Below are 108738 nucleotides of genomic sequence, written 5' to 3'. Positions count from 1 at the left end.
TGTCCCAGGTTGTGCGCCAGGTTGAAGGTCGCTCCCAGGTAGACGTTATACTGCTGCTCCCAGGTATGCGGGGTGATGATCGTCTCCACCTCGATTTTCTCGCGGAGATCCTTCATTGATGTCCGGGTGATGACGAGATCCAGTACCTTCTCCTTAAAACGCTCCTTTTCCGTCTCCCAGTCAATACCTGAGAGGTTGTTTGGCACCGGGACAAGGATATAGAGGGTGGATTTTCCAGGCGGTGCCAGGGTCGGGTCGATGACTGAGGGGTTCTGGAGATAGAAGGATGGCTCTTCAGTGAGGCGGTAGGTGCTGAATATATCGCTGATATTGCCCCGGTAGTCATGCGAGAAGTAGATGTTATGATGCGGCAGATCATAGACCCCGTCTATTCCGAGGTAGAGCATGAAGGTGGAACAGGAGTATTTCTTCTGTGCAATCTTGTCGGGTGTGTACTTTCTGAGTGTGCCCTTATTGAAGAGGTGTGTCATCGCATACCCGAAGTCTGCATTGATGATGATCTCATCTGCATAGTCAATGTCACCTGTGGCAAGCCGGACCCCGGTTGCCCGGCCATTCTCTGTCAATATCTCCTCAACCGGGGATCCTGTCCGGATCTCTGCACCAAGTTCGCCTGCGACTGTTGCCATGGCGCCAGATATCGCATTTAACCCCCCGATGACATGGTAGATGCCGTATTGCCGTTCCACATAGGGTATCATGGTAAAGGCAGAGGGGCATTCCCAGGGCGACATCCCGAGATACTTGGACTGGAAGGTGAAGGACATCTTCAGGCGGTCATCATTGAAGTAGCGGCCGAGGTTCTGGTAGAGTGACTGCCCGATACCAAGAATCGGTATTGCCCTGATGAAATCGGGGTGGAAGAATCTCCGGAACTGCGTATAATCCTTCTGCAGGCAGGGGAAGAGGAGCTCGAACCTGCGCTTCTCTTTTCTGTAGAATGCCGGAATGCCATCTTCATTCCCCGGAAATGTGGCTTTGACCTCTTCAATGGTCTTCTCGACATCAGTTGTCGGATAGAGGCTGAGATCCCCATAATCCAGGTGATACATCGGCTCTATCTTCCGTATGTCGAGATAGTCTTCAATATTCCGTCCTGCTTCAGAAAAGACCTCCCTGAGGATGAAGGACATCATCAAAAAGGTCGGGCCGGTATCAAAGGTATAGGGGCCGTTTTTCAGGGGAGCGTTTCTCCCGCCCACCCGGTCCTCTTTTTCATAGACAGTCACCTGGAAGCCACGGTGGGCAAGGATCATCGCACCTGTCAGACCACCTGGACCGGCACCCACAATAATGACTTTCTTCTGCTCCATATGGCAATCTTATGCAGATAACTTATTTAAATGGATTTATCATACTAATCGCCTGATACACGTATTCGTGAAATACGTGGACGGTACCCAAAGAGATAGGTGACACTATGCCAGCAGATACAGGAACGGTTGTTGTTATCGGAGCAGGCCTTGGAGGTATATCCGCTGCGATATCCCTGCAGGAAGCGGGATATCGTGTCCGGGTATATGAGAAGAATGCCCATGTCGGAGGGAAACTCAATGTGCGACAGAAAGATGGCTTCTCCTTTGACCTTGGGCCTTCGATCCTGACGATGCCCCATATATTTGAGAAGCTTTTTACGGGTGCAGGGAAGGCCCTTGGAGATTATATTCCCATTCGAAGGCTGGACCTTGAGTGGCGCTGTTTTTTTGAGGATGGGCGGCACCTTGACCTCTATGCGGACCCGGAACAGACTGTGGGTGCCAATCCATGGCTTGGAGAAAAAGATAGGGAGGATCTGATCCGGTTCATCAATTATTCAAAAGATCTCTATGAGGCCGTCAATGAAGGGTATTTTGAGGAGGGTCTTGATACCCTGCCAGAGGTTGTGAAGTTCTATGGGATTATCCGGTCACTCTCAGATCTCGATTACTTCCATACCATGCACCAGGGGGTTGCAAAGCGTGTCAGTGACCCATACCTTCAGAACGTCCTTGACCATTTCATCAAGTACGTCGGGTCGTCTCCCTATGACGCTCCTGCTGTCCTGAACGTGATGCAGTATATCCAGTTCCACTTCGGGCTGTGGTACGTGGATGGCGGGATGTATAATCTTGCAGCGGGTCTCACAAAACTGATGGAGGAGCTTGGCATAGAGGTTCACCTGAATTGCGAGGTTGTGAGCCTTGAGAGAGAGGGGGAGCGGGTGACTGCTGCTGTGCTTGCTGATGGAACCGTTGTGAAGGGAGATCTCTTTGTCTCGGATATGGAGGTTATCCCTGCATATGAGCGGTTGCTTGGTGAGAAAGGCCCCATGCTTGATGATTACCGGAAGCGGTTTGAGCCTGCCTGCTCAGGGTATGTCCTGCATCTCGGCGTGAACTGCCGATACGATCAGCTGGCGCATCACAACTTCTTCTTCTCAACTGACCCGGAGAAGAGCCATTGTGAGGTCTTCCACCAGAAGGAGCTTCCAAAAGATCCGACGATCTACCTGGTTGCTCCGGCCAGAACAGATCCGACGCAGGCGCCTGCAGGGTGTGAGAATCTCAAGATACTCCCGCATGTTCCCTATATACAGGATACACCGTTTTCACCTGAGGAGTATGCGGCGTTTAAGGAGCTTGTCCTGGATAAGCTTGAACGGATGGGGCTTGTGGATCTCCGGAGCCATATCATCACTGAGGATGAATGGACCCCGCATGATATCGAGGATCTCTACTACTCAAACCGGGGAGCAATCTATGGTATTGTCTCTGACCGCAGGAAGAACAAGGGATTCAAGGCGCCGAAGAAGAGTGAGAAATACCAGAATCTCTACTTCGTCGGGGGGAGCGTGAATCCTGGCGGAGGGATGCCGATGGCTGTTCTCTCAGGCCAGCAGGTGAAGGAGCTGATCCTCAAAAGAGAGTAGGTGTTGTTTTTGGAACGAGACTCCGGGGATTGTCCCGGGAGATAAGCCCCGATCATTTCTTTGAATAGACCTGCTCGGGGTCAAAGAGGCGTTCACTGATGATCTCACCATCAAGTCTGCGGTAAAAACATGACCTGTGTCCGGTGTGGCAGGCAGCCGTGGTCTGGCTGACCATGTATACGAGGGTGTCTTCATCACAATCCACCAGGATATCATGAACCTGCTGAAGATTTCCTGACTCTTCCCCTTTCTTCCATATCTTCTTCCTGCTTCTGCTATAGTAATGTGCATAGCCGGTTGAATGCGTCAGGTCAACTGCCTCCCGGTCAGCATACGCGAGCATCAGTATCTCTTTTGTCAAAACATCCTGTGCAATTACGGGAACTAATCCCTGGCTGTCAAACTGTATCTCAATCATCTGGTTACCTGTCCCACATGTTCATTGTCTGGTTTCTTCTGTTTATCCACTCGTGGTCTTCACGAATACCTGCCAGCCGGGTGAGGCAGGATCCGGGACTTTCAGGAAAGTGGCTTTCTGTCTGCAATCTTTTGCCAAAAAAAGAGCTTTAAGTGGCTCTTTTCCTTTTCGGCATTCTGATTGTGAGCGGCTCTTGCACCGGGTCCACTCTTTTTACGTTGTCTCCCCAGTGAAATGAAGATTCGTATCTGTTACTCGTTTGCCGGGGGGGTACTCATATGTATGTGCCAGAACTGTTTTGGGCAATTTCTGGCAAAAGACTGACGGTTCCATTGAAAAAGGGATGAACGACAGAAACCATATGGGTTTTACCTGCCCCCCTCCAATTACTACTATGATCAACATAGCCCTCCCGAAAGGAAGCCTTGAGGAGCAGACGCTCCAACTCTTTAAAGAGGCAGATCTTGAGGTCAGGAGAACCGATCGCGATTATAACCCGCAGATCAGGGATGAGCGGATTGACAAGGTCAAGATACTACGGCCCCAGGAGATACCAACATACATTGAGATGGGGTATTTTGATATCGGAATATCAGGCCTTGACTGGGTACAGGAGTCCGGGTCTGATGTGGTCGAGATAGCCGAGCTTAATTACAGCAAGACCGGGAAAGGAAACGTGACGATCGTCATCGCGGTCCACCAGGATGAGCCCGCCTCCACAGTTGCCGATATCCGGCCTGACAGCCGTGTGACAACCGAATACCCCGTGATAACCCGGAAGTTTTTTGATGGGCTCGGGATACCGATCCGGCTCTTCCCATCCTATGGTGCAAGTGAGGCAAAAGTGCCTGATCTTATGGATGTGGTCGTTGACCTGACCGAGACCGGGAACACGCTCAGGAAGAACGGGCTCAAGATCATAGGCCAGATCCTTGAGTCATACACGGTCATCATCGCAAATAAGCAGAGTTTTGAGGATCCGGTCAAACGAAAGGAGATTGAAGAGATAGTGACGCTTCTCCTGGGTGTAATCGATGCGAGGAACAAGGTTCTCCTGACGATGAATGTCCCGGCAGCTGCACTTGAGTCTGTCGTCTCTGCCCTGCCTGCACTGAAAAAGCCGACTGTTTCAAGGCTGCACGGGGTTGACTACTTCAGCCTGGAGACTGTTGTCTTTAAAAACCAGGTCAATATCCTGATACCGCAGCTCAAGGCATCGGGGGCTGAGGATATCCTTGAGATCCCAATCACAAAGATTGTGAGATGAATGATTGGCCTCCTCGCTATTGTATGTAAGTAGTTTGAAGCAGGTGCGGCGCGGGTATCGGGGCGGCGGGGTCAGGTGACGGGTGCAGGATGAGCCTGTTGCCTGAACCTGGAAAACAAAATGATCTGAAGACGAGCATCATTTTATACTGGATGAGAATTATATCGCCGTATATGCAATCCTCAGACGCTGGTTCAGAGAGCTTTATTCTGGATCTGGCTTCGGTTTGGGCTTGTGATAAGGCTCAGACAGGAGGGAAAGGTGCACATCTTGCCAGGCTTATCCATGCCGGATTTCCCGTCCCGGAAGGTTTCTGCCTGACAACAGCCCTCTACCGCGAGCTCACAGATGATCCAACGATAACCCGGCTGATTGATGAGCTTGAGCGTATTTCTGCGGCAGAGAGCGACGCACTGCATGATCTGGCAGGGAGAATACGAGACGAGATCCAGGGAAAAGAGCTGACTTTCGATCTTCTGAAGGCTATTGAGCGACGTATTGATGCAGATACCTCCTATAGTGTCCGTTCAAGTGCAACGGCAGAAGACCTTCCAACCGCCTCCTTTGCCGGCCAGCATGATACACTTCTTGACATAACCGGCATCGAAGCCATCACCCGTGCAATTCTTCAGTGTATGGCCAGCCTCTATACTGACAGGGCTGTCTCATATCGTGCAGCCAATAATATTCTGCACCGGGATGTCTCGATGGCTGTTGTGGTTCAGCAGATGATTGAAGCCGATATCTCCGGTGTACTTTTCACCGCCGATCCGGTGAGTGGAAGGCGAACGACTGCATCTATTGATGCCGCCTTCGGACCGGGTGAGGGGGTCGTCTCCGGAACAGTCACAGCAGAAAACATCCGTCTGGATCGGAGAACTGGTGAGGTTCTGGACATTGAGGTGCATACAGGCAATGAAATAGCGGAAGACGGAGGAGGACGGGATGTCCACATCCTGACAGAAAAACAGGTACAAAAGCTGCACGCAGGTGGTGAGGGAATTGAACGGCTCTTTGGCTCTCCACAGGATATTGAGTGGTCATTTGAAGGTGAATATCTCTGGATACTGCAATCGCGTCCTATTACAACACTTTTTCCAATTCCAGAACCGCGACCTGATGGCGATGGCCTCCATGTCTACTATAGCTGGAATCACCGGCAGGGGATGACCGAGGCGATGCCCCCGCTCGTCGTCGACTACTGGCTCCAGACGATGGATGCATTGTTTCACCGGATCGGGTTTGCCCCTGCAACCGGCTCCCTCGGGGCAACTGCCGGGGGCCTCGTATACTTCGATGTTACTCCGTTTCTTAACTCAAAGAGGCTCTTCCCATCTCTCAGGGAAGGGCTCAGTGAGTTTGACCAGCAGTCTGTGTACCTGCTTGATGACATCGTTTTCCGGCGGCGTGATGAGATGGCAGAGGTTTCCCTGCTCCGGGGGCTGTCGCCTGGCAGGTCTCTCGTTGCCGGGCTGCGCCTTGGGTATACCGTCTGCCTGACCCTTTTCTCCATTCTCCACGGGCTGGTCACTAAAAGCTATATAGAGGTGCCAGCAAGAAGCCGGAGATGGGCGGATCAGTCGGTGGGGCAGATGATTCTGGCCATCCGCTCGGCAGAAACAGGCGAAGACCGCATAAGGATGGCTCTTGAGAAGAATAAGGAATTTGTCTGGACTGCCATGAAACAGGCATTGCTCCTCTGGAACATCTACGTCTACCGGGCTCTCCTCAGGAGGGTTTCCAATCCATCGGATGATGAGTTTGAGGCACTTGAGCGGGGGCTGTCAGAGAACGTCACAACGACCATGATGCTTGAACTCGGGGATATCACGGATCGTGCCCGTGATTCTTCTCCTGTGCGTGATGCTATCATACATGGAGGTGATCTTGAGGATATTCGCCGTGCGGATGATGGAGATCTCTTTGTATCTGCATTTTCGACCTATCTTCAGCGGTATGGATTCCGGGCGCCATCTGAGATTGAGTTCAGCCGTCCCCGCTATGATGAGGCTCCATCAATGCTCCTCCAGTCGGTCAGAGCGTCATTGCGAAGGGACGTTCGAGGCGCCCATCGAAGACAGATCAGGGAGCTGGAAGCACGGGCAGAGGATGTGATCGCTGATCTTGAGAAGGCAGCACGGCGAGGGCTTTTCGGATTCTTAAAACCCCGCCTGGTCAGGGCTTTTGCCTTGCGATACAGGAAATATCTCTCGATCCGGGAAATCACCAAATACGCTCTCTCACAGCTTATCGCCGAGACGAGACATCAGGTGCTGGCTGCAGGAGAGCTCCTGAAGAGAGAAGGCGGGCTCAGAGAGGCAGAGGATGTATGGATGTACACGATGGACGAACTTCAGTCTGCGCTGAGGGATCCCAAAAAACCTCTTGATATCGATCTCAACCAGCGAAGAGCAGACTTTCACCGTCACCAGACGCTTCGTGCTCCGGCGGTTATCACAAGTGATGGTGAAGTACCCCGTGGAGCCATGCCTGAGGGTGCCGGTGATGGTGGGCTCACCGGAATTGCAACCTCGGGAGGTGTGGCAGAAGGGGTTGTCCGTGTCATCCTCTACCCCGGCGATGCCGCACTCCGCCAGGGTGAGATCCTTGTTGCACCTCATACGGATCCCGGGTGGACACCACTCTTCCTCAATGCTGCCGGACTGATCACCAATGTCGGTGGTGTTATGACGCACGGCTCACTCGTTGCCAGGGAATATGGCATTCCGTCAGTTGTTCTGGCAGGAGCCACCGACACACTCAGGACCGGTCAGCGGATCCGCCTTGATGGAAACCACGGTATCATCGAACTGCTGGAAGATGATTGAGCCCGAACTCCTCCACTCATAGGGCATAATCTCTTCACATAATATTCTTTTCATTGAACGGAGACTGCACAGCCAAAAGATCTATAGAGTACCATTCCCAAACAGTAGTACATAAAAGGCCGGGCAAAAGAGTGGCTTGTAAAACAAGCGCAAGATGATAAAGAAGTGCCTTGATATCAGGTATATCCACGGGAAACCCTACGCCTATTACTCGACCAGTACTACAACAGGAAAAACCCTGCCGATCAGAATTTTGGAGAAGAGTCGTTTTTGAATGGTGATAATTGTGATTGTATGGCCTCTACATCCTGAAGGGTAAGACACATTTATTATTCCCAGGGTCTTATACATCATGATAATATGGATGCTTGTTCATGCTGATCAAGTTTGAGAACTACAATGATGGAGAATTCTGGTGCTCCCGCGGCATTGGGGTTGATATCTTTACGCAGGCGAGAACACTTGACGAACTGATGGAGAATATTCGTGAAGCAGTCGGGCTCCATTACGAAGAGTCAATCGATGCCGGAGAAGAGATCACCATTGTTTCCCTGACCGAGTTACAGGTTGGTTCCGTTGCCAAAATCTCCAGTTGTTAGTGGCCACGATCTCCTGAAGGTACTCGAAACACTCGGATACATGGTTCTGCGCCAGCGGGGCAGCCATGTGCAGATGGCAAAACGTACCGGTGCCGGGGAGCACACAATAACAGTCCCTCTTCACAATGAAATTGCTAACGGTACACTGAAATGATATTCTCGGAAAGGTATCCCATTGGAATTCCATTCCAAAAGAAGAACTCCTTCAGATGCTCCGTTAGGGGTTTCCGTCTCCCTATGCCGGGTTTTCGTGGCCCCGCCCCCCGGTGCCCGCGCCGCACCTGCTTCAATGACCCTCAATGATCTGGTTATTGCATCGGGCTCTCTACCCGGGATCTTTTCCCTTCTCCCTAAGAATTCTGGAAAAACACGAGCGATCAGAATTTTGGAGAAGAGTCGATTTATTCCCTAAGTGAGAGAATAGTTTGGGATTGAGGGTCTGATGCAGATATATGAGATCCAATCTTGTCGGGTCCTATCGAGATGGGAAAGGTTCTCACTCATCAGGAAGCCTGGTGAGCATCTCTTCCCGGATGAGGCTTCTGAAGCCCTAGGGTTGAATGAGGATTGATTGTGGCTTGAATTCGGACGGGCAGCCTGTGCAGGCTCTCATTTGGCTTCCTCCCCGAAGCTGACAAAGTATCCTCTGCCATCGTCAGAAACAGAAACGCCAACCCCAAAGAAAATGGCACTTTTTGCAATGGCTTATCATCTTTCGTCATGAAATCTATTTGATGTTTGGTGCCAATTTCAACCCGTTACTACTCGTGGGTATTGTCTATGCTGTCACCCTTTCAATTGTGTGCGCATATCTCTGGGTACGTGGCAGGTTTTCTGATCGAATGAGGTTTCTGATCCTCACGATCACGATAATAATAGGATTTGCGACGTTTTCGCCAATGATCCCCCATCAGGTCCAGGGACTCGTTGAGCATCTGGCAGATGGAAAGCGTATCGGCACCATCCTTTTCTCAGGGATAGTTGGACTAGGTATGCTTACGCTCCTGACAGCCCTCTTTGGCCGTCACTTCTGCGGATATCTCTGCCCGGTTGGAGCTGTCCAGGAGGTTGCCCATACCACGCCAACACCGAAGGTGCTGCTTCAACAGAAAGGCATACTGAGTGTGATCAGGATCATTTTTCTCGTAGCAATAATACTGGGTGCATTCCTCTTTGGGATTGAAATCCTTGATTATTTCGGTTTCTCCAGCTTCTTTAAGCTCACCATCACTGGAGGGACTCTCGCCTTTGTAGCGATCCTCATTGTATCAATCATCATGTATCGTCCGTTCTGCCGTACTGTCTGCCCGGCTGGAGCAATCTTCCAGCTGGGAGCATTGCCTTCAATATATAAAATCAGGCGGACGGATGCATGCATCAAATGCGGAAAATGTGAGAAGGTGTGTCCGACCGGTGAGTCAGGGGAAGATGATAGAAAAAGCGAATGTTATCTCTGCCGGCGGTGCATAGGGATCTGCCCAAAGGAAGGGGCACTTGTTTACGGACGAAAGAATGAGTAAAATCCGATGAACCCGTGTCTCCATTAATACGGCCTCTTTAGCGGGATCATCCCCTCTCACCCCTATATTTGGCACATTTCATCCTCAATATATCGTCGGATCAGAAGGAGGTACATGCACATGCAGGTGGAATCGTGCTCTCCCTGGCTGCTGCTTTTGTCGTTTACGCCTATATTGTGAGCCATCGGGAGCATACCGCTCATCCACCCGGTTGACGGGCACTTTTTTTATGAGATGTGGGGGCTGAGCTGGTTGCCGTTGCCAACAGCTCAGATGGCGATTGCAAAGGTTCTTGGTGGTATCCATACAAGAGGGGTTCGTATTGAGGGGTGCAAATGTATGTCAAAACATGAGACCGTATTAACCAGGCGTTACTGGGAGCAGGAGACTGATGGACTGCTCATAGAGGAGTTTCCAGTAGTTCGGAATAAAGCGGGATGTAATCCACGCCGCTTAGATGGGCTGGTAATCCAGGGTCTCACAAAAAAGGTTGGTGACACAAAGCAGCATGTAGATACAAACGCGAAGGCAGAAAACCTTGTCAGGGATCGGGATGTCATTATAATCCAGACGAAAGCCACCCCTTTTAATATTACTCTTCTCGGCCAGGCATTCTTCTCAAAATACCTGGTGGAATTTTATTTTCATCCGAGAAGCATCAGGTCGGTTGCTGTCTGCACAGGAGGAGATCCGGAGATGATGAGTATTGCAGAGAGCCTTGGGATCGAAGTTGTCTGCTATCCTCCAGAAAATCAGGCAGAAAAAGGGGCTTTCAAATCGACGAAGCATTGCTTCTGGGAAGAAAAGCTTGGCGGTACCATGATCGAGGGATCACCTATTCTCAGGATGCTGGAGAAGACGAGCAGAGTGGTGATTCCGGGTGGATCCACCGGTATTATCGATCCATTCAATGCCAGTATTGAGGGTAAAGATATCGTGATCATCCAGGAAGATAAATATCATACCGCTAACCTGGATCTCCTCGGCCAGGCCATCTTCTCTAAGAAGGTACTGGAACGCTATAATCCTGGAAGCATACGCTCAATTGCACTCACCAAAAACGGAGATGCCTGCATGGAACGTGCAGCGAAGCTCTATGATATTGAGATACTCGTCTACGATCCTTCAGATACAGAACAGCAGACACTCTTTCCGGAAATTCCCAAAGCTCAGGAGGAGATTACGCCAGCTTCTGATGAAATACTGGGTTTCTCCATCATCAGATCCTTACTCGGGAAAAAAGTCGGGGAAAGCAGATTGTCATATCACAAAACAGCCTCACAATTTGGCATTTATCTGGACAATGATCCGAAAAAGTGGATATGCCGGTTTCATTTTGGCCCGAAACGAAAAAGCATTGATCTTGCTCTCCCATCAGTTCCGTACCAGTTGAGGAATAATATCAAAATCAAAACCGTGGACAGTCTCCGGGATTATAAGGCTAAACTGATTACAATACTTAATTCACGCCTGAAATGAGGAGAAGAACAGAAGAACTGAAGAACAAAAAACAGAATAAAAGAATAAAAGAATAATAGAAGATGCATAAGCTGCTTTGATGCGACCCCGATGTGATCCTGATGCCACCCGATCGATCAATTATCCAGAGGGTGTTCATGAAGCTCTTTGAACGCCATGACCTGAAGATACCTGAAGAAAACCTGCGAGACGGAACCCCGGGTTCCCTGCCCTATGGGAGCGGGCGGGTTATGTTCGCCTTTGGTACTGATGATGCTGAAAGGGGTGCTGAAGGAAATGCTGATGAGCATGCTGATGAGCATGCTGAGGGGTATGCCAAACAGGATGCCAAACAGGATGCCAAACAGGATGCCAAACAGGATGCCAAACAGGATGTAAAGGGTGGTGCCAAGTTCATGGAATACTATGCACACCACCGGATCGGGGGAGATGCCCGGGGCAGGATCTATGAGGATGGCAGGCACGTGAGCCTTCCTGAACTCTCCACGATGATTGTATACAACCCTGATGTTCCCGGTGATTATGAGAGGAGAGAGAAAGAGAACCGGGATGAATATAGGCGGATCATGGGTGAGCTGATCGATGTCGGCATCTTCTCAGGGGGCCCGGTGCCGGGGTCGCTTGTGATCAACTCACACCTGGTGTTGAAAAATGATGAGGAAACAGAGCGTGAGGGGGAGGAAGAGGGATAGGAACTGGAACTTTGATGGGAACTTTGATAGGAACTATGATGAGAAAAAGACGACATATGTCAGAGGCTCAATAGAAATCCGGTTCAATAGGAATCCGGCTCAATAGGAATCCAAAACCATATCTCGTAGCGTCTTCTCTTTTGTCAGTGTCATTTCCCGCTTGGCATTTGGGATAGAAATGCTCTTCCTTTCGCTGTTAAACGGTATTTCTGATTTTTACTATTGGGCTTATCAGGTATGGTCATCTCAATATATCCATGGTTCAGCAGGTATCTGACTTGTTTTTTAAGCTCTCCTGAAACACTCTTATGCCCTACTCTCTCTGCTAGTTCAGACATCCCCATATCGCGTATACTGAGATTAATTATTACTTTTTGGGAAAGTGGCGACTCTCTCTTTGTTTCCTGCATCAACCCGGGTTGCAACTCGGGCCGTAACTCGGGCTGTAACTCTGGTCGTGCATCTCTTTCACGCACAAATCTGTATACGTTTTCTATAGGAAGCGCTTCTTTCAGGAACACGGTGACCCTCACCCGCATCCCTATCTCTATGATCTCAGGCTCAGGCAGCCCAAGATCCTTTGCCTCCCGTAAAATCCGGCGAAATCCGCTGCCCCACTGCTCGATGAGATCCAGCTCCTTGAAGACCCTGGCGATAACCCGGTTTCGTATCTTTGAAACTCCATGTTTTACGTCTTCAATTATCATTCCAGGGAGGAGAATGCCTGGATTCTCTATCTCAATCCTGTCATCAAAGAATGACACCCTGATCGGTGCGCCCTTCTGGGAGTAATCGGCATGGACGATAGCGTTGATAATTGCCTCACGGAGAATGGTGAGAGGGATGCTCCATACATCGCGGCGCCGGATCCCGGAGAAGTCAGCACCCCTGAATGCATGTTTTTTGAGAAAGAGCATCACACTCCCGACCGCATCCGGGAGATGTTCATGTATCTCGATATGGTCGAAGATGTATGCTTTATCAACTCCAATAAATCTCCCGCACTGAATCCAGGCATCGGGGAAATAATACTCCCTCTTCTTTCCAAACAAAAGCATGCCTCCGGTTGTCGGGACAAGCTTCCCCTGTACTGGAACGAGTAGTTTCAGGGTGAGGATTTCCTCATCAGTTAGATCTCTCTGGCCCCTGAACTGTCGCCTGGCGGCATCAGTATCAAGATCATCTCCAGTGAGATCTGGCAACGGCATCTCGTCAAAGGAGATCCCGGAGACACTTCGCCTGAGTTCACTGATCAGTTCCTGATCTGCCTTCCGGTTGGTTGAGCCAAGCCTGACATATACACCATCAAACGGCCCTTCTTTCTTCAGATAATATGGCCGCTGGCTGCCTGGATATACTTCAACAGCAAGAAGTGTTTTATTATTGATCGAGACAAGCTCGATCTCCGGGACAAGCCCCGGGGCTATTGAATCTGCTATGAGGCTACAAAGCCTCTCCTCTTCATCCAGAGGGTCAGAAATGCTGACTATTTCGCGGGAGTCGTCGTCAACACCAATGAGAATGTGGCCACCGGCAGTATTTGCAAAGGCGACTACTGTCTTCAGGATGTTCTTTGGGGAGGAGAGATCCCGCTTGAACGCAAGGGTTTTACCCTCTGGCTTTGCTATACGTTCTGATATTGGGATATACATCAGGTTTCCTCAAGAGATGTATTACAAATGATGATTTTCTCTACAATGTCACCGTAACCCGGCATAATACCATCCCATCTCATATATTGCATTGCTGCCAATACCTGTTCTGTAATCCATGGCTTCGGTGGACTAAAAGTATACTAAACTCACCCTGTCACCATCACCGTTTCAACCTGTTCTGGCTGTGGCAGGGGGTCTCTTTGCTGCCTTTGTGGCATAGGCATACATCTGGTACATATCTGCCTGTGAAACGCCACCATTCCTGTCTTCCTGCTTGAGAAGCTTGTATTTGGTATCGATGATGATTGTTTGTGCTCCACCCCTGATGATACTATCAGGTTTCATCCTGCATCTGTGTCTGCATGTGTCTCCGAAAAAATCCGGGTATATAAATCCGGGCCAAAACTCGTCTGCAAAGGCTTCCCCTCTTCAATACGGAATGTCCGTTCTCCATCCTGCATACGTTCGGCACGGAGAAAAAGGGCATTATCAGGGGACTGATCATAGAGGCTTCGCGAAAATTCATGGAGATGGGTGACAAAAAGAACCCTGATCTGCTTCTCTATCAGGGCAGAGACGATCTGGTGGGAGACCTCAGAGCCTTCCCTCTCATTTGTCGCCGCAAAGGATTCGTTGAACAAGACCATGCTGTCAGGTTTCAGGGAATCCACGATCTGACTCATCCGCCTGAGCTCTTCATCAAATTTTCCACTCTGCATCGAATGGTCTTCTTCCCGCCTGAAATGGGTGAATATCCCTGTACAGACCTCTGCATGGAATGATTCTGCCGGCACAAACATTCCTGCCTGCATCATCATCTGTGCCAGGCCAATGCTCCGGAGAAAGGTAGTTTTTCCTCCCCGGTTCGCACCGGTGATGATGGTGAGATCTTTTCCTGTGGCAAACAAATCATTGCTGACTATTGGTTGATCGATTCTGAGGGCCAGGCATATGTCATATACCCCCCGAACGGAGCACTTCCGTGATCCCGGCTCTTCCGGGACCGGGAAACAGATAGTCGTCCCTCTGTGCGAAAGGTGGCTGTGCAGCTGTATGCAACCGAGATAGAATGCCAGCTCGGTCTTGAGACTTGTACACATCTGTACCAGGTGATCGGACACCCGGACAAGAAGAGCAGCAATATCTCTCACGCTCTCTCCTTTCAGCTCGCCCAATGCCCGAAATCCTGCAACATCCCGCTCTGCTATGGTGAAGTGATACTGATCAGGATCTTCCCTGGAAATAAAACGAGAGATCCAGGATTGCTTACCTGGCTTTCTGCTTCTCTGGATTGCATACCCGGTTCCCTGATTCCCCTTCCCAAGGACGGCACGAATCAGGTGTCCCTCCGGCAGTTTCAGTTCTTCGATCATCTCCCTCATGCTCAGGAGGTACTCATCAGAGAACTCCCGATCCAGCATGGAAAAGAACGTCCTGAAACCTTCAGATACAAAGGCTTCTCCATGCCGCTTTCCAATACCCCGGAGGGTTGCCAGCATCTCGATGAACAGCTCAATTGCCTTTACCGAATTGATTCGCACGGCGTCGGCGGACTGGCCAGTATATCTGCCGACTATCTTCAGGTACTCTTCAATCGATGCTGAGGCAGTATCATACATCTCCTGGATACTATCCGGATTGTTCATACAATCACGGAGAATATCCTGGCGGTAGCATATCGTGCCTGGATCACATGTTCCGGTCAGGAGGACATTTCTGACGACTTCCCTGATGAATACGTCACCACCTGCCATCGTGGCAACCAGGATATCCAATTCGAGATCGCAGCTGACCATCTGTTTCACCTGGGGCAGCGACTTCCACGCCGTCTGATACTCGCGGTGCCTCCACCGCTCAGGGGAAGGTGATTTGAGGAGCATGCCCCATTGAGGGTGAAAATCAGTATCTCTGTACAGAAGACAGGGCTTCATGATCGCATCCGCTCCTTGATCTTTTCATAGGTTACCTGGTTTTTCCTTGCGATAGCCATGGCATATGAAAGTCCATCGGCAGGCTTTCTTTCGATCCGATAGGTCCGCTGATCCGGGTCATCGACAACAACGGTGCTGACCATACTCACTGTTTTTGGCAGAGTCGTCAGCTCGTCTAAGAAGGTGACATAGATGCAGAGGATATCCTGGTCAATCACCTGGTCGAGTACTTTGTGACCGAGAAACAAGGCATCCTGCACGGTGGTGGAGGAAAAGATCTCGTTGATGATGATGATGCTTCTGGGCGTGCACTGGTTGAGGATAGTATGGATTCTTTCCAGGTCATCTTCCAGCTTGCTCCTGAATGTATTGATATCCTCCTCCTGTTCGAAGTGAGTGAAGAGCTTGTCGGGCAGAAAGAGCCGGGCTGTTCGTCCGGGAACCGGACACCCAAGAGATGCAAGGTGATGCAGTTGCCCATACATCCGGGCAAATGTGGTCTTGCCCCCCTGGTTTGGGCCGGTTATGACAAGAATACGCTCCTCTTGTTGCAGAAAAAAATCATTGGGAACAACTGATCGGTTACCGGAGAGAAGGCTGTTTGCCAGCGCCAGATCAAACCCCTCAGTGCAACAAATCTCTTTGCTGGTTTCAGAGACAAGGGGTGTGCAGAATGGGAGGCCTTTTTGTTTGAGGCAGCTGATGAATTCCAGATAGGCAATATAAAAATGAATGTCCCGGTCAAACCGGCAGATCGTCTCATCAGCAAAACCGGCATGTTTTTCCTGGAATGTATCCAGATGAGAAAACTCATTTTGGAATAATCGTGAGACGAGATCGAGGATCCTTCCTTCGACCTGGCTCATCTCTCTTTGTTCAGGGATTGTGTCCTTGTCAGAGGTGCCTGGCCCGGTAAGGAATTTTGAAAAAATATCTGCAACTTCCTGGTAATACTCCTCATCCGGGACATTCCTGCAGACTGTAACCTCATTTCCCCTGATATGGATTGTATATGCTACTCCTGCGAGTTCATTGCTGAGCCTGGTTATATCCTCAGCCAGGGAAATAAACTGTTCTGAGCTACTATATTGGTTCAGATAGGTCAGCATTGCCAAAAAGCCGCGTGACTCCAGGCTGCATTTTGAGAGAGCATCCGCAAGGGATTGTATTGCTTCGGTGTATATTCTGGCTGCCTCAAGGAACCAGCCTTTGTTTTGATACGTGTTGGGATTTTTTTCTGCCCGGGAGAGCAGCTGCCGCATGGACTGCATCTCTTTGGCAAATGTTCTGATGATCAGATAGAGGTGATCATCTCTGAGGTCTTCGAATACCTCCTGGCGGTACCGGACATCATCAGCACGATGTAATGGGGCATAGAAAAACGGGTTTAGGTGATACTCCTCATAATCCGCAGTCAGGGCTGATACAATCTGGTCCAGGTGAAGATCCTGGAAACAGGCAGGTTCCAGCATAGCATCGTCTCTGATATCGTCATCCGGATGTGCAAACAATATACCTGGACCCATCATGCAGCCTCCGTTTCGATTATTGCATATCGCTGAACGGGCTGACCCGGAAGAGAGGTATGCCTGGTTTTTTTCAGATACAGGGGCTCTGGCTCTTCCGGCAGACCAAAACGGGTGGTTCTACCAGATAGAAAGCACTTGATTATCCATGTACATGCCATACTGTCACATCAGGATAGAAGTCATCAGCAAAAGGCGGTTTATTCGGTGGACTTCATCACCGGCAGTAAGAGAGACGTGAGCGTGCGCTGAGGTACTTAGAGTTCCACAATAATTATAATCTTTGGTATGGCAGATCAGCTGGAGGCTCTCTAGAGTAAATCACCCCCCATTCACTCTCTTCCTGACTCTCCCATCTTCCCCCGGATCGCCCCCATCATCTCCCGGCTCCCCACAATCGCAAGCAGCAACCGGGCCCGGGAGAACGCAACATACAGCATCTCGTCGCTGTTTATCAATCTATCATCCAGCACGACGATGGTGACCGGGCTCTCCAGCCCCTTGAACCGCTTGACTGAATCAACGATGATTGCGTCAGTGGTGTCATTTTGAAAGAGCTCATTGCAGAACTGGTACCGCTGGCCGCCGATCTCGCGACCGGTGCAGTACTTGTCCCTGTCATCACGGGTCGAGATGAGGACCGCGATATCGGATGGCGGGATCTCTTCTCTCTCAACCAGGGTGTAAATGTACTCTTCAAGTCTTGTCCGTGCAATAGCAGGGGTCTCTGCCTCAATCCACTCAACCTCAAGGCCATCCGGCCCGATGGCTTTTGTCTCCTGGCCCTTGTAGAAGAGCCGGGCAACCTCGTGGATACGCTGGGTGTTCCGCAGGTTCAGGGAGAGGGTAAAGGGGATCTCATAGAGCTGTTCCAGGTACCTGCCCTCATTCTGGTAGACATCCTGGTTATTGTCATAGAAGAGTCGGATCTTCTGTTTTCCATCCGGGTCAAGTGCGGATTCTAGTGACTGCAGGAGGCGGGGAGGAAAGTCCTGGCCTTCATCAATGATGAGTGTGTCAAAGCGTCTCTCTGGCAACGTGCTGAGTGCTTCAAGCAGGTGAGTTGGGTACTTCTCGAGAAAGAGCCGGCTGTCAACCGTTGATCTATCAACGTCTATGCACGCCTCGGAGAAGAGGTCATCGCAGACCTTGTGGTAGTTGCCGATCATGAGCAGGTCACGGTCGCCTATTGTCTTTTTCATGTACTCTGAAAGCGGTCGGTTGTAGCAGGTGAGAAGGACCCGCTCCCCGGCGTGTATGCAGCGGACTGCCTCCTCCATTGCGAGGATCGTCTTTCCGGTACCGGCAGACCCGGATATTGCCACCCGCCTGGTACTGGCAAAGCCTGCTAGGATCTGGTACTGGAGAGGGGTCAGTGTCTGGATATGCGCCTCGTCATCTGCCATCACCCGGTGGAGAGGTACATTGAGCTGGAAGGGGTGGGCAAGGATATCCTCAAGAATTGCCATCCCCTCCTCCCCAAGCGGCTTTGCCCGATAGTCGCTTGCCATCTCGCCTTCGAGCAGGTCAAGTATCCAGAACCGGAGATCAGATTCGAACTCGTCCATGCAGCAGAGGATATTCCGTGGCATGTCCGCCCCAAGATCACTTTTGATTTCCGGGATATCGGGCAGGATCACGCCATGGCTGATACCAATACGCCGGTACCCCCACTTAGGGTGAGCCTGGCATTTTTTCAGGATCTGGTGCTTTGACTCAACTGCCTGTCTCGCCGGGTTTTTAATGGGCCAGGTGTTTCCATGCCGGTCGGTGCTGGTCCAGGCATCAGCTGCAGGATCATAGGCAATACCGCCGCCCTTCACCTCGATTGTGAGAAAACCATAGTCCGGGTGAGCGACAACAAAGTCACATTCGCCGTCGATCGGCTCACCGCTCTTTCCTGTTCCAAGCCAGGGGCGTGAGTAGAAGACGGTGAAGGGATCTTCGAGCACCGCTTTGAGCTTATTGTACACTTTCTGTTCTGCTCTCCTGCCGGGATCGGCCAGGATGTCCGGGGTCAGGTGACGGGGCCAGAGTACTGCCATTGCGATCAGGTCCTTTGTGTGATAAGGGGTTTTTATCCGGAGGTCATCATCCGGATATCAACAAGAGTGTCCCTCATCAATCATCAACCAGTACCGTTATGAACTCTTCTCCTGGATCGCCACTTCCAATCTCCCTTGCATTCTGTGTGGAGGTGGCTGCCATGCGTCGCTTGTTGCTGCTCTGAGTTGTTCACAATGTTTTTTGCTTCAGGAAAGAATAGGATGAACTGAGCGAACTGTCATGAAGAACATTATCGACAAAGTCATGCATTGGAACCGGCAGAAGAGAAAAGCATTTTTGCTGAAGATTGAGATGCAAAATGCGGCAGCTTTGACAGATGACGCCATTGCGGATGCAATGGCCGAACTTGCACGCATGATAAAACGCGGTGAAGCCAATCTTGATGCTGAAGGCAAATTGAGATACATCATCGGGAATGTTGTTCTTGAGTGCCGGATGGATATTGAGAAGGACTGACAATTCCCAGGGGTACTCACAGCATTTTTCTGAATATACACAAAGCCGGCTGTTTGATCCAGCTGCCTGCGAGCAGGCACCCTTCTCTCGTGTGAATTGAGAGAGAGGGGTGGGTGGGTCTGAACGAGCTCACCTGCAGACGTCTGTGAGCCTGCAGAAAGAGTATGCTTCACGCTCTGCCTGGCAACAGCCGGGAAAAAAATCCCGGGGGAAGTGATAGCCTGAAAAATCAGTTTTCCGCCGGATTTTCCTCTGTCAAAAACTGGAGGAGGGGTAATAGAATCTCATAATAGATTGCAGCTGCTTTTATTGAAGAATTGGCATGCAGTACGAGATAGGTATCCTCTGCTTCAAGATAGTACCAGAATGTAGATGCACCAGCATATCCCCCGGTATGGCCATAGAGGGTCAGTTCTCCTGGTTCACCGGGTGGTATGATAATATATTCATACCCAGCTCCATAGCTCTGTTTTCCAGACCCAAGAGCCCCCATATTAATGTCCCTCTCTGATTGTGGTGAGGTTGTCCTCATCTGCGCAATCGATGAAGAATTGATCAGCCTGCCTGAGACAAGAGCTGTATGAAAGGCATTGAGATCGGCAGCCGTACTCACCATATCCCCCGAACCCCGATCATAGTGTTTATGGAGAGTGCTGAAATCCATTATACTGCCATCATCATCTACCTCTATAGCATGCATGTACGGATCCGGCAGCCTGTTGGTGCGGTGGACTGTCGTATTCTTCATCCCAACCGGAGTGAAAATATGTTCTTTCACATACTCCTCGTACGAGGTGCCTGATGTCCTGTCAATGATCAGTGTGAGGAGAATGTAATTCGCATTCGAATAGGTATAGCCCATCCCCGGATCATAGAGTGGGCCTGCATGAATAGCATCCCACATGCCCTGCTCATAGGAAACGATGTGTCCGGGGTTCTCATACTCCTCGAGAATCAGGGATCGTTCATCATAATCCGCAATACCGCTTGTATGGTCAAGGAGCTGGCGGATTGTTATCTCATCGCTCTTTGCGATCGCCTCTGCAATCTCAACTGGAAGATAGGAGCTGATCGGATCATCGAGGGCTAGTTTTCCCTCTTCGGCAAGCTGAAGGATCGAAACTGCAACAAAAGGCTTTGTCACACTTGCGATGAAGAAATGCATCCCGGGTTCAGCCGGTATCTCAGGTGAGAGAGAGGCATACCCTGCCGCATGGCTCCATCTCCAGTCTGGCGTGACAATCCCGACAACTGCACCGGGGATGCCGGATTTTGTGACGCCTTCTGAGACGATTTTCTGGAGGCTGGCATCAACTGACGGTGGTGGAGATCTCAGGTGTGAATCATGCTCCAGAGAAACAGGCTCAGGAGTTTGGATACAACCGGATATGATGCTGCATCCCAATACGAGCAGTATCAGGATTGGGAGATAGGGTATCCGGGCACAAAAAGGCATGATCATCCATGTCATTTTCTGATTAAAAACATTCTTATTGGTCATTGTTGGGAAGGGCACTGCGCTAGCCAAAGCCCATCAGTCAGTTGCACCGCCTGCTATGATGGAGGGGTGGATCACGTTTCGATGAGCCGGGTGGATCAACATTACATGGGCGAAAACAAATGACTGACTGACTGACTGACTGAATGAATGAATTATTGAATGTGGATGGCGACATATGTCAGCTGCATCAGAGATCTCTACTCTTCTCTTCTCCTCTCCTTAATCTCACCCTTCACACCAGACAACCTCCTTTTCAACAGTGTGCCTGATATATTTGCTTAATCCCTGATCGGTCACGAGGTCTACATTACGGCCAAAGAGTTCCTCGAGATAATAGACTAACTCCATGAAGTTACGAAAAGTTGCCTCTCCAGGTGCAAATTCAACCAGCAGATCGATATCACTATCCGGGTGGTCATCTCCCCGCACCACCGATCCAAAGAATCCGATTCTGGCAACACCAAAACGCTTTCTGAGATGGGGAACGACTGCTTCAAGCTGGCTGATGATGGGATCGTTTGTCCGCCGGGGAACCTGAATGCTCATTGTAGTATGGGAACCTCCTGATGTTATCTGTGCGAGAGATGATGATGAAGTTTTGCCCCTTTTCTCCGTATCCCTTCATATGCCTCCGTTCAATCCCTTTCAACTCCATATCCCCGGCATACCGCGGGATCACATGCACGTGGAGATGCATCACGCTCTGATCCGGCTGCCGACTGGTATGGCTTGCGATTTAGAAAAGAGGTGTCGGATCACTTTTTGATGAGCCAGGTGGATCAAATGCATATGAGCGAAAACAATTAGCAGGGAGGTATCTTATAATATGTAAAGAGAGATATTGACAGCGGGGATGTGCTCATATGATACAGGCCATACGAAAACAAGTGAAAATCCGATCTGATGGACTCATTCAGATTTATGTTCCTGAATTTAAACCCGGAACTATTGCCGAAGTGATAGTGCTTGAGCCATCAGAAAAGAAAAAGAAACGATCACTCACAAGCATTATTGGCAAAGGACGGGGATGTTTTGCAAGTGCAGAGGAGGTTGACGCCTTTATAAGAAAAGAGCGTGAATCATGGGAATAATCGATGAGATAGAAGGGGATCTGATATATCTTGATACCAATATCGTTATTTATGCACTTGAAGGATATCCAGAGTATGTTCCTTTGCTAACTGATCTCTTCTCAGCCATTGATGAAGGAGATCTTACAGCAGCAACCAGTGAACTAACACTCGCAGAAGCTCTCATTAAACCAATGATGGACGGAAATTCATCTCTAGAGAAACTCTATATGGATACATTATCATCTTCATCTACACTTTCTATCATCCCTATTGATCGTTCTATACTTATTGAGGCAGCACGACTCCGTGCCAGAGTCGAGACCCTGCATCTCCCTGATGCCATACACCTGGCAACAGCCAGAATACATCAATGCAATCCATTTATCACAAATGATCGAAGATTACGAAATTTGCCGGATGTAAATGTTGTTCTTCTCTCAGAATCTGGCTCTGGTCATGGTGTGAATCAGTGAACAATACCAAATGACTATTGATGTCGAATTCAATCGCATCCCCCTCCTTTCTTCTTTTCCCCTCTTTCTTTATACCCCCTCAGCCCCGGTTGCCCCGAAGAACGAGGCCACGTTTTTTTTTCAAGATGCTGGATGAGTGGATAGAGCCCTGTGAGGTGAATCCCTTGGCCAGTTTGAGGTGATCAGGAAGACCGCATATCCCAAAAAGAACCCGTTATGGTAGAAAAAACTCCCCAAATCTCAGAATAACCTGCTGGTGATTTGTAAATGCTCTCCCGGTGGTGAAGATACCCTCGCGACCGGTATGACAGCATTCTTATTGTCTGCGGTTGACTTGGTACATAGAGTCCATATGTATCACATGTATCATATGGTGCATATATGAAAAGTGATTGACATGGTTGGCCAGAGTACCTATAAGCGGATACCTGTCTCCCCATCCACATGGGAGAAACTCTCGCTCATCAAAAAGCCGGGCGAAACATTCGACCAGCTCATTTCCGATCTGGTTGCAGAACGGGAGAAGCGGGATATTATCAGGCATGCAATGCGTGTCAGCGAGGAAGGAGAGTATCTATCTCTGGATGAAGCCCGGGAAGCCTGGGGTCTGAATGAGGATTGAATGAGGATTGAAATCGAAAGGGCTGCCTGTGCGTTTGTTCTCGGGCTTCCTCTGAAAAGCAGGCGTATCATCCTCCGCCATCTTCGCACACTTGAAGCTCTGGATACTCTCACTGGTGCCTCCGGCATTGAGCGGCTGGGTGGCGACATATATAGAATGCATGTCAGCCGCACCTACACTCTCATCTTTCGCAATTGTCCGGATCAGAGCCGCATCCGGGTGGTTGAGATTCTCCCTATAGATCTCGCACATAAACGGTATTTCCGGTATAGGTGAGTGTGTACAAGTTTGAAGAGGCTATGGAAAATATTCGTGAAGCAATCGGGCTTCATCTGGAGGTATTACGCGAGGGTGGATCTGAGCTTCCCCGAGAGGATGATCTGATTATTGGAAGAGTACGTATTGATGATATGACCGGGTAACCAGAGGCAGGGAATGATTGATCCTCTCTTCGCCTGTTTTCGCCGATCCAAATTGATCCCCCTTTTCAATACCCCATCTTCCCCGGAATAACCCCCCGGACCCCGCCCTTTGGCTCCTCCATATCCCCGGCATACCGCGGGATCACATGCACGTGCAGATGCATCACGCTCTGGCCGGCCGCCGCCCCGATGTTCACGCCGATATTATAGCCGTCGGGAGCATATCGGTCATCGAGCAGCCGACGGGCATCATGGACGAGGGAGAGGAGGGCGGCCTGCTCGTCTTCGGTTGCCTCGAAGAAGGAGGCCACGTGCCGGAAGGGGATGAGGAGGAGGTGGCCGGGGCTGACCGGGTAGAGGTCGAACCGGGCGTAGGCGAGGTCGTTTGCGAGGACGATGTCGGAGGGGGCGGGGTCGCAGAAGGGGCAGGTGTGGAGATGGAGAGGTGATACTTTCTTAACGATGGAATACAGACTATAACTTGTTGAAGGCAATGTACAGAGAAAAGGAAATCATATTCATTGTCGAGGAATCCCCGGAGGGAGGGTATGAGGCTCACTCACTTGGCCACTCTATCTTTACTCAGGCCGACAATTACGAAGAATTGAAGGCAATGGTTCATGATGCCGTATCCTGCCATTTTGAGGAGGATGAACGACCCCGTATTATCAGGCTCCACCAGGTTAAGGATGAATTAATTGTCGTATGAAAATCCCTCGAAATATCAGTGGCACTGAATTGATACAGCTGCTTTCTGCGAAAGGGTACAGGCTTGTTCACCAGACAGGGAGTCATGCAAAACTCAAAATGATAGCGAATGGAAAACCTCACACAATTACCGTTCCACTTCATGATCCGATACATATTGGAACGTTTCGAAAAATACTCAAAGACGTCGCTGATCATTTGCAGATTCCAATCAGCAAACTTGTAGAGGAACTTTTTTATCCTTGAAGATGTGCATGGCTGGATCTCCATGCTCCCTCATATCTCCTCCTCCTCTCAATACCCCATCTTCTCCGGAATAACCCCTCTCACCCCGCCCTTCGGCTCCTCCATATCCCCGACATACCGGGGGATCACATGCAGATGCAGGTGCATCACGCTCTGGCCGGGGCTGATCGATCAGGGGGCGTGTGGGCCACCGTTTTCCTCTGTATATCTGATCTATGAATCGTTACTCTCTCACCTGTCCCTCGACCTTATCGGCGAATACATTCTTATAGGGGATTATCTCAATCCCATACAGCTTTGCAGCACGTTCCATGCAGGTATCACTCTTTTTGCAGAGTGCTATTGAACGAATGCTCTTTGGGTTGTAGGGTTCGAGCAATTTCTTCGAGAATATTGCCTGACCCAAAAGATACATCCCAACAATCTCTTTTGAGTTTCCCTGAATGATCACAATATCCTTTCCTGTGATATCCGCCTTGAGGGGATCTAAAATTTGGGATGGTCCTCCAGGAATCACCACTCTGCTTCCGCTATCTGTCACCTTGCTGATTGCTGCTGATCCCTCAATCATTGTCCCACCAAGTTCTTTTTCCCAGTAGAGGTGGTGAAATGATTTTGCAGGTATTGATTCTCTAATCCCTTCCTTGGGATATATGACAACTTCAACCCCAAGGCTCTCTGCAATCTTCTGTAGCTCTGGATCCCCTCCCGTACAGACGGCAACCGATCTGATGCTTCTTGGCTTAAAATGAAACTCAATAAGGTGAATAGATATTAATGCCTGGCCTAAAAGGGGCATACTAAGAGGAGTGGCCTTCGTCTGGATTATAATGACATCCCTGTCTCTGACAAGATCTTCCGCCTTATCGTTTGTGTTGAGGTCTATTTTCGTGTCAGCAATCTTCTTTGTGCGACCCGAAATAACGAGCCCATCTAAAAAACGGGGGCTGCACCCTTTCCGTCTCCGAATTGCAGGAAACTCCTCTATGAGCAGTCCATCAGTTTCTTCCTCCCAATATCGCCGGGTTAATGCTGTTTCATGCTTTGACATATCACTATACTCCTTAATAAGAATCCTTCTTTATGGGCACCACCAAGAACCTTTGCCAGTGGGCTACCACAGATTGAATATTTCTTCTCCCCCCTGTTTTTGTGCCACCCTCCTCCGATTGAAGAGAGGGAGGCAGGTGGGCACTTTTCAACCGCCATAATTGTGCACTTTGATCCCGCCATTTACACCGGGTTCTGGCAAGACACTTGTTGGCCTCCGATTTGCGTACGAAACCTCGATCGATGGAGATACAAGTAAAAATCATGCAGTCTTTCTCTCTGGAAATGGGCCGCTTGTAAAGGTGCTTCAACATGCGTTGAATGACAAAATATTTGTTCAGGATGTACATGGCTTCCTTCGTCAATATGGAGGGTCGATGACGAAAACTCCCTCCGAACATATGTGGATCTATGATGAGGCTCAGCGAGCATGGGATAAAGATCATGTACAAGAGAAGAGGGGAGCTCCCATCTCCGAACCCGAAGACTTCCTCTCCATAGGGGAACGTATGGATTCTTGGACATTCATGATTGCTCTTATCGGAGAAGGTCAGGAGATCCATCTTGGAGAGGAGGCTGGGATCATCCAATGGAATGAAGCAATAGCAAAAATGAAAGAGTCATGGACCATCCATTGTCCTGAGAAGATCAAACCGGTCTTTTCAAGTGCTGGATCAATCAAGACCAATACATTCCTCGACCTATCTGCATCTCTTCGGTCTCATATTGCTGAGGATGTCACGACATGGATTCATTCTCTATTACGTGGTGATCTGGATACGAGTCACCATCTGGCCGATAAAATGTATCTCCAAGGCTTTGACGGATACGTAACCCGAGATATCAATGATGCCGTTAGCTATGTTAGAGCTCGGTACAGAAGTGAATTGGATAAGCGTTTTGGCTTCTTAGCCTCTTCAAAAGCGAAAAATCTCCCGAAGCATGGAATCCATAATGAATATAATTATACACAGAATCTGCGAGTAGGTCCATGGTATAATGATCCCTCAACATCCAAATACTCGTGTTGTGCCCTTCGTGATGTCGCGACGGAGTTTGCCTGTCAAGGTCTCGAGCTTGACTTTCCAATAGTCTGCTGGGGTGATGATCTTCGGTGGAACGGAGGGTCATGGCGCTCTCCCCAAACAACGAGTAGAGCCAAAGCAAAAGATCCGCATAAACTCAGATTAAATAGCTATCGAGTTCTGCTTTCAAGGGGGAGGGATGGTTTCATCGTATTCGTGCCAGATGAAGCGAATATGACAAGCACCTATAATGCTCTCATTCAGGCTGGACTAAGGGTCTTACCGGTACAAAGTACATAACCCTCCAAATTTACAGGGTGATACAGACATAACTCGCGAGGGGATATCGTGTTCATCTCCACTGATTCACACCATGTAGTAGGCAGTCTACACGGTGGCATCCCATCTCCTCAACCAGGCCGTCTAAACATCCGTATCATCACGCCGCTTGATGGCTGCGATATCTATGTCGAGGAGGCAAACGGAGTGCAGAGGATGCTCTCGCAGCTCTTCCTGAGTACCGCCGAGTAGCTCTACCTGGTGCTCAGGTTCGGCTATATCCGCGATTATGCCACCTCATCGGTGCCGGTCCCGATCACCTTTGACGATATTCTGGTGAACTTCGACCCCGCCCTGAGGAAGAACGCCTGCGAGGTGATTGGAGATCTTGCGGCGAGTTGCCAGGTGATATTCCTCACCTGACACCCGGAGACGGTGCAGGATCTGAAGGATGTGGTGCCGGGGGCGGTGGTGATGGAGATGGGGATGGGGAGAAGAATTCCTCCTCGTTAATCAGGAATTACGAGTATAAAGACAACTAACGATCTCCAATTCCCCAAAAAACCTCAACCTACAAATGCCTTGCTCCGGAAGTCCAGGTAATCCTTAGCATAGATAAATTGAATGTCATTAGCAACGGCCTTGAAATGTAATTCTCCACACTTTATCTTACAACACTCTATTCCACTCAAACCTTGTTTTTCTTTTTGAAATTTCGTTTCAACAACAAAGTAGAGCTGAGCCGAATCACCATTTCTGTAGATGACCGCCCAATCGGGGGAATAATGCCCATAGGGAGTATCAATAACGAAGCCACCCTTATGAAGTTTGGTGAAGAGCAGTACATTATCATCATGTTCCAAATGGTCTGCAAAGGTCCATTCACCGGAACTGTCTGTCCGATAGTATTTATGGAGAGCTTTTCGTTTACTCGGATCAGTTGAATATACTTTCTTCTCTTCTTCTAAAAGATCCGGATCAATCACATCCGATTCAAAGAGTGTGTTCTCATCAAAAACATATCCGCTTATGATATGGTATCCAATAACCCGCTCTGCCTTTGCATCCTGGAGTTCTTTTCGCAGCTCCGTAGCGACAATATCAAGGATATCCTGGTTTCTTAGATATTCCTTTTCTTCGGGTTCAAGCTCTCCAAGAATCGAATATATTGCCATTCGTGGAAGTCTTGTCTGGCTCATAATATAATTGACAATCTGGAAATCGGTTTTCTTCTGCTGAAAATGCGTTGCCTCTTCGGTTTCATATTGTTCAACTGATTCACTAAGCCGTGCCTGACCAGTATCTTCCATCCCAAGCCGTGCCTCTGTCACGGTAATCTGTTGCTTCGTGAACTCCGGTCGTCTCAGGAGAGTTGAAATTTTTCTGGAGGCTCTTTGAATAAACGCATCTGAATCAATTTCAACCTCATAATATGTTCTTTTCTCCATTCGCATTTTTAGATTCAGGAGAAGTTGCTTAAAACCATCCTCATCCATATAGGAGTGATATTCATTTGTTGCATCGGGCACATCTCCGTTTTTGATAAGAACTTTTGTGGAACCCTTATTCTTCATCACATCAACAAAAGAACGTCTGATTCCAATTGCGTGTTCGAGGAGAGTTTCGTCTTGAAATACCATATCCGAGATCTTTGTAGCATCTCCGGTAAGCTTGTCTTTTGAGTTTATAATTGAGTTACTTCGTAGTTCTTTGTGAAATGAGGTGACGAGGTCCTGCGTAATCTTCTCCACAGGAATTCCGGCATCAATCAACGTGGCTTTCAGCTCTCTCATGGTTACAGTGTCTTTATCAAAACCACTTTCAGCATTAAAGTCAGATTGAAGGTGTTTTGCAAAGTCCTCATAATATGCATTTGCAATAACGGTGAGCCAGTTGATCTTTTCCTCAAGACATCGTTCTCCATTCGTGTCAACCGGGAGACGAAGTCCTCGTCCTAACTCCTGTTTTTTGGCTATATCGGAATTTCCTTGTTTAAGAGTACAAATTGTGAAGATATTGGGGTTATCCCATCCTTCCCGAAGAGCTGAATGCGAGAAGATGAAAGCAAGAGGGGTTTTGAAGGATATTAAATCTTCTTTCCTCTCGAGGATAAGGGATATTCCCCGCTCGATATCCTCTTTTGATTTACCCTTATAACTATCCTCCACAGCTTCGGTTTCGCCTCTTCGGGAAGATGATTCAGGTTCAACAGCCTTTCCACTTTTATCTCGTGCAAAATAGCCTTCTCTGACCTGAAGGATATCGGTATATTCCGGGAAATATTGTTCATATTTTTTGAATGCAGTTCTGTATTTATCCTCATTTATGATATTCTGATATTCTTCATCAAATAACTTCAAGTACTCTCCCCGACCATCAGGTGCATCGTCATCACGAACCTTTTTGACTGAATCAATGAAAAAGAGAGTGAGTGCCTTGATCTGTTTACCTGCATCAAGGATAGCGAACTGTTTGTCAAGGTGTGTTCTGATAGCTATTCGTATCTGAACACGGGTGACAATATCATCGGTCAATTCTTCATTGTAGGTGCAATCACCTTCACTAAGCTTGATGAACTCAGCCATTCCGCTCTTGATAGTGATGGACGTTTTATTAGATGTGGTATCCTCAGGAAAAAGCCCCCTCTGACCATATCTGCTGCTGATTGTGACACCTTCAATTTTATGTGGATTGGTATGAACAATCATATCCCTGTACTGGGAGAGCTCACCTGAAAGTTCAAAGAGGGAATTTCCTTTCAGTACATTGAACTGCTTTTTGACGATACCATGCTCCGGATCCCGAGAGAAAATTTCAAGTTTTGCTCTGAGATCATTGGTGAATTTTACATAACGAATATAAGGGAAGTCTTTTGGCACTTCTCCATAGACCGTCTTGACTTCAATTTTTTTTACAATACCTTTATCATAGGCATCATACGAACTCAGCCGGTATATCTGATTATAGAGCTGTTTATGGGTTGCTGAGTATCTGAGAATAAATTGTGGCTCAAGGTCATTAATTGCCTTTAATGATGAGCTGGTTCTCCTCTGTGTCCCTTCGATCTTCTGTGGTTCATCAATTATGACAATCGGCTGAACATCTTTGAGCAGATCCCATGTGGGATCTCTTCCCTCGCGTTCCTGTCGTATGATATTTGTATCTTTGTTAAATGCCTGGATATTCATTATGGCAACGGAGAGCTCCGGACTTGAAGTAAAACTATCCCGAAGCTTTCCAAGAGCACTTGAGGTATATACAAAGGATCGCGATTTGATATCGAGTCCGTCGTAGAGCGCTTTAAAGTGATCATTCAGCTGTTCAATACTTTTTTCAACACCCATCCTGATGGCGATACTGGGAACAACGATGATGAACTTCCTGAATCCATATGTCTTATAGAGTTCAAGGATCGTCCGAAGATAGACATAGGTCTTTCCTGTTCCAGTTTCCATCTCGATAGAGTAATTGTGATTATCGAGACTGTCATCGGGATTCAGACTGTTCTGGAACTGGATGGAACGGAGATTATCAAGAATTCTACGCCCTCCTAAACTGATTCGGGGATTTCGTTCAAGCGAGCCCCCAAGCTCGGTCCTGCTCTGACGATATATGGTTGTACCCTCAGCCTTCTCCTGCCCCTCAAAAAGACCAACGGTGGATCGGATTGCATCAAGCTGATAGTCGAGAGAATCATCGAAATGAAAGGTAATCTTATCTGTCATCTTCAATCCCCTCAGAGGAACTCAACAGTATAGGCCTGTTTTGTCTTCTCCCCATGTTTCTTCATCATGGCGTCAAAACGCTCCATCGTATTGAGTTTCAGACTGATGTTCTTGCCAAAGGCGCTATCCCGGAAGATCACCTTATGGGGCATCGGTTCGATCGAAGCGATCTTATCAACGATCTCCCGTGTCACCTCTTCCTCAAGGCATACAACAACAGTATCTGCAAAGCAGTATGTCCTCTGGCCGATATCTATGAGGGTTTCCATCGTAGCTGAGAGCGGAATATCCCATTGCCTTAAGAGAATTTCATATGCTACATCAATGTCGGTTGCATCCGGCATAAAGTCACGACGATCGAGAACGGACTTTGCGGTGTCATCAAGATGTGTCTGGGAGATCTGCACTCCGTTCTCCTGGGCAATCCAGCGGATATTCGTATCAGCAGTTTTGAAGACTTTGAAGCCAATGTCAATCTCTTTCCCGGATTCGGCCACGATCTTGTCACCGGCACGACGGATGCGTTCTTTCCCTATGTCGGATATTGTCTTGTATCCGGCTCGAGCGGCTTCTGAATCCGGCGGGCATACCTCAGGGAGCTGAACCATTATGAATTTTCGGTTTCCATCATCTTCGGCATTGAGTTGCATCACAGCATGGGCTGTGGTTGCTGAACCGGAGAAGAAGTCGAGGATAATACCGTCTTTATATATCGCGGATGTTATTTTTATTAGAAATGTTATAATACTTACTGGTTTGGGAAAGGAAAAAACTCTATTGTCAAATAAACTTCTCATATCCCTTGTTCCGTTTTGTGTCATACCTATGTTTTCAGGAAGATGAGTACTGACAGGGACATAGCCAAATAATTCTCCTGCCTTCTGCTCATCATCTTCCTTAAAATATCTTAAGACAGGTTTTGAAATATTTAAAAAATCATAATCACCTGGGAATACTATTCTGTTCTCTTCATAATATTTCGCAAACGTTTCTTTTGTAATTCTCCAAACACTATTAGGATTTGCAGGATATCTTTTGCCATTTTTTGGGTTGATCATATCAAAAAAACTATTTGGCCTTTCCCCCGCATCTCTTTGTGTAGTTAAATCATGGACTCTCCACGATCTATTTGGTAGATCATCTGTCGTATAATATCTTCGTGTACCCCCTTTGATACAAGCAATAAATGTATTGCTCTTGGCATATGCTATGAGCCATTCATAATCCTGAGATATGCCAAAAGGAACATCCGATTTTGCAGTTCTTTTTCGCCAAGGGAACATTGCAACAAATGACTCTTCACCAAAAATTTCATTTAAAATATGACGAAGATTATGAACTTCATTATCATCAATTGAGACAATTATTACTCCATCATCCCTCAATAGATTCTTTGCAAGCCGAAGGCGAGGATACATCATCGATAACCAGTTGGCGTGATATCGTCCCGATTGTGTTGTATTGATGATATAACGATTTCCAAACTCGTCAATATCCCCTTCAGCAAGGGAATTTTCTCTCTCAGATACAGAAAATTTATCTTTAAAAATAAAATCATTCCCTGTATTGTAAGGAGGATCAATATAGATCATCTTAATCTTGCCCATGAAGCTGTTCTGCAAGAGCTTAAGCACCTCAAGGTTATCCCCCTCAATATAGAGGTTCTCTGTCGCCTTCAAATTCTTACTCTCTTTCGGGACATACTTCAGAGTGCGACCAAATACTGGTTCAGCGGCGTTCTTTTTTGCCTCCTGCTTGCCTGCCCATGTCAGTCCGTATTGCTCTTTTCCAGCTTCTTCAAATGTTCCAAGTTCGGCTTTAAGTGCCTCAAAATCCACCTGGCCATCCTTCATAATCGAGGGGAAGAGAGCTGTTAATTTTCGGAGATTATCAGATGCCGGATTGAAAACTGTGCTTGAGATTTTATGTTCGTCCATGATCATCACATGTACTGTTGTAAAGTGACAATAGGAGAGTGTATCTTTTATATGTTCCGAATCTGATTAATATATCAAAGAGTCATAATAAATTCTCAAATTTTGAAAATGAGCCCGATAGCGTTTTAAACCAATAGTCAATTGGATATTTCTATGAAAGATCTCAGCCTCTCATATATACCCCTCAACTCCCGGTTCAATTTGGCAGATTGACTAATAGTTACTGACCTGCCTCTCTGCTCGGTAAGTTTCACCAGATCTTTGAGTTCAGTATACATCGCCATGACATCTTCAGTATTATACCAGACCTTGGATGAGAGCAGACCGTCCATACCGGACCAAATAGTCCGGTGTGTGATAATATAGCATTTAACCATCATCTCAGTATACCATGAATACAGATTTGTCTTATTGACGACGGTATCCCAGCTTGCATATGTATGGATTAACCCATCATCAGCACTCGGAACACCATAGGGGAGAGCCCAGGTCAGGAACTCATCATCAACCACAACAGATCCCTTATCCATCAGATTCAGTCGTTTCAGGGCAAAGGAATACATCTCCTCTCTTCTACCTCTGACCTTCAGAACACAGGGTGTTTTGATCATTCTCTGCAAAATTCCGCAGACAAAAGGTGCAGACCGAATGGCATCTACGTTTACAGTGATGAACTGCACTGCCATAACCGAATCGGTCTCAGTCACATAGGATGGGATGTGATCACTCTTCACGACATACTCCAGAATTAATTCCTTCAGAGCCTCGCGGAACCGGCGTCGCTCAGCTGGTTTAAGATGTGTAAGAGAGATCTTACGAACATCAGTAACAATTCCGGCGTGGTATTCTGATGGGATCCCAAACATGGTTTTCACTCAACAATTAAGAATGATATCAGTTCAAAGTCATCCTCGACGGTTTGGGAGAAATCATCATTATATCCGGTGAAATCAAATATACTCTCCTCAGCCCTTCTCCTTTCGGCTCCTGTAATCGCGGTTATGGCTTTTGTAATCATCTTCGAGTATTTTGCCATATCCTCGGCATCACGAGTTTTTGCCTTAAACTGACGGACAAGAGCATGATCGGGCTCAGAATTACCATATGATAATCTCCGGAACTCCGCCAGGGCCTCACGGGCGTTATGCATACCAATATACACTTCACCTGAATGTTTTATATACATCAGATAATATGGATAGAGAGAACTGTCACTCTTTGGTTTGATCTGTTCTTCACTGTGACGGAAACAGAAGAGGCATCCTTTTTCAGTACCCTTTGTTATCGAGAAAACACCTGCAGGTACCTGTTTAATCTCAGGATGAGCCTTTATATAGTCGTATAATTCATTAAGATAGTCATTCATGTTCAGGTCGGTCAAAGAGAGTGTATCTCCCATCTCCTCCAGTTCAACAACATCTTTCTGGATTCGTTCAAGCTGAGTACGACGGAACTCAAGATCATTCATGTCAGGACTAAGGAGATCCTCATCCCCGGTTGATCCGATATTGGCTGCAACCATCTTCCGCTTTACCCGCTCTTCAAGCTGGAGATACTCATTCAATTCCATATTCGGGAAGAAATTTACCATCTGAATGTGAGGGTTTTGACTGCCAAGCCGGTCAATTCTTCCGAAACGCTGAATGAGAACGACAGGATTCCACTGAATATCATAATTGACAACGCAGTCGCAATCCTGTAAATTTTGACCCTCGGATATACAATCCGTTGCAATCAACACATCAATTGTTCTCTCTGATACATCGGTCTGCCCTTTGGATCGAGGTGAGAAAAGTGATAATACTTCGTTGAATTGAAGACTAACTCCTTTTATTGTCGTGCGTGGCTTGTCACTCCCTGTGACAACCGCTGCATGAATACCGTTCTCCTTCAGCATCGGAGAGAGAGAATCATACAGATAATTTGCTGTATCTGCAAAAGCAGAGAATATAAGGACTTTTTTGTTCCCAGAATTATACGGAGTGCCTTGAATTTTTTCTTTTGTAAACGTTGATAATTCATGAAGTTTCAAATCTCGTTGCTTATCGAGGATCAACTTGATCTGAGTTTGAATATTTACCAGTTTGTTTTTATCATATTCCAGGTCTTCAAGATAATTCCTCACATCCAGATGACGTACATCAATATCATATTTGTAATCAAGGAAAAAATCATCCTCATCATCGATATCTTCATCGGTAGAGACATTCATCCTATCTGAAGATAAGGCAGATATGTAGGAATCTATCCTCCCAAGGAGTCTTTCAACTGTCGTTCCGAAGGAATATACTGAGCTTTCAAGCCTCTTACAAAGATTGAATCGATGGAGTTTGACATTAATAGCTTCTCTCTGCTCATGATCAAATAATCTTCGCCCATCAACCTTTGTTGCATATTTCTCCCGGTACATTTCTTTATATTGAGGGAGAATGTATGCCATCGGGGAGTAGACAGATAAGATCAATGTCTCCAATTCATCATTGACATCGGAGAATTTTAATAGAATGCCATTTGAATCAATCTCAGGACGAAATACTATTGGTTTAAGTTTCTTTGGAAAAACCCCAAAGTCTCCTGAACCATAATACCTTGTAATATGTTTTCTGCTTCTGGAGATTGTTATCATTTCAAGAAGTTTATAAAACTCTGAGGGTAGTTTGTCCAGGAGTGCAAGTTTATTATTTCTTGAAGAATCGGACCATTCATTTATCTCCTTCTGAGCATTGATCAGTAATTGTTGAATACTGGGGATGCCCTCCTCTTCAAATGCAGAATCCCTATCGGAAGTAATGATACTTATTTGATTACGCAAATCCCGCAACGAATTGTTCACAGGTGTTGCAGATAGTAACAATACTTTGGTATTGGTCCCTTTCTGAATGATATCTGAGATGAGCTTGTGATAGCGGGTGATGTGATCCTTACTTTCAATTCGGTTCCGGAAGTTGTGCGATTCGTCTATGACCAGAAGGTCAAAACTCCCCCAATCCACACGCGATAGATCGAGACCGGAACGCGACATTCCCTTCTTACGAGAGAGATCCGTATGAGAAAGAATCTTATAATTTAACCTGTCTTCCGCAAGTGGATTATCAACATACGGGCTTCTAAATGAATCCCAGTTATCATAGAGTTTTGCTGGAGCGAGAACGAGAACATTGTCATTGCGCATCTCAAAAAATTTGATTATGGCAAGTGCCTCATATGTTTTTCCAAGACCAACACTATCAGCAAGAATACATCCATTATACCTGTTTATCTTTTGGATACCAGAGGCAACCGCATCTTTCTGAAAATTATAGAGGGCAGTCCATATTCTGGTCTTCTTAAACCGGCTACTATCACTTTCCAGATGTTCAAAACTCGAATCCAGCTGATGGCCGAAGAGGGTGTTTATGGTAAAATAATATAAAAATTCTGGAGAATAGTCCTTGTAAATATAACGAAGCCCTTCTAAAAGCTCTTCTTTATAGTCGATCGAATAACCCCTGTTATTCCACAACTCATTGAATAATTTAAGAGATCTCCTTATTTGATCTTTATCCATTGAACTATTTATAAATGTATCAAAATGTATTTGGGGGAGACCATGTACGGTTCTTGGCCGGGTGATCTCAAGTGAAGAAGTCCCCTGAATCTGAATATCATCATCAATAATGAGAATATTGCCTTTTACCATCTCCGGAGAAATAATTTTCTTCACATTGACATGAGAATCAATGAAATCGTGCATCAATCTGGCTTTGTGAAAGTATCTCAGTTTATTCTTCTGCGTTATTTCATAATTATTCAAAAACACATCGGATGGCGAGGTTGTGATTTCAAACTCCTGTACCAATTCTTTTCTATTGGTATTTGTGCTTCCTTCCCGGATGATGAGGTTGATTTCCTGAACGCTATGTAAATTTCTCTCAAGTTCAGAAAAAACAGATAAGGTCAATTTATCATTAAGAATATTTACAACACTACTTTTTCGATTTTGCAAAGCGGTGTTAACAATTTGAATTATCTGCTCCGGAGAGGAGATAGCATCAGTCATGATACAGTATCATCCTTTAGGTATGTAATAAGTTTTGATGGCAGATTGGTTCATTCTGGGTATTGACTTGCTACAACCTTTATCCTCTCCCCCCACCAACTCCCAATCATGACATACTGGTTTGCCTCCTCCAATCGCGACAACTGGGAGATCATCCGGCAGAAGAACATCTGGGGGGTTCCGAAGCGGAACAAATCGATTATTGAACGGGTGAAGCCGGGCGATAAAATCGTGGTCTATGTCGCCCAGCAGAAGAAAGAGGTGACAGAAGGTAAAGGCGATGAGATCCTCCCCTCAGCAGTCGCCGGTGCATTTGAGATCGTATCTGAGGGATATGAAGATTCAGCGCCGCTCTTTGTGACGCCGGAGCGGATGGGGGATGAGGTCTTCCCCTATAGGGTGAAACTGAAGCCGATTAAGATCTTCAGGGAGCCAGTTGAGTTCAAGCCGCTCATCCCGGAGCTCTCGTTTATCAAGAACAAGACGATGTGGACGGGCCATATCCGGGTGGCGATGCGGGAGATCCCGGAAGAGGATTATCAGTTGATCCTCGGTCGGGGTGAGTAGGTGAGTGAGTAGGTGAGTGAGTAGGTGAGTGAGTAAATGACTGAGTAAATGGGTATGTGACTGGGTCCGTGACCGGGTCTGTGTAAAGGTGTATGAGGGAAAATCATGAAGGCCGAAGAAACGACCATCACCGGCATCACCGGCGTCACCTTCCCCGTCCCGAAACAGTTCATGCACCGGTTCTTTTCCGGGGGGAAGATCGTATTCGTCAAAATGGCGACCTCCATCAGGCTCTCTCCTTTCAGCGGCTGGAGGAGCTTCCTCTGGATCAAATAGGAATGTCTCGATATGCGATATCTACCATTTGATCAAGGATTTTATAACCATCATAAGACCATTACAGGGGGATGTGTACGAATGTCTAAAAGTCCTAAACAACTATGGGAAAGATAAGAAAGCACCCCTGATGCTATGCCTCATACCTGACCGAGATTGAAAGTTGACAATAAACAACATCCTTTCTCCCACCCTATCGTTCTCTTGGCAGAGCAGGTTCTCTTCTCGACTCTTCTCTTTTGATTTCGATTCCGTCAGGAAAAAGAAGAGTGTACTATTGCAAAGTATGATCATTCATCATGGTATGATCAATCATCAGGAGAGGAGAGATGCCGAAGAACGAAAACACATTCGGACTGCAGGAGAGGGGTATATACTCCTGCGACGAAGAGATATCCATCTAAGTAAGATCCATCTAAGAGAGATCCATTTGTTTCATCCAGAGGGTGGGGATCGATCCCCGGGGTAACGTAACTAATCTTCTGTAATAGAAGTATTATATAAAAAAGAAAGAGTAATTGGATAGTGAGGTCTTGGTGAAATGTAAGAAAGATAATCCTTCATCTGAGGTATTATATTATCCCGGCACTTGAGGACTGAAAATTGTTACTTGTCATCTTCTCCCTTAAACCTGACCTTGCTTTACCTTATTGGCCCAATATCGTTTAGAACTTTCTGTAATCTTGCATGGATTACTAACATTCTCGATCCATGCCAAACACTTAGGATTCTGTTTACACAAGTAAATGCACATCGCTTGTGCCAAATCGCTATTGTTACTTGTTCCAGCCAAATACGGAGGGTAGTTAGGGGGTATCTCTTTCATGATCTTATAATGTAACCCTGTTTGATCTAGTTCCATACTTCATGTTTGAATCGGTAGCTACATATCTCCTCTCATTGAATAATCGATTTGCCAGTATTTGTTCTTCTCTTAATACATCGTACGATCGCAAAAGAGAGTGAAGGCCCGTTATTGGCATGCCATTGACAATTATTCATTGAGGTAAAAGAATGAGTTCACTATTAGCCCATCTCTATTCGAGGATTCGGGGATCGCCTGAAGATGTAGCGACGATGAGCCTCTGTTATATCCTGGAAAATTCCTTGTCAGCACGAAAGGTATTCTCAAATTATCTCTCGACAGTAGTTGGCGTTGAACCATTCCCGGATCTCTTCTTCAGTACTCAGGTGGTTGGAGAGGGTAAGGAGCGCCCGGATCTTGTCGGGGTAGATCAGAATAATAATGAGCTATTGGTCTGTGAAGCGAAGTTCTGGGCAGGCCTGACCTTCAATCAGCCCCTTGCGTACCTGAAAAGGCTCAGGGAGAATGGCAATGATGGTGAAAAAGCCCTTGTTTTCATCTGTCCACATGAGAGGATTCCAAACCTTTGGGGAGAGTTGATTCGGCTCTGCAAGAATTCTGATGAGTGTTCCATTGAGGACGGGGATGGAGATCGAAGGATAGTTGTTGATGGCATCCCTCTGGGAATTGTCTCCTGGAGAGCGATTATTGAGATGCTGATGCAGGCACTCTCAGCTGAACATTCGCCGCTTGTAAAGGATTTATACCAGTTGGAGGGGTTGTGCGAGCAGATGGATCTGGCAGCTTTCAAACCTTTTACGCCTGAGGATTTCGGGGTTGATCGTGCACAGAGGATTATGAGTTATCATGACATTGTTAGCCGGGTGGCGAGTGAATTGATTAACACAATGGGGGCCAATACCAACGGACTCAAAGCTACACCAACTCTCAATAAATATATAAGGTATCTAAATCTGGATCACTATAGCCTGGGGGTAAGCATTCAGTTCAATATTGATTATTGGTTGAAATATGCAGAGACTCCATTCTGGTTCACAATACGAAAACAAGGAAACGGCTCTTGGGAATACGCCCGAGAAATTCATGAGGCTTTACGGGAGTGGGAATATAGCACCCCCAAGAAGTTGTTTCTGGATAAAACTGCAGGTGGGATTCTTGCCATTCCATTGTTTGCACCACTTTATGCTCATGAAGATGAGGTGGTTCGGTATCTTGTGGATTCCGTCAAAGAAGTCCTGGAAAAGCTTGAGAGGAAGTGAGTAGTTGAGGGTGGTTCATGGCTCCTCATCATGATCCTCATTTTCACTCACACATCTTATTAGTATCATTCCTCCGTCCCTTCGCCTCCCACACCCTGATTAATGCCTAGCTGGCGAGTGTCTTCAATTACTTATAATAGGTGATCACTTCCTGACTTTCTCGAATCCGGACACTCCGAGACGAAACTCCTCACCTATGCAGAGGGACTGGAACCGGGTCTCCACCCCTCTGGCCTCAAGGTGCTGGCAGCACTGATCGGGAGTGTATCACACCGGAAGCAGGTGATCGCAGCGACACAATCGGCGTTGTTTCTGGAGCTCTTTGAACCAGAGGATGTTGTTGTTGTCGTTCGGCTACAGACGCCCCCTCCTCATTCAGCCTTCCCTCCGCCCCAGCTCCTCTTCCAGTTCATCCACCGTCGGCAGTCTCCCCCGCAAATCCTCGGGGAGGTGAGTAGTCAGTTCATATCCGGCGACGCCAATCGGCTTCTCCATATCCCTGAGGGCATACTCAGCAATGATGCGGTTCTGTGACTTGCAGAGGATGATCCCAATGCTTGGGCTATCATCAGGGTGGCGGAGGAGATCATCAACCGCTGAGAGGTAGAAGTTCATCTTCCCGGCATACTCCGGGATGAACTCTCCAATTTTCAATTCGATCACCACGTATGACCGAAGTTTGAGATGGTAGAAGAGGAGATCAATAGAGAATTCTCTCCCTCCAATAGAGAGCCTGTACTGATTCCCGATGAACGCAAAACCTACCCCGAGCTCCAGAAGGAAATCGCGGATATGCTCGATCAACGCCCGCTCCAGCTCCCTCTCGGCTGCATCCTCCCCGATCCCGAGGAAATCAAAGATATAGGGATCTTTGAGTACCGATCGTGCAAGATCTGACTGAGGTGCAGGAAGTGCTGATGAAAAGTTCGTCACCGCCCGCCCCTCGCGTCTGATAAGCCCACTCTCGATCTGATGCACGAGAACGTTCCTTGACCACCCGTTCGCAATTGTTCTTTGGATATACCACTCCCTCGCCATCTGGTCTTTGACCTTGTCGAGTAAGGTGATCGCATGATACCATGTTATTTGTGCAAGCACCTCTTGCACAAATTCAGGATCGGGCCATGCCTCCGCAAACGAGCGCATGTACTTCAGGTTTCGGGGAGAGAAACCCCGTACATCCGGGAACTCCTTTCTGAGATCGTCTGAGAGCCGGTCGATCACCTTTGATCCCCACCCCTCCTGCTCCTGCCTCTCCATGATCTCCCGTCCTATCTGCCAGTAGAGCAGGATGAGCTCCCGGTTCACCGAGAGAACCGCCCGGGTCTGTGCCTGCCGTATCCGCACCTTCAGGGCCGCAAGAAACGTGGGATAATCCTCCGGGAGTGCATCACTCAAACCCATACACGCCCCTCCGCAGGCTCTCCCCGACCTCCCGGAGTCTCAATTCTAATCCGGGTATTGCGCCGTTCTCTGTTCTATTCCTCCCCTCCATCGTCATCTTTCCAACCCTCTCTTATCACCGATAGGTATAGCACCGATAGTTATAGACTTCTTGGATAGGGAGAAAAGTGTACTCATTTGACATTATTGCTGATCTCCCCGATCACCACACAATAGCCTTTAACTCCACATGCGAGAAGTCCCCTTGCGCAAGCTGGGGGATGAGAGCCGTCTACGAGCTCGCGCAACCTTTATGGTTCATCACACCTGATAGCAACTATGGACTACCGATTAGATAAGGGCGCCCATTCGGTCTATGCTTTGCACTACCATTTGGTGCAGTGTGTCAAGTACCGGAGAGGAGTCTTTGTCGATGATCGGTATGTGGATCTCCTGAAGACCAAGATCCACAGCATCTCTGAAACCTTCGGGGTTGAAGTCACCAACATCGAGTGCAGCCCGGATCACTTCCATATGCTGTTCAAGGCGGGGCCGACGCTGAATCTCCCGAAGTACATCAACGCCCTGAAGACCATTTCCTCACGGGAGATCCGGCGGAACTTCCCCGAGGTCAAACAAGTGCTCTGGCGTGATGCCTTCTGGTCACGATCCTATTTCCTTGCAACCACCGGACAGGTCACGCTGGACATTTTGAAGAAGTATGTAGATAGCCAGGCGGAGGAACGAGATGCAGTTCACAAGGAGGATTAGGATCTACCCCACGGAAGAGCAGGCAGCCGTCCTGTGGGATCTGTCCGATATCAACCGGAGACTGTACAATAGGGCGCTCAACGAACGGCGTGATGCCTACGCTACCGGAACCAAAGGCGTGACCTACATCAAACAGCAGAACGATCTTCCGGAACTCAAGAAAGAGTGGCCGGAACTGAAGAAGGTCAACGCGAAAGTCCTGCAGATGACGCTCAAGACGCTGGATGCCAACTACCGGTCGTTCTTCGAGTTGATCAAGGTTGATCCCGATGCAAAACCCCCGGGATTCAAAGGGCGGAAGTATTTCACCACTATGAAGCACAACCAGTCGGGGTTCAAGATCGACACAGACTCAATCAAACTGTCGCACAAGCTGCCGGGAGGGGTAGATCTGATCTTTGCCATCCCGGAACATGAGTTTGGGGTTGTCAAGCAGGTTGAGGTATTCCAGGATGGCAAGGAGAAATGGTATCTTGCCGTGGTTGAAGTGGTCGTTCCCCCGACGCCCGTTGACAACGGCCAGTATCAGGCATGGGATCTCGGAGTAATAAAGCAGACCGCCGTCAACAGTCAGGGGAAGTTCATTGAAGTCCAGAACATCCGCCCGGATCGGTACTGGAACAAGAAGATTGATACCGTGCAGTCCAAGCGGGATCACTGCAAGAAGATCAAGGGGAAACAACCAAGCCGGAGGTGGAAACGCTACAACGCCGTCAAGCGAAAGATGGAGAAGAAAAAGAGCAACCAGCTCAAGGACTTCCAGCACAAGGTAAGCAAGAAACTCGTTGAGAATACCAAGGCCACAACGATCATTATCGGCGATCTCTCGGTGAAGAAGATGCCGAGGTCCAAGACAGCAACGAAACTGATGAACAGGTCAACGCAAGGAACCGGATACCTTGCACGTTTTGCCGGATTTCTGACCTACAAGGCGATCCTTGCAGGTAAACAGGTAATAGAGATCGGCGAAGAGTACACGAGCAAGACGTGCTGCTGCTGTGGAAAAATCCACCCAGAGATGACCGTCAAAGATCGTGTTATGCAGTGTGATTGTGGTAGCGTGTTCGACCGCGACAGAAACGCTGCGGTCAATATTATGCTACGCTGCCTATCACAAAATGCCCTGTGGACGGGCTACCAGGAGTTTACCGGTAATCTGCGACATACAGGTCTGAAGATCGCATCGATCCCCGGACACTCGCAGGAAGCCCCCTGCGCAAGCGGGGGGTAGTTCACGACACCCCATACCAACGAATCGTTTATGAGGACCGACGAAACGACCCTCACCGGCGTCACCAACGCCACCAGCGTTACCGGCGTCACCTTCCCCGTCCCGAAACAGTATATGCACCGGTTCTTCTCCGGGGGGAAGACCGTCTTTGTGAAACCGGCGACTGTCTTCAAGGAGCTGCGGCGGGGGATGCGGCTCGTCTTCTACCAGTCGCACGAAGATACCGGGTATGTGGGGGAGGCGACGATCAGGCGGATACTGATCGCAGCAGATCCCCTCACCTTCTATGACACCTATGGCGACGCCGTCTTTCTCACACGGGATGAGATGGTCGCGTATCTGGAGAACCAGGAGCGGTGGAAGGCCGTCCGGGTCAGGAAGGGGAAGGAAAATGAGAATGGAAGTGAGAATGAGAATGTGAATGGGAGTGAGAATAAGAGCCGGAAGCGGGACTGGATGGCACTCGAGCTTGAGGATATCCGGGCGTATAGGACGGTGCAGAAGCCGGAGCGGTTTGTGCCGGTTGGGGGACAATATCTAAGGGATTAATGACAACACTCTAACCAGCCTTAAATGAAGATCATTAACATCGTCTGCTCCGGCGACCTCCACCAGACAATATCATTTCAGCGGCTGGAGGAACTTCCCTCTGCATCGTATAGATATGATCCCAAGCAGTACCATGGGGCATATATCCTCATCTCCGGCGGCAAAGTCACCCTGTATCGAAGTGGGAAATATATCATTTATGGTCTGAAATCCCTTGACCAGATCGACGGAGCCTTTGAAGAGTTCCTCTCCATCATCTCTTCCATCATCGATTGTGCGGCGGCATCCGATCCATTGTCGGTGCCGAAAGTGCAGAATATCGTCGGGATGGAAGACTTCGGAGTGCCGATCAACCTCTCCCGGTTTGTTATCGCAGAAGGAATGGAGCAGGTCGAATATGAGCCCGAGCAGTTCCCCGGTGTCGTCTACCGGGGGGAGAGGGGAACCGCTCTCCTCTTTTCATCAGGGAAGGTGATCTTCCCCGTTTTTAAGGATCTGGATGTGATGGAGGCGTTTTCAGCTGATCTGAAGGAGAGGGCTGATCGGATCTGAGAGGTGGTGCCAATTCACGGCCGTACCATGAGACCTCTCTTATCGTCCTCATCTCAGCTTTATCCTTACTCCCCTATGAAAAATCACTGAGAGATTTAACTCTGGTTATTGGGGATATTTTGTCATTTTTAGGGTAATATAAGCCTATTATGAGCCATGTTGGTTGGAGTGAATGCATGCCTACGAAAAAATATAGGTTCTTCTCTCTCATCTCGCTGAAAAACTTCAGGTGGAGCTTTTCCCAGAGGAGTTGCAGATCCTGGTATTTTCTCCACCAGCTTCGATATGATTCAAATAGCTCCCAGTCAAGGCATTTAATGTCGTGAGTTTTTCCATCAACACATCCATCGCATTTGAATTCATAGGCAAATGGATGAGGGAGATCCGCAATAATCGGTATTCTTTCACTGGTCAGGGACTGTTGATATTCTGTTGAGAGGGGAGGCTCCTGTAATGGTTCCCTTGTATAAAATCTTAGAATTTCAGTTGGTTTGATGAGCCCCAGTGATGTTTTATCTGTTTTATATTGTTCCATAAGAACTTCGAGAGAAGAAGCAACTTTTGGTAGCAAAATCCGGTTTCTCTCATCCCATGGGGCGTGTCCCGCTCTCTTCCCGGAGGAGAGCGACTGATCGAGTACCCGGATTGAGTCGGGGCGAACCCGATAACTCTCCTTCCTTCCCAATTTCTCATCAGTTGCCTTTTGACACTCCACCTCTATCCAGTCATATCGACTGATTTTTTGAGAGCCGGTAAACAATGAAATAGGCATTGGATATAATCGAATCCACTCCCCCTCATCTGTTACTCCCGCAGTACACACAGATGAACCGTGCTTTTTACTTTTTTCCGGATATGCCTTCACTGTGACAAGTACCTTCTTCGTCTTCCAGGTCACAGGTCAACAACCTCCAGCCCCTCCTCCCGGAATCGCTCTGCGATAACTCCCCGGTGGCAGTCGGATGCCTTTGCCTCAAAGCAGAGCAGTGCCACTTTTTCATCTTCTGCAATGGTTTTGATGGTATTGAGACAGGCCGCTTTTTCACCTAATTCCTGGTTATATTCATGGAAGAGTCGTGCATATCCTTCATCTGTGAGGTTCTGCCGCCGGGTGCTCTGGATGCCAAGTTCAGGCATATGGAGGTAGGTGATTCCCATATGTTCAAGATAATTTGAGATCTGCTTCTTTGAGAAACCATATTTCATACTGAACGCATTCCTTCGCACGTCAATTACTTTTCCGACTTTTGAATCGATGAGGACCGAGAGGAAACGATCAATACTTTTCCCCTCATATCCGATTGTGACAACACCGGTTTCATCCCTCTCGTACGGTTGCCGCTTCTCTATCTCAGAAAAAATGGTGGTTTCCGGATACTGTGAATAAATATACTCAATGAGTTCCCGCTCGGTTTTATCACCAAACTGGCGTACTACCTGATCGATTGACATCTGGATAAAACGATCCGGGAAGGGAAACTCATGATTGAGGGACGTAACTATGGTATTTGTTTCAAGCAGGTACCCGTCCCTCTCCAGATGGCTTATATCAGTATACAGCTGGAATGAAAACGGGCCGTACCTGTAAGGTACAAAATCATAAAGGGGATTATCCTGTGATGCCAGGAATAGTAGTTTGACCAATTGTAATTTTGTAAGGCTTTGTTTTTTACCAAGCAGATATAAGAGAGCCCGCTTCTTTTTTGTTATCATAGTATATGGAAAGAGTCACATTTTAGCGCTTATATAACTGGCGGGTAGGATGCGAAAGTGATGAAAATTGGAGTTCGACAAATTGGATAATTTCGATAATCGGATGATTGGGTAATTGGATAATTGGATAATTGGATAATTGAGAGGGAAGTGAATTCTCTGTTCTTTCCCTATCCCTTCTCTATTCCTTCCGTATCCCTTGCCTATGCCTCACAAATCTTCCTGCCCCTCCCCTCCCCTCTCCTTCTCCTCTCTATCCTACCTCCCCTTCCCTTCTCCTTCTCCTCTCTATCCTACCCCCCTCTACCTTCCCCCATACCTCCTCATAGATCTGCCTCATCTTCCGGGCCGGGTGCCGGAGGGTGATCTCGCTTGTCCGGCCTTTCGCCTGCCTGACCGTGATAGTGATGAGTGAGTAGTTGGCGAGGGTGTGGAGATGCTCATAGAAGGACGAATAGGAGAAGGAAGCACTGCCGTTTGCGCTACTACTTGGGCCGCCCCCATGGCCGCCCCCATGGCCGCTCACATGGGTGCTACCGGGACCGCTGCCGGTGTGGGTGGTGGAGCAGGTGGCAGCGGGGGTGGCGGTGTTGGAACCATAGCCAGGGCCCGGTTCGCCCACGGCAGATGCATCTGCTGATGATGGTTCTGCCCGGGGCCCAGAGAGAGGCTCCCCTGCCATCACCCTCAGGAGGCGGGCGTAGACCCTCCCGGAAGTCGGGGGCATGGACTCATCATATTCTGTCCCTTTATTCGCCCGTCCAGACGTCTCTTTAGCACTACTCTTTTTGTCTTCTTTACCCAGCCTCCCCATCTCCCCTCTCTCCTTCTCCTCCCGCGTCTTCGTCTCCTCCCGTCTCTCCTGTTCTGCTCGTTCGCCCTCCTCGATCATGGTGGTGATGACCAGGAGGAGCCGGCGCTCCTTTTCGGTGAGGAGCGAGACGAGGCCCCGGAGGTGCGTTGCGCTGGCGTCCCCATAGGCGGCGCTGACATCCTCTTCGGTGACGGTGATGTGCGCCGCCCGTTCGGCCCTGAGTACTGAGCGCTTGAGGAGGTCGATGCCGACACGGAGATCGCCTGCCTCTATGGTCTTATCGGTGATCAGGTCGAGGATCTCAAGGGGAAGAACACCCGGATAGACCGCTCTTCTGACCCGCTCCTTCAGGATGCCCTGTACCTGTTCCGGGGAGTAGGGGGCAAAGAAGACCTCTTCTGCAAGGAGGCTTGAGATAACCGATCGATCGAGCGTCTGCCGGATATCAAGTGTGAGATCGCTCTCGACCAGGATCAGGGAGGCACGGCACCCGGGATAATCGAGATACATCCTGAGGATCGAGGAGATGACCTGGCCCGCGGTCTTCTCATGGATCAGGTGGTGGATATCGTCAAGGCAGACCAGCAGAACGACGTTCTTTGAGAGAAGTGCCTTTGCAACGGCATCCATCAGGCGCCTGAGGGGGATGCCCGAACTCGGGGGAGCATGGCCGACCAGCTCCAGGTAGATCAATGAATAGACCGCATATGCTGTTCTGCTCCGCTGGCAGTTCACATACACCGGAACGAGGTTCGTGCTGACCTGCCTGATCTCGGTGAAGAGATGGTGGATGCAGGTCGTCTTGCCAGTGGCAGGCAGGCCCCGGCAGAGAATACTCGTCGGCCGCTGGCCATGGAGGCCGGGCCTGATATGGAATGCCATCTCCTCAAGCTCTGCATCACGGAAGAGCACCTGGTCTGGCACGTAATCGCATTCGAGGATCTCCGGATCCCTGAGAAGCGGCTTGTCGTGGCATCTGAAGTGGCGTGACATGATCGTTGAACTGCCTGCTGAATACATACAACAAAGAACACCTGCAAGGTAATAAGAAGTGAACCGTGCAGGATGAAAGTGAATTACCCCTCTCTCAAAGTGCCTCATCGCTATTAGCCTGATTTATACTCCACCGGAAATATCCAACAGGAACACGGAGTTCAAAACATGTACCAGCACCAGATATTCCGGTCTCCCTGATACCAATATCGGTGAGGCCCAGGCTCTCCCTGACCAGAAACAAAAAAGGATGGTGCATAGAGAGAAGAGACTGCACAGTACGAATAGAGGGGATTGGGTACTATTGTAGCCGTTACCTCTATTACCTATAGGTGCGTAGTAATATTACTATGCAGACAGCGACCTCCATATACATCAGAAATGACCTGAAGGATCAGCTGAAATCCCTCAAAAAGCATCCGAAGGAGTCATATAATGATGTTATCGAGCGCCTGCTCACCCTTGCCATTGATGAGGAGCCACTCAGTGAGGAGGCAATCATTGGCCTTGAAGAAGCTCTTGAAGAGATCAAGGCAGGGATGTTCATCTCCGAATCCGGGATCATGAAGAAATATGGAGTTCAGTGATCCTGTGGTTACCTATACTATCAGGTATACCCCTCGTGCAGATCGGGATCTTGAAAAATTACCAAAAGAAACTGCCCGGATGGTTGTTCGCAGGATTTCTGAGATTAAAAATGCCCCCTATCTCTCGATTAAGAAGCTGAAGGCATCGAACCCACAGCATCCAGTCTATTCTCTCAGGATACGGCGCGATATCAGGGCTCTTGTATCCATTCATGATGATATTGTAATTATACATGTTCTCGAAGTCGAGTCCCGGAAACGATCATATCGCGACTTTTGAGTGTGCGATTTGGATCTCTGATTGATTGTAGCCTTTGGTGGCCTTGCATCCAGTGGCCTTGCATCCAGTGGCCTTGCATCCAGTGGCCTTGCATCCAGTGGCTTTGCATCCGTTGGTCTTGCATCCGGTTTCCTCACTGTTCTGCTCTCTTCCTGCACCCCCCACCCTGATCTCGGTGAAGAGATGGTGGATGCAGGTTGTCTTGCCGGTGGCAGGCAGACCCCGGCAGAGAATACTCATCGGCCACTGACCCTGTACCCTCTTCCGATACAACTCCCAAAACCACACCAATACAAGCTCCCGACTCACCATCCCCAAACAGGCTGCCGATACCAGCACCGATACAACCCCCCGGCTCATCATCCCCAAACAGGCTATCGATACCAACACCGATACAACCCTCCGTCTCACCATCCCCAAACAGGCTATCGATACCACACCGCTCCGATACCACACCGCTCCAAGCTCCCGACTCACCATCCCCAAACAGGCTATCGATACCACACCGATACTGACCCCGGTACGTAAACCAGATGGAAGCCCCGATACAAACAGCATTATAGAAGGTCGAACCATCAATCGTCAGGGAGAGGTTGGATGCAGAGGAAAAAACACGAAGCCACACGATCAGAGGACGCAGTTGCCAATGTCATAGGCGTCATCCTGATGGTCGGTCTCACGGCGGTTGCAGCCTTCATTGTCCTGGCCTCACTCACGGGCTCAATCGGCCTTGTGCAAAAACCCTCCTTCATTGTGGCAGATGCAGCTGTTCTCGAGGATACAAATACGGAATATATCGCAGTGCAGCACCAGGGGGGTGATACCGTCTCTCTGTATGGCACGGACAGGGCATCCGGCCGTCTCGCTGAGATCACTCTTGCATATGGAGGGGCAGCCCCGGCTCGGGCAATCGCAGACACGCCTCTTACCTGGAGAGCCGGCGAGTCCGTCTATCTCTATACGACAATAACAGATGGCCCAAGGATCACAAGGGACAGCGCCAGGGCCGCAGCGCTGGGTGTGGGATTTGATGGGAACACAGTTGATCTTGTCATCTCTGATCCCGTTTCAGAGGTCATAATTGCAATGATGACCCTTCCGGTACAGGGAAGAGAAGCACGGCCAGGCCCGGGCATGGTCAATATCAATACCGCATCAGAAAAAGAGCTCCAACTAATCAAAAATGTCGGTCCTGTTATTGCAGGTCGGATCATCGGTGACCGCCCCTTCGCCTCGGTTGATGACCTTATACGGGTCACTGGAATTGGAGAGACAACTCTCCAGCAAATCAAAGCCCAGGGGATCGCCTATGTCGGTGACACACCGCAGCCTGCATGGGTGAATATCAACAGAGCCTCATTTGCCGACCTCACATTGATCAGGCATATCAATGAGGCACGTGCCCAGCAGATAATCGAGCTCAGGCAGGAGAGTCCCTTCGCTTCGGTCGATGATCTCACCAGGATCGATGGTATCGGACCGGGGCGTCTCCAGGATATTAAAAACCTGGGGATTGCAATAGTATAAGACACGCGGGGGGCCGGGCATTCATGTCTGCCATGATCGAAAACCCGGTTCGAAACCACCTTCGCGTATCCTCCCTCTACTCCAGACACTTCCAGTAAAAGAATGAGAACGACCGGTTCTTCTCCCTGGCAACCTGGATCGAGTACCGCCTGATGATCTCGATGAAGAGATCGATCCGCGACCCGTAGTGATCCGGTATCATCTGGTTGAACCGCTCCTTTGTCACCCGGTCTGTTCCGGGGAGCGGCCTGAGCCCGAGGATCTGCGATGCATGATCAGTGAGCCCGGCAAGGTACCATCCCTCGATCTCTTTGATGACAACGATTACCCTGTCGGTGTCAAGATCCCTGTACCACCCTTTCAGGCGTTTCTTCTTGGCACGGACATTGCGGTCAGTATCGATATCCGCAACCATCAGGTAGTCATCTCCCATCGCCCCGATGCCCCGGATGAAACCATCCACCCGGACATGCTTCATCCCGGCATAGGCGATCAGTTCAACACTCGCATACCCTTCCCGGAGCTCGTGTTTCAGGACACCTTCGAAGAACCTGATATCATCAGATCCTTCCAGAAAGACAAAGAGCCGGTTCATGGACCCGTGGCACCTGCCAAACCCGCCAAACCTGCCATTGCCGCAATCCCCGCAAACCCCCTGCCAGGTACAACCATCCCGGCTACAACCATCCCGGCTACAACCATGCCAGGTACAACCATGCCGGGTACAACCATGCCAGGTACAACCATACCAGGTACAACCATACCGGCTCCACCGCTATCCCGAACCGTCACTATCCTGCCGGCAGCAGAGTGATCCACCATCATCGTCACAGCCCAAGCAGGTTCTGGATATACAGCTCCTCCAACCCCACCTCGTTCTTCAGGAACGTCCTGACCTCCTCGCGGTATGCAGGCTTTGAAATCACCGAGAACCCGTCAGCATCCCGTGAGATGAGGAGGATATCCTCAATATCTGCATGCCGCACAACCCCGGGATTGTGGGTTGTGATCAGGATCTGCTTATTCCGGGCGGCATCGGCAAACATCGAGACCACCTTTCCGATCAGGTAGGGATGGATATTCTTCTCCGGCTCCTCGATGACGATGAACGGCCTTTCATCAAAGTAGAGGGCACAGATCAAATTGATCACATTCACGGTTCCGTCAGAAATCACCGAGGACGGCAGTGTCTGGTCATCCCCGTACCGCTCGGTCACCGTGAAGTAGATTGACGAATCCATGAACTTCCGAACATCGACATCCCGGACAAATGGCAGAAGATCCTGCATCAGGTTTGAAAACCGCCTCTTCTTCTCTGGATCAGCCAGGATAGTCTTCAGGACAAGGGTGAGGTTTGACCCGTCCTCCTCGAGATCGCTCCTCCCGGCAAGGGGGATTGCCTTTCTCGGGGTCCTGGGATCGAAATCATAGATGGCAATATCTGCGAAGAACCGCTGGAAACCCGGCAGCGGGATCATCAGCGGGTTCTCGATGAGGAGCGTCCCCTCCTTTGGCGTATTGCTCTGGAGATACGGCGGGATGATCTCGGAGATATCAATCCGTATATCATCTGCTGTATTCAGCTCATAGAAGACGCCGTCTGAGGTATGGGTGATAACAAGCTCCCCTGCCCGGCTCTCCCCCTCCCCTTCTTCAGGCCGGCACGAACACCAGATATGGAGCCGGTCATCGAGAATATGATACCCCCCTTCATGGGTGCCAAGTGAGAACGTATAGTCGATCCCGTTGAAGGTGAGGATATGCCGGTTCCCGTTAGTATCCCGCACGCCCCTGAAGACTCCAAGGTCATTCTCAAAGACGATCCCAAGCCTGGTCGGCAGATCGCTCGGAATCCTCGTGTTTTGGATATACTCAGCTCCACCCTGGAGAGAGATGGCATTCCCGAGGCCATGTCGGGCAATATCCCGGAAGAACCGCAGTATACGGATAAAGTTTGTCTTGCCTGCGGCATTTGTGCCAATCAGGATATTGTATGCGTCCAGATCCACTGACAGATCCGAGAAACTCTTGAAATTTGTGCAACTCACCTGTTTAATCCGCATATCTGATCTCACACCCTCTTCAGCCGTTCAATGCCACCCGATCCCATTATTGACAACACAAATCTCACGTCAGGGGTTCAGCAGGTAGATGGATGCATTCAACAGCGTTGCAAAACTGACCCATGCGATATAGGGGATATTCAGGTACGCGGCAACCGGCCTGATCCGGTAGAAGGCAATGATCATCCAGAGGATCAAAAACCACAAAATCACGATACAGATGAGCCCAAGGAGCGGAGACGGTATCCCGAAGAAGAGGAACGACCAGATCGCGTTCACAAAGAGCTGAAGGGCGAATATGCCTGTTGCGACCCTGACATCCCGCCGTTCCCATCCGACTTTGAGGATCAGAAAGATCGAGATACCCATCAGGATATACAACGTCGTCCAGGCAGGCCCAAAAACCCAGTCGGGAGGAGTAAACCAGGGCCGTGTAATCGTCTGGTACCAGCCTGCGACATTTGCAGCAGTCGCAAAACTACCGATTGCACCTGCAGAAAGAGACAGCAGCACCGTCCCGATAAGGAGCGCAACGTCACGGAGGGATTTCACTGGAGATTCCATATGGTTCTCTGTATACCCGGTAACAGAAAAACTTTTCATCTCCCATGGCAAGCAACATCAGTATGAAGCAGTTGGCTCTACTCTTCTCTCTACTCTGTCTCTTTGTATTTCTCTGTGGCTGTGCTGAAGCACCACCGCCAGGGGATCAGGTCGTTCCCGAACAACCCGTCACAGAAGACTGGGTTCCAGATGGTACTGTGGGTGAAGGCGAGTATCACTACTCTCAGCAGCTCTCAGACAGCATGACAATTCACTGGAGAACCACCGAAACCACCCTTCAGATGGCGCTTGTCGGCAGGGCTGAAGGCTGGGTCGGCATCGGATTTGGCACCGGTCGCATGGCTTCCGGAATCGATTATATCGTCGGGTACGTCGATGGGGATGCAGTCGTCAGGGACATGTACAGCGAGAGTCCGCGGTGCCCGATAGTTGCGGATACCGACCTTGGTGGAAGAGATGATATCATCAGATCAGGCGGAAGCCAGCGTGATGGTATAACCACAATCGAGTTCGAACGCCCCCTGGATACCGGGGACCCCTATGATCATGTTCTTGAGGCGGGTGAGGCAATCCCAATCATCTGGGCACTCTCAGACACACATGATATCGGGGTCAGGCACCGGGAACGTGGCACTGCCACCATAACACTTCGGGAGGTCTAGAGAAAGACATGATGCTCCAGACAATTGCATACACCCAGGTATTCGGCCTCTCGCTGCTTGCAGTCCTTGGGATACTTCTCCTCGTGAGCCTCCTGACCACAGCCTCAATAGCGGTGCTGAAGAGGAGTGGCAAGATTAAGGTGCCATTCACCTGGCACTTCTGGATGGCCAGACTAACAATTATGATTGCGCTCGTGCATGGGATACTCGGGCTCTCGCCCTATCTCGGGCTCTGAATAGCGGATTACGCAGCCGTGCCGGAACCCGGCACCCCGATTCTTTTCTTTTCTTTCTCCAAAACGCCGGTTCTCCGGGTTTCATCTGGCTTATTCGGAGCAGGAGGGTATTCCCGGATAGTCTCATCTTCTGCGTGGCCTGTCCGTTTTCAGGCTCCGGCAGCCAGGCCTTCGAACAGGATATTCAGGCCTATCCCGATCAGGATCAGCCCGCCAACGAGCTCCACTCTCTTCCCAAGGTATGGGCCAAAGGTTCTGCCGCCCCAGATCCCGGCAAGTGATGCAGCTGTTGTCACGACCCCGATGACGACTGCGGCATGCAGAATCGGGATCTGGAGCACCGCAAACGTCACCCCCGCTGCAAGCGCATCGATACTTGTTGCTATGGCAAGTACAACAACCGTCGAAAACGAGGTGATCGAAGCACCTGGCTCGCTCCCATCACCCCACAACGACTCATAACACATCTTCCCCCCGATCAGAAGAAGGAGCAGAAACGCAACCAGGTAGCCATAGGGATCGATAAGCCCGCTGCCAGCCTCGCCTATCAGGTATCCGGCAACCGGCATCCCTCCCTGGAAGAGCCCGAAGATCACTGCCGCCCGGAGACCATAGTACCAGATCTTCTCCTGTATCGTGGCACCGGCAACAATCGATACCGCACAGGAGTCGAGGGCAAGGGCAACAGCAATCAGGAAGAGGGTGATCTCATTCACACCAGCTCAGTGCTCCCGGCTGCACATCCCTACTGCCTGGCAAAGGAGCATCATCACTCCTCTTCCCGGCGAGCGGACTCATCCTGCTTTGGCAACAGTGATCGGTAGACGAGATCGGTCTGGCCAAGTGAGACAAGAATCTCACCTGCCACATTGCGGATACTGAGATCCGGATGGTTCAGGGCCTCTTCAAGCGGCCTGACCGACAGCTCCCCAAGACTTCGAATCGCCCCGGAAAGCTCTTTTCTGACCATATGATCTTCATCCTTGAGTATCTCTATCAGTGGGCCAACCGCAGGCTCCCCGATTGCCGCTGCCTTCTCCCACTGCCGGGACGCAATGAAGTACCGGACCCGGCAGGCATCATTCTCCGGGTACCACTCAAGCCGGTCAAGGGCAGATGCCGCCTCCATCCGGACATAATGGTCAGTGTCTCTGAGTGCGGATACAAGATGCGGTACCGCACCCGTATCGCCAATCCCGCCAAGTGCATGAACTGCCGCCCCCCGGACACGGGCATCGGGATCCGAAAGCGCCCCGACCAGATCCATCAGCGTGGCAGGATCCCCGATCTGGCCAAGTGTCCGTGCGGCATTGACCCGCTGCACATGGTAGTCATCACCAAGCAGGTGTGCAAGCACCGGGACTGCCTCCTTCCCGCAGGCTGCAACTTCTTTCCACTCGCCAGTTGCAGCCAGCCGTGCCGCCCTCTCACGATCATCTGCCGGCTCGGCATCGAGGTGCTGAAGAGCCAGTGCTGCTCCCCGGCGCTGGATATGGGATGGCATCAGGAGCCCTTCTCTCAGGTGCGGTAGTGCCGGGGTTCCGATCCCAACCAGGATAGTGATCCCGGACTCGATCTGCTCACCCTGCAGCAGAGGAAACCGTTCAAGAAGCGGCATGGCAGCTGCCTCCCCAATCGAAACAAGTGCAAGAGCAGCATACCCGGACTGCTCGTCAGTACCTCTTGCAAAAAACTCAAGCAGGGGGGAGACGGCAACCTCTCCTGTCGTCTCCAGAATCCGGACTGCACCTGAACGCACCAGCGTATCCGGGTCAACTGCAAGCGCTACAATCCCCTCACATGATCCCGGCATCAGGTCAAGGAGGGCTGACCGTGCACCAGAACGGATCTCCTCATCGGAATGTTCAACTGCCCTGACCAGCCCCCGGATATCTTTCTTATCATGTAACTTCTCAATATTTGGCCGCAATATATCGAAGAAAGCCATGGAAGCCTCTCACGGTACAGTACACATGTATTTGTATTTAAATCTGGCTGCACGTTCCCAGGCGTTTCCGGCACCCGGATCGGCAAAAAAAATTGGTAAAATTATCTTCCCGAGAGTGCGTTTCTGATGATGCCGGTTCTGTCGATTGTCCCCTCTTTTCCGGCAAGCATCCGTTCCTCAAAGGTCATTGCATCACGCGTATACAACACACCAAGCGCAATCCTCCCCGGCCCGGTATAGTTCCATTCACGGATCAGCTGCTCTGCTGCATCCCTGTTTGTGGGATCATGATCCTCTGGCGTATACACGTGCTCATCATAGCAGTCGTGGGCATCATAGAAGCTTGCACAGACCTGGAGCACCTCGACAAACGAGAACCCCTTGTGCTGAACCGCCTGCGTAAGCACCGTCTGCATCCCCTTCTTATCACGGGAGTAGCAACGGCCGATGAAGGTCGCACCAGAAGCCAGCATCAGGTCAAGCGGGTTCAATGGATCCTCCTGTGTCCCTCCGGGCGTGGATTTTCCTGCAAACCCTGCCGGGGAGGTGGGGGTGTACTGGCCGGTTGTCAGGCCATAGACGCGGTTATCATGGATGATAACGGTGATATCAACGTTTCTCTTCGCAGCAAAGATGAGGTGGTCAAGGCCTTCGGCATAGGCATCCCCATCACCTGCCGAACAGATCACCGTCAGTGCCGGGTTTCCCAGGTGGATCCCGGTTGCAACCGGGATACCCCTGCCATGGATCGCATAGAAGCTGTTCGTCTGCATATAATCGGCAATCTTTGCATGGCAACCGATCCCCGAGACTATAACCACCTCTTCAGGTGGCACAGACGCTGCCAGCAGATCCTTGAGGGTATGCTGGATCACAAAGTTCCCGCATCCCGGACACCAGGTATTCTGTGCATTGCTGATATAGTCGGATCCCTTCATTGCAACACCTCCTGTATCCTCAAAACCAGTTCACTGACTCCAAAGGGCCGGCCGCTGACCGATCCGATCCGGCGGCTGGAACGGTACCCATACGTCCGGAGGAGAGTGTTCAGCTGGCCGGTGGCGTTCTCCTCAACAACAATAATCTCTTCAACTCCCCGGAGCGATGTCCCAAGCTGGGCAAGCGGGAACGGTTCAAGGACGATCACCCGCACCACCCTCAGACCAAGCCGCTCGCCTGCTTCCCGGCAGACGCCGGCAGTTGATCCGAAACAGACCAGGGCAACCGGGGCATCAATAACTCCTTCAACCTCAACACAGCCGAAATGCCCCATCTGCTGCTCGAGTGCAGCACCTTTTCTGATCAGCTTCACAGCAGCAACCGATGCTGTATCAGGGTCTTCGGTTGTTATCCCCTGCTCATCATGCGTATAAGAGTTCACCTTCACCACGTTTCCTTTCAGTGGAGGCGGGATGAACGGGGAGATGCCGTCAGGGGTGCTGCAGTAGCGGTGATATGTCTGCGGAATGGAGATTGCTGATGGAACCGGCATGGGAAATTCGAGATCGATAGCAGCAGATGCCGGGTGTTCCCCGAGGTTCTTGTCTGAGAGGATGAATGCCGGTATCTGGAACTGCCAGGCAAGATGCAGTATCCGGGCAGACCACTCGTATGCCTCAGCCACTGTCCCGGGTGCGACAACAAGCCGTGGAAACTCGCCATGGCCCGCATGCAGGACAAACCCGAGATCACCCTGTGACGAATAGGTCGGCATCCCGGTGGAGGGTCCAGGCCTCATCGCCATCACGATGACAACTGGCTGCTCTGCCATGCCTGCAAGCGACACCCCTTCGTTCATCAGGCAGAACCCGCCGCCTGATGTCCCGACAGCCACCTTTTTGCCGGCATACGAGAGGCCAAGCGCCATCGTGATGACGGCGATCTCGTTCTCGGGATGGATCACAAGGAGCGGTGTGCCCTCTGCCAGGGTTGCCATTGTGTGGAGGATGGAGGAGGATGGTGTCATCGGGTAGGAGACATAGGCGTCAAGGCCGCCCCGGATCAGCCCAAGTGCGATCGCGTCGTTGCCGGTGAGTATCGGCAACCCGTTGCCAGGCGACACCTCAATTGGCATCACCTCCTCCCCGGCATGGTATCCCCGGAGTGCAAGCCGGATATTCCCATCTGCCTTCTTCCCAAACTCATGCCGGATCGCATCCTCCATGATCTCAGGCGGGATACCAGCAGCCCGGCAGAAGGCACCGATCAGCACAGTGTTCCGTGCAATGGGCGGGCTCTTCTCCTCCCCGATGATCGTGGTTGCGGGGATTGCAGTTCCCTCTGCCTTCACAACATCAGAGTCAAAGATAACCGCACTTTTCCCTCCATGCCGTCTCACCGTCTCCTGGTCAAGTGCGCAGACGATATCCGGACTCCCGGACACCGCCCCTCTCTCATCAGCCGACCCACGGATGACCGCATAATTATGGCCTCCCCTGATGAGCGAGGGGTAATCATAGTACATATAGATCCGGTAGCCGGAATAGGAGAGGATTCTCGCGAGCAGAAGCCCGGCCTTGTTGATACCCTCCCCTGCCTGGCCGCCGATACAGACAGATATATCCTTCACTTATGTCACATCCTGGTTATTTTACCGCTCCGATGACCCGCTCCGGGTGTGTATAGATGGTGAACCGGCCCTCGCGGGTGAAACAGATGAGTGTTATTCCGCTCTCGTCAGCCGTCACAATACCCTGATCAGTTGAGGCTGCACGCGAGACGATGATTGGAATCCCCGCTTCAGCAACTTTTGCAACCATTCCCGATGGCTGCCTCCCCGTGCATCCGATGATACAGTCTGCGGGATCAAGGTTGTGTAAGACCGCATGGCCGACCACCTTGTCAACGGTATTATGCCGGCCGATATCCTCGCACCGGATTGCCAGCTCGCCTTTATAGAAGAGAACCGATGCGTGGAGCGCACCGGTCTTCAGCCAGGCATCCGAGTCTATGGTCGACCTGACGAGAAACACCGTCTCAGGCAATACCCGCTGGTTTGAGAGAACCTTTTTTGTACCGCTCCTGCTCGTGAACCCGCCTGAAGACTCAAGCACCGCGGCAAAATCTCCTGTGACGTCTGCTTCGACGAAGATATCATGCAGCGAGACCTGCACATCCATAACAGCATCTGCTATCCCCGAACAGATGACAAACCCGGCGCCAAGCTCACGGAGATGATCAGATGATGCGACCATCCGGACGACTTCTGTTCCATTGACATGGATCCTGAATGTCTCCTCACAGACAATACTGTCATCTATCTCGGTAAACGATCCGTTTTTATAGAGAGTCCCGGTATGCCGCTCAAGCCTCATCCACGCACCTCTGATCCCACCCAGTCAAGGTAGGACCTGTTCCCGTCATCAACCCTGACAGCCAGCACTTCCGGTACATCATAGGAATGGATCTCTTCGATCCTCTGGATCAGATCCCTGCTCTGTTCTTCTGTTGTCTTGCAGATCAGCAGGTGCTCTTCTTCTGCGAGAACCTCTCCCTCCCACCGGAAGACCGAATGAACAGGGGTGATATTGACGCATGCAGCACGCCGCTCTTCAATTATTCTCCGGGCAATCGTCTCTGCCTCTCCCGCGGGGGCAGTACAGAGTATCAGCACAACATCAGTCCGGTCCATAGGCAAATCATACCATCAGGTGCGGTCTCCTGTAAAAAAAGATTGGGTCAGATCACTCTACCCGTCCACCTTGCAGTCATCACAGGCATCCGACTCCTCCTCCCATGGAGGAAGCCCCTGCTTCTCCCGGTAGTTATTGATTGCCGCATGAATCGCCTCCTCGGCAAGCACCGAACAGTGCAGCTTCTCAGGCGGCAACCCTTCAAGCGCCTCTGCGACCGCTTTATTGGAGACGCTCCAGGCCTCTTCAAGTGTTTTGCCAATGATCATCTCGGTTGCCATCGATGAAGACGCAACCGCTGCACCACAACCAAATGTCTGGAATGCCGCATCCTCGATCTGATTATCCCGGATGGTGAGGTACATCCGCATGATATCGCCGCATTTCTGGTTGCCAACCTCGCCGATCCCATCGGCATCCGGAATCTCCCGCTGGTTGCGGGGATTCATGAAATGATCCATTACCTTTTCAGAGTACATGATTCTCTCACCTGCTCCTGAGTTCTGCCGGTGTCAGCGGGGACATATCCCGCAGCCGCTGCACCACCGTCGGCACAACCTCAAGTACTGTATCGATCTCCTCGTCTGTCGTCTCTTCCCCAAGTGTCAGCCTGAGCGATCCGTGGGCAGTCTCATGGGGGAGTCCGCAGGCAAGCAGGACATGCGAGGGCTCAAGCGAACTCGAGGTGCAGGCACTCCCGCTGGATGCGGCGATCCCGTGGGCATTCAACAGGAGCAGTATCGACTCCCCCTCGATATACCTGAAGACGACATTGACATTATTTGGAAGCCGTTCTGTCGGGTGGCCGTTTGCCTGGCTCTCCGGTATTGTGAGGAGCCCGTCAAACAGCCGCTGCCTGAGCCGGATCAACCGCTCTGCCTTGTCTGGCAGGTCTGCTGTCGCACGATTGATCGCTTTCCCAAGACCAACGATACCGGGGACATTCTCTGTTCCTGCCCGCCGCCGCTTCTCCTGTGCACCCCCATGCAGGAGCGGATGCAGATAGACACCCCTTTTGATATAGAGGGCACCAACACCCTTTGGCCCGCCGAACTTGTGGGCAGAGACCGAGAGGAGATCGACATTCAATGTATTCACATCAACTGGAATCTGGCCGACAGCCTGCACCGCATCGGTATGGACGATCACCTTCCGGGCACGGCCGATAGCCCCTATTTCCTGTATGGGCTGGATCGTTCCGATCTCGTTATTGGCAAGCATCACGGTGATAAGGATTGTATCGGGCCGGATCGCGTCTTCCACATCTTTTGGACTCACCCGGCCGTATTCGTCCACGGGAAGCGTGGTGATCTCGTATCCTTCCTTCTCAAGAGCCAGACAGGTATGCAGGACGGCATGGTGCTCGATTGCCGAGGTGATAATGTGCCTGCCTTTCTTTGCATGGGCTCTGGCAACACCACGTATCGCCCAGTTGTCAGATTCAGTTCCGCCGGAGGTGAAAAAGATCTCCTTTGCATCTGCCCCAAGCGCAGCTGCAACCTGCTCCCGTGCCAAATCAACAGCAGTGCGCGAAGCCCCAGCCAGATCATACAGTGATGACGGGTTCCCGAAATGCTCATTGAAATACGGGAGCATCGCCGATACCACATCGGAATGGGTTTTTGTTGTTGCAGCATTATCCAGGTAAATGAAGCGGTTCTTCTCCATCCTCCACCTCGTTTCATGGTAATGCTTCATGGCGGTATAGACGTTTTGGAAACGGATCATCCTGTCGCCTCAGTGATTCTTAAGTACCGTCAGATTGAACTATACACATTATGTATGCAGACAGACTAGACAACCTACCTCCCTATCTTTTTGCAACGATAGATGAGATGAAAGCAGCAAAGATCAGATCAGGTGTCGATGTCATCGATCTCGGCGTTGGCGATCCCGATCTTCCGACACCCCCGCATATCGTCGAGGCGCTCTGCACCGCCGCACAGGACCCGGCAAACCACCACTACCCCTCGTACCTTGGCCTTGGCACCTACCGCGAAGCCGTTGCCACCTGGATGAAGAAACGGTTCGGTGTCACAGCAGATCCGGGTTCAGAGATCATCACCCTGATTGGATCAAAAGAAGGGGTCGCCCATGTCCCCGAGGCGTTTGTGAATCCAGGCGATGTCGTCCTCGCAACAGATCCAGGCTACCCGGTCTACAAGACATCAACCCTCTTTGCGGAGGGGATCTGCCACCCTCTTCCCCTCCGTGAAGAGAATGCGTTCCTCCCGGATCTTGATGCAATCCCGGCAGCTGTCCTGAAGAAGACAAAACTCCTCTTCTTCGGGTATCCGAACAACCCGACTGCAGCAACTGCTCCGATGAAGTTCTTTGACGAGGTAGTCGAATTTGCCCGCGAACATTCAATCGTCGTCGTCCACGACAACGCGTACTCCGAGATCACCTTTGACGGGTACCGGGCACCATCCTTCCTTGAGGCAGACGGTGCAACTGACGTTGGTATCGAGATGCACTCCCTCTCAAAAACCTATAACATGACCGGATGGCGTCTTGGGATGGCTGTCGGGAACAAAGATATCATCGCAGGGCTTGGCCGTGTCAAGACCAACATCGACTCAGGCGCATTTGATGCAATCCAGCTTGCGGGTGTCGCCGCACTCACCGGCCCCCAGGACTGCGTGGCAGATGCATGCAGGATATACCAGGAACGGCGGGATGTCATGGTCAAAGGACTTCAAAGCCTTGGATATGATATCACTGCACCAAAAGCGACATTCTATGTCTGGCTGAAGGTTGATGATTCGATGAAGTTTGCCGCAAGGCTCCTTGACGAAGCGGGTATCGTGGCAACACCGGGCATCGGGTTTGGCGCATCCGGCGAAGGATATGTCAGGTTTGCAATCACCCGATCAGTTGAGCGGATCACCGAAGCGGTCGGCCGGATGGAGGGGATGAAGCAATGACCCTGACACTCCCAGCCCACCTCTCCATCAAAAACAGCCATCTGCACACCGGATCCCATGATCTCACCATGCTCGCCGGGAAATACGGCACCCCGCTCTTTGTCACAAACGAGGATCAGATTCTTGAGAACTACCACGCATTTGAGTCCGCACTCACCGGTATGTACCCCCGCACCCGGCTCCTCTTTGCAGCAAAGGCAAACGGGAACCTCGCGGTGCTCCGGGCACTTGCCGGTGCCGGTGCAGGCGCAGACGTCTTCTCCTCAGGTGAGCTGCACCTTGCGCTCCGGGCAGGCATGAAACCGGAACGCCTGCTCTTCAACGGAAGCTCGAAATCATCTGACGATCTCCGGCTTGCCGTTGAGACGGGTGTGCGTGTCTCTGTCGACTCAACCGATGAACTCCACCAGCTTGGGCAGGTGGCATCAGAACTCAGGAAGACTGTCCAGATAGCATTCCGTGTTAATCCGGCACTTGAGGTGCCGACCCATCCAAAGATCGCAACCGGCCTTGCGACCACCAAGTTCGGGATACCGGCAGACGGGATTATCCCGGCCTACCAGGAAGCCCATAATATGCCATATGTGGTTCCGGTCGGGATGCACTGCCATATCGGATCCCAGATCCTGGATGTCGAGCCGTTTGCCCGTGCAGCCGCCGTCATGACCAGGGTGGCTGGTGACGTCACCGATCTCGGCGTAAACTTGGAATTTCTGGATATCGGCGGCGGCCTTGGCGTCCCGTACCAGCGTGCAACCGATGTTGCACCAACACCACGTGACTATGCAGACGCAGTTATGCCCGTCTTCCTTGACGGCATCAACGAGATCGGGATCTCCCCCGAACTCTGGGTCGAACCCGGACGCTGGCTCCTTGCCGACTCAACGGTCCTGCTCACGAAGGTCAACTCGGTGAAACGGGCATACAAGACCTTTGCCAATGTCGATGCCGGTTTCAATCTCCTGATCCGCCCGGCGATGTATGACTCATGGCACGAGGTCATCATGGCAAACAAGGCAGATGCACCAGGCAACGAGACCGTGACAATTGCAGGCCCAATCTGCGAGACCGGGGATATCATTGCAGGAGATCGCCAGCTCCCGACACCGGAAGCAGGAGATCTTGTCGCGGTGCTGGACACGGGCGCATACGGGTTTGCCATGTCCTCCCAGTACAACGGAAGGCCACGGCCGCCAGAGATTATGGTGAAAGGAGATCGGGCCGAGGTGATCCGGAGAGGCGAGACACTTGAAGATCTCGCTGCCATGATGGTAACGCCCTCGTGGCAGCAGGAGTGAGTGGATCGGTTGTGGGCTTCCATTACGCGCTTGTCGACGATATCCTCACCAGGGAGGACTTTGACCATAAGATCGAGGAGAAGGTAGCCTCCTATGGCGGTGCCATCGATGAGACGGCAGCTGCGCTGCTGGTGGTAGAGGAGACCGGCAGGAGCCACCAGAAGATCAGCTCCATCACCCCTTCCCCCTCCCTTGTCTCACTGTATGGGAAAGTTGTCCACAGGACCGATCCAAAAGAGTTCACCCGTGACGACGGGTCACCGGGTTGTGTCGCGCGGATCGAGCTTGCTGATGAGACCGGCACCATCCCGCTTGTCCTCTGGGACGAGATGGCTGCAGGTGTACCTGAACTCGAAGATGGCATGGTCCTCGAAGTGATCGGCAGGCCAAAAGCAGGACGGCAGACCGAGGTGCATGCTTTAGCCGTCAGGGAGACTGCTGTTGCCATCACGCTTCCGGAGAAGAGAGGCCATAGCTCCTCATCAACCGCAGGGATCGATGCCCGGGTACTGGCAATAGAGCCTCCACGGAGTTTTCAGCGCAAAGACGGAGGCGCTGGTGTTGTCCAGGAGGCGATCATCGGGGATCCGACGGGGTTTGCACGGTTTATCACCTGGGATCCTGCTCTTCTTGAGGGAATCGTCGAAGGCTCATCGATCCGGATAACAGATGCGGAACGGCGGGCATCAGATGATGGCATCGAGTATCTTGCAAGGGATGCAACCGGGATTGAGCAGATCCCAGGTGAGATAGAGATCTGCTATACCCCGCCAGGACAGGTCCTGGATAAAGGAACCTATACTGTCTGTGGAAGGATCACCACCATCCATCCGGTGCGCCCCTTCACCACGCGGCGGGGAGATTCGTCCTGGGTGCGGAACCTCTTCATCGAAGGAGGTCTCCGGATCGTGATCTGGGGAGAGCGGGCATGTGATCCCCTGCTCCCGGGCGAGACGATCGCGGTTTATAATGCAAAAGCACGCCTGAACAGGTATGGGGACGTCGAACTCTCTGTCGGGTTCGGGAGTGCGGTCCGGGTCATCCGCGAGGAATGCATGGAGAGGGAGCTTGTCGGGGTGACGGTCCTCTCCCCGGAAGGCCTCTCCTTTGCAACAGCAGATGCACTCTCTATCCTGGAAGGTGCAGCCCTTCCGCTTGCCGCACGGTTCCGCCTCAGCGGAGAGCTCTCAGGAAGCCGGTTTATCGTCAGATCAGAGGAACTCCTGCCACCAGATGATATGGCGGATCTCCTGGAGCGGGTCTCCCGGCTGGCCCCTGATTCACTTTCACCCTCCATGGTCAGGGATTGATAAGCTCTCGATCACAAGATTAGCATTGTATCTCAACAGGAGGAAGAAGATATTATGTCAGAGATCGATCTCGAAGACCTGCCCGGTGTTGGCCCGGCGACAGCTGACCGGCTCCGTGAGGCAGGCTATACAACCATTGAGAGTATTGCCACCGCATCACCTGTGGATCTCGCAGAGGCTGCAGAAATCGGTGAGGCGACCGCAAAGAAGATGATCAAAGGCGCCCGGGAGAAGGCCGATATCGGCGGGTTCAAGACCGGCACTGATGTCCTGATCAGGCGGCAGGAGGTGAGGAAACTCATGTCCTTTGTCCCCGAGTTTGACGATCTCCTCGGTGGCGGGATCGAGACCCAGGCGATAACCGAGCTGTATGGCGAGTTCGGATCCGGGAAGAGCCAGATCGTTCACCAGATGGCAGTGAACTGCCAGCTTCCCGAGGACTGTGGCGGCCTGAGCGGGAGCTGCATCTATATCGATACAGAGAATACCTTCCGTCCCGAGCGTATCACCCAGATGGTTGATGGACTTGAGGTCGATTGTGATGTTGGAACTCCGGAAGATTTCCTTGCAAATATCCATGTTGCAAGAGCACATACCTCAGATCACCAGATGCTCTTAATCGACTCTGCACGCGATATGGCAAACGATCTGAAACAGACAGACAAACCGGTCAAGCTCTTCATCATCGACTCGCTTACCGGCCATTTCCGTGCCGAATATGCCGGCAGGGGGACGCTTGCCACACGCCAGCAGAAACTGAACCGGCACCTGCATGAACTCTTCAAACTCGTGGATGAACATAATGCGGTTGCCCTTGTCACAAACCAGGTGATGTCAAACCCCGGGGTCTTCTTCGGCGATCCGACAAAACCTATCGGCGGCAATATCGTCGGCCACTCGGCAACCTTCAGGCTGTATCTCCGCAAGAGCAAGGCTGGCAAGCGGATCGCCCGGCTCGTCGACAGCCCAAACCTTCCTGACGGTGAAGCGACCTTCATGGTTGAAATGGCAGGGATCAAACCGTGCTGAAGGCAGTCGTCTGTGATATCGATGGTACCCTGACGGATCAGAACCGGCGGATCAGCACCAGTGCAATTGAAGCGCTCCGCTACTATATTGACCGTGATGTGCCGGTGGTGCTTGCCTCAGGCAACACCCTCTGTTTTCTCGATGCGCTTGCCAAGATGATCGGAACCGGCGGTGCGGTCATCGGAGAGAACGGCGGTGTCTTCCGGCCGGGCTTTAACCAGGAGCCGCAGACAGACGGCGATCGATCGGTCTGCCTTCAGGCATATGATCGCCTGGTCTCCCACTATGCTGACCAGGGAACTGACCTCATCCCCTACAGCATGGAACTCAGATATGCCGATGTGGCATTTGCCCGCACGGTACCAGTAGAAGACGTCAGATCCCTTCTCTCAGATCTCTATGTCCGGGTTATTGACACAGGCTTTGCCATCCATCTCCAGACACCCGGGATATCAAAGGGGACGGCGCTTCGACGGCTCGCACCGCTCCTCTCCCTTGCCCCGCAGGATTTTCTGGCAGCAGGGGATTCTGATAATGATCTCGAGATGCTCCAGGTTGCCGGCTACTCGCTTACAATGGCAAACGGGAGTGAACGGGTGAAAAAAATAGCGGATATTGTTACTGAGCGCCCCTATGGTGACGGGTTCTCAGAAGGCCTGCTCTCTCTTCTTGAACGCTTCGGATAACCTGAGTCTCACCTGAGCATATAGCGGTCAACGACGATATAGTCCTTGATATCCTTGACAGCCTCAAAGGGAATCAGCATACAGTTGTCATCAAGCTTGTAACTCGTGGTGTCAAAGGCGGCATCCGGTTTTACGATCAAATTCAGAACCTCACCGCTGGCAACATCGATAATGATATTCTTCAGCTGCCCAATCACCTTGCCATCACTGCTCATAATCTTCTTGCGCCGAAGCGTACGGGCAAACGCCTTTGTCATAGAATGAAGGTTGGCTGATAACTATTTAAACTATTCCAATTCTTCAAATGAACTGCAGGGATTCCCTATCCCGGATACACAAAAACCTTTGGTGGAAGATGTGCTTATAATGTGGGAAATACCCTGATAATATCCGACTGGGTCAGGATGCCGACCGGCCTGCCCCCATCCAACACAATCACCCGCCCGATCTCGCGCTCTTTAAACCGCCGTATCACCTCGTAGAGGCGGGTATCTGCCTGGACTTCGATGACATCATGGGTCATGATCGTGGAGACCGGGGTGTCTGGCGAAAGATTCCTGCCTATCGCCTCTGCAATATCGGTCAGGGTGACAATCCCAAGCAGCTGATCGTCCAGAATAACCGGGACCCCTCGAATCCGGTTTTTGGAACAGACGTCTATTGTCTCACGTATTGTGTTGTCAGGGAGCACGCTGATGACAGGCGTGCTCATATAGGAGCGGACCGCTTTCTTTGGCAGCGACGTCATCTCGGATATCGAGATGAGAAGCGCACCCTGGATCTCATCACGGCCAAAGACCTCGCCCCGGATCATCAGCTTGTTCACCGGGGTTGGCCCGACGGTAATCTCTTCACCAATGGCAAAATCCCTGATACTGCCGATAACCCTGATAAGCGAATGGCAGAGGTCGGGGTGGCAGAGCGTGGTAAACCCGATCTCGGTGACCCGCACCCCTTCTACCGGTATGCCGTTTCGTGTGATGGTCACTGCTGCCTCATCATCAGCAGATTTGATACTCAGTTCCCTGTATGCTGCCGCAGTCGGATGGTATCCACCTTTTGGGCCGGGCACGCCGTCCACAAGCCCAAGCGCCTTGAGTGCCTGCATCTGGTTTCTGACCGTTCCGGGATTTCTCCTGATGATGCCGGCGATATCGTCTCCTTTGATGGGATGAGAATGTTGATGATAGAGTGAGATTAAGGTTATAAGAATATCTTTCTGGATGAGTGAGAGATCCATACTAAGATTGTTCATCTATATCCTGATAAATAGATTTGGGGAAGCAGAACTGATGTTTGATACCATACCAACAGTCCCGACAGCCGACGAGATCCTTGACCGGAGTTTCCGGCGTGCCGCAAAAAAGATGCGGGAAAAGAAGAATAAAGACCGTGCAAACGAGGAATTTGTCCGGGCAGTCACCCAGGCCGTTCACGACCGGCTGGTCTCGATCATCCAGAGCTTTCCCGAGTTCCATACGATCCCGCCGTTCTATCGCGATCTCGTGGATATCCTCTTTGGCATCGAGGAGATGAGAAAACGGTTCGGTGCAGTCGGGTGGGCTGCCAGAAATACACGGGATATCGGGATGGAGAGGGCGCGATCCATGCGCCGCTCCCCGGATAAACCAAAGGTCCGAAAACAGGCAGTGGCACGGATCGCCTCTGTCGTCCACCAGATAGATGGTGATCTGCGGTATCTGAATGATGCACGAAACATCCTCAGGAAACTCCCGGTTGTCTCGGCTGATGAGTTCACGGTTGTTGTTTCCGGATACCCAAATGTCGGGAAGAGCTCGTTTATCAGGCTCGTCTCAACCGCAACTCCCGAGGTTGCATCATACCCTTTCACCACCAAGGGCGTCATCGTCGGCCATCGCGAACTCTCATGGCGCGAGCGCGTGCAGTTCATTGACACGCCTGGTATCCTTGATGCGGGAGGAAGCAGGGAGAGGAATGCAATCGAGAAGCAGGCATTAAATGCCCTCATTTATGTGGCAGACGTCATCCTCTTCATCCTTGATCCAAGCGAACACTGCGGATACGAACTCTCTACCCAGAAGCAGCTCCTCGCTGAAGTCAGGGGACTGGCGCATGCCCCGGTTCTGGTTGCAGCAGCAAAATCTGATCTCAGGTCATGCCCTGGCATCCTGAACATGTCAGCAGTATCCGGGGAAGGGGTGGAAGAGGTGCTGGACGCCGTTCTTAGAGAACGACCAGCCAGGCCCACTCGGACACAAGGGCAGACCCTGCAAGAAAACCAAGAATAGCCCCGCCATTCAGTGGGGGAAGCCCTGCCTGCGGCTTCCCTGAGAAGACCATGATCAGGAGGACGCCAAGGCCGATGAATGATCCAACTGCAGCTCCCAGTGCCGGCACCGGATCTGCGAGAAAGGTGAATGCGGATACAACAAGGATAGCAGGCATAATTGCATCCCCCATCCCCATCAGAAACGTTCCCCGCTCCCGTTTGGCCTGCTGTATTCCTTTGTCATCAGTGCCTCGTCCTTCTTCAGGCTGGGCAATCTTCTCATAGGTTCCGGTATACCCGCGTTTCTTCGGGATGATGAAGAGGATCGGCATCTTCTGCTCCATCACGCCTTCTGCAAGCGTTATCATGTGTTTTGTCCGGTAGACCGAGATCGCATCATAGACTGCAAGGATTGCTAGCAGTATAATCACCGGCAGCACTGCAAGCGAAGCACCAAAGATGGCAGCAACCCCTGAAGCAAGGATTATCCCAAAGAAGTTGATGATATACCACCGGGGATATTTGAAGAGGAGTGTGACTGCTACTCCGGCAGATGCAACGGCTCCGGCAAAAGAAAGGATGCCATCGCCGATCAGGTGCTGGAGAATTGCCGAGAAGACATAGATATAGGTGAGAAAGATAGCACCGCCGATGATAAGCGAGATCAGGTTCTGCCTGGCCTGCCGGATGAGCAGCAGGAGAAGCGAGGTGATGAGAAGAATTATGGCCAGGAAGATGAACGGGTTTGCCATTGAATCCGGGTCTTCAAATGCGGTCAGGCCTGCGTCGTCCACAGGTGCTGCGAGGAGCACCCCGCCGATCATGACGGCGAGGAAGATGATCGGCATGCCGATGATTGCGGGTAGGTTTTGTCTGTCCATCTGTGTCTGCTCCGGATAGGTAACTTAATCATTATGGTTCTTCTTATGGTAAAACATGGATCTTCGTGAATATATCTGGGATCTGATCCTGATTGTTGTGCTCGTGGCAGCAACCCTCATGCTGGTCCTCCGCCTCTGGCAGGATACGACAATTGTCATTGGAGCAACCCTGATGATGCTCGCTCTTGGCGGCCTCTTCCTCTCCCTCGGGATGAAGATCCGCAGGCTGGAAGAGAATATCATCGCCCGTGAGAGGACGATGCGGGTCAATATGGAAGAGATGTCTGTCAGCCTCAACCGCAAATATGACAGAACTGTTGAGCAGCTCGGTGAGATTGTCAACAGCCTGACACGCCGGATGTACCGCTGATCTGTAGGGTTTTGCCTCTATGGGAGTACAATTACGACCTCTCCTGGAAGGGTGCCGCCACACAGTCAGGTGGGATGATCTGGCGGGAGTGGCAGCCATCGATGCTCATAATACCCTGTACCAGTTCCTCTCGATCATCAGGCAGGCAGACGGCACACCGCTCCAGGATGAATCGGGACGGGTGACATCACATCTCTCAGGCCTGCTCTTCAGGACCGCACATTTCCTGGAGCATGGGATCCGCCCCTTCTATATCTTTGATGGCCCGCCTCCTGTATTCAAGGGGAAGACGCTGGATGCCCGGCGCGATATCCGTATGGCAGGTGAGGCAGAGCGGGCTGACGCGCTCCTGCGGGGTGATACGGCAGCAGCCTACCGGGCGGCAACCCGATCCTCAAAAGTCGACTCTGCTATTGTGGGAAGTGCAGAGCGGCTCCTTGACGCACTCGGTGTCCCCTGGATGGTTGCCCCCTCTGAAGGTGAGGCGCAGTCTGCATACCTTGCTGCAGAGGGAATTGCAACCTATGCCGTATCCCAGGATTATGACTCCCTCCTCTTTGGAGCGCCATTGCTTCTCCGCAATCTTGCGGTATCAGGGAAGCGGCGGATCCACGGCAGGCAGGTGACGGTGGCCCCTGAAGAGATCCGGCTTGCAGAGTTTCTGGATTCCCTCTCACTAACCCGTGAGCAGCTTATCCGGATTGCAATCCTGGTCGGGACAGACTATAACGAAGGCATCTATGGGATCGGCCCGAAGAAGGCATTGAAGATCGTCACTCTAGGGACGTTTGAGGAGACCATTGAGGAGAAGCTCCCGGACCTGGATGTCGATCAGATAGAAGCATTCTTCCTGGCACCTCCGGTCAGAGAAGATGTCTCGCCGGAATGGAATGATCCCGACCCAGACCAGGTTATGGCAATCCTCTGTGATGACTACGGCTTCTCCCCCGACCGGATTCAGCCGGTTCTTGCCAGGATTGCCGGGCCGCCCAGGAATACCTCCGGGCAGATGCGGCTTGATGCATGGGGCTGACCCCGCAAACCTTTACATGATGGTGGGTGTTATGAGGTCAGTAATGCCATCTGGTTTCCCAGGCAATTCTACAGAAGAACATACCCCCTTCATTATAGGTGTTGCAGGAGACAGCGGGTCAGGCAAGACGACCTTCACCGAGGCGATCCGGGTGATTCTTGGGCCCGGGATCGTCACGACGATCACTCTTGATGATTACCACCGGTATGACCGGAATGAACGTGCAGAGAAGCAGGTCACCCCGCTCCACCCTGATGCCAACCGGTTTGACCGTCTTGCAGCAGATCTTGGGGCACTACGGCAGGGCCGACGCATCCAAAAACCGGTATATAATCACGAAACCGGCACTTTTGATCCCGAGGAGCCTTTCGTTCCGGGCGATATCATCATTCTTGAAGGTCTCCATACCCTCTTCACCGAAGAGATCCGGCAGATGATCGATCTCTCCATCTATGTCGATCCCGACCCCGCCGTCAAATATGCATGGAAGATCAAACGGGATGTCGCAGAGAGGGGACACTCCCGCGAGGCAGTGGAAGAGGAGATCGAGATACGAAAACCAGATTATGAACAGTACGTTGAATTCCAGCGGGCTTTTGCGGATATCGTGGTGCACATCGGGGAGAGCATCATCGCACCGGATGCCGACCCGCCACTCTACTGCGTCCAGCTGATCCAGAAACGTTGCAGCGAATGCCTCCCGCAGGTCCCCCTCACCCTGGATCTCGCACGGGTGATTCCACTTGAAGACGGGCCCTTTGGCATCAGCGGCGATGAGATGACGCTTGATGGCCGGGAGATGGTACGGCTGACGCTTGATGGGTATCTTCCCTATGGAATTGCCCGCGCTCTTGAGGAGAGCATCGAGAACCAGACAACGATATGTGCCCTGCAGTTCTACCCGGGCAGGCAGGTTACTCCGACAAATATCATATCGCTTCTCATTGCGTGGAGGGTCATCTGCCGTGAATGCAACCTCAGCCGGGCACCCAAAAGACAGTCAACCTATTTACGGTGACAGGCGCTAATCACTGATCTGATTATGGACAGAAGAGAGCATTTTCTGATCATTGGCCGTGATCTCGGGGGGATATTGCAGTTCCTTGGAGTTGTAACTCTCGCTCCGCTGGTTGTGGCAGTGATCTATGGCGAATGGCATATATTGCCGTTTATTGCTCTTGTCCCGTTATTATTTATCCTTCTTGGCAGTTTCCTCAGAACCCTGCCTGCTCCCAACAGGCAGGCCCGGCTCTCAGTAGCCCTCAGCGGGGTGGCCATAATCTGGCTTATTGCCTCACTCATCGGCGCTCTCCCCTTTTACCTTGCCTGTGGCATGCCTTATATCGACGCTGTCTTTGAATCGATGTCCGGATGGACAACAACCGGACTTACAATGGCAGAGGGACTTGACGACTTCCCCAAAACAATCCTCTTCTGGCGTTCTTTTATGCAGTGGCTCGGTGGCATCGGGATTGTTGCGTTTACCGTGACAATGGTGCACCGATCAGGGCTTATCCAGAAGGAACTCTACCGTTCAGAGGCGCGTTCAGAGGCATTCATGCCGAGTGTTGTCAGTACGGCAATCCAGATGTGGAAGATTTATTTTGTGCTGACGCTTGCAGGCATCCTCCTTGTCTCTCTCTCCGGAGTCGGACCCTGGGATGCCATTAACCTCGGGCTTGTTGCGATTGCAACCGGCGGGTTTACCATGTACGATGGGGGCATCGCACACTATAACAACCCGTTTATGGAACTAGCCCTGATCCCGGTGATGATCGCAGGCGCCCTCCCCTTCAAGCTCTACTTCCTGCTCTATGCAAAACGGATCTTTGCCTTCTTCCGCGATCTTCAGGCCGTTCTGCTGTTCTCTCTCATAGGTGGAGGAATCCTTGTCGTCACCTATGATCTTCTGAATATTGCAGGCTATACCCTCTCAGATTCCGTCAGGCAGGGGCTTTTTATGACCGTCTCTGCCGCGACCACTACGGGTTTCCAGAATACTGATCCAGCACTCTGGCCGACAGCCACAATCATCTTCCTTGTGGCACTGATGATCATCGGCGGCGCATCCGGGAGCACCTCTGGCGGTATCAAGCTTGGCCGGGCAATCGTCTGTTATGAAGGCCTTGTCTGGTGGTTTCGGCGGATCTTTGTATCCGGCCGTGCTGTTATTCCGTTCAGGCATGAAGGGCGGAGCATCCCGAAGATGGTTGCAGAATACGAGGTTTCCAGGAACATTCTTGTGGTTCTGCTCTATGTCATCATCATCTTTGCAAGCACCATCCTGATCATCCAGTTTGAAGGCCCGGGCTATGATACGAGCCACGTGATCTTTGATGTTGTCACTGCTGCCTGCAACAACGGGATCTCAACAGGCCATATCTCTCCTGAGATGTCAGATGGGAGCAAGATCTTCTTCATCATCCTGATGTGGCTCGGCCGTCTCGAGGTGATCCCCGTCATCGTGCTTCTTGTCGGGCTTCTGAAAGGGTTTGACCGTACATGATCGGCTTTTGTCAATCCCGATTACGTTAGCACAAGTTCTATACTCTTACGCAGCCAAGTATTCTGGAATGAGACAGATAGCCCTCTATGGAAAGGGCGGCATAGGAAAGTCCACGACATCCGCCAATCTCTCAGCGGCCTGGGCAGAAGAGGGACGCGATGTCCTTCAGATCGGTTGCGATCCAAAACATGACAGCACCCGGATGCTGATGAATGGCACCGTGATCCCGACCGTTCTCGATCTGCTCAGGGATAACGGGAGTGCTATCCCGGTTGCGGATGTCATCTACACCGGCTATGCAGGTGTCAGGTGCGTTGAAGCAGGGGGTCCTGATCCCGGTGTCGGGTGTGCTGGCAGGGGCATCATCGCGACATTTCAGCTCCTCGAGAAGCTCGGTGCGCTCAGGGGAGATATCATCGTCTATGATGTCCTGGGCGATGTCGTCTGCGGCGGGTTTGCCATGCCGATGCGGGAGAGCTATGCCGAAGAGGTCTACCTGGTTACATCCGGGGAGCTGATGTCACTCTATGCGGCAAACAATATCGCAAAGGCGGTTTCCCGGCTCAGTGCAAACCGGCGAAGCAGGGTCCGCCTCGGCGGGGTGATCGGGAACGGAAAGAATATTGATTGTGAAGAGGAACTTGTTGCTGAATTTGCAGAGGCGATCGGTTCCCGGCTGATCACGTTTATTCCACGTTCCCCAACTGTTCAGCAGGCAGAACTGAATAAGAAGACCGTCATCGAGTATGCCCCCGCTTCGTCCCAGGCAGAGGTCTACCGCCTGAGTGCAGGCGCAATCCTTGGCAATACCGAATACTCCATTCCAACACCATTAACCATTGATGAACTCGAGTCTCTTGCCTACCGATATCTCAAGGAGTGAAGGGTGCACCTTAACCGGCGTCCTCTCGGTCACCGGTTTTCTTGAGGGTGCCGTCACCGTGATCCATGGGCCGTCAGGCTGCACCCATCATAATGCCTCTCTCCTTCATGCCTCACTGGCAGAGATCGGTGATCTGGAGGTTCCCCGCCTGGTTTCAAGCAACCTCCAGGAGAACGAGGTGATATTTGGTGGGGAAGCGGCGCTTGAAGAGGCACTGAGGGCCGCAGACGAGCTTCGCCCAGGCCTTATCTGTGTTGTATCAACCTGCCTTGCAGATACAATCGGCGATGATACTGCTGCTCTCTGCAGGGAGAAACGATCAACACCGGTTGTCCATATACCTGGTGCCGGGTTTCTTGGCGGTGGTTTCTCTGAAGGGATCAAAAATGCCCTCCGGAGCCTTCTGACCCTCTCGTCCCGCCAGGATCGGATCTCCCGTGATGGCGAGGTGCTTATTGTCGGCGAAAAGAACCTCGAGTACGAGGCAGAGGAGAACTACTGCGAGGTAGCCCGCCTCCTCTCTCTCCTCGGCCTCCATCCGGGCATCCGGTTTGTGAGGAGGATGACGGCATCTGACTGTGCGAGGATCAGTTCCGCACCACTTGCAATCCTGCGTGACCCCGGGCTTATTGAGGTGGGATCTGATCTGACCAGGCGGTTTGGCACAACCGTCCTGCCAGGCTTTCCGGTCGGCCCGGACGGCACCCTCAGGTTTCTGAAAGATGTCGGTGAGGCGGCGGGCATCAATCCCCTGGAGGCTATCAGGGATGAGGAAGGCCGTCTTGATGATCTCTATGCCCGGTTTGATGATCTGGTGGGAGCCGAAATCAGGATCGATTCCCATCATGCCGATCCGGCAGCAGTTGCTGCAGCCCGGACGGTGATCAGACAACTCAACATGACTGAATCAGAGACCGGAACCCCTCTCCGGCTCCCTTTTGATCCCCCGATCGGGACTGAGGGCACAAAACGGATGCTCCATCTCTTCCGGAGGTGTCTTGGTCGTGCCTGACTGCACAAACCCGGTCTGGCCCTGTGCACTGACCGGGGCAGCGGCCTGTCTTGCGGGGATCCAGGGCCTGCGTGTGGTGATACACGGCTCAAGCGGCTGCTACTATTACCCGAAATCTCTCATCAAAGCTCCTCTTACCGGGTCTTTCATCCTGGAGAAGGAGGTGATCTTCGGCGCAGGTGATCGCCTCCGCCAGGTGGTCAAAACGGCTCTTTTAGAGGCAGAGCAGGTAGCGGTTGTAAACTCCTGTGTGCCTGCACTGATGGGTGAGGACCTGGCAGCAGAACTTGCCGGGTATCCGGTTATACTTGTTGATTCACCCGGATTTGTCGGCAATGCAGAGGCGGGGTATGGCATCGCACTGGAAAGCCTTCTGCAGACGCGACCTCCTGCCGGTGAAGGGGTGAATATCGGGGGGATCTGTCTGCTGGATCTCTTCTGGCGCGGCAATATGCATGAAGCCGCCCGTATACTCGCCCTTGCCGGCATCCCGATTGCAACCGTCTTCTCATGGGATCAGCTGGGTTCTTTGCAGAAAGCAGGACCGGTTACCGTGACAACGAACCCGGACTACGGTATGCCATCCGGAAGAGACGGCGGGACGCTTCTTGGCATAGAAAATACACGCAACACGGTTTTTGCCCTCCTGGATACCTGGCCGGATGCGGATCCGGATCCGCTTATTGCCGGGTGTGACAGGGCAGAGGAGCTTGTGATCGCCGCCTGCGAGAAGTACCTCAGGCGAAATGATCCCCCGCTTGCCGTTATCTGTGCCCAGTCCGGGTATGCCGGCTTCTTCTCAGATCTCCTCACCCGGTATCTTGGCGCTGAGAGACCGTGCATACTGCCAAGAAACGAAACCGACACCCCGGCTGTCACTGATCTGGATCAGATCAAAGAGGCACTTGAACGGGACTCCTATAATCTTCTTCTCGGCTCCTCCTATGAGCAGCGGATCCTGCCAGATGCAGGTTTTATCGGGATTACCCCGCCTGACCGGAGCAGGGTGGTGCTTGGCAGCCGCCCTCTCGCCGGGCCGGAAGGTACCCTGCATGCGGCTGAACTGGTTCTGAATGCCTGCCTGGACCGGAAAAAAAGGGAATAATATGGTATCCTGGTCTATGCTATTATCCGGATTTCCTGAGATACACAAGCAGTCCGGCACCCGCCACTGCAGCCAGCGGCAGAAGGAGTGATGCGGACGCTGGTGTTGGCTCCGGCGTTGGTGTTGGCGTTGGTATGGGCGTTGGCGTTGGTGTCGGCGTTATAACCGGTGTCGGTGTCGGCGGAGGGGTGGGTGTTGGGGTTGGCGTTGGCGTTGGTGTGGGTGTTGGTGTGGTGACGACCAGGCGCTCGAAACTTATGATGTTTGAATCTTCTGCATAACTGGCAAAACCCTGTGGTTTCTTCCAGCGTGCCTGTATCTCATGAACGCCGGGTCCCATATCCTTCAGGGTGAATGTACCTCTGTCTGCATCGGTATCGGTGAATACTTCTGAGCGCGTGAGCTCAATGCCACTGAGATCAGCAGTTCCTATCCGTGTCGTCTCAGCACCTGCCGGTCCAATCAGGATCACATCAACCTCTGCATAGTTATTGTTATCACGGTAGAACGATCCCACATTCGGACTGATAATCTTCACAGCAAGATGTGTTGTGTCAGGGAGACGCTCAAGCTTCGTGACCGACTCATGATGGTAGGGATCAGCAAGGACGACATCAATTGTCAGCTTGGGCTCAAGAATCCTGACAGATCGTGTTGCATCAACTCCTTCTGTCCGGTTATATGCATAGTACCGTCCATGGTAGTCCAAGACGAGAGAATCCAGAATATCGACATTTGCCGGATCTGAAACCGGTATTTCATTGAGCAATGCTTTGCTGGTATCGTCGTCCCGGTAATGATGCAGGGCAGTGACAGGATGGCTTCCAGCAACCTCCAGATTGGTGAGATCCAGCCCCCGTTCATGGACAAAGATTGTATCTCCGGATTTAATATCCCGTGCAGATGCCGGTGATGCCAGCACAAGACCGATGAGCAGCAAACCCACCAGTACCCACCAGGCAGATTGTTTCAGTATCATAATTTGTAGGTGGCGAGGATGAATAATATAGGTATCGCCTGCCTGCATGGTGCTATAGCAGATCCCCCGGACCCGGTTGCAGAGATCAAAAAAGCCTGGCATCTGCCTGATGCCAAAAGAAGAAATGCAGAATGTTTTTTTTAAATAAGGGAAGAGTCAGGGGAAGAGATTCCCCCACCTTCTCCTCTCATGTAGTACAGGTTAGCTACCCTGAGATCCAGTATGCGACCGTGTCGGGGTTGGCTGAGATCCAGGCGCGTGCTGCCTCATCATCAGGTACGCCATCCTCGATACTGGTCATCACTTCTGCAATATCAACAGCTGTCCACTCGAAGCGCTCAAGGATCGCATATGCCTCGGGGTCATCTGTTGCAAGGTTCTGGCGTGCAATCGTGACAACATCCTCTGCCTCACCATAGACGCCCTTTGGGTCATCAAGGAACTTCAGGTCGAACCTGCCGAACTTCCAGTGCGGAGCCCAGCCGGTGACGACAATCCATTCTTCCCGTCCATATGCAGACCTGAGTTCTGCTGCCATGCCTGCACTGCTGCTTGCAACCAGCTCATAGTCAAGGTCATACTCAACAATTGCATCCTCGGTTGCCGACATGATGCCTGCTCCAGGCTCGATACCGATGATATTGCCCTCAAAGTTGTCTGCAGCCTCGTTCATCTCCTCAATTGAGTCGATGGTGACGTACTGCGGCACAACAAGGCCGATCCGTGCATCTCCTGGAATGTTGTCCTGCACGTAGTCAAGCCGGTCTCCATACTCCTCCCAGTACATGCTGTGGGTGTGGGGGAGCCATGCGGTTGTTGTGAAGTCGATATCACCGCGGGCAAGGCCTGCATACAGCGGTCCTGCATCGACTGCGACCAGGGTTACCCGGTACCCTGCCTCTTCAAAGACCTCTTTCATCACGTGGGTACTTGCAATTGCACAGTCCCAGGTGACATAGCCAATAGATATCTCTTTTGCAGGCTCTGTCGGCTCATCCACACATCCGGCAACCAGAAGTGCGGAGGCGAGCAGAAGCCCGGCCATAATCATCATGATTTTGTTTCTGGAAATCATCATTTACACCATCCAATTCACTCAGTTTCGTGAATATGTCTTATGTCTGATAAAAGACAGTTTGAACTTAGTGACTTATCTGTAAAAAAAGTTGTGGGTCTGTTTTATATTTGCTGGCTGGTTGCCTTCTCACTCCTCCCGTCCCTTCTCTGTCTTTATCAGGTTCTGGGTGATACGGTCAAGAATGATTGCAATGATCACAATGGCAAGGCCTGCCTCAAAGCCCATCGCGATATTGACCCGCTGGATGCCGACAAGCACCTGGTAGCCAAGCCCTCCTGCGCCGATCATGGATGCAATAACAACCATTGAGAGGGCGAGCATGATACACTGGTTGACTCCTGCCATAATGGTTGGAAGGGCAACCGGGAGCTGAACCTTTATCAGTTTCTGCCGTGGTGTAGCACCGAACGCATCTGAAACCTCGATCAGCTCAACCGGTATCTGCCTGATACCCAGGTTGGTCAGCCGGATTGCCGGGGGCATTGCAAAGACGACTGTTGCGATCATGCCCGGTACATTCCCGAGACTGAAGAAGATGACAGCCGGAACAAGGTAGACAAAAGCAGGCATCGTCTGCATAAAGTCAAGAAGCACCCGGATTCCGGCATTGAATGTATCACTGTTTGCTGCCAGGATACCAAGGGGTATGCCGATGATGAGTGCTATAATTGTTGATGACAGCACAAGTGCCAGCGTCAGCATGGCATGGCTCCAGAGCTGGAGATTCCAGATTAAGAGAAGCCCGGCAATACTCAGGAGAGAAAGGCGGAGATCCTTTCTTGTGATAAAGAAGATGATCACGCCGAGCACCAGGATCATGGCAAGCGGCGGCAGGACCATCAGGAGATCCTGGAAGCCGTTGAGCAGGAACCTGAGCACTGTCGTGATGGCATCAAGAAGCCACCCGAGGTTTGCGTCTATCCAGTCCACAACATCGGACACAACCTGGCCGATTGGAATTTTAGGCAACAATTGGTTCACTCTCCTTGCGTGCAAGTGCTGAGAGGACCGATCCTCTCACGATGATTCCTTTTAACCTGGTGTCTTCATCAACAACCGGGATCGGATACCTGCTCTCTGCAATAAGCGGAATAATATCAGCAAGCGGGGTATCTGTCTGGATCATCTGAATGTCGTTGATAACGATATCCTCAAGCGTCTTGTGGTCTTCCTGTACCGCCCTGACAACATCGTCAATTGTGACGATTCCCTTGATAATGCGGTGCTGGGTCACGACAAAGAGGTTTGATATGCCATACTCTTTCATCAGCCGGGCAGCAAGCCGTGGCCCGCTCTTGCATGAGATGACGGGGTCGGCTTTCTTCATGACATCCTGTGCAGTCAGTACCCGCGTCATATCGACATCGGCAACAAACCGCTCAACGTACTCGTTGCTTGGATTTGTCAGGATCTCTTCTGCTGTCCCCACCTGGATGATTTTCCCATCCCTCATCAATGCGATCCGGTTTCCAAGTTTTAATGCCTCGTCGAGATCGTGCGTCACAAAGATGACGGTTTTGGAGAGCCTCTCCTGCAGATCAATCAGTTCGTCCTGCATATCCCGCCTGATCAGGGGGTCAAGTGCGCTGAATGCTTCATCCATCAGCAGGATCTCAGCATCACTTGCAAGCGCCCGGGCAAGTCCGACACGCTGCTTCATCCCTCCTGAGAGCTGATCGGGCATACTGGTCTCATACCCGGTCAGGCCAACAAGCTGCAACGCATCCTGGGCCTTCTTATGGCGCTCCTCGAGAGCCATTCCCTGGATCTCAAGGCCGAATGCCACATTGTCGATGACGGTTTTGTGAGGGAGAAGTGCGAAGTTCTGGAAGATCATGCCGACCTGTTGCCTCCTGAACTCGCGGATCTCGTCTTCATTCATTGCAACGATATCCTTTCCCTTGATGATGATCTCTCCTGCAGTCGGCTCAATGAGCCTGTTTAAGCATCGTAAGAGTGTCGATTTTCCACATCCCGAGAGGCCCATCAGGACGAAAATCTCGCCTTTATGCACCTGGAAAGAGACATTGTCAAGACCGACTGTCTGCCCGGTCTTCTCAAGAATTTTATCTTTTTTCTCTCCTTTTTTCAACAATTCAAGCCCTTTTTCAGGCTTACTGCCAAAAACCTTGTAGATATCGCGTACTTCTATCTGAACCTCTGGTTCATATTCATTCTCCATTGAAACACCTCTGTGCTATTGACACCATGCGGGTGAATAAAGCTTTCAAATGAATAACTACACTCACTGATAGATAATATAGTTATGTACTCATCATGTGATGGACGCTATGTCAGATTCCAGTATAGTACCTTTCTGATTCAGACTTAACAGTTTTCGAATATTCTTAAATAAAAATTAATGGATTCTCAGCCGCCAGCGCATCTTCCAAAGAGATCAGCAAAAGATCAGCGGGTATCGTACGTGATCGACAAACGCTTTACCATGTGAGGGACAAATCATATACCATAATGGCACAGCAGAGACGTTCAAAAAAGAAAGAAGAGGTCAACTGGGTGAAGATTGGGGCTGTCGGCTTTGCAGTCCTCCTTGCGTTCATGATGGCACTCTCGCTTGTCGGCACCGCATGGATTGGCGGCCTCCGCTCCATTGAGCCGGGTGATCTTGTTGTTCTTGATTATACGGTCTATGCAAAGGAGGGTGTTCCTGTCCTGACAAGCTCAGAAGCAGTAGCCTCGCAGGCAGAAGGGTTTGTGTATCTCTCCGGTCCAATTGAGAACAATACAGGGTATGTACCGGATGATTCAATGCTCCCTATACCGGATCGGCATAACACGCTGGCTCCGTTTGCACTTCTCTCCTCTGAATTCAGGGAAATAGTCGAAGCTCCTATCGGTCATCGTGAACGGGATCGGATCACAGTGCCGTTCACCTTTGAGAGCAGGGACGATCCACTGGAGATGGCTATGACAAGCGACGATGTGGAGAAGATGGGATACGAATTTGATGATCTGTTGGTTGGAGAGATGATTGTGCTTGGCTTTGTCGAATCTCCGGAGATTCTCGTTGATGATGCAGAATCCAAAAGCATGCTCCGGATTGCATATGTGAAGGAAAAAACCGACGATATGGTTCTGGTCAGGTATGGCTATGAATACGCGGTTGTCACCATAAACTCCGTCAGGGCTCTCTCATAGATCCAATACCTTTTTTATCTCGCATCCCAAGAGTCTCCACTACTATGGCAGTGAAAGTTCTCTCCTTTTACCAGGATGGATGCATGGGTTGTCTGGAGCAGGAATCGATCAATAAGGAAATTGAAGCTGACCTGGAAATAGAGATAGAGGCAATTGATGCAAAGGAGCATCAGGAATATATCAGCAGGTACGGGCTGAAAGTAACGCCGACGACGATCATCCTTTGTGATGACCAGGTTGTTGAGAAGGTGGAAGGTATTCTCCTCCAGGAGGAGTTTCTCGAGCTCCTGACGAAGTACCTATGATCGCTCACCGTAGATCCGCTTGATAAACCGTGCTTCTGTATAGGATCCAGGTTTCCTGATCAAAGCCCCGTCTCTCTTCTTAATCCGGGTAATACGAAACTGGCGTCCTCCAACGGATGTGATCTCTCCCACGGTATAGGTTGTTTCACCATCAACCTCCTCGTAGAGGGGATGGGTTGTTGCACCCTTATGCAGGGATGCCCGGACAATGACTGAGTCGATGACCCGGGTCCAGAGGCAGGTGATCTCCCCTGCTGCTGCTCTCTTTCGCCGGGCAGCAGAGACCTCAATCCCTGTCACTTCAACACCAAAGATATCGTCACCGACATCGGCAACAAAGGTGTTGCCGCAGGTGACAACGTCATCATCAGCAAGCTCGATTGTTCCCTGCCGGGATTCTCCCTCCAGGCTCACGATTGCACGTATCTCAATGACTTTTGGTACCTTGAGGATCTCACGATGCGTATGACCGCAATCACGGCACTGAATTGTTGCCGGCGACCCGTCCCGGATGATTCCATGATCTGTCTCCTCCTGACAGGCAGGGCATCGTGCGGTTATTGACATATCTATATTGTTTGCATGCTGACATCATAAACAATGGAGATCAGAGAACATATTCACTGCCAGGGCCATGCGAATGTCACCGGCAGGCATCCGACAACATTTGAGATTACCCGTGACGACGAGCTCACCCTCCAGGGCGACTGTATCATCGGCGTATCCGCAGACAAAGCTGCCCTTGATCTCCCGGATGCATTCTGCGACCTTCTGGCAGATGATCATGCCGTCCTGAGGACGCTGCTGAAGGCAGGAGGAGTGGTATGCGAGATCCGATCATCCGGCTCAGCAGCGATGGCTCTTGATCACGAGACTGATCTCGTCTGGCGCCGGAGCGGGTATGTCTGCGGCCGCACCATCGGAATCAGATCAGATCATGTCGCCCGCACACTCCCGCGGGAGCTGATTGCCGCTCTTGCCAGGGGATCTGCAATGGAGGTTACCCTGATAGCAGAAAGGCCGGACTAGCAGGGATCCATAAAGCGTCTCTCCTTATTCCTCTGTTATCTCGAGGATGCGGAGTTCGGCTTTCGTCAAAAAATCCTCGCATTTCTTAATAAGCTCGATTCCATCCTTATAAAGCCGGACGCTCTCATCCAGCGGCGTGTCCGGGTTTTCAAGCATCCGGACAATCTCGCGGAGCCGTGTTACCATCTCTTCATAGGTCTCAGTCATAACGCACCGTCTCTATTGTTGCATCGGCCTCCCCATCCGGGAGATAGATTGTAAGGTTTTTGCCCGTCTCCAGTGCCTGCACACTCCTGATCAGCATGCCATCAGCCAACAGGAGCGCATACCCGCGCCTGAGAGGGGCACGGATGTCTGCGGACCGCAATGCACCCGCAAGGTGTCCGATATCTTTTCTCTCCTGCAGGAGCCGTGTGCTGACTGCCCTCTCAAGCCGCTCACGGAGTTCTGCAGCAGTCTGCTTCATATCGCTGATCCGGCGGTCAAGCCTTCTGCCTGCCATTCTCAGCCTGATATCCTCGAGATCGGTTGAGAGGCGATCAAGCCGCTCAAAGAGCAGGTTCTGCATGGATGCCCGCTGCTCTGCAAGCTCCCTTGCCAGCTGATGGCGGTCAGGGACAACCAGCTCAGCAGCAGCAGACGGTGTCGGTGCCCGGAGATCGCTTGCAAGGTCAGCGAGCGTCACATCAACTTCATGGCCGATTGCCGAGATGAGCGGTGTCTCACAGGAGGCGATTGCCCGCACCACATCCGGGTGGTTGAAGGCAAAGAGGTCCTCAAAGCTGCCGCCGCCCCGGGCAAGGATAATCACATCAACGGTCTGGTCGATTTTGAAGATCGCGTCTCTGATATCGAGATGTGCAGTCTCCCCCTGGACAGCGGTGCCAGAGAGGATGATATCCATTGGAAACCGGCGCTGGATGACATTTCTGATATCCTGCAGCACCGCTCCGGTAGGAGAGGTCACAACCCCCACCCTGGTGGGAAAGACAGGTAGTGGTTTTTTCCTCTCTTCTGCAAAACAGCCCTCAGCCGCAAGCTCCTTCTTCCAGCCTTCAAGCAGGAGAAACTTGCCTCCGAGCCCGGCATGGAGAAGGCTGTCTGCAACAAACTGGGTCTTGCCAAAGGGGGGATAGTGATCGATATAGCCGGAGACGATGACATCCATGCCATTCTCAGGTGGTGGCGAAATCTTCTGCGCTGCACGCTTCCAGATGACACAATCTATCGAGGCATTCCCATCATCACCCTTCTCAGAGAGTGAGAAGTACATATGGCCGGAAGAGTGCAGGCGAAAATTCCATACCTCGCCCCGCACCCTGACCCCGCGAAGATCCGGTGTATCGAGCCTCTCCCTGATGATCCCGGAGAGGTCAGCGACAGAGAGGATCCCGGGCTCCTCATGGACAAGTGCTGCCTGTTCTTCACCGGGCATGAGAATCTATTTGTGGCAGGATGTGAAGAAACTGTGTATGCTGCGGATCGGTGCATCAAGCATGTTCTTTCATGAATATGCGCTGGAAACAATTTTTCATGGCATCTCTGCATCAGGCCTGGATACGGTTGAATTCTGGCTGGAAACACCGTCTTTCTGGACAACCGGGCAATCTGTCCCGGAGCTTATAGAGACACTCAGTGAGTATCCGTCGCTTCTGCCGATAACAGTGCATGCGCCGGTTCTTGATCTGAACCCGGTCTCGATAAATCCTGGTATTGCTGCTTTTTCGGTTGAATCTGCCTGCGAGGCTATCCGGGTTGCCGATCAGCTGCAGGCAGAGGTGATTACAATCCATCCCGGGAGGAGAACGGCAAAACGGCCGCCATCAGCAGCTGATATGCACCGGTTCAGTCTCTATATGGAGGCAGTCGAGGCCCAATCCCGCGACGTCTCTGTCACGATAGCAATCGAGAACATGGAACCCCGGGTCAATGCTCTGCTTACGACTCCGGAATCGGTTGCCAGCGTGCTTGACGATTACCCGCACCTCTCCCTGACATTTGATTATGCCCACGCCTCCGCAGGTGAGAGCGGGGCTCCGGAAGAGTTTGTCAACCTCTGTTCTGACCGGATCGTCAATGTCCATGCGAGCAGCGGCTCCCCGGCAGATATGCATTCCCCTCTTGGAAGAACAGAGGCAATGAATGCATGTGCAGCCCTGCTCTCATCGTTTTCCTATGACGGGCCGGTTATCTTTGAGATAGAAGACCTCGGCCTCAAACAAAGACCTTCCTTTGAAGAGAAGTGCGCCATCCTCTCAGGTGAGGCAGCAGCATTTTGGGATGCTGCCTGCTAAACAGGTACCTTTATCTTTTTTGAGTTCTATTATTGATTGAAACGACACAACCATGAACGATAATGCTTTTTGGAGCACCTGTATGGAGTGAGTGCTGGTATGGCGTCTGATCCACTCCATTTTATTCTCTTTTTTGTCTGCCTCTTTCTATCCGGTTTCTTCTCCGGATCAGAAGTTGCACTGATCGCGATAACACGGGCGAAAGTGAGGACACTTGTTGCAGAAGGGACACGGAGTGCGCATGCACTTGCAGAACTCAAAGAAAATACCGATCACCTCCTGATCACCATCCTGGTTGGGAACAATATTGTGAATGTATCTGCAGCAGCCATCGCAACAGCAATTGCAATCGACTATTTCGGGGATGCCGGTGTCGGGATAGCAACAGGTATTGTGGTTATCCTGATGCTTATCATCGGCGAGATCGGTCCGAAAACTTATGCCTCAAAACATATTGATGCCTTTGCACTCTTTGTATCCCGCCCGATCCTTCTGCTCAAGAAACTCTTCTCCCCGTTACTCTGGCTCTATGACAGGATAAAGAAGGTCCGGACGACAGAGGATGAGCCCATCCATGTCGGCGTCACAGAGGAAGAGATCAAGGAATGGATCGATGTCGGCGAAGAGAGCGGGGCTATCGAAGAGAATGAACGGGAGATGCTCCATTCGGTATTCCGGTTCGGGGATACCACTGCACGGGAGATTATGACCCCGCGGCCGGATGTAACCATGATCGAGGGTACCTGGCGCCTTGAGGATGCCCTTGAGATCTTCCACGAGACCGGGTTCTCCCGTCTCCCGGTCTACCACAATGATCCTGATAATATCATCGGGCTCCTCAATGTCAAGGATGTCTTCAGGGCAGTGCACAATACAAATTCGGATATCCCGATACAAGACATCATTCATGACGTCTCGTTTGTTCCGGAATCCAAGAAAATCGATGATCTCCTGAAAGAACTCCAATATAAACAGACACATCTTGCAATCATCCTGGATGAATATGGAGTATTTTCCGGTGTCGTCTCGATCGAGGATATCCTGGAGGAGCTTGTCGGGGATATTTTGGATGAGTTTGACATCGAGGAGGAAGAGGTGCAGAATCTCCGGGACGGGGTCTATATCATTGATGCCCAGGCGTGGGTGGATGATGTCAACGAGGTGCTGGAAGCCCCGCTCCCGCAGGACCCGGATAATTATGAAACCGTCGGCGGGCTGGTATTTGCCCGTCTGGGCAGGATACCGCATATCGGCGAGTCGATAACCATTCCAGAGATCAATGGCCGCCTTACAGTCACCCAGATGCGGGGGAGGCAGATCCTGAAAGTCAAGCTCACCCTGGAGAGGCCGCTGACGGACTGATCAGTATTATCGGGAGAACCAACCCATACTAAGAACCATGAAACGCATCGTTTGCCTGGCATCAGGGAGAGGATCAAACTTCCTTGCCGTCCTCTCTGAAATAGAATCCGGTACAATACACGGGCGGTGCGTCGGACTGATCGTGGACCGGGAGGGGACCGGGGCTGCGCATATCGCCGAAGAGCACGGCATCCCGGTCTCTCTCATTGACTATTCATCGTTTTCTGCAAAAGAAGAGTATGAAGAGGAACTGCTCCGGACCCTCCGGCTGCTTGATCCCGATCTTATCGTACTTGCCGGGTATATGAAGATCCTCGGATCAGCCATTATCAGGGAATACAAGGGCATGATCATGAATATCCACCCGTCTCTGCTCCCTGCGTTTCCAGGCCTTTCAGCCCAGAAACAGGCACTTGCCTATGGCGTGAAGGTCTCCGGCTGCACGGTTCATTTTGTTGATGAAGGAACAGATACCGGCCCAATTGTGCTGCAACGCTGTGTTTTGGTGCTGGATGATGATGATGAAGAGCGCCTGAGCGCACGGATTCTTGCTGAGGAGCATATCGCGCTTCCAGAGGCAGTGGCACTCTTCTGTTCTGATCAGATCACCCTCCGTGAGAGGCTGGTTCTGAGGAATCAGAAACCAGGACCTGGTCAGGTGCCCGGATCCATGACGGAGGGCTCCCGGCTATGAGGGATGCCAGACGGTTCCGGAATGGGAAAAAAATTGCCCGTGAACGGGTTGGGATCCTCATCTCCCTTGCATCTGCCAGTATATCCGGGAACCCTGAGCAGGCACAACGGTATATCGGGCTTGCCAGAAAGATCGCCATGAAACAGCGGCTGCGACTTCCAAAACATCTGAGAAGACAGTTCTGCCGCTCCTGCAACACCCTTCTTGTCCCGGGGCATACCTCCCGGGTCAGGGTGCAGCGCAGGCGGGTTATTGTGACCTGTCTTCACTGTGGCCAGGTACGGCGCTACCCGGTGGTGAAGCAACATGCCGGATAGATATGACAAGTCAGCCATTCAGACGCTGAAACCAACGATCTGGGTGGGAAAGCACGGTGTGACGCCCGAGATTACAGCCGAGATCCGATCCCAGCTCGAAAAGAAAGAGGTTATCAAGATCAAATGGCTGAAGAATGCAGATGTTGACGCTGATGCAATTGTTGTCGGAACCGGCGGCGTGGTGATAGAGACCCGGGGCCGGATGATGGTGATAGCAAAGAAGCGGAGGCAGGGGTGAAGAACTCCCTTCCTCGAAATTTATATCTGCTGATCCACCCTATACGTAAAGACTGTTAGTGAACCACAGCAGTAAGGAGTAGTGAATGACCACAGTATTTGATATCCCCGCCGAACTCTTTATCCGGAAGATTGCTCTGGAACTCAGGGAAAAACCCGAGATCCAGGCTCCTTCATGGGCAGAGTTTGTAAAGACGGGCGTTCATAAGGAGATGCCACCTGAAAACACCGACTGGTGGCATATCCGCGCAGCTGCAGTGCTGCGCCGCGTATACGTCGACGGACCGGTTGGCGTTGAGAGAATGAGAACGGTCTATGGCGGACCCCAGAATCGGGGATCGCGCCAGTCCCGCTTCAGAAAAGGGAGCGGATCGATTGCCCGGAAGATCTTCCAGCAGCTGGAAGCAGCGGGCCTTCTTGAGAAGGTTCCCGGAGGCCGCCAGGTCTCCCCGGCAGGCCGTTCATTCCTGGATAATACAGCTCACCAGCTCAAAGCTGAAGCTGCCACAACCACCCCGGAACTCGGGAAGTATTGAGGTGACCTGTACATGGAGGATGACGAGTTAGCGGAACTCCGGCAACGGCGCATGGCCCAGATGCAGCAGCAACAGCAGGCTGAAGCCCATGAGGCGGAGAAACAGGCTCAGATGGATCAGCAGATGCAGATGGTGCTCATGCAGTATCTCGAGCCAGAGGCACGTGAGCGCCTAAACACCATCAAGCTGACAAAACCTGACTTTGCCCGCGCCGTTGAGCAGCAGATTGTCATACTTGCCCAGCAGGGTCGCCTCTCCAGTACACAAAAGATCACTGATGCACAGCTCAAACAGCTCCTTGCACAGCTGGTGCCGCAGAAAAAGGACTTTAAAATCCGAAGGGTAGGATGAAGGCTGGTCTGCTCTACAGTGGCGGCAAGGATAGTTCTCTTGCTGCCGTCCTGCTGTCGCGGGATTATTCGGTAGAGCTGAACACGTTCGTCTTTGATTCCCATCGGGAGGTTCCACAGGTCGCGGCGGCGGCAGAGGCTCTGGGTCTGCCCTGGAGAAAACAAACCTTTGCGTCCGGTTTCATTGATGAGGTCATCGGGATACTCAATCGGTGTGGGTATCCAAACGAGGCCATCAATGAGATCCACCGACGGTCGCTCTGTGCGCTTGCACAGGAATATGAGGTGGTCGCCGATGGTACCCGGTTTCTAGACCGGGTGCCTATGCTTGGCCCGGCTGAGGTGCAGAGCTTTGAAGACAGGTTGGGGGTCTCCTACGTACGCCCCCTTCTTGGATATGGGAGGCGCGAGATCGATCGCCTGGTCGGCCGGATGTTCACCGTCATATATGGTGAGACATCGACGATCCCAAATGGTGATTATGAACACGAGATCCGCGACGAGATGACCAGGCGTGGTATTGACTGGTCCGGGATCTTTCCGGTGAACCATACACAGTCGCTGGTAACCGGCAACACAATTGAGAGATCAGGTTGGTGAGTAATTCATGAGCAAACTGACAAAGGGTCGAAAGATTCGTATGGCAAAAGCCACCCGGCAGAACCGGAGGGTTCCGTCCTGGGTTATGATAAAAACAAAGCGTGCGGTTGTATCGCATCCAAAGCGGCGCAACTGGAGGCGCAGCACTCTGAAGGTGTGAGCAATGGTAGAAGCAGAGAAGGAGCAGATCTATATCATCCCGCTCCGGGACACAAAACGCGCCCCTAAATGGAAGCGTTCCAAGATTGCAATGAAGGATATTCGCAAATATCTTGAAAAGCATATGAAAAGCGACGACGTCAAACTTGACCGGAGCATCAACGAGAAGGTATGGGAGCGCGGTGGCCAGAAGCCCCCGTCAAAGATCCGTATCCGTGCGATGCGCTTCTCGGATGGTCAGGTTCAGGCAGAACTTGCCGGAGAATGAGATGAAGCATACCCTGTCCCTCAATGGCGATCCGAATATCGGGGTCTATTGCCGGGCATTTGAGGAGTTTGCCGTCCTTCCCGCAACAGTCTCCGATGCCTTTGCTGACGCTGTTACGGAGAGCCTGGATGTTGAGATCGTGCGGATGTCCCTGCAGGGGTCATCCATCATCGGCTCACTCCTCACCGGCAACAGCCGCGGAATGATCGCTTCAGGCCTGATATCCCGGGAGGAGCGCGGGAAGCTGGAGGAGTACGGGGAAGTGATGCTTCTGGAAGAGACGATGAACGCCGCTGGCAACTGTATCCTGGTAAATGACGAGTTTGCGCTTGTTCATCCCGAGATGCCTGCTAGAATAACTGACCAGATCAGGGATTTTCTCAATGTCGTGGTTGAGCGGATGCAGGTTGCCGGTATCCCGACAGTCGGGATGGCAGCTGCTGCGACAAACAAAGGCGTTCTTCTCTCTCCACGGGCAACCCGGCAGGAGATCGAGCGGGTCGAGGCACTCACCTCGCTTCCGGTCGGGTGTGGATCTGTCAATATGGGTTCAAATCTGGTTGGAACAGGTGTCCTTGCCAACTCAAAAGGATTTGTTGCAGGCGGTACCACAACAGGTTTTGAGCTTGGACGTATGGAAGACGTCTTTGGATTATTACGGTGAGCTGAATGGAGTTAGCAGAATTTGAAGTACGCGGTACGATGAAGATCGGTGATGCATGGAAACCATACATCAAGGTGATCGAGGCACCGAACGAAGCACAGGCAAGAGAACGGATTTATACCCTGATGGGAAGCAAACACCGTCTCGAGAGAAGATTAATCAAAATTGAGAGCGTAGAGAAGGTCAATGGCGAATAATACCAGTGCCCGGACACCTGAACAGGAGTTTCAGACGCTTCAGATGTACCTGAACGAGTACAATCAGCAGATTGAAGCCTTCTCCCGACAGTTTCAGCTCATCGATAATGCACGGATGGATATGAACACCTCAATTGAGACCCTCAGGGGGCTTGCCGGCACAACTGATGCGGTATGCCTCCTCCCGATTGGCGGTGGTGCAGCAGTCCGTGCAAAAATTCTCGATCCCGATACCTGTATTGTTGCAATCGGTGCTGATGTTTCTGTTGAGAAGACCAATGAGGAGACTGTCTCCTATCTGACAGAGCGGATTGTTGAGATGGAAGCCCAGGGAAAGCGTCTCGCAGAGACGATCCAGAAACTCCAGGCGCAGGCTGAAGAGGTTGGAAGGCGCCTTGAGCAGCTGTACCAGGCTGGCATGGGCCAGTCTTCTGGCCGGAGCTGAACAAAGAAGCATGTTTGAAGGCCTGAAGACGAAGCTGCGGGATGTCCGCGCGAAGATCGGCCTCTCTATTGAGGAAAATATTCAGGCAGCCCCGGACTCCTCCCCCCAGGATGATCCAGATACAGCCACTGCCATCGAGGCTCCTGTTGCTTCATCTCACGGAGAGACTGCAGGCGAGGCAGTGACGGCAGATAGCCAGGCGCAGCCACCGGCTCAGAAATGGGCATCTGATGCTGATAAAAAGGTTGAGAAGGCAGGCTTTTTTAAAAAATTCGCAACGCTTGTCACAGAGCGTGAATTCATCCTGACAGAGAAGGATCTTGAGGAGCCGCTCTTTGAACTTGAGATGATCCTGCTTGAGTCCGATGTCGCCCTTCCCGTGACAGACGCCATTATCTCCCATATGCGGAGTTCGCTTCTGGGAAAACACCGGAAAATACGGCAGGATCCAGCCGGGCTTGTGAATGATACACTCAGGGACGCGCTCCGTGAGGTGCTTGGAGACGGATTTGATCTGCCATCCTATATCCGATCACAGCCCCGCCCGGTGAAGATCCTCTTCACAGGTGTCAATGGAACCGGAAAAACCACGACCATTGCAAAGGTTGCTGATTTCCTGAAGAAAGAGGGTTTTTCTGTTGTTATCGGGGCAGGAGATACGTACCGTGCCGGTGCGATTGAGCAGATCAGTGTTCATGCAGAGCGGCTGGGTGTCCGCCTGATCCATCACCAGGAAGGAGCTGACCCATCTGCAGTCCTCTATGATACAGTTGAATATGCACGGGCTCATAAGGCTGATGTGGTGCTTGCTGATACGGCAGGGCGGTTTCATAACCGGGCAAACCTGATGAGCCAGCTCGATAAGATCCGGCGTGTGATACAGCCAGATCTGATCCTCTATGTCGACGAGGCAACCGCAGGCAACGATGCTGTTGTCAGGGCTGCAGAATTTGAACGGACTGTCGGGGCTGATGGCGTTATCCTGACGAAGGCGGATATGGATCCAAAAGGCGGTTCTGCCATCTCAATTGCCTATACCATCGGCAAACCGCTCCTCTTCCTCGGTGTCGGCCAGGAGTATGCAGATATCGTTTTGTTTACACCTGACCTCATTATTAACGAGATTATGGGAGATGATGCCTGATGCTTGACTCCCTGTCAGGATCCCTCAAAGATGCGGTGAAAAAACTCGCCGGGAAAGCTGTAGTGGATCGTGCTGCTGTTGAAGAGCTCATACGGGATCTTCAGCGGGCACTCATCCAGGCTGATGTCAATGTCAAACTCGTGATGCAGCTCTCCCAGTCGATAAAGAAGCGCGCACTTGATGAAGATCCGCCAAAAGGAATGGGGGTGAAGGATCATGTGCTCAGGATCGTCTACCAGGAACTGGTTGCACTGATGGGTCCTGAGACAGAACTCTCCCTGAAGCCCCAGACAATCCTGATGGCGGGTCTTCAGGGATCAGGCAAGACGACAACAACAGCAAAACTCTGCCGGTACCTCCAGAGAAAGGGGCTGAAGGTTGGCGCGATCTGTTGCGACAACTTCAGGCCGGGTGCCTTTGTCCAGCTCCAGACGCTCTGCCAGAAGATGAATGTCCCGGTCCATGGTGATCCTGCCGAGAAGGATGCGGTGAAGCTTGCGAGGGAAGGTCTTGATGCTCTCCGTGATCGTGAGATCATCATCATCGATACCGCCGGGCGGCATGCACTTGAGGATGATCTGATCGATGAGATCATGCAGATCAACGAGCTGGCAGAACCTGATCACCGCTGGCTCGTCATCGATGCTGCGCTCGGCCAGGCCGCCCGTGACCAGGCAAAGCGGTTCCATGACGCTATCGGAATCGACGGTGTCATCGTCACGAAGATGGATGGTACCGCAAAAGGTGGTGGTGCGCTCTCGGCGATCTCTGAGACCCATTCCGGGATTGTCTTCATCGGATCAGGTGAGACGATCGATGATCTTGAGCGGTTCGACCCGGATGGCTTCATCTCACGGATGCTCGGTATGGGTGATTTACGAGCCCTTGCCGAGCGTGCCGAGGATGTGATGGACACAGATGTCGATGTCAACGCGATGCTCAGGGGCAAGTTTACCCTGAAAGACATGTACCAGCAGCTTGAAGCCCTCAATAAGATGGGCCCCCTCAAGCAGGTGCTTTCGATGCTGCCGCTTGGCAATATGAATGTCCCAAGCGAGGTCTACGATGTCACCTCTGTCAAGATGCAACGCTACCGCATTATGATGGACTCAATGACCGATGCGGAGATGACAGATCCATCACTGATCAATACCCAGCGTGCACAGCGTATTGCCCATGGCTCGGGCTCGACCCTCGATGATGTCCGGGAGCTGATCAAATATTACAAGGTTATGCAGCGTGCATTGAAAGGATTCAAAGGCGGAGGACGCTTCTCGATGAACCGGATGATGAAGCAGTTCGGCGGCGACAAGTTGCCGTAGTTTTTTTGCCTGTCTCTCTCCTGCTCGGTCCCGTTCTCCCCTCGTTTTTGCCTTGGTCCTGCCAGCTTTTTCTCTCCTGTTTAGTATAGGTTGGCACGAACCAGGATCTCTTTGAAGCTCTCGTCTGTCAGCCTGCCTTTTCGTGCAATGATGGTCCTTGCCGGGAGGGTTCTTCTCCTGCCAGCCAGGACAAAACTCCCGTCAAAGAGATCGAGGCCGCCTTCCAGAAAGTCGTCGAGCCCTATTGCGACTGATCCGGTATCTCCAACAACCATCTGCCGGGTGCAGGGAGCCAGGACGACGTCTCCTGATTCTACTGACAACACAATTGCCGGCCTGACTTTCCGATCCTCTCCATGATCAAAGGGGAATGGAACAAGGACGACATCGCCTGGATGATATCTGCTCATTCTGGGCTCTCCTCTTACTTCTCTTACTTCTCTTGTCTTCTCCACTTACTTCTGTTCTCTTCTCCATTTACTTCTGTTCTTTTGACTCTTCTCCAAAATTCTGGCTCTTCGCTGATCATGAGGGTTTTCCTGAATTCTTCGGAGCGTGGGAAACGATCCCGGGGAAGAGATCCTGATTGCAGCAACCGGAAACATTTGGGAGTGAGTGAAGCAGGTGCGGCGCGGGTATAGGGGGGCGGGGTCAGGCGATGGGGATAAGGCGGACAGAGGTGATAAGCCCTTGCTCGAAAGAGCAATCCGTCAGGACGATTCGTAGAATCGGGGCATATCTCCTCTGGCTGCCCCCGGAGTATTCCCGCCCCTCCCGCGCCAGCATCTGCGGCAACCCGGCTCAAACTCCCTTGCGAAGCATTTGCGGACGGGTCAGGGGCGGTGGGGGTTTAATCTGATACGCAAATACGAGCGGCCCTTCTCCAAGGTACCACGAGACTTGTCTCTTGGGTCTTCTACCGCCAATGATCGTAAGGACAGCAGCTGAAGTCATAGATATGGATGTCAAAATATAGTATTTTTTTATTATTAAAATTAGTCATATAATTGCGATTTGAGGCCATTTGTGTAGTATGATAGTCTTTGGATAGGAATGACCTTCAGAACTATGGAGAAGAATCATACAGAGAGTGATTACGCAAACAGGGTATTCAAACCGCTTGTTTTGCCTGGCAACGGGCATAGGTTCTCTCATCAGCTGCCAGACGCAGGTTTATTGTGGCAGCGGTTCCTAGTTGTATAGTACTTTTTCCCGGTTCCAGGGCTCGAGATACCCGCTGGGAAGCCATAATGGAGATGTATATGAAACGATTTGCTGTTATTGGCCATCGTGCCGTCACCGACCCCGGATTCCCGCTCAATGATATGCCCGGGAGCGCCGGACGGATGGATGTTCTCTGCCGGTGTGTGAATGCCTCCTTCTTCCTCTCCCACGGGCTCAGGAGGGATGTCGAATGTTTTCTGATCCTGAAAGGCGCAGCAGCGGCCGGTGACTCCCCGGTGAGCCGGGATGAGAGCCTGGAAGATGGCGAGCGGACCATTCTCCTGAAGGGTGAGACGATCCGGTCACTGAACCCTGATGAGCGAAGTGCGGGAGCCCTGATCAAAAAGGCGCTTGCACAACCATGCGGTGACGACTTCAGGGAGACGTCTCCGGGTGTATTCATCCGGTGCGGAGGTCTTCTGCGGCTGCTTGCCGACTATCCGTTTGCTGTCCTTGACGAAGGAGGAACTGATATCCGGTCCCTTGAAACCCTCCCCGGGAACCTCCTCCTCTCTGACCACCTGAACTTCACTGACGCCGAAGAGGAGCTGATAGCAGACCTTCCACGCATCTCGGTTGGCAACAAGATCCTCCATGGGGATCACACCATCACCATCTTTCTCAATGAAGCTGATCGGAGGGATGCATGATGTCACTCCTTCCTCTTGTCGGTTCAATCCTTGAGAGCGGCCCGATCTGCGATCACTGCCTTGGCCGTCTCTTTGCACGGCGATCCTTTGGCCTCTCAAATGCAGAACGCGGCCACGCCCTCAGGGTTGCCCATGCCCTGGATGCACACATCCGCTTTACCGGCTATGAAAGAGGGACATGTTTTGTCTGTTCAGATCTCTTCACCCGGATCGACTCCTGGGCAGCGCGTGTGGCAGATGCCCTTGATGGGATTGAGCATGATACATTTGTGATAGGAACCCGGGTTCCCCCGATGATGGCTGAGTCTGAAGAGATGCTCTGGAGCGACTTCTCGCTTGGTGACCCTGAACCCCTGAAATCCGAGATGAACAGGGAGGTGGGAAAAGCCGTTGCCGCGCTCACCGGGAAGACTGGTGACCCAAAGAATCCCGAGGTGACTGTGATCCTGAATATCGCTGAGGAAAAAGTCGAAGTTCAGATAGCACCCGTCTTTTTCCATGGCAGGTACAGGAAACTTGAGCGGGGCATCCCCCAGACACACTGGGACTGCCGCTCATGCCGTGGCGCAGGCTGTCCGGAATGCGGCGGTTTAGGAAAGCAGTACCCGGATTCGGTTGAGGAGCTGATCGGAACACCTGCAATCGGGCTCTTCCAGGCAGCAGGCGCAATCCTCCACGGCGCCGGACGTGAGGATATCGATGCGCTCATGGTCGGATCGGGCCGTCCCTTTATCATGGAGATTCCTGCTCCGCGGAAGAGGCAGATTGATCTGGGTGACCTTGAGTCTGCGATCAATACTGCGGCTTGCGGTCGTGTCACGGTTACGCTCACACGGTGGAGTGGCAGGAGGGAGGTGGAAACCCTTAAATCGCACAAAGCGCATAAAACATACAGGATTCTGGTCGATATCGAGGGTCATACCTCCCCAAAAACGGTCAAAAAAGCTCTTGAAGCCCTGAATGGGGCAGTAATCAGTCAACGCACCCCGCAACGCGTTTCACATAGGAGAGCAGATCGTATAAGGGAGCGTATGGTTGTTGGTATCCGGTGTCTTGGTGTCGAGGATGACCGGTACCTGATCGAGGTGATCGGGGAAGCGGGACTCTACATCAAGGAACTGGTATCAGGGGATAATGGCAGGACGAATCCCAGTCTATCAGAGATCCTCGGTATCCCTGCAACAGTTCTGACACTCGATGTCATTGCTGTCGAAGGTATGCCGGAGAATGGAGAAGAGTAAAGATGGCACTACATAACGGCCCACGGAAGAAGACTCGATACAAGTTTAAGAAAGCACTCAGAAAACGTGGCCTTCCACCAGTAACCTCGGTCATCCAGGACTTTGAAAAAGGGCAGAAGGTTCATCTGGTTGTCGAACCGAGTATCCAGAAGGGTATGCCCCACCGCAGGTTCCATGGAAAGACCGGCACGATCATCGGATCACGCGGCCGGTCATGGGTCTTAGAGGTCAAAGACGGGAATGCGACGAAGACAGTCATCGCACGACCACAACATCTAAAAGCACAGAAATATTAATTCATTTATTCTGGTGATTGACATGAAAGTAAAAGCATTTATTAGCGAGGAAAGGGTTACCCTTCCGGAACTTCGCGAGTCGCTTCTCGCCATTGAGGCTGAGCGTCTCGAATCTGGAAAAGAGATGTCCTACGAGCTGAGGAAGAGCATTGAACATGTCAATCACCTTACAAAGCTCTCTCCTGATGCTTCACGAACCCTTCTTGATGCACTGCTTGAACTGGAGAAGATGAAACCGGATATTGCATACAGGATCGTCAATCTGATGCCACGGAACAGGGACGAGCTCCGGGCAATCTATGCCAAGGAACGCTTCACCCTGACACCTGAAGAACTTGATGCGATCCTCGATCTGGTTGCAGATCATAGCTGAGGTTATTGGTATGAGAGCGGAGAAGAAAGAGAGTCAAGCGCTAGCGATTGATGTACTGCAGCACGGCCGTCCAGACGATCCACGCCCGATAATTAAACGCGAACCACTTATCCAGGCAGTCGGTGTTGACCAGTTCAAACTGCTTGAGATTATTCCAAAGACTGCGGATATTGAGATCTATGAGCTGCTCTATATCGGAGATGGTGAGCGGCCCAAAGTTGAACGCGTGAAGCGGCGGCTCCGCTACGAAGAGCTGACCACAAATGCAAAACTTGAACTCCCGTATGCCATTGAGCAGATCGTCAAACAGAATGAACCGCGGTTTGTGGAATTTTTTAATAAATCCGTTCCAATAAGCCTGAAACAACACATGCTCCATCTGCTTCCGGGTATCGGGAAGAAGATCCTCTCCGAGGTGCTTGAGGCACGCCACAGGAAACCCTTTGAGAGTTTTGAGGATATCCGCACCAGGATTAAGGCGCTTCCTCACCCTGAACGGATGATAGTTGAGCGGATTCTTGAGGAGATCATGGATCCGGATGTGAAATACCATCTCTTCACATCACGATGAGAGCCAGGTACGATCAGCACTTTCTCATTGATCCCTCTGTTGTTGACCGGATCGCAGGAGCTCTTCCGGTTGATGGCAGACGGGTTCTTGAGATAGGACCCGGGCGGGGGGTGCTTACCCGCGCACTCCTTGACCGTGGTGCAACCGTCATCGCTGTTGAGATCGATTCTGAACTGGTTCTCGCACTGAAAGACGAGTTTTGCCAGGAGATAGAAGCCGGGCAGCTTGAGATCATTCATGGTGATGCCGTCAGCTGCCCGCTGCCATCGTTTGAGATTGTCATTGCCAATCTCCCCTATTCTGCCTCATCTCCGATCACCTTCCGTCTTCTTGAGACGGGCTTTGAAGTGGCGGTTCTGATGTACCAGTGGGAGTATGCACGCAAGATGATGGTTCCAGCAGGTACAGCTGATGCAAGCCGTCTCTCGGTGATGGTGCAGGCACATGCAAAAGTCAAGCCTCTTATGGAGATATCGCCGCGTGCCTTCTGGCCCTCGCCAGAGGTCTGGTCAATGGTTGTCCGCCTCACTCCAATTGATCCGCCTGTTCCAATTGCTGACAAGCAGACGTTTTCACTCCTTGTCAGGACACTCTTTTCCCACAGGAGAAAAAAAGTAAGAAACTGCCTGAAGAGTGGCAAAGGCATCTTTGGCGAGGATCAGATCACTGCCCTGATCGACAGTCTTGATGAAGCGACCCTCTCGGCACGGCCCGAGAACCTCTCGCTCCAGCAGTTTATCGAACTTGCAAATACTCTTTCAGCTGGTATGAAGAGGTAGCATGCACCCGATCCATCCAGAGGTCTATGCGCCGGCAGAAGATACCGTTCTGCTCAAAGAAGCAGCACTCCGGGTTCTCGCTCCAGGCGATACCGTTCTTGAGATCGGGTGCGGCAGCGGCGAGGTCTCAGAGGGACTGGCAGGGCATGCAGGCCTTGTTGTTGCAACAGATATCAATCCCCATGCTGTACGCTCTGCCTTTCAACGGGGTGTGGCAGCTGTCAGATGCGATCTCTTTGATGGTATCTGCGGGAGGTTTGATCTGATCCTCTGTAACCCCCCATACCTCCCGACTGAAGAATCCGATCGCATCGACGACTGGCTTGAATATGCCCTTGACGGTGGCAGTGACGGCAGGGAGACGATCACCCGGTTCCTGGCAGCAGCTCCCCGGCACCTGACAGAGAGAGGGAAGCTCCTGCTTCTTGTCTCCTCACTGACCGGGATTGACGATGTAGTCCTGCTTTTTAGGGAGAACAGGATGATCGCCTGTATTGTTGCTGAAGCGCAGCTCGACGGTGAGCGGCTTGTTGTCCTCCTCGGCATGATCGACTCCTGCAGCGCCTGAGTGTCAGCTTGTTTTCAAAAGGGTTACCGGCAGCAGGGCTTCCTGGCGGGTGGTTTTACGCCTATGCCTGCTTTGAGGGGCAGAACCGGCAGAGTGCATACGGCACATCCCCCTCCTTCTCTTTTACCGGGCAGCAGACGACACCGCCTCTCAGCTGAACCCTGAACCCGCCGGGAAAGGGTGTGCCGATCGGATGTGCCGGCTCTTCAAGGACAAAGATGAGAAAACAGGAGAGGAGATAGTAGAGGAGCCTCCCCATCGGGGTCATGTGCGCATCATCAGTATGGTGGGGCAAGAGGCATGCCTGCTGAACCATCCGGCAGAATGTCTGGAACAGGTCAGGATCAGGTATCTCTCCGGGCAGCTCTTCCAGGGCACCATTCCTCTCCATCAGGAGGATCCGGTGGTGGGTGCCGAATATCTGCTCATGGACAGATGCTCCATAACCTTCCTGGTAATGAGCAGGCAGGCTCTGTATTTCGCGCCTGAGGGCTGCTGCAATCTCCATCAGGTCACGCGGAGTATAGCGGCGGATTTCTGAGGCAATGAAACCGGCAAGGCCGGATTTGGTCTGCTGCCTCCCAAGTTCCAAAACAATGCGGGAGATCTCGTCTTCTGCTTCGTCTAAGGTAGCCGATACTCTGTTGGTCATGGTGGGAACCGGTATACCAGTCTTGGCGGGTATCCTGCATGAATCTTGCCTGTTGTCTCTGTTCAGGACGGGTATCCAGGGCATACTCATTGTCAGTTCAGGCTGCATCTGCAGAGCCTTTTGCATCGCTTCCAATCCAAACTATAGTATACCCTGACATGCCATTTATGTACCAATGGCCAACGGAATGACAGTTGCTGAAAAGATATTCCAATCGAAATGCGGCCGGAGTATTCGTGCAGGTGACGTTGTCATGGCAGGAATAGATGCGGCAATGATCCATGACATCACCGGGCCTCTTGCCATCACCCAGTTTTGGGAGATGGGCGGAGAACGTGTATTCGATCCAGAAAAGATTATTCTCCTTTTTGATCACCAGATACCGGCAGATTCAATTCCGGCGGCGAAAAACCACCAGATGATGCGAGCCTTTGCAGAGGAGCAGGGGATTGTAAACTATGATCTCCGTGAAGGTGTCTGTCACCAGGTGGCACTTGAGAAAGGCAGGGTCGGGCCTGGTGATATCGTTGTCGGGAGTGACTCCCATACCTGCATGTATGGCGCTGTCGGTGCATTTGCAACCGGTATCGGTTCAACAGACATGGGATTTGCCCTCAAATACGGTGCTCTCTACTTCCGTGTTCCTGAGACGATCCGGGTGGATGCAGAAGGATCATTTGACAGGCGGGTCGGGCCAAAAGACCTTATTCTCAGGATGGCCGGAGATATCGGGGCAGATGGTGCAACCTACCGGGCGCTTGAGTTTGGCGGATCAGCCTTCTCTGGCATGTCCATGGCGGGGAGGATGACCTGCTCCAATATGGCAATCGAGATGGGCGGCAAGGCAGGCATTGTCCCCCCTGATGAAACAACCCTTGAATACCTGAAGGACCGGAGATCCGGAGATTCCATGGATATTGCACCTGATGCTGATGCAGTCTATCTTGAGAAGAGGCAGTATGATGTCGGATCTCTTTCGCCACAGGTTGCCGTTCCGCATAATGTCGATAATGTCGTTTCTGTGGAGGATGTTGCCGGGAGAAAAGTCGACCAGGTCTTCATTGGATCATGCACAAACGGCAGGTTCGAAGATATGCAGGAGGCAGCAGAGGTTCTTGGGAGCGACTCTTTCAATGAGAAGGTGCGGGTGATCATCATCCCGGCATCCCGTGACGAGTACCTGAAGACTCTCAGGGCAGGGCTCATCGAGCGGTTCGTCGAGGCGGGTGCACTTGTTGAAGCGCCCTGCTGCGGCCCCTGCATGGGGGGCGCGTTTGGCCTCCTTGCACCAGGCGAAGTCTCGCTCTCCACCTCGAACCGGAACTTCCGGGGCAGGCAGGGGAGTACTGAAGCAGAGGTCTATCTCTCGTCTCCGGCAACAGCTGCTGCAAGCGCACTCTATGGTGAGATCACCGATCCAAGGGAGGTGTAAAGAACAATGCGTGCCTGGAAATTTGGAAACGATATTGATACGGATGCAATAATACCGGGTCGTTTTTTGACGATCTATGATGAGAAAGAACTGGCAAAGCATGCATTTGAGGGGACGCGTGATGAGTTCTCCAAGCAAGCAGCAGAAGGTGATGTCATCGTTGCCGGCAGAAACTTCGGCTGCGGGTCGTCCCGTGAACATGCCCCGCTTGCCATCCGCGGTGCCGGTGTCAGGGTGATTGTCGCCGAATCATTTGCACGGATCTTCTACAGGAACGCGATTAATACCGGTCTTCTTCCCCTCACCTGTCCGGGTGCAGGAGCGATTAAGGACGGCAGCAGCGTGACTGTGAATACCAGTGACGGGTACATCGAGTCCGAAGGGAAACGGTACCCGACTGAACCTGTCCCTGATTTTCTCCTTGAGATTATCAGGGCAGGAGGACTTGTTGAATACGCATTAGCCCATCCGGAGATTAAGACATGCACAGAGTAGCATTAATTGGAGGAGACGGAATTGGCCCTGAGATAGTCTCTGCAGGCCAGTCCGTCCTGGATGCCGCAGGTGAGCGGTATGGTTTTGACATTGACTGGGTGGATTTTTCCATTGGATCTGATCGGTATCTGAAGACCGGAGAACTCCTCACCGAGGAGGATATCGAGGGCCTTGAGGCCTGTGATGCCATCTATTTTGGCGCAATCGGTGATGACCGGGTAAAACCGGGTGTGCTTGAAAAAGGAATTCTTCTTGCGCTACGGTTTCATTTTGACCAGTACATTAATCTCAGGCCGATTAAGCTTCTGCATGGCGTCTCAACCCCGCTTGCGAATAAAAAGCCCGAAGATATCGACTTTGTCGTTGTCAGGGAGAATACCGAGGATTTCTATGTCGGGATCGGATCGCGGTTCAAAGGCGCAGAAAAAACCAGCCTCGAGGTGATCCGAAACCTCTACTCGATCAAGTTCGGTCTCGATGTAGAGAGCGATGCAGACGAGATCGCCTACCAGATCGGCCTGATCAGCCGCGAAGGCGCAGACCGGGTGATCCGCTATGCATTTGAGCGGGCAATGGAGCGTGGAAAAAAGTGTTCTTCAGTCGATAAAGCCAATGTCCTCTCGGATATCTACGGGCTCTGGCGCGAGGTCTTCACCTCGGTTGCCTCGGACTATCCCGGCGTTGAGACAGAGTTTACCTTTGTGGATGCAGTGACGATGTGGTTTGTCAAGAATCCGGAATGGTTTGATGTCGTGGTCACCCCGAATATGTTTGGGGATATCGTAACAGATCTCGGTGCCATGATCCAGGGGGGTCTTGGGCTTGCTCCCGGTGGCAACATCAATCCGGATGGGATCTCGATGTTTGAGCCGATCCATGGTTCAGCACCCAAATACAAGGGGATGAACGTGGCAAATCCCCTTGCAACCATCTGGGCTGGCTCACTCCTCCTGGATTCGCTCGGCGAGAAGGATGCTGCGTCTGCTGTCCTGAAGGGTATAGAATCCTCTATTGTGGCAGGACATGTCACAAAGGATATGGGCGGGTCCCAGTCGACGAGCAGTGTCGGCGACTGGATAGCTGACCGGATCAGGTCCGGCGGATAAGCAGCATACAGCCTGCTGCAAGCAGCAGTCCGATGATTACAGGCACCGGTGATACCGGACTCCTCTCAGGGGGTGTCGGTATTGGTGCTGATGGATCTGGTGTTGCAGGTGGTGTCGCAGCAGTGGGCTGATATTCCGGGCTTAAATCTGCAGCAACACCGCTCGTCCTCCCGGATTCCACACTGACCAGTCTGGAATAGGGGATATACCCATCTTTTTCCAGGCTGATCAGGTGGAGGCCGGGATCGGTTCGTGCAATGCTGAATGCTCCTTGTTCATCGGTTGTACCGAGATAATTCAGGTTCTGGAAGACAGCTGCCCCTGGCAGGGAGCTGATGGCAATGTTTCCGTTCCCGTGATGCGTTGTGCCGGTTCTCGCGAGCTCTATATCCAGGGTGACGGTTTCTCCAGCGATGATGAAGGCAACTCCACGCCAGTTCTGATAATTTGCTCTCTTCAGCTGGATACGGTTCATACCAGAACGAAGTTCAGGAACGGTGAGTGGCGTATAGCCGCGAAAGACGTTTGTAATATAGACCTCAGCTCCTGTAGGTTCTGAGGTGATCGTGATTGTGCCGGTGGGCTCAGCCGCAGCCGGAATGGTACAGAAGGCGAGGCAGCATATGCCGGCCATACACATGAGCAACAGTCTTGTCTGCATAGCAAACCTGTAATTATACCTGTGTGGTAGATAATGGTTCGTGCAGGCTTCTCACTTCAGCAAAAACTTTTCTTCTCTCCTGCTGGCCTGCGTACTGGTCGTGATGCCTGCTGGTGCTCTCATTCAGGCAAGATGGTTTTGAAAAATAAAAATAGGTCTATTTCCAATTCGCTATTGCATCATCCACGGTCTGTTCAAGGGAAAAGATTGCAGTAAAGCCGGTCAGCCTGAAGATCTTCTCCACCTCCGGCCGTAGTGCGCAGAGCACGATCTCCCTGTTCTGTTTCTTCAGCTCTTTTTCAACAATCAGGAATGCCCGCAGCCCTCCGCTGCTTATGTATTCAAGACCTGAACAGTCGACAATCACCGCCCCTTCCTGCTCTGCTGCAAGCTGCCTGAGCTGCTCTTCTGCCAGGGGGGCTGTTGTGGCATCTATTCTGCCGGTGATGACGGTAAGGGCTGTTCCTTCCCTTTCGCTTGCAGTAATTTCCATTGTCTCCATTCCTTTACCAGTACCTGTATGCCCTGGTATATAAACGGTTTCAATCTCAATGGTTTTAGAGAAAATTATAAATATTATTATGCACTAACCAGGGGTTAGCCACACCACAGGTGTGGCAGAGGAGGAATGAAACTATGGTATGGGGAAGACGAAGATATCCATTTGGATCACTTGGCCGGGAGATCGATGATATGATGGCAGAGATGGAGGCGCGGTTCCAGGACATGTTCTCCGGCGCCCGCCCCATGCTCCCGGAAGGTGGAATGGCAGACCGCATTATGCCTGCACTCAAGGGCGAGTTCAGGGTCGATGTCAGCGACCATGATGATGACGTGGTCGTCGTTGCGGATCTCCCGGGACTTCAGAAAGAAGATGTCCAGCTCCGGCTCCATGATTCCAGGACCCTTGAGATCGCAACCCGGCAGAGCACTGAAGAGAAGGATGAACAGGAGAACTACTTCATGAGAGAGCGGTTCTATGGATCGATGCGCCGTGTCGTATCGATGCCTGTCGACGTCACCGAGGAGGGTGCTTTAGCGACATTTAAGAACGGTGTCCTTGAAGTACGCCTGAAGAAGACAGAACCGACTGCGGTGCGCCCGATCCAGATCGAATAAACACTTTCTTTTTTTTGCGATGGCTTGATGGTTTCTCGTGTATAACAGGTACAGCAATGGAAAAGAAACGGGTCAGTGACTACATGACCTCTGATGTCGTGACGGTACGATCTGATGGTATCGTCAAGGACGTCATCGAACATATCCGGTCAACCCAGCACGATGGCTTCCCTGTTCTCAGGGGCAACAAGGTTGTCGGGTATATCTCCGCACGCGACATCATCGGGGTGCATCCATCAACAAAGGTAGAGCAGATCATGTCCCGCCACCTGATAGTGGCCGACCCCGAGATGTGCATCACCGATGCAGCACGCGTTATTTTCCGCTCAGGCATCCAGAAACTCCCCGTGGTCGATGATACAAACGAACTTGTCGGGATCATCTCAAATGCCGATGTCATCCGCTCGCAGATTGAGCATGTCTCTCCTGAGAAAGTATACAACTTCATGACGACGCTGACGAAGCTCTATGGCATAGAACCAACTCTTGAGCGCGGGATGGTCCCGGTTGATCGGATCCGGCCGACACAGGGGAAAATATACCAGGATGAACTTGAAGGCAGGATGTATGAGACCAGGAAAGGCCTTGCCGAGCCTGTTATCGTTGTCAGGAGACCGGGAAAATGGATCATGGTGGATGGACATCACCGGGCAATTGCTGCTAAACGGCTTGGGATCAAGAACCTGGAAGCCTATATCATCAATATCGACGAGGATATCCAGCTGGGGCTTGAGCGGACTGCCCAGAGCATGAAGCTCTACACACTCGATGATATCCAGGTGCTTGATTATGCGCGGCACCCTCTCGTTGCCATCACCCACCGGCTTATCCCTCATGACTAGAAGAGACTACAGGCAGGAAAAAAACAGTCTGCAAACAGGTGTGTATTCTCCTGCTCTCTTCTTTTGCAAGGGGTAGAACGAGGACTCTTTCTCCAGAATTCTGATCGGCCGGTCAGGATCCCTCGCACCGTGTATCAAAAGCGTCATTTAAGACGTACTCTTTCACCACCTCGCCGGCCATAACATCCACCTCCGGCCAGAGCCGTGTCCGGGAGTGGACCACAACATTATCCTGTACTCTTGCACGCGGGCCGATGACGGTATCATTTTCAATAGAGCACCCGTCCCCGATTCTACAGTCATTGTCGATGATACTCCCGCTGACCGTAGAGCCCGCACCGATCGTCACGCCTCTGTAGAGTGATGAGGAGAAGATCTTTGCCTGCTGTATGATGGTGCAGTTATCGCCAATTGAGGTATAGGGCCCTATGATGACGTCTTCACCAATGCTTGTCCCGTTCCCGATAGATACCGGCCCGATTATCCGGGATCTCGCACCAAGGGTAATGCCATCGCCGAACCTGACAGGGCCGGTGATCTGTGCATTCATAACATTGAGTGTCCCCTCTATGCTCGTTGTTCCGACCTCATCCAGTTTCCACCGTTCTGCCTGCCGGAGCATGGATGGAGACCCGACATCCGTCCAGTTGCCATGTGCAAGCCAGCCTTTCAGGGTATACCCGTTCTCCATCAGGAGCGGGAAGAGGTTCCGGGCAAAATCAAATGGAGTGCCTGCAGGAATAAAGTCGAATATCTCCGGGTTGCAGACATACATCCCGGTGCTGGCAAGATTTGAGAATATCTCACCAGGTGATGGTTTCTCCTTAAATCTCCCGATTGTAAAGGTGGCATCAAGCTCTGCTATGCCGTACTCACTGGGATCATCGATACTGATAAGCCCAATCGACGCGATCGCATCGCTCTTTTTATGTTCACGGAAAAATTCAAGAAGATTGATGTCAGTTACATGATCGCCGCCGACAACGAGGAACGGCGTGCCGTCAAGATATTCCTGTGCATTCTTCACCGATCCGGCAGTCCCAAGCTTGGTCTTCTCTTCAACATAGGTGATATCCGCCGAGCAGAGGGATCCGTCACCGAGCACCTCTTTGATCGCATCGCCAAGATACCCAAGCGTGATGACGATATCAGTAAAACCAAGGTCTGCAAGATGGACAACCAGGTGCCGGATGGATGGAACCCCTGCTATCGGGATGCAGGGTTTTGGCCGCTCAAACGTCAGGGGGCGAAGCCGTGTCCCCTCGCCGCCGCACATGATGCAGACTTTCATAGTATGAAGATGGACTTGCTATCAATTAATTGAGATGGATCTTGTTTGGATACACTTTTCACCTTGTACTTTGAGATAAGAGGGTATGGATGCTGGTTTCACCTGCACCCTCTGCGGGCGGTGCTGCATGGGGTTTGGCAGGTACATTACCATTAACCAGACGATTGGCGGGGCATATGGATGTACCCTCTCCCTGACAAAGGAGAGCTTCATGGCCACACTTGATCCGGGGCGGTTCAGTCTCTTCAAAGAGCGGTCATTCCTCCTGGAAAACCCGCATGCCTGCCCTTTTCTCAGGAAAGACGGGCAAAGAATCATCTGCACCATCTACCAGTCCCGTCCCCGCTTCTGCAGGGAATATATCTGTCATACAGGAAAAGTGCTGCATGACGGGGAGGTTCTCGGCGTGATGAAGGGAAGGCGGGATCTCCAGACAGAAGATCCCACTCTCAGGGAACTGTGGAATGCGCTGAAAGAGTCATATGGAGGATCCGGTGATCCTGCCTGGAAGCAGGCAGTCCAGAAGGCACTTACAGATGCCGGATATGAGGTTGTTTTGTATGCATGACGAAGGAATGCGATTACTTGATGTTGAAAAGGGAAAAGTCCCCTGTCTGCCGGGGAATCCGGTGACACTGGACCGGTGCAGATTCTGTGCACATTCACGGTATTTTCTTGTGAACGGCAAACGGGTCATCTCCCCTGCCCGGGCATACTGTTCACGGAGCGGTGATACTGAGGAGGTGGACTTACAGCATGTGACCCGGGTCTGGTGCGATGACATGGATGCTGAAGGATACCGGAGCATCATGTCGATCATCAGCTGAACCCGGTTTAGAGCCCTTTCCAGAACTCCCACCATCTCCGCTCTGCTGCCGGGGGATCACGCGTCCTGCCTGCCTCCCGCTGCCACTCAAGATCCAGGATATGGTGGACAACCCTGACCTCTTTTTTCAGATCAGATACGGTGGCTGTGAGGTTATCGAGGGATCTGGCAATATCTTTTACCTCCTCAAAACTCCTCTCGCGGGGTGGCGGGTTGAATTCGCCATCCTCTTCATATTTCTCTATGCCAGCCTCAATAAGGCGGAGAATTGCTTCATTCCGTTCAATACGCTTTTCACGTGCAAACGAATCGATCTGGTCAGCCAGATCGCTTTCCAGGGTAAATGATAACCGGATGCTCATGACACTATCCCTTTTCCTTACCTGAATCCGATTCAGAGAGGCCAGTTTGGCTTATGAGACCCTCTGACGTGGCGAAGCGAGCTGGATTATCCGGTCCATGTCAATATGCGCCTCAAGGTGCTCAGCAAACTGATCATATGGATCACATTCCGCTGCCATAGTAAATTCAAGCCCCTTTGTTCTGTAGAGGTACGTGAGGAGTGCGGAGACTGCGGACTGGTTGCTGAAGAGGGCGTGCAGGTATGTCCCAAACACAAGCCCGTCATCTGATACTGCCCCGTCCCCTGAAAATGCCTCTCTACCTCCAATCCGCTCTGATCTGCCCATATGTATCTCATACCCGCTCACGGTATCCATTGCTCCAAGAATTGGTCCGATCGGCTCTGCTTTCCTGGTAACCCTGATGGTTGTCTTTGCGTACTCGGAAAACCAGGTCTCAACAGGGAGGAAGCCGATTCCCTCGTATGAAGCAACGTCTGTTGACTCTATGCAGTTGTCATGGATAGTTCTTCCGAGCATCTGAAATCCTCCACAGATCCCGATTACTGGAATGCCGCGATCGCGAGCCTCCTCTATCTCGCTGATTGTTCCATGCTCCCTGAGGTGGAGGAGATCCAGAACAGTATTTTTTGTTCCCGGAATGATGATGCAGTCATAGTGCTTCAGGCTCTCCCCCGGCCGGACATAGGTGACTGACGCATTCCGTTCAAGGGTTTCAAAATCAGTGTAATTGGCAATTCTGGGCAGGTGGATGACTGCTATTCTGACAGGCGAAGAGGATGCGCGCTTATCCTGGAGTGAGAGCGAGTCTTCACTTGGGATTGTCAGATCGCATGCGGGAACAACACCAAGTACCGGGACATTGCAGTATTCTTCAATGAGTGTCACGCCGGTTGCAAAGATCTCCTTGTCTCCACGGA

The 108738-nt window shown here is 51.4% G+C and carries 128 protein-coding genes and 1 riboswitch (2 of these 129 running past the window's edge); of the genes, 78 read left to right on the top strand and 50 right to left on the bottom strand.

Annotated elements, in window-relative coordinates:
• Positions 1 to 1334, bottom strand: partial view of a phytoene desaturase family protein gene (locus ABCO64_RS01560; protein ID WP_253457799.1) — the 5' portion only. The gene continues 196 nt to the left of window position 1, outside the view; 1334 of the gene's 1530 nt are visible here — the first part of the coding sequence; it begins with the start codon at positions 1332 to 1334; the stop codon falls past the left edge of the window.
• Between the two features lie 107 nt (positions 1335 to 1441).
• On the opposite strand from ABCO64_RS01560, the gene ABCO64_RS01555 reads away from it, so the two are divergent.
• Complete coding sequence (locus ABCO64_RS01555; RefSeq protein ID WP_253457795.1) at positions 1442 to 2929, top strand: phytoene desaturase family protein; 1488 nt, start codon at positions 1442 to 1444, stop codon at positions 2927 to 2929.
• Positions 2930 to 2981: 52 nt separating this feature from the next.
• On the opposite strand, the gene hisI is transcribed toward ABCO64_RS01555, so the two are convergent.
• Entirely contained in the window at positions 2982 to 3344 is a 363-nt protein-coding gene (gene hisI / locus ABCO64_RS01550; RefSeq protein ID WP_253458171.1) for a phosphoribosyl-AMP cyclohydrolase, read from the bottom strand.
• Between the two features lie 397 nt (positions 3345 to 3741).
• Here hisI and hisG point away from each other — a divergent pair, with 397 nt between their 5' ends.
• From hisG to ABCO64_RS01520, 7 genes are all read left to right on the top strand, one after another.
• Positions 3742 to 4614 carry an ATP phosphoribosyltransferase gene (hisG, locus tag ABCO64_RS01545; protein ID WP_253457792.1) on the top strand — a complete coding sequence of 291 codons (873 nt, stop codon included), beginning with the start codon at positions 3742 to 3744 and terminating at the stop codon, positions 4612 to 4614.
• 173 nt (positions 4615 to 4787) lie between these two features.
• Complete coding sequence (locus ABCO64_RS01540; protein WP_253457789.1) at positions 4788 to 7442, top strand: PEP/pyruvate-binding domain-containing protein; 2655 nt, start codon at positions 4788 to 4790, stop codon at positions 7440 to 7442.
• A 374-nt stretch (positions 7443 to 7816) separates the two neighbouring features.
• Positions 7817 to 8041, top strand: coding sequence for a type II toxin-antitoxin system HicB family antitoxin (locus ABCO64_RS01535; RefSeq protein WP_253457786.1), 225 nt, complete (start codon positions 7817 to 7819; stop codon positions 8039 to 8041).
• A 40-nt stretch (positions 8042 to 8081) separates the two neighbouring features.
• Positions 8082 to 8195, top strand: a complete 114-nt coding sequence (locus ABCO64_RS10930) for a type II toxin-antitoxin system HicA family toxin (protein WP_367227096.1) — start codon at positions 8082 to 8084, stop codon at positions 8193 to 8195.
• Between the two features lie 580 nt (positions 8196 to 8775).
• Complete coding sequence (locus ABCO64_RS01530; RefSeq protein ID WP_343089187.1) at positions 8776 to 9561, top strand: 4Fe-4S binding protein; 786 nt, start codon at positions 8776 to 8778, stop codon at positions 9559 to 9561.
• A gap of 339 nt (positions 9562 to 9900) precedes the next feature.
• Positions 9901 to 11040 (top strand): hypothetical protein, encoded by a 1140-nt coding sequence (locus ABCO64_RS01525; RefSeq protein WP_253457779.1) that lies wholly within the window; start codon positions 9901 to 9903, stop codon positions 11038 to 11040.
• 137 nt (positions 11041 to 11177) lie between these two features.
• Positions 11178 to 11732 carry a hypothetical protein gene (locus ABCO64_RS01520; protein ID WP_343089186.1) on the top strand — a complete coding sequence of 185 codons (555 nt, stop codon included), beginning with the start codon at positions 11178 to 11180 and terminating at the stop codon, positions 11730 to 11732.
• A 149-nt stretch (positions 11733 to 11881) separates the two neighbouring features.
• On the opposite strand, the gene ABCO64_RS01515 is transcribed toward ABCO64_RS01520, so the two are convergent.
• The 5 genes from ABCO64_RS01515 to ABCO64_RS01495 all read right to left on the bottom strand — a co-directional run bounded on the left by ABCO64_RS01515 (position 11882) and on the right by ABCO64_RS01495 (position 18889).
• Positions 11882 to 13384 carry an AlbA family DNA-binding domain-containing protein gene (locus ABCO64_RS01515; protein ID WP_253457772.1) on the bottom strand — a complete coding sequence of 501 codons (1503 nt, stop codon included), beginning with the start codon at positions 13382 to 13384 and terminating at the stop codon, positions 11882 to 11884.
• A gap of 171 nt (positions 13385 to 13555) precedes the next feature.
• Complete coding sequence (locus tag ABCO64_RS01510) at positions 13556 to 13732, bottom strand: 5-methylcytosine restriction system specificity protein McrC (protein ID WP_253457769.1); 177 nt, start codon at positions 13730 to 13732, stop codon at positions 13556 to 13558.
• Positions 13729 to 15183: a MutS-related protein gene (locus ABCO64_RS01505; RefSeq protein WP_253458168.1), complete on the bottom strand. Its 1455-nt coding sequence runs from the start codon at positions 15181 to 15183 to the stop codon at positions 13729 to 13731. Before ABCO64_RS01505 ends, ABCO64_RS01510 begins: the two co-directional genes overlap by 4 nt.
• A gap of 131 nt (positions 15184 to 15314) precedes the next feature.
• Entirely contained in the window at positions 15315 to 16847 is a 1533-nt protein-coding gene (locus ABCO64_RS01500) for a MutS-related protein (RefSeq protein WP_253457766.1), read from the bottom strand.
• Between the two features lie 166 nt (positions 16848 to 17013).
• Positions 17014 to 17075, bottom strand: a riboswitch (Fluoride riboswitch).
• Positions 17076 to 17176: 101 nt separating this feature from the next.
• Entirely contained in the window at positions 17177 to 18889 is a 1713-nt protein-coding gene (locus tag ABCO64_RS01495; RefSeq protein ID WP_253457764.1) for a nuclease-related domain-containing DEAD/DEAH box helicase, read from the bottom strand.
• Positions 18890 to 19130: 241 nt separating this feature from the next.
• On the opposite strand from ABCO64_RS01495, the gene ABCO64_RS01490 reads away from it, so the two are divergent.
• Complete coding sequence (locus tag ABCO64_RS01490; RefSeq protein ID WP_253457761.1) at positions 19131 to 19367, top strand: hypothetical protein; 237 nt, start codon at positions 19131 to 19133, stop codon at positions 19365 to 19367.
• Between the two features lie 229 nt (positions 19368 to 19596).
• On the opposite strand, the gene ABCO64_RS01485 is transcribed toward ABCO64_RS01490, so the two are convergent.
• Both ABCO64_RS01485 and ABCO64_RS01480 read right to left on the bottom strand, forming a co-directional pair.
• Positions 19597 to 20838, bottom strand: coding sequence for a serine hydrolase domain-containing protein (locus tag ABCO64_RS01485; protein ID WP_253457758.1), 1242 nt, complete (start codon positions 20836 to 20838; stop codon positions 19597 to 19599).
• A 255-nt stretch (positions 20839 to 21093) separates the two neighbouring features.
• Entirely contained in the window at positions 21094 to 21414 is a 321-nt protein-coding gene (locus ABCO64_RS01480; RefSeq protein ID WP_253457755.1) for a nucleotidyltransferase family protein, read from the bottom strand.
• A gap of 317 nt (positions 21415 to 21731) precedes the next feature.
• On the opposite strand from ABCO64_RS01480, the gene ABCO64_RS01475 reads away from it, so the two are divergent.
• The 5 genes from ABCO64_RS01475 (at position 21732) to ABCO64_RS01455 (ending at position 23458) form a co-directional block, all read left to right on the top strand.
• Complete coding sequence (locus ABCO64_RS01475; RefSeq protein WP_253457752.1) at positions 21732 to 21959, top strand: hypothetical protein; 228 nt, start codon at positions 21732 to 21734, stop codon at positions 21957 to 21959.
• Positions 21950 to 22414: a type II toxin-antitoxin system VapC family toxin gene (locus ABCO64_RS01470; protein ID WP_253457747.1), complete on the top strand. Its 465-nt coding sequence runs from the start codon at positions 21950 to 21952 to the stop codon at positions 22412 to 22414. Before ABCO64_RS01475 ends, ABCO64_RS01470 begins: the two co-directional genes overlap by 10 nt.
• A gap of 397 nt (positions 22415 to 22811) precedes the next feature.
• Positions 22812 to 23036 (top strand): hypothetical protein, encoded by a 225-nt coding sequence (locus ABCO64_RS01465; protein WP_253457744.1) that lies wholly within the window; start codon positions 22812 to 22814, stop codon positions 23034 to 23036.
• Positions 23037 to 23312: a hypothetical protein gene (locus ABCO64_RS01460; RefSeq protein ID WP_343089185.1), complete on the top strand. Its 276-nt coding sequence runs from the start codon at positions 23037 to 23039 to the stop codon at positions 23310 to 23312.
• A 23-nt stretch (positions 23313 to 23335) separates the two neighbouring features.
• A complete protein-coding gene (locus ABCO64_RS01455; protein ID WP_343089184.1) occupies positions 23336 to 23458 on the top strand; it encodes a hypothetical protein in 123 nt (40 codons plus the stop codon).
• Between the two features lie 65 nt (positions 23459 to 23523).
• Here ABCO64_RS01455 and ABCO64_RS01450 read toward each other — a convergent pair whose 3' ends face one another.
• Complete coding sequence (locus ABCO64_RS01450; protein WP_343089183.1) at positions 23524 to 23952, bottom strand: HIT family protein; 429 nt, start codon at positions 23950 to 23952, stop codon at positions 23524 to 23526.
• Here ABCO64_RS01450 and ABCO64_RS01445 point away from each other — a divergent pair.
• Together ABCO64_RS01445 and ABCO64_RS10925 are read left to right on the top strand one after the other, a co-directional pair.
• A complete protein-coding gene (locus tag ABCO64_RS01445) occupies positions 23943 to 24167 on the top strand; it encodes a hypothetical protein (RefSeq protein ID WP_246496093.1) in 225 nt (74 codons plus the stop codon). The genes ABCO64_RS01450 and ABCO64_RS01445 overlap by 10 nt on opposite strands.
• Positions 24164 to 24412, top strand: a complete 249-nt coding sequence (locus tag ABCO64_RS10925; protein ID WP_425463696.1) for a type II toxin-antitoxin system HicA family toxin — start codon at positions 24164 to 24166, stop codon at positions 24410 to 24412. The genes ABCO64_RS01445 and ABCO64_RS10925 overlap by 4 nt, the downstream gene beginning before the upstream one ends.
• A 48-nt stretch (positions 24413 to 24460) precedes the next feature.
• On the opposite strand, the gene ABCO64_RS01440 is transcribed toward ABCO64_RS10925, so the two are convergent.
• Positions 24461 to 24580 carry an HIT family protein gene (locus ABCO64_RS01440; protein WP_343089189.1) on the bottom strand — a complete coding sequence of 40 codons (120 nt, stop codon included), beginning with the start codon at positions 24578 to 24580 and terminating at the stop codon, positions 24461 to 24463.
• Positions 24581 to 24635: 55 nt separating this feature from the next.
• Positions 24636 to 25463 carry a hypothetical protein gene (locus ABCO64_RS01435; RefSeq protein ID WP_343089182.1) on the bottom strand — a complete coding sequence of 276 codons (828 nt, stop codon included), beginning with the start codon at positions 25461 to 25463 and terminating at the stop codon, positions 24636 to 24638.
• 160 nt (positions 25464 to 25623) lie between these two features.
• Here ABCO64_RS01435 and ABCO64_RS01430 point away from each other — a divergent pair, with 160 nt between their 5' ends.
• From ABCO64_RS01430 to ABCO64_RS01415, 4 genes are read left to right on the top strand one after another with little or no spacing between them, the layout of a single operon-like run.
• Entirely contained in the window at positions 25624 to 26787 is a 1164-nt protein-coding gene (locus ABCO64_RS01430) for a DNA/RNA helicase domain-containing protein (protein WP_343089181.1), read from the top strand.
• Between the two features lie 48 nt (positions 26788 to 26835).
• Positions 26836 to 27018 carry a hypothetical protein gene (locus tag ABCO64_RS01425; RefSeq protein WP_343089180.1) on the top strand — a complete coding sequence of 61 codons (183 nt, stop codon included), beginning with the start codon at positions 26836 to 26838 and terminating at the stop codon, positions 27016 to 27018.
• A 9-nt stretch (positions 27019 to 27027) separates the two neighbouring features.
• Positions 27028 to 27189, top strand: a complete 162-nt coding sequence (locus ABCO64_RS01420) for a hypothetical protein (protein WP_343089179.1) — start codon at positions 27028 to 27030, stop codon at positions 27187 to 27189.
• On the top strand, positions 27165 to 27308 hold the full coding sequence (locus ABCO64_RS01415) for a hypothetical protein (protein ID WP_343089178.1): 144 nt from the start codon (positions 27165 to 27167) through the stop codon (positions 27306 to 27308). Before ABCO64_RS01420 ends, ABCO64_RS01415 begins: the two co-directional genes overlap by 25 nt.
• A 24-nt stretch (positions 27309 to 27332) precedes the next feature.
• Here the strand turns inward: ABCO64_RS01415 and ABCO64_RS01410 are convergent, their stop codons facing one another.
• From ABCO64_RS01410 to ABCO64_RS01395, 4 genes are all read right to left on the bottom strand, one after another.
• Positions 27333 to 30491, bottom strand: coding sequence for a restriction endonuclease (locus ABCO64_RS01410; RefSeq protein ID WP_343089177.1), 3159 nt, complete (start codon positions 30489 to 30491; stop codon positions 27333 to 27335).
• An 11-nt stretch (positions 30492 to 30502) separates the two neighbouring features.
• A complete protein-coding gene (locus ABCO64_RS01405; protein WP_343089176.1) occupies positions 30503 to 32428 on the bottom strand; it encodes a site-specific DNA-methyltransferase in 1926 nt (641 codons plus the stop codon).
• A 137-nt stretch (positions 32429 to 32565) separates the two neighbouring features.
• Entirely contained in the window at positions 32566 to 33294 is a 729-nt protein-coding gene (locus ABCO64_RS01400; RefSeq protein ID WP_343089175.1) for a DUF4391 domain-containing protein, read from the bottom strand.
• A 5-nt stretch (positions 33295 to 33299) separates the two neighbouring features.
• Complete coding sequence (locus ABCO64_RS01395; RefSeq protein WP_343089174.1) at positions 33300 to 36467, bottom strand: helicase-related protein; 3168 nt, start codon at positions 36465 to 36467, stop codon at positions 33300 to 33302.
• A 108-nt stretch (positions 36468 to 36575) separates the two neighbouring features.
• Here ABCO64_RS01395 and ABCO64_RS01390 point away from each other — a divergent pair, with 108 nt between their 5' ends.
• From ABCO64_RS01390 to ABCO64_RS01380, 3 genes are all read left to right on the top strand, one after another.
• Positions 36576 to 37034 (top strand): EVE domain-containing protein, encoded by a 459-nt coding sequence (locus ABCO64_RS01390; RefSeq protein ID WP_343089173.1) that lies wholly within the window; start codon positions 36576 to 36578, stop codon positions 37032 to 37034.
• Between the two features lie 105 nt (positions 37035 to 37139).
• A complete protein-coding gene (locus ABCO64_RS01385; protein ID WP_343089172.1) occupies positions 37140 to 37310 on the top strand; it encodes a hypothetical protein in 171 nt (56 codons plus the stop codon).
• A gap of 1014 nt (positions 37311 to 38324) precedes the next feature.
• A complete protein-coding gene (locus ABCO64_RS01380) occupies positions 38325 to 39395 on the top strand; it encodes a hypothetical protein (RefSeq protein ID WP_253457724.1) in 1071 nt (356 codons plus the stop codon).
• A gap of 375 nt (positions 39396 to 39770) precedes the next feature.
• Here ABCO64_RS01380 and ABCO64_RS01375 read toward each other — a convergent pair whose 3' ends face one another.
• Positions 39771 to 40799: a PDDEXK nuclease domain-containing protein gene (locus tag ABCO64_RS01375; RefSeq protein WP_343089171.1), complete on the bottom strand. Its 1029-nt coding sequence runs from the start codon at positions 40797 to 40799 to the stop codon at positions 39771 to 39773.
• Between the two features lie 318 nt (positions 40800 to 41117).
• On the opposite strand from ABCO64_RS01375, the gene tnpA reads away from it, so the two are divergent.
• The 4 genes from tnpA to ABCO64_RS01355 are packed head-to-tail and all read left to right on the top strand — an operon-like array spanning position 41118 to position 43881.
• Positions 41118 to 41549, top strand: coding sequence for an IS200/IS605 family transposase (gene tnpA / locus ABCO64_RS01370; protein ID WP_253457718.1), 432 nt, complete (start codon positions 41118 to 41120; stop codon positions 41547 to 41549).
• Entirely contained in the window at positions 41527 to 42780 is a 1254-nt protein-coding gene (locus tag ABCO64_RS01365; protein ID WP_253457715.1) for an RNA-guided endonuclease InsQ/TnpB family protein, read from the top strand. The genes tnpA and ABCO64_RS01365 overlap by 23 nt, the downstream gene beginning before the upstream one ends.
• Before the next feature lie 30 nt (positions 42781 to 42810).
• On the top strand, positions 42811 to 43329 hold the full coding sequence (locus ABCO64_RS01360; protein ID WP_253457713.1) for a DUF365 domain-containing protein: 519 nt from the start codon (positions 42811 to 42813) through the stop codon (positions 43327 to 43329).
• Positions 43330 to 43353: 24 nt separating this feature from the next.
• Positions 43354 to 43881 carry a TATA-box-binding protein gene (locus tag ABCO64_RS01355; protein ID WP_343089170.1) on the top strand — a complete coding sequence of 176 codons (528 nt, stop codon included), beginning with the start codon at positions 43354 to 43356 and terminating at the stop codon, positions 43879 to 43881.
• 73 nt (positions 43882 to 43954) lie between these two features.
• On the opposite strand, the gene ABCO64_RS01350 is transcribed toward ABCO64_RS01355, so the two are convergent.
• From ABCO64_RS01350 to ABCO64_RS01340, 3 genes are all read right to left on the bottom strand, one after another.
• A complete protein-coding gene (locus tag ABCO64_RS01350) occupies positions 43955 to 44779 on the bottom strand; it encodes a hypothetical protein (RefSeq protein ID WP_253457707.1) in 825 nt (274 codons plus the stop codon).
• Positions 44776 to 45333, bottom strand: coding sequence for a DUF488 domain-containing protein (locus tag ABCO64_RS01345; protein ID WP_253457704.1), 558 nt, complete (start codon positions 45331 to 45333; stop codon positions 44776 to 44778). The genes ABCO64_RS01350 and ABCO64_RS01345 overlap by 4 nt, the downstream gene beginning before the upstream one ends.
• A gap of 514 nt (positions 45334 to 45847) precedes the next feature.
• Positions 45848 to 47428: an AAA family ATPase gene (locus ABCO64_RS01340; protein ID WP_253457701.1), complete on the bottom strand. Its 1581-nt coding sequence runs from the start codon at positions 47426 to 47428 to the stop codon at positions 45848 to 45850.
• A 323-nt stretch (positions 47429 to 47751) separates the two neighbouring features.
• On the opposite strand from ABCO64_RS01340, the gene ABCO64_RS01335 reads away from it, so the two are divergent.
• Together ABCO64_RS01335 and ABCO64_RS01330 are read left to right on the top strand one after the other, a co-directional pair.
• Positions 47752 to 47988: a DUF7557 family protein gene (locus ABCO64_RS01335; RefSeq protein WP_253457698.1), complete on the top strand. Its 237-nt coding sequence runs from the start codon at positions 47752 to 47754 to the stop codon at positions 47986 to 47988.
• Positions 47975 to 48268, top strand: a complete 294-nt coding sequence (locus tag ABCO64_RS01330; RefSeq protein ID WP_253457696.1) for a type II toxin-antitoxin system RelE family toxin — start codon at positions 47975 to 47977, stop codon at positions 48266 to 48268. The genes ABCO64_RS01335 and ABCO64_RS01330 overlap by 14 nt, the downstream gene beginning before the upstream one ends.
• A gap of 133 nt (positions 48269 to 48401) precedes the next feature.
• Here the strand turns inward: ABCO64_RS01330 and ABCO64_RS01325 are convergent, their stop codons facing one another.
• Positions 48402 to 48893, bottom strand: coding sequence for a hypothetical protein (locus ABCO64_RS01325; RefSeq protein ID WP_343089169.1), 492 nt, complete (start codon positions 48891 to 48893; stop codon positions 48402 to 48404).
• Here ABCO64_RS01325 and ABCO64_RS01320 point away from each other — a divergent pair.
• Positions 48866 to 49795 (top strand): helix-hairpin-helix domain-containing protein, encoded by a 930-nt coding sequence (locus ABCO64_RS01320; RefSeq protein WP_253457693.1) that lies wholly within the window; start codon positions 48866 to 48868, stop codon positions 49793 to 49795. The two genes, ABCO64_RS01325 and ABCO64_RS01320, sit on opposite strands and share 28 nt — an antisense overlap.
• 76 nt (positions 49796 to 49871) lie before the next feature.
• Here ABCO64_RS01320 and ABCO64_RS01315 read toward each other — a convergent pair whose 3' ends face one another.
• The 4 genes from ABCO64_RS01315 to ABCO64_RS01300 all read right to left on the bottom strand — a co-directional run bounded on the left by ABCO64_RS01315 (position 49872) and on the right by ABCO64_RS01300 (position 52422).
• Positions 49872 to 50390: a hypothetical protein gene (locus tag ABCO64_RS01315; RefSeq protein ID WP_253457691.1), complete on the bottom strand. Its 519-nt coding sequence runs from the start codon at positions 50388 to 50390 to the stop codon at positions 49872 to 49874.
• A complete protein-coding gene (locus ABCO64_RS01310; protein ID WP_253457689.1) occupies positions 50387 to 50620 on the bottom strand; it encodes a hypothetical protein in 234 nt (77 codons plus the stop codon). The genes ABCO64_RS01315 and ABCO64_RS01310 overlap by 4 nt, the downstream gene beginning before the upstream one ends.
• 2 nt (positions 50621 to 50622) lie before the next feature.
• Complete coding sequence (locus ABCO64_RS01305) at positions 50623 to 51858, bottom strand: AAA family ATPase (protein ID WP_253457686.1); 1236 nt, start codon at positions 51856 to 51858, stop codon at positions 50623 to 50625.
• A gap of 69 nt (positions 51859 to 51927) precedes the next feature.
• Positions 51928 to 52422, bottom strand: a complete 495-nt coding sequence (locus ABCO64_RS01300; RefSeq protein ID WP_253457684.1) for a TspO/MBR family protein — start codon at positions 52420 to 52422, stop codon at positions 51928 to 51930.
• Positions 52423 to 52484: 62 nt separating this feature from the next.
• Between ABCO64_RS01300 and ABCO64_RS01295 the strand changes: the two genes are divergently transcribed.
• Positions 52485 to 53084, top strand: coding sequence for a DOMON domain-containing protein (locus tag ABCO64_RS01295; protein WP_253457680.1), 600 nt, complete (start codon positions 52485 to 52487; stop codon positions 53082 to 53084).
• An 8-nt stretch (positions 53085 to 53092) separates the two neighbouring features.
• Positions 53093 to 53320: a hypothetical protein gene (locus ABCO64_RS01290; RefSeq protein ID WP_253457677.1), complete on the top strand. Its 228-nt coding sequence runs from the start codon at positions 53093 to 53095 to the stop codon at positions 53318 to 53320.
• A gap of 149 nt (positions 53321 to 53469) precedes the next feature.
• On the opposite strand, the gene ABCO64_RS01285 is transcribed toward ABCO64_RS01290, so the two are convergent.
• The 8 genes from ABCO64_RS01285 to nifS all read right to left on the bottom strand — a co-directional run bounded on the left by ABCO64_RS01285 (position 53470) and on the right by nifS (position 60568).
• A complete protein-coding gene (locus tag ABCO64_RS01285) occupies positions 53470 to 54036 on the bottom strand; it encodes a manganese efflux pump MntP (protein ID WP_253457674.1) in 567 nt (188 codons plus the stop codon).
• 53 nt (positions 54037 to 54089) lie between these two features.
• Positions 54090 to 55268 carry a HEAT repeat domain-containing protein gene (locus ABCO64_RS01280; RefSeq protein WP_253457671.1) on the bottom strand — a complete coding sequence of 393 codons (1179 nt, stop codon included), beginning with the start codon at positions 55266 to 55268 and terminating at the stop codon, positions 54090 to 54092.
• Between the two features lie 101 nt (positions 55269 to 55369).
• Positions 55370 to 56206 (bottom strand): thiamine pyrophosphate-dependent enzyme, encoded by an 837-nt coding sequence (locus ABCO64_RS01275; RefSeq protein ID WP_253457668.1) that lies wholly within the window; start codon positions 56204 to 56206, stop codon positions 55370 to 55372.
• On the bottom strand, positions 56203 to 57837 hold the full coding sequence (locus ABCO64_RS01270; RefSeq protein WP_253457665.1) for a 2-oxoacid:acceptor oxidoreductase family protein: 1635 nt from the start codon (positions 57835 to 57837) through the stop codon (positions 56203 to 56205). The genes ABCO64_RS01275 and ABCO64_RS01270 overlap by 4 nt, the downstream gene beginning before the upstream one ends.
• A gap of 16 nt (positions 57838 to 57853) precedes the next feature.
• Positions 57854 to 58582: a formate dehydrogenase accessory sulfurtransferase FdhD gene (gene fdhD, locus ABCO64_RS01265; RefSeq protein ID WP_253457662.1), complete on the bottom strand. Its 729-nt coding sequence runs from the start codon at positions 58580 to 58582 to the stop codon at positions 57854 to 57856.
• A complete protein-coding gene (gene cutA, locus ABCO64_RS01260; RefSeq protein ID WP_253457659.1) occupies positions 58579 to 58899 on the bottom strand; it encodes a divalent-cation tolerance protein CutA in 321 nt (106 codons plus the stop codon). Before cutA ends, fdhD begins: the two co-directional genes overlap by 4 nt.
• Before the next feature lie 57 nt (positions 58900 to 58956).
• On the bottom strand, positions 58957 to 59379 hold the full coding sequence (gene nifU, locus ABCO64_RS01255; protein WP_253457656.1) for a Fe-S cluster assembly scaffold protein NifU: 423 nt from the start codon (positions 59377 to 59379) through the stop codon (positions 58957 to 58959).
• 7 nt (positions 59380 to 59386) lie between these two features.
• Positions 59387 to 60568, bottom strand: a complete 1182-nt coding sequence (gene nifS / locus ABCO64_RS01250) for a cysteine desulfurase NifS (protein WP_253458165.1) — start codon at positions 60566 to 60568, stop codon at positions 59387 to 59389.
• A 110-nt stretch (positions 60569 to 60678) separates the two neighbouring features.
• Between nifS and ABCO64_RS01245 the strand changes: the two genes are divergently transcribed.
• Genes ABCO64_RS01245 through ABCO64_RS01225 form a run of 5 tightly spaced genes read left to right on the top strand, consistent with a single transcriptional unit; the run spans position 60679 to position 66150 of the window.
• On the top strand, positions 60679 to 61827 hold the full coding sequence (locus tag ABCO64_RS01245) for an LL-diaminopimelate aminotransferase (protein WP_256472481.1): 1149 nt from the start codon (positions 60679 to 60681) through the stop codon (positions 61825 to 61827).
• Positions 61828 to 61829: 2 nt separating this feature from the next.
• On the top strand, positions 61830 to 63125 hold the full coding sequence (lysA, locus tag ABCO64_RS01240; protein ID WP_253458159.1) for a diaminopimelate decarboxylase: 1296 nt from the start codon (positions 61830 to 61832) through the stop codon (positions 63123 to 63125).
• On the top strand, positions 63110 to 64435 hold the full coding sequence (locus tag ABCO64_RS01235) for an OB-fold nucleic acid binding domain-containing protein (protein ID WP_253457653.1): 1326 nt from the start codon (positions 63110 to 63112) through the stop codon (positions 64433 to 64435). The genes lysA and ABCO64_RS01235 overlap by 16 nt, the downstream gene beginning before the upstream one ends.
• Positions 64436 to 64489: 54 nt before the next feature.
• A complete protein-coding gene (gene radA / locus ABCO64_RS01230; protein WP_253457649.1) occupies positions 64490 to 65464 on the top strand; it encodes a DNA repair and recombination protein RadA in 975 nt (324 codons plus the stop codon).
• Positions 65458 to 66150 (top strand): phosphoglycolate phosphatase, encoded by a 693-nt coding sequence (locus tag ABCO64_RS01225; protein ID WP_253457646.1) that lies wholly within the window; start codon positions 65458 to 65460, stop codon positions 66148 to 66150. The genes radA and ABCO64_RS01225 overlap by 7 nt, the downstream gene beginning before the upstream one ends.
• Before the next feature lie 8 nt (positions 66151 to 66158).
• On the opposite strand, the gene ABCO64_RS01220 is transcribed toward ABCO64_RS01225, so the two are convergent.
• Positions 66159 to 66407 carry a PRC-barrel domain-containing protein gene (locus ABCO64_RS01220; RefSeq protein ID WP_253457644.1) on the bottom strand — a complete coding sequence of 83 codons (249 nt, stop codon included), beginning with the start codon at positions 66405 to 66407 and terminating at the stop codon, positions 66159 to 66161.
• Between the two features lie 104 nt (positions 66408 to 66511).
• Entirely contained in the window at positions 66512 to 67390 is an 879-nt protein-coding gene (locus tag ABCO64_RS01215) for a CBS domain-containing protein (protein ID WP_253458156.1), read from the bottom strand.
• A 52-nt stretch (positions 67391 to 67442) separates the two neighbouring features.
• Between ABCO64_RS01215 and ABCO64_RS01210 the strand changes: the two genes are divergently transcribed.
• Positions 67443 to 68420, top strand: coding sequence for an NOG1 family protein (locus ABCO64_RS01210; RefSeq protein WP_371922852.1), 978 nt, complete (start codon positions 67443 to 67445; stop codon positions 68418 to 68420).
• Here the strand turns inward: ABCO64_RS01210 and ABCO64_RS01205 are convergent.
• Entirely contained in the window at positions 68356 to 69282 is a 927-nt protein-coding gene (locus tag ABCO64_RS01205; protein ID WP_253457641.1) for a presenilin family intramembrane aspartyl protease PSH, read from the bottom strand. The two genes, ABCO64_RS01210 and ABCO64_RS01205, sit on opposite strands and share 65 nt — an antisense overlap.
• A gap of 55 nt (positions 69283 to 69337) precedes the next feature.
• Between ABCO64_RS01205 and ABCO64_RS01200 the strand changes: the two genes are divergently transcribed.
• The 7 genes from ABCO64_RS01200 (at position 69338) to ABCO64_RS01170 (ending at position 76191) form a co-directional block, all read left to right on the top strand.
• Entirely contained in the window at positions 69338 to 69652 is a 315-nt protein-coding gene (locus tag ABCO64_RS01200) for a hypothetical protein (protein ID WP_253457638.1), read from the top strand.
• Positions 69653 to 69671: 19 nt separating this feature from the next.
• Positions 69672 to 70685 (top strand): flap endonuclease-1, encoded by a 1014-nt coding sequence (fen, locus tag ABCO64_RS01195; protein WP_253457635.1) that lies wholly within the window; start codon positions 69672 to 69674, stop codon positions 70683 to 70685.
• Between the two features lie 43 nt (positions 70686 to 70728).
• Positions 70729 to 71703 (top strand): phosphoribulokinase, encoded by a 975-nt coding sequence (locus tag ABCO64_RS01190; RefSeq protein WP_253457632.1) that lies wholly within the window; start codon positions 70729 to 70731, stop codon positions 71701 to 71703.
• A gap of 24 nt (positions 71704 to 71727) precedes the next feature.
• The gene (locus ABCO64_RS01185; RefSeq protein WP_253457630.1) at positions 71728 to 73191 is read left to right on the top strand and encodes a TrkH family potassium uptake protein; all 1464 of its coding nucleotides are present in this window, start codon (positions 71728 to 71730) and stop codon (positions 73189 to 73191) included.
• A 67-nt stretch (positions 73192 to 73258) separates the two neighbouring features.
• The gene (gene cfbC / locus ABCO64_RS01180; RefSeq protein WP_253457627.1) at positions 73259 to 74074 is read left to right on the top strand and encodes a Ni-sirohydrochlorin a,c-diamide reductive cyclase ATP-dependent reductase subunit; all 816 of its coding nucleotides are present in this window, start codon (positions 73259 to 73261) and stop codon (positions 74072 to 74074) included.
• Positions 74049 to 75086 (top strand): nitrogenase component 1, encoded by a 1038-nt coding sequence (locus tag ABCO64_RS01175; RefSeq protein ID WP_253457624.1) that lies wholly within the window; start codon positions 74049 to 74051, stop codon positions 75084 to 75086. The genes cfbC and ABCO64_RS01175 overlap by 26 nt, the downstream gene beginning before the upstream one ends.
• Positions 75079 to 76191 carry a nitrogenase component 1 gene (locus tag ABCO64_RS01170; RefSeq protein ID WP_253457622.1) on the top strand — a complete coding sequence of 371 codons (1113 nt, stop codon included), beginning with the start codon at positions 75079 to 75081 and terminating at the stop codon, positions 76189 to 76191. The genes ABCO64_RS01175 and ABCO64_RS01170 overlap by 8 nt, the downstream gene beginning before the upstream one ends.
• A gap of 22 nt (positions 76192 to 76213) precedes the next feature.
• Here the strand turns inward: ABCO64_RS01170 and ABCO64_RS01165 are convergent, their stop codons facing one another.
• Positions 76214 to 77170, bottom strand: a complete 957-nt coding sequence (locus tag ABCO64_RS01165) for a DUF3821 domain-containing protein (RefSeq protein WP_343089168.1) — start codon at positions 77168 to 77170, stop codon at positions 76214 to 76216.
• Positions 77171 to 77188: 18 nt separating this feature from the next.
• Between ABCO64_RS01165 and ABCO64_RS01160 the strand changes: the two genes are divergently transcribed.
• Positions 77189 to 77314 (top strand): hypothetical protein, encoded by a 126-nt coding sequence (locus ABCO64_RS01160; protein WP_256472479.1) that lies wholly within the window; start codon positions 77189 to 77191, stop codon positions 77312 to 77314.
• A gap of 61 nt (positions 77315 to 77375) precedes the next feature.
• On the opposite strand, the gene ABCO64_RS01155 is transcribed toward ABCO64_RS01160, so the two are convergent.
• The 3 genes from ABCO64_RS01155 to ABCO64_RS01145 form a co-directional block, all read right to left on the bottom strand.
• Positions 77376 to 78224: a glycine betaine ABC transporter substrate-binding protein gene (locus tag ABCO64_RS01155; protein WP_253457616.1), complete on the bottom strand. Its 849-nt coding sequence runs from the start codon at positions 78222 to 78224 to the stop codon at positions 77376 to 77378.
• Positions 78225 to 78374: 150 nt separating this feature from the next.
• Positions 78375 to 79217 (bottom strand): ABC transporter permease, encoded by an 843-nt coding sequence (locus tag ABCO64_RS01150; protein WP_253457613.1) that lies wholly within the window; start codon positions 79215 to 79217, stop codon positions 78375 to 78377.
• A complete protein-coding gene (locus ABCO64_RS01145) occupies positions 79210 to 80430 on the bottom strand; it encodes a quaternary amine ABC transporter ATP-binding protein (protein ID WP_253457610.1) in 1221 nt (406 codons plus the stop codon). Before ABCO64_RS01145 ends, ABCO64_RS01150 begins: the two co-directional genes overlap by 8 nt.
• A gap of 290 nt (positions 80431 to 80720) precedes the next feature.
• On the opposite strand from ABCO64_RS01145, the gene ABCO64_RS01140 reads away from it, so the two are divergent.
• A complete protein-coding gene (locus ABCO64_RS01140) occupies positions 80721 to 81407 on the top strand; it encodes a hypothetical protein (RefSeq protein WP_343089167.1) in 687 nt (228 codons plus the stop codon).
• A 44-nt stretch (positions 81408 to 81451) separates the two neighbouring features.
• Entirely contained in the window at positions 81452 to 81712 is a 261-nt protein-coding gene (locus ABCO64_RS01135; protein WP_253457604.1) for a thioredoxin family protein, read from the top strand.
• Here the strand turns inward: ABCO64_RS01135 and ABCO64_RS01130 are convergent.
• On the bottom strand, positions 81707 to 82279 hold the full coding sequence (locus tag ABCO64_RS01130) for an HVO_0476 family zinc finger protein (RefSeq protein WP_253457601.1): 573 nt from the start codon (positions 82277 to 82279) through the stop codon (positions 81707 to 81709). The two genes, ABCO64_RS01135 and ABCO64_RS01130, sit on opposite strands and share 6 nt — an antisense overlap.
• Positions 82280 to 82312: 33 nt before the next feature.
• Here ABCO64_RS01130 and ABCO64_RS01125 point away from each other — a divergent pair, with 33 nt between their 5' ends.
• Positions 82313 to 82741 carry a DUF371 domain-containing protein gene (locus tag ABCO64_RS01125; protein ID WP_253457598.1) on the top strand — a complete coding sequence of 143 codons (429 nt, stop codon included), beginning with the start codon at positions 82313 to 82315 and terminating at the stop codon, positions 82739 to 82741.
• A 24-nt stretch (positions 82742 to 82765) separates the two neighbouring features.
• On the opposite strand, the gene xseB is transcribed toward ABCO64_RS01125, so the two are convergent.
• Together xseB and xseA are read right to left on the bottom strand one after the other, a co-directional pair.
• On the bottom strand, positions 82766 to 82948 hold the full coding sequence (xseB, locus tag ABCO64_RS01120) for an exodeoxyribonuclease VII small subunit (protein ID WP_253457595.1): 183 nt from the start codon (positions 82946 to 82948) through the stop codon (positions 82766 to 82768).
• Positions 82941 to 84176, bottom strand: coding sequence for an exodeoxyribonuclease VII large subunit (xseA, locus tag ABCO64_RS01115; protein WP_253457592.1), 1236 nt, complete (start codon positions 84174 to 84176; stop codon positions 82941 to 82943). Before xseA ends, xseB begins: the two co-directional genes overlap by 8 nt.
• A 37-nt stretch (positions 84177 to 84213) precedes the next feature.
• On the opposite strand from xseA, the gene ABCO64_RS01110 reads away from it, so the two are divergent.
• From ABCO64_RS01110 to ABCO64_RS01040, 15 genes are all read left to right on the top strand, one after another.
• Positions 84214 to 85035 (top strand): sugar phosphate isomerase/epimerase family protein, encoded by an 822-nt coding sequence (locus ABCO64_RS01110; RefSeq protein ID WP_253457589.1) that lies wholly within the window; start codon positions 84214 to 84216, stop codon positions 85033 to 85035.
• A gap of 99 nt (positions 85036 to 85134) precedes the next feature.
• Entirely contained in the window at positions 85135 to 86397 is a 1263-nt protein-coding gene (locus ABCO64_RS01105; RefSeq protein ID WP_253457586.1) for a hemolysin family protein, read from the top strand.
• Positions 86398 to 86434: 37 nt separating this feature from the next.
• Positions 86435 to 87091, top strand: coding sequence for a phosphoribosylglycinamide formyltransferase (gene purN / locus ABCO64_RS01100; protein WP_253457583.1), 657 nt, complete (start codon positions 86435 to 86437; stop codon positions 87089 to 87091).
• Complete coding sequence (locus tag ABCO64_RS01095) at positions 87088 to 87408, top strand: ribonuclease P protein component 4 (protein WP_253457580.1); 321 nt, start codon at positions 87088 to 87090, stop codon at positions 87406 to 87408. Before purN ends, ABCO64_RS01095 begins: the two co-directional genes overlap by 4 nt.
• Positions 87398 to 87646: a YhbY family RNA-binding protein gene (locus ABCO64_RS01090; protein ID WP_253457577.1), complete on the top strand. Its 249-nt coding sequence runs from the start codon at positions 87398 to 87400 to the stop codon at positions 87644 to 87646. The genes ABCO64_RS01095 and ABCO64_RS01090 overlap by 11 nt, the downstream gene beginning before the upstream one ends.
• A gap of 85 nt (positions 87647 to 87731) precedes the next feature.
• Entirely contained in the window at positions 87732 to 88181 is a 450-nt protein-coding gene (locus tag ABCO64_RS01085) for a 30S ribosomal protein S19e (protein WP_253457574.1), read from the top strand.
• Between the two features lie 12 nt (positions 88182 to 88193).
• Positions 88194 to 88532 carry a DNA-binding protein gene (locus ABCO64_RS01080; RefSeq protein WP_253457571.1) on the top strand — a complete coding sequence of 113 codons (339 nt, stop codon included), beginning with the start codon at positions 88194 to 88196 and terminating at the stop codon, positions 88530 to 88532.
• Positions 88529 to 89131, top strand: coding sequence for a DUF7411 family protein (locus ABCO64_RS01075; protein ID WP_253457567.1), 603 nt, complete (start codon positions 88529 to 88531; stop codon positions 89129 to 89131). Before ABCO64_RS01080 ends, ABCO64_RS01075 begins: the two co-directional genes overlap by 4 nt.
• Positions 89132 to 89138: 7 nt before the next feature.
• On the top strand, positions 89139 to 89291 hold the full coding sequence (locus ABCO64_RS01070; RefSeq protein ID WP_253457564.1) for a 50S ribosomal protein L39e: 153 nt from the start codon (positions 89139 to 89141) through the stop codon (positions 89289 to 89291).
• Positions 89292 to 89294: 3 nt separating this feature from the next.
• Positions 89295 to 89558: a 50S ribosomal protein L31e gene (locus ABCO64_RS01065; RefSeq protein ID WP_253457561.1), complete on the top strand. Its 264-nt coding sequence runs from the start codon at positions 89295 to 89297 to the stop codon at positions 89556 to 89558.
• 1 nt (position 89559) lies between these two features.
• Positions 89560 to 90222 carry a translation initiation factor IF-6 gene (locus ABCO64_RS01060; protein WP_253457557.1) on the top strand — a complete coding sequence of 221 codons (663 nt, stop codon included), beginning with the start codon at positions 89560 to 89562 and terminating at the stop codon, positions 90220 to 90222.
• A gap of 5 nt (positions 90223 to 90227) precedes the next feature.
• A complete protein-coding gene (gene rpl18a / locus ABCO64_RS01055) occupies positions 90228 to 90419 on the top strand; it encodes a 50S ribosomal protein L18Ae (protein ID WP_253457555.1) in 192 nt (63 codons plus the stop codon).
• Positions 90409 to 90864: a prefoldin subunit alpha gene (gene pfdA / locus ABCO64_RS01050; protein ID WP_253457551.1), complete on the top strand. Its 456-nt coding sequence runs from the start codon at positions 90409 to 90411 to the stop codon at positions 90862 to 90864. The genes rpl18a and pfdA overlap by 11 nt, the downstream gene beginning before the upstream one ends.
• 10 nt (positions 90865 to 90874) lie before the next feature.
• Positions 90875 to 92008 carry a signal recognition particle-docking protein FtsY gene (ftsY, locus tag ABCO64_RS01045; RefSeq protein ID WP_253457547.1) on the top strand — a complete coding sequence of 378 codons (1134 nt, stop codon included), beginning with the start codon at positions 90875 to 90877 and terminating at the stop codon, positions 92006 to 92008.
• A complete protein-coding gene (locus ABCO64_RS01040) occupies positions 92008 to 93330 on the top strand; it encodes a signal recognition particle protein Srp54 (protein WP_292616297.1) in 1323 nt (440 codons plus the stop codon). Before ftsY ends, ABCO64_RS01040 begins: the two co-directional genes overlap by 1 nt.
• Positions 93331 to 93410: 80 nt before the next feature.
• Here ABCO64_RS01040 and ABCO64_RS01035 read toward each other — a convergent pair whose 3' ends face one another.
• Positions 93411 to 93740, bottom strand: a complete 330-nt coding sequence (locus ABCO64_RS01035) for a type II toxin-antitoxin system PemK/MazF family toxin (protein WP_253457541.1) — start codon at positions 93738 to 93740, stop codon at positions 93411 to 93413.
• Positions 93741 to 94592: 852 nt separating this feature from the next.
• Between ABCO64_RS01035 and trmY the strand changes: the two genes are divergently transcribed.
• Genes trmY through ABCO64_RS01000 form a run of 7 tightly spaced genes read left to right on the top strand, consistent with a single transcriptional unit; the run spans position 94593 to position 99032 of the window.
• Complete coding sequence (gene trmY / locus ABCO64_RS01030) at positions 94593 to 95204, top strand: tRNA (pseudouridine(54)-N(1))-methyltransferase TrmY (protein ID WP_253457538.1); 612 nt, start codon at positions 94593 to 94595, stop codon at positions 95202 to 95204.
• Entirely contained in the window at positions 95204 to 96445 is a 1242-nt protein-coding gene (locus tag ABCO64_RS01025) for a tRNA pseudouridine(54/55) synthase Pus10 (RefSeq protein WP_253458151.1), read from the top strand. The genes trmY and ABCO64_RS01025 overlap by 1 nt, the downstream gene beginning before the upstream one ends.
• A gap of 2 nt (positions 96446 to 96447) precedes the next feature.
• Positions 96448 to 96741 (top strand): 50S ribosomal protein L21e, encoded by a 294-nt coding sequence (locus ABCO64_RS01020; protein WP_253457536.1) that lies wholly within the window; start codon positions 96448 to 96450, stop codon positions 96739 to 96741.
• A gap of 22 nt (positions 96742 to 96763) precedes the next feature.
• Positions 96764 to 97114 (top strand): RNA polymerase Rpb4 family protein, encoded by a 351-nt coding sequence (locus ABCO64_RS01015; protein WP_253457533.1) that lies wholly within the window; start codon positions 96764 to 96766, stop codon positions 97112 to 97114.
• Between the two features lie 10 nt (positions 97115 to 97124).
• Positions 97125 to 97685, top strand: a complete 561-nt coding sequence (locus ABCO64_RS01010; RefSeq protein WP_253457529.1) for a DUF655 domain-containing protein — start codon at positions 97125 to 97127, stop codon at positions 97683 to 97685.
• Complete coding sequence (gene rsmA, locus ABCO64_RS01005; RefSeq protein ID WP_253457526.1) at positions 97682 to 98464, top strand: 16S rRNA (adenine(1518)-N(6)/adenine(1519)-N(6))-dimethyltransferase RsmA; 783 nt, start codon at positions 97682 to 97684, stop codon at positions 98462 to 98464. Before ABCO64_RS01010 ends, rsmA begins: the two co-directional genes overlap by 4 nt.
• Before the next feature lies 1 nt (position 98465).
• Positions 98466 to 99032 carry a HemK2/MTQ2 family protein methyltransferase gene (locus tag ABCO64_RS01000; protein WP_253457523.1) on the top strand — a complete coding sequence of 189 codons (567 nt, stop codon included), beginning with the start codon at positions 98466 to 98468 and terminating at the stop codon, positions 99030 to 99032.
• A gap of 61 nt (positions 99033 to 99093) precedes the next feature.
• Here ABCO64_RS01000 and ABCO64_RS00995 read toward each other — a convergent pair whose 3' ends face one another.
• Entirely contained in the window at positions 99094 to 99684 is a 591-nt protein-coding gene (locus ABCO64_RS00995) for a DUF2115 domain-containing protein (RefSeq protein ID WP_253457519.1), read from the bottom strand.
• Between the two features lie 187 nt (positions 99685 to 99871).
• Between ABCO64_RS00995 and ABCO64_RS00990 the strand changes: the two genes are divergently transcribed.
• The 3 genes from ABCO64_RS00990 to ABCO64_RS00980 are packed head-to-tail and all read left to right on the top strand — an operon-like array spanning position 99872 to position 102717.
• On the top strand, positions 99872 to 101116 hold the full coding sequence (locus tag ABCO64_RS00990; RefSeq protein ID WP_292616672.1) for a 3-isopropylmalate dehydratase large subunit: 1245 nt from the start codon (positions 99872 to 99874) through the stop codon (positions 101114 to 101116).
• Between the two features lie 6 nt (positions 101117 to 101122).
• Positions 101123 to 101611, top strand: a complete 489-nt coding sequence (locus ABCO64_RS00985) for a 3-isopropylmalate dehydratase small subunit (RefSeq protein WP_292616675.1) — start codon at positions 101123 to 101125, stop codon at positions 101609 to 101611.
• Positions 101599 to 102717, top strand: a complete 1119-nt coding sequence (locus ABCO64_RS00980) for a 3-isopropylmalate dehydrogenase (protein ID WP_253457513.1) — start codon at positions 101599 to 101601, stop codon at positions 102715 to 102717. The genes ABCO64_RS00985 and ABCO64_RS00980 overlap by 13 nt, the downstream gene beginning before the upstream one ends.
• On the opposite strand, the gene ABCO64_RS00975 is transcribed toward ABCO64_RS00980, so the two are convergent.
• Both ABCO64_RS00975 and ABCO64_RS00970 read right to left on the bottom strand, forming a co-directional pair.
• Complete coding sequence (locus tag ABCO64_RS00975; protein WP_253457510.1) at positions 102701 to 103378, bottom strand: PEGA domain-containing protein; 678 nt, start codon at positions 103376 to 103378, stop codon at positions 102701 to 102703. The genes ABCO64_RS00980 and ABCO64_RS00975 overlap by 17 nt on opposite strands.
• Positions 103379 to 103535: 157 nt before the next feature.
• On the bottom strand, positions 103536 to 103880 hold the full coding sequence (locus ABCO64_RS00970; protein ID WP_253457507.1) for an STAS domain-containing protein: 345 nt from the start codon (positions 103878 to 103880) through the stop codon (positions 103536 to 103538).
• Positions 103881 to 104014: 134 nt separating this feature from the next.
• Here ABCO64_RS00970 and ABCO64_RS00965 point away from each other — a divergent pair, with 134 nt between their 5' ends.
• Positions 104015 to 104497, top strand: a complete 483-nt coding sequence (locus ABCO64_RS00965) for an Hsp20/alpha crystallin family protein (RefSeq protein ID WP_253457504.1) — start codon at positions 104015 to 104017, stop codon at positions 104495 to 104497.
• A 56-nt stretch (positions 104498 to 104553) separates the two neighbouring features.
• Positions 104554 to 105339, top strand: coding sequence for a CBS pair associated ParBc domain-containing protein (locus ABCO64_RS00960; protein ID WP_253457501.1), 786 nt, complete (start codon positions 104554 to 104556; stop codon positions 105337 to 105339).
• Between the two features lie 112 nt (positions 105340 to 105451).
• On the opposite strand, the gene ABCO64_RS00955 is transcribed toward ABCO64_RS00960, so the two are convergent.
• Positions 105452 to 106630 carry a nucleotidyltransferase family protein gene (locus ABCO64_RS00955; RefSeq protein WP_253457499.1) on the bottom strand — a complete coding sequence of 393 codons (1179 nt, stop codon included), beginning with the start codon at positions 106628 to 106630 and terminating at the stop codon, positions 105452 to 105454.
• An 85-nt stretch (positions 106631 to 106715) separates the two neighbouring features.
• Here ABCO64_RS00955 and ABCO64_RS00950 point away from each other — a divergent pair, with 85 nt between their 5' ends.
• Complete coding sequence (locus tag ABCO64_RS00950) at positions 106716 to 107198, top strand: YkgJ family cysteine cluster protein (protein WP_253457496.1); 483 nt, start codon at positions 106716 to 106718, stop codon at positions 107196 to 107198.
• Positions 107191 to 107457, top strand: a complete 267-nt coding sequence (locus ABCO64_RS00945) for an inositol-pentakisphosphate 2-kinase (RefSeq protein WP_253457493.1) — start codon at positions 107191 to 107193, stop codon at positions 107455 to 107457. The genes ABCO64_RS00950 and ABCO64_RS00945 overlap by 8 nt, the downstream gene beginning before the upstream one ends.
• A 7-nt stretch (positions 107458 to 107464) precedes the next feature.
• Here the strand turns inward: ABCO64_RS00945 and ABCO64_RS00940 are convergent, their stop codons facing one another.
• Entirely contained in the window at positions 107465 to 107818 is a 354-nt protein-coding gene (locus ABCO64_RS00940; protein WP_253457490.1) for a ribbon-helix-helix domain-containing protein, read from the bottom strand.
• Positions 107819 to 107869: 51 nt separating this feature from the next.
• Positions 107870 to 108738, bottom strand: partial view of a cobyric acid synthase gene (locus ABCO64_RS00935; RefSeq protein ID WP_253457487.1) — the 3' portion only. 586 nt of this gene lie beyond the right edge of the window; 869 of the gene's 1455 nt are visible here — the last part of the coding sequence; its start codon lies off the right edge, out of view — the gene reads right to left on this strand; it ends in the stop codon at positions 107870 to 107872.

Origin of the sequence: Methanocalculus natronophilus (assembly GCF_038751955.1) — an archaeon.
GTDB lineage: Archaea > Halobacteriota > Methanomicrobia > Methanomicrobiales > Methanocorpusculaceae > Methanocalculus > Methanocalculus natronophilus.
The sequence above is the reverse complement of the archived record's forward strand: the minus strand, read 5'-3'. Positions and strand labels throughout refer to the sequence as shown.

What these genes read in the sequence shown, in the direction of transcription:
- ABCO64_RS01160 (WP_256472479.1), top strand. Translation starts at nt 77,189, where the DNA reads ATGAATAATATAGGTATCGCCTGCCTGCATGGTGCTATAGCAGATCCC.
- ABCO64_RS01095 (WP_253457580.1), top strand. Translation starts at nt 87,088, where the DNA reads ATGAGGGATGCCAGACGGTTCCGGAATGGGAAAAAAATTGCCCGTGAA.
- ABCO64_RS01375 (WP_343089171.1), bottom strand. Translation starts at nt 40,799, where the DNA reads ATGGGTTTGAGTGATGCACTCCCGGAGGATTATCCCACGTTTCTTGCG.
- ABCO64_RS01200 (WP_253457638.1), top strand. Translation starts at nt 69,338, where the DNA reads ATGGATCTTCGTGAATATATCTGGGATCTGATCCTGATTGTTGTGCTC.
- ABCO64_RS00945 (WP_253457493.1), top strand. Translation starts at nt 107,191, where the DNA reads ATGCATGACGAAGGAATGCGATTACTTGATGTTGAAAAGGGAAAAGTC.
- ABCO64_RS01505 (WP_253458168.1), bottom strand. Translation starts at nt 15,183, where the DNA reads ATGGTCAGCTGCGATCTCGAATTGGATATCCTGGTTGCCACGATGGCA.
- ABCO64_RS01010 (WP_253457529.1), top strand. Translation starts at nt 97,125, where the DNA reads ATGAGAGCGGAGAAGAAAGAGAGTCAAGCGCTAGCGATTGATGTACTG.
- cutA (WP_253457659.1), bottom strand. Translation starts at nt 58,899, where the DNA reads ATGGACCGGACTGATGTTGTGCTGATACTCTGTACTGCCCCCGCGGGA.
- ABCO64_RS01085 (WP_253457574.1), top strand. Translation starts at nt 87,732, where the DNA reads ATGACCACAGTATTTGATATCCCCGCCGAACTCTTTATCCGGAAGATT.
- ABCO64_RS01000 (WP_253457523.1), top strand. Translation starts at nt 98,466, where the DNA reads ATGCACCCGATCCATCCAGAGGTCTATGCGCCGGCAGAAGATACCGTT.
- ABCO64_RS01535 (WP_253457786.1), top strand. Translation starts at nt 7,817, where the DNA reads ATGCTGATCAAGTTTGAGAACTACAATGATGGAGAATTCTGGTGCTCC.
- ABCO64_RS01065 (WP_253457561.1), top strand. Translation starts at nt 89,295, where the DNA reads ATGGTAGAAGCAGAGAAGGAGCAGATCTATATCATCCCGCTCCGGGAC.
- nifS (WP_253458165.1), bottom strand. Translation starts at nt 60,568, where the DNA reads ATGGAGAAGAACCGCTTCATTTACCTGGATAATGCTGCAACAACAAAA.
- purN (WP_253457583.1), top strand. Translation starts at nt 86,435, where the DNA reads ATGAAACGCATCGTTTGCCTGGCATCAGGGAGAGGATCAAACTTCCTT.
- ABCO64_RS01405 (WP_343089176.1), bottom strand. Translation starts at nt 32,428, where the DNA reads ATGGACGAACATAAAATCTCAAGCACAGTTTTCAATCCGGCATCTGAT.
- ABCO64_RS01295 (WP_253457680.1), top strand. Translation starts at nt 52,485, where the DNA reads ATGAAGCAGTTGGCTCTACTCTTCTCTCTACTCTGTCTCTTTGTATTT.
- ABCO64_RS00970 (WP_253457507.1), bottom strand. Translation starts at nt 103,880, where the DNA reads ATGGAGACAATGGAAATTACTGCAAGCGAAAGGGAAGGAACAGCCCTT.
- ABCO64_RS01555 (WP_253457795.1), top strand. Translation starts at nt 1,442, where the DNA reads ATGCCAGCAGATACAGGAACGGTTGTTGTTATCGGAGCAGGCCTTGGA.
- ABCO64_RS01470 (WP_253457747.1), top strand. Translation starts at nt 21,950, where the DNA reads ATGGGAATAATCGATGAGATAGAAGGGGATCTGATATATCTTGATACC.
- ABCO64_RS01395 (WP_343089174.1), bottom strand. Translation starts at nt 36,467, where the DNA reads ATGACTGATGCTATCTCCTCTCCGGAGCAGATAATTCAAATTGTTAAC.
- ABCO64_RS01340 (WP_253457701.1), bottom strand. Translation starts at nt 47,428, where the DNA reads ATGTATTCAGCAGGCAGTTCAACGATCATGTCACGCCACTTCAGATGC.
- tnpA (WP_253457718.1), top strand. Translation starts at nt 41,118, where the DNA reads ATGGACTACCGATTAGATAAGGGCGCCCATTCGGTCTATGCTTTGCAC.
- ABCO64_RS01510 (WP_253457769.1), bottom strand. Translation starts at nt 13,732, where the DNA reads ATGAAACCTGATAGTATCATCAGGGGTGGAGCACAAACAATCATCATC.
- ABCO64_RS01480 (WP_253457755.1), bottom strand. Translation starts at nt 21,414, where the DNA reads ATGAGCATTCAGGTTCCCCGGCGGACAAACGATCCCATCATCAGCCAG.
- ABCO64_RS01205 (WP_253457641.1), bottom strand. Translation starts at nt 69,282, where the DNA reads ATGGACAGACAAAACCTACCCGCAATCATCGGCATGCCGATCATCTTC.
- xseA (WP_253457592.1), bottom strand. Translation starts at nt 84,176, where the DNA reads ATGCCCGGTGAAGAACAGGCAGCACTTGTCCATGAGGAGCCCGGGATC.
- rpl18a (WP_253457555.1), top strand. Translation starts at nt 90,228, where the DNA reads ATGGAGTTAGCAGAATTTGAAGTACGCGGTACGATGAAGATCGGTGAT.
- ABCO64_RS00965 (WP_253457504.1), top strand. Translation starts at nt 104,015, where the DNA reads ATGGTATGGGGAAGACGAAGATATCCATTTGGATCACTTGGCCGGGAG.
- ABCO64_RS01135 (WP_253457604.1), top strand. Translation starts at nt 81,452, where the DNA reads ATGGCAGTGAAAGTTCTCTCCTTTTACCAGGATGGATGCATGGGTTGT.
- ABCO64_RS01040 (WP_292616297.1), top strand. Translation starts at nt 92,008, where the DNA reads ATGCTTGACTCCCTGTCAGGATCCCTCAAAGATGCGGTGAAAAAACTC.
- ABCO64_RS01360 (WP_253457713.1), top strand. Translation starts at nt 42,811, where the DNA reads ATGAGGACCGACGAAACGACCCTCACCGGCGTCACCAACGCCACCAGC.
- ABCO64_RS01070 (WP_253457564.1), top strand. Translation starts at nt 89,139, where the DNA reads ATGAGCAAACTGACAAAGGGTCGAAAGATTCGTATGGCAAAAGCCACC.
- ABCO64_RS01365 (WP_253457715.1), top strand. Translation starts at nt 41,527, where the DNA reads ATGCAGTTCACAAGGAGGATTAGGATCTACCCCACGGAAGAGCAGGCA.
- ABCO64_RS01080 (WP_253457571.1), top strand. Translation starts at nt 88,194, where the DNA reads ATGGAGGATGACGAGTTAGCGGAACTCCGGCAACGGCGCATGGCCCAG.
- ABCO64_RS01355 (WP_343089170.1), top strand. Translation starts at nt 43,354, where the DNA reads ATGAAGATCATTAACATCGTCTGCTCCGGCGACCTCCACCAGACAATA.
- nifU (WP_253457656.1), bottom strand. Translation starts at nt 59,379, where the DNA reads ATGTACTCTGAAAAGGTAATGGATCATTTCATGAATCCCCGCAACCAG.
- ABCO64_RS01155 (WP_253457616.1), bottom strand. Translation starts at nt 78,224, where the DNA reads ATGATGATTATGGCCGGGCTTCTGCTCGCCTCCGCACTTCTGGTTGCC.
- ABCO64_RS01380 (WP_253457724.1), top strand. Translation starts at nt 38,325, where the DNA reads ATGAGTTCACTATTAGCCCATCTCTATTCGAGGATTCGGGGATCGCCT.
- ABCO64_RS01390 (WP_343089173.1), top strand. Translation starts at nt 36,576, where the DNA reads ATGACATACTGGTTTGCCTCCTCCAATCGCGACAACTGGGAGATCATC.
- ABCO64_RS01020 (WP_253457536.1), top strand. Translation starts at nt 96,448, where the DNA reads ATGGCACTACATAACGGCCCACGGAAGAAGACTCGATACAAGTTTAAG.
- ABCO64_RS01290 (WP_253457677.1), top strand. Translation starts at nt 53,093, where the DNA reads ATGATGCTCCAGACAATTGCATACACCCAGGTATTCGGCCTCTCGCTG.
- fdhD (WP_253457662.1), bottom strand. Translation starts at nt 58,582, where the DNA reads ATGAGGCTTGAGCGGCATACCGGGACTCTCTATAAAAACGGATCGTTT.
- ABCO64_RS01245 (WP_256472481.1), top strand. Translation starts at nt 60,679, where the DNA reads ATGTATGCAGACAGACTAGACAACCTACCTCCCTATCTTTTTGCAACG.
- ABCO64_RS01410 (WP_343089177.1), bottom strand. Translation starts at nt 30,491, where the DNA reads ATGACAGATAAGATTACCTTTCATTTCGATGATTCTCTCGACTATCAG.
- cfbC (WP_253457627.1), top strand. Translation starts at nt 73,259, where the DNA reads ATGAGACAGATAGCCCTCTATGGAAAGGGCGGCATAGGAAAGTCCACG.
- ABCO64_RS01310 (WP_253457689.1), bottom strand. Translation starts at nt 50,620, where the DNA reads ATGATGGTGGATCACTCTGCTGCCGGCAGGATAGTGACGGTTCGGGAT.
- hisG (WP_253457792.1), top strand. Translation starts at nt 3,742, where the DNA reads ATGATCAACATAGCCCTCCCGAAAGGAAGCCTTGAGGAGCAGACGCTC.
- ABCO64_RS01275 (WP_253457668.1), bottom strand. Translation starts at nt 56,206, where the DNA reads ATGAAGGGATCCGACTATATCAGCAATGCACAGAATACCTGGTGTCCG.
- ABCO64_RS01475 (WP_253457752.1), top strand. Translation starts at nt 21,732, where the DNA reads ATGATACAGGCCATACGAAAACAAGTGAAAATCCGATCTGATGGACTC.
- ABCO64_RS01530 (WP_343089187.1), top strand. Translation starts at nt 8,776, where the DNA reads ATGTTTGGTGCCAATTTCAACCCGTTACTACTCGTGGGTATTGTCTAT.
- ABCO64_RS00980 (WP_253457513.1), top strand. Translation starts at nt 101,599, where the DNA reads ATGCACAGAGTAGCATTAATTGGAGGAGACGGAATTGGCCCTGAGATA.
- ABCO64_RS01315 (WP_253457691.1), bottom strand. Translation starts at nt 50,390, where the DNA reads ATGAACCGGCTCTTTGTCTTTCTGGAAGGATCTGATGATATCAGGTTC.
- ABCO64_RS01465 (WP_253457744.1), top strand. Translation starts at nt 22,812, where the DNA reads ATGGTTGGCCAGAGTACCTATAAGCGGATACCTGTCTCCCCATCCACA.
- pfdA (WP_253457551.1), top strand. Translation starts at nt 90,409, where the DNA reads ATGGCGAATAATACCAGTGCCCGGACACCTGAACAGGAGTTTCAGACG.
- ABCO64_RS01035 (WP_253457541.1), bottom strand. Translation starts at nt 93,740, where the DNA reads ATGAGCAGATATCATCCAGGCGATGTCGTCCTTGTTCCATTCCCCTTT.
- ABCO64_RS01025 (WP_253458151.1), top strand. Translation starts at nt 95,204, where the DNA reads ATGTCACTCCTTCCTCTTGTCGGTTCAATCCTTGAGAGCGGCCCGATC.
- ftsY (WP_253457547.1), top strand. Translation starts at nt 90,875, where the DNA reads ATGTTTGAAGGCCTGAAGACGAAGCTGCGGGATGTCCGCGCGAAGATC.
- ABCO64_RS01400 (WP_343089175.1), bottom strand. Translation starts at nt 33,294, where the DNA reads ATGTTTGGGATCCCATCAGAATACCACGCCGGAATTGTTACTGATGTT.
- ABCO64_RS01515 (WP_253457772.1), bottom strand. Translation starts at nt 13,384, where the DNA reads ATGTATATCCCAATATCAGAACGTATAGCAAAGCCAGAGGGTAAAACC.
- ABCO64_RS01090 (WP_253457577.1), top strand. Translation starts at nt 87,398, where the DNA reads ATGCCGGATAGATATGACAAGTCAGCCATTCAGACGCTGAAACCAACG.
- ABCO64_RS01210 (WP_371922852.1), top strand. Translation starts at nt 67,443, where the DNA reads ATGTTTGATACCATACCAACAGTCCCGACAGCCGACGAGATCCTTGAC.
- ABCO64_RS10930 (WP_367227096.1), top strand. Translation starts at nt 8,082, where the DNA reads ATGGTTCTGCGCCAGCGGGGCAGCCATGTGCAGATGGCAAAACGTACC.
- ABCO64_RS01500 (WP_253457766.1), bottom strand. Translation starts at nt 16,847, where the DNA reads ATGATGGGTCCAGGTATATTGTTTGCACATCCGGATGACGATATCAGA.
- ABCO64_RS01490 (WP_253457761.1), top strand. Translation starts at nt 19,131, where the DNA reads ATGAAGAACATTATCGACAAAGTCATGCATTGGAACCGGCAGAAGAGA.
- ABCO64_RS01385 (WP_343089172.1), top strand. Translation starts at nt 37,140, where the DNA reads ATGAAGGCCGAAGAAACGACCATCACCGGCATCACCGGCGTCACCTTC.
- ABCO64_RS01300 (WP_253457684.1), bottom strand. Translation starts at nt 52,422, where the DNA reads ATGGAATCTCCAGTGAAATCCCTCCGTGACGTTGCGCTCCTTATCGGG.
- ABCO64_RS01015 (WP_253457533.1), top strand. Translation starts at nt 96,764, where the DNA reads ATGAAAGTAAAAGCATTTATTAGCGAGGAAAGGGTTACCCTTCCGGAA.
- ABCO64_RS01060 (WP_253457557.1), top strand. Translation starts at nt 89,560, where the DNA reads ATGAAGCATACCCTGTCCCTCAATGGCGATCCGAATATCGGGGTCTAT.
- ABCO64_RS01110 (WP_253457589.1), top strand. Translation starts at nt 84,214, where the DNA reads ATGCTGCGGATCGGTGCATCAAGCATGTTCTTTCATGAATATGCGCTG.
- xseB (WP_253457595.1), bottom strand. Translation starts at nt 82,948, where the DNA reads ATGACTGAGACCTATGAAGAGATGGTAACACGGCTCCGCGAGATTGTC.
- ABCO64_RS01455 (WP_343089184.1), top strand. Translation starts at nt 23,336, where the DNA reads ATGGAAAATATTCGTGAAGCAATCGGGCTTCATCTGGAGGTATTACGC.
- ABCO64_RS00960 (WP_253457501.1), top strand. Translation starts at nt 104,554, where the DNA reads ATGGAAAAGAAACGGGTCAGTGACTACATGACCTCTGATGTCGTGACG.
- ABCO64_RS01460 (WP_343089185.1), top strand. Translation starts at nt 23,037, where the DNA reads ATGAGGATTGAAATCGAAAGGGCTGCCTGTGCGTTTGTTCTCGGGCTT.
- rsmA (WP_253457526.1), top strand. Translation starts at nt 97,682, where the DNA reads ATGAGAGCCAGGTACGATCAGCACTTTCTCATTGATCCCTCTGTTGTT.
- ABCO64_RS01190 (WP_253457632.1), top strand. Translation starts at nt 70,729, where the DNA reads ATGCCATCTGGTTTCCCAGGCAATTCTACAGAAGAACATACCCCCTTC.
- ABCO64_RS00990 (WP_292616672.1), top strand. Translation starts at nt 99,872, where the DNA reads ATGACAGTTGCTGAAAAGATATTCCAATCGAAATGCGGCCGGAGTATT.
- ABCO64_RS00955 (WP_253457499.1), bottom strand. Translation starts at nt 106,630, where the DNA reads ATGAAAGTCTGCATCATGTGCGGCGGCGAGGGGACACGGCTTCGCCCC.
- ABCO64_RS01330 (WP_253457696.1), top strand. Translation starts at nt 47,975, where the DNA reads ATGGAGTTCAGTGATCCTGTGGTTACCTATACTATCAGGTATACCCCT.
- trmY (WP_253457538.1), top strand. Translation starts at nt 94,593, where the DNA reads ATGAAACGATTTGCTGTTATTGGCCATCGTGCCGTCACCGACCCCGGA.
- ABCO64_RS01525 (WP_253457779.1), top strand. Translation starts at nt 9,901, where the DNA reads ATGTCAAAACATGAGACCGTATTAACCAGGCGTTACTGGGAGCAGGAG.
- ABCO64_RS00975 (WP_253457510.1), bottom strand. Translation starts at nt 103,378, where the DNA reads ATGCAGACAAGACTGTTGCTCATGTGTATGGCCGGCATATGCTGCCTC.
- ABCO64_RS01165 (WP_343089168.1), bottom strand. Translation starts at nt 77,170, where the DNA reads ATGATACTGAAACAATCTGCCTGGTGGGTACTGGTGGGTTTGCTGCTC.
- ABCO64_RS01185 (WP_253457630.1), top strand. Translation starts at nt 71,728, where the DNA reads ATGGACAGAAGAGAGCATTTTCTGATCATTGGCCGTGATCTCGGGGGG.
- ABCO64_RS00995 (WP_253457519.1), bottom strand. Translation starts at nt 99,684, where the DNA reads ATGACCAACAGAGTATCGGCTACCTTAGACGAAGCAGAAGACGAGATC.
- ABCO64_RS01335 (WP_253457698.1), top strand. Translation starts at nt 47,752, where the DNA reads ATGCAGACAGCGACCTCCATATACATCAGAAATGACCTGAAGGATCAG.
- ABCO64_RS01280 (WP_253457671.1), bottom strand. Translation starts at nt 55,268, where the DNA reads ATGGCTTTCTTCGATATATTGCGGCCAAATATTGAGAAGTTACATGAT.
- ABCO64_RS01145 (WP_253457610.1), bottom strand. Translation starts at nt 80,430, where the DNA reads ATGGAGAATGAATATGAACCAGAGGTTCAGATAGAAGTACGCGATATC.
- ABCO64_RS01520 (WP_343089186.1), top strand. Translation starts at nt 11,178, where the DNA reads ATGAAGCTCTTTGAACGCCATGACCTGAAGATACCTGAAGAAAACCTG.
- ABCO64_RS10925 (WP_425463696.1), top strand. Translation starts at nt 24,164, where the DNA reads ATGAAAATCCCTCGAAATATCAGTGGCACTGAATTGATACAGCTGCTT.
- ABCO64_RS01130 (WP_253457601.1), bottom strand. Translation starts at nt 82,279, where the DNA reads ATGTCAATAACCGCACGATGCCCTGCCTGTCAGGAGGAGACAGATCAT.
- ABCO64_RS01125 (WP_253457598.1), top strand. Translation starts at nt 82,313, where the DNA reads ATGGAGATCAGAGAACATATTCACTGCCAGGGCCATGCGAATGTCACC.
- ABCO64_RS01345 (WP_253457704.1), bottom strand. Translation starts at nt 45,333, where the DNA reads ATGTCAATCGATCAGGTAGTACGCCAGTTTGGTGATAAAACCGAGCGG.
- fen (WP_253457635.1), top strand. Translation starts at nt 69,672, where the DNA reads ATGGGAGTACAATTACGACCTCTCCTGGAAGGGTGCCGCCACACAGTC.
- ABCO64_RS01220 (WP_253457644.1), bottom strand. Translation starts at nt 66,407, where the DNA reads ATGACAAAGGCGTTTGCCCGTACGCTTCGGCGCAAGAAGATTATGAGC.
- radA (WP_253457649.1), top strand. Translation starts at nt 64,490, where the DNA reads ATGTCAGAGATCGATCTCGAAGACCTGCCCGGTGTTGGCCCGGCGACA.
- ABCO64_RS01105 (WP_253457586.1), top strand. Translation starts at nt 85,135, where the DNA reads ATGGCGTCTGATCCACTCCATTTTATTCTCTTTTTTGTCTGCCTCTTT.
- ABCO64_RS01305 (WP_253457686.1), bottom strand. Translation starts at nt 51,858, where the DNA reads ATGCGGATTAAACAGGTGAGTTGCACAAATTTCAAGAGTTTCTCGGAT.
- ABCO64_RS01215 (WP_253458156.1), bottom strand. Translation starts at nt 67,390, where the DNA reads ATGGATCTCTCACTCATCCAGAAAGATATTCTTATAACCTTAATCTCA.
- ABCO64_RS00940 (WP_253457490.1), bottom strand. Translation starts at nt 107,818, where the DNA reads ATGAGCATCCGGTTATCATTTACCCTGGAAAGCGATCTGGCTGACCAG.
- ABCO64_RS01485 (WP_253457758.1), bottom strand. Translation starts at nt 20,838, where the DNA reads ATGACATGGATGATCATGCCTTTTTGTGCCCGGATACCCTATCTCCCA.
- ABCO64_RS01495 (WP_253457764.1), bottom strand. Translation starts at nt 18,889, where the DNA reads ATGGCAGTACTCTGGCCCCGTCACCTGACCCCGGACATCCTGGCCGAT.
- ABCO64_RS01075 (WP_253457567.1), top strand. Translation starts at nt 88,529, where the DNA reads ATGAAGGCTGGTCTGCTCTACAGTGGCGGCAAGGATAGTTCTCTTGCT.
- ABCO64_RS01140 (WP_343089167.1), top strand. Translation starts at nt 80,721, where the DNA reads ATGGCACAGCAGAGACGTTCAAAAAAGAAAGAAGAGGTCAACTGGGTG.
- ABCO64_RS01435 (WP_343089182.1), bottom strand. Translation starts at nt 25,463, where the DNA reads ATGTCAAAGCATGAAACAGCATTAACCCGGCGATATTGGGAGGAAGAA.
- ABCO64_RS00950 (WP_253457496.1), top strand. Translation starts at nt 106,716, where the DNA reads ATGGATGCTGGTTTCACCTGCACCCTCTGCGGGCGGTGCTGCATGGGG.
- ABCO64_RS01540 (WP_253457789.1), top strand. Translation starts at nt 4,788, where the DNA reads ATGCAATCCTCAGACGCTGGTTCAGAGAGCTTTATTCTGGATCTGGCT.
- ABCO64_RS01320 (WP_253457693.1), top strand. Translation starts at nt 48,866, where the DNA reads ATGCAGAGGAAAAAACACGAAGCCACACGATCAGAGGACGCAGTTGCC.
- ABCO64_RS00985 (WP_292616675.1), top strand. Translation starts at nt 101,123, where the DNA reads ATGCGTGCCTGGAAATTTGGAAACGATATTGATACGGATGCAATAATA.